Source organism: Paractinoplanes brasiliensis, from assembly GCF_004362215.1.
Classification (GTDB): domain Bacteria; phylum Actinomycetota; class Actinomycetes; order Mycobacteriales; family Micromonosporaceae; genus Actinoplanes; species Actinoplanes brasiliensis.
Genome location: NZ_SNWR01000002.1, coordinates 1,311,890 through 1,425,469, shown reverse-complemented (window position 1 = coordinate 1,425,469; position 113,580 = coordinate 1,311,890). Strand labels below are relative to the sequence as shown.

Sequence of the window (113,580 nt, the reverse complement as noted above, 5' to 3'; positions counted from 1 at the left end):
CCGCTCGCGCCGATTCGGCCCCGTCCGCGCCCGGCGTGCTCGCCGATCCGGCCCCGTCTGTCCCTGACATGGTCGGCGATTCGGCCCTTTCCGCGCGCGACATGCTTGGCGATTCGGCCCCGTCCGCGCCCGACATGCTTGGCGGTTCGGTCCCGTCCGCGCGTGATGTGCTTGCCGATCCGGCCCGGCTGGCCGCTGCGGCCCTCCGGCACGGCCTCGGCACCGCGTTGGCGCCGGCGTGGATCGTCGTCGCCGACCGAGGCGCCCCGCCGCAGACATCCGCCCCGGGGGCCGTGATCAATGCGACTCCGCTGGACGTGACCGCGTTGCCACCCGGCCGCACGCTCGCCGGCCACCTGCTGGCCGCAGCCCAGCGCCGCGACCTGCCCACCATGCGCGAACTGCTGACGGTCTGGCAGTCGGACCTGTGCGCAGGGGTCCCCGCCGACCAAGTCATCGTCGGCCCTCGCACCGTGCCCGCCGCCGGAACGCCGGCCGGCATCTCGGTTTCTCTCACCGCGCCGGCGCCTGCGGGGGAGCCGCTGGAAGCGTTGCGGGCCTTCGCCGCCGAGGTCATCGCCGGTGGTTACGCCCATCTGTGGCCGGGCCCTGCCGACGAGGCGGAGCTGACCGCTGTCCTCGCCGGCATGACCGGCCGTGACCTGGACCCGGCCGACGTTCCACCCATCCCGGCTGCCACGACCCACGTGGTGGGCGACCTGCTGGCCGGGCGGGAACGCCTGACCCGCGAGCTGGCCGAGGCCCGGGCCAAGCACGACTGGTACGAGAAGATGCTGCTGCACCGCGAGGCCGAGCTGAAACGCGTACGCCGGATGAACGCGCTCCTGTCGGCCACGGCCCCCGGCAAGGCCGCCGCTGGTCTGGTCGGGCGCCTGCGAGCCGGCAAGCGAGCCGTGCGCAGATTCCGGAACAGGTGACGCGCCTCCGTCAGCCGCGGATCGAGCCCGGCACCTCGGCGTCGAGCTGGTACGCGAAGCGGACCACGCCGTGGCCGCTCGTGCTGGTGACGTCGGAAGCCGGTCTATTCGCGTTGCCCCGTTACCTCGTCGTACACGTCCTCGAGCCGGCGGCTCTGCGCCACGACGTCGAACTCGGCTCCGGCTCGCGCTCGTCCCGCCGTACCGAAGGAGGTTCGGAGGTCGGGGTCGTCGAGCAGTTTGCGCAGGTTGGCGGCGAGCGCTTCCCGGTCGCGCTCGTCGCTCAGCAGGCCCGTCCGTCCGTCGGCCACCGCTTCGGGGATGCCGCTGTGGCGGGTCGCGACCACGGGCAGGCCCAGCGCCATCGCCTCGACGACGGTGGTCGGCAGGCCTTCGCTGTCACCGTCGGCCGCCGTACGTGAGGGGGCCGCCAGCAGGCGCGACGACGCGAGCACCCGATACACCTCGTCGGCGGGCCGGGCGCCCAGGAATGTGGCGTCGACGCGCAACTCGCGGGCGACGTCGCGCATCTCCGCCAGCAGCGGGCCGTCGCCGACGAACACGGCCTTGGCGTCGAGGGTCGCGAGCGCGGCCAGCAGGTCGTCGGCGCCCTTCTTCTCGACGAAACGGCCGACGAACGCCACGTCCCAGCGTTTCGGCCCGTCAGGAATCCCGGCCGGGATCGGGACGCCGGTGTGGTGCACGCGAACCTTGGCCGGATCGGCGCCCCACCCGATCGCCCGCTGCCTGATCACTTCGGACACAGCGACGAGGATCGAGGCGCGCCCGAACACCGTACGGAGGTTGTGGCGGTGACGGATCCCCTTGGCGCCGGGGCTCGCCGGCTGGCGGGTGACGTCGTGGCCGTGCAACGTGACGACCAGCGGAATCCCCGTGCGGGCGCTCTCGCCGCTGATCAGCCAGCCGTCGCCGCCGAAGTGCGCGTGCACCAGATCGGGTTGCTGAGCGGCCAGTGCGCGGCGCAGCGCGGGGGAGCTGCCGAACAGGCGCAGGCGCAGGAAGTCCGGGTCGCGTTGCGAGCGGAACAGCGTGATGTCGGTGTCGCGGGCCAGAGTGGAGCGCGTCTTGGTGGCGCCCAGGTAAACCGGCGTCCAGCGGCTCAGCGCGTCGGCCTGGTTGCGGATGAACGTCTCCGAAGCCGGGATCATCGCGCTCCGCCAGACGACGACCTTACGCATTCGCCTTCCTCAGCACCAGATCCCGTACGCGGTGACGAAGGCTCGGCGGCAGGGCCCAGATCTGCAGGAACGTGACGTAGTCAAGGACCCCCGGCCGTCCGTGGGCGCGTGCCTCGCTCAGCAGCTCACGAAAGACCTTCGGGCTGCGCGTCGGGGCGGCCATCGAGCTGATCACGCTCATGGTGACGGCGGCGTAGGCGCGCGGCGTGAACAGGTGCCGGCTCTCGCGCACCCAGGCCAGCTGCTCCTGCCACGGGTTGTGCAGGCTGATCCGGTCACGGTTCTCGTCCTGGTGCCAGAGCACGAGCGGCTCCGCGGCGTACAGCAATTCGACGTCGTCGTGCTGCAACGCGCGCAGCGTCCAGTCGAGTTCCTGCTGGCGGCGCAGTCCCACGGTGAACGGCACCCGCCGCAGCAACTCGGCCGGCGCCATGATCGTCGAGGTCTGGATGAACCCGTCGCCGTAGAACAGGCCGCGGCGTACGGTCAGGTATTCGCTCAACGGCTCACCGGGTTCGGGCAGCCGGCGCGGCATCACGGTGTCGGCCCGCGGGGTACGGCTGATCATGCGGGACGCCACGATCGGCGCGGACCTGGTGGCGGTGGCGGCCAGCGCGAGCTGTGCTTCGATCTTGCCGGGCAGCCACTCGTCGTCGTCGTCGAGCAGCGCCACCCACCGGCCCGCGGCGGCGTTGACGCCCTGGTTGCGGGCGTTGGGGGCCTTACCGCGTACGGGCAGAGCAAGTACGCGAAGGCGGGGGTCGCCGATCTGCTCGAGCGCGTGGGCCGTGGCGTCGTCGGGTCCGTCGATCACCACGATGACCTCGAGGTCGCGGTGCGTCTGCCCGAGCGCACTGCGGACCGCGCGGGTGGCCAGCTCGGGGCGGTTGCACGTCGGGATGACGACGCTGACGTCCATTCTTCGCTACCTGCCTGCCGTTCCACCGGCCCGGTCACCGGTGACTGGGCCGGACAGTAGGCAGGCCCGGCGGCGGGACGGTGAATGCCGGACGACGCCGAGGCGAAGCTGGGTTGCCAAGCGGGGAGTCACCCGTACGAGGTAACGCGGTGGAAGCGATTCGAAGCGTACGGTGAACGACGCTCTGCGCGTAGGTGTACCGCTCTACCTGGGGAGGGCCGTGGCACTGCTCGACCGCATCGAACTCGGGGACCACGTCTGCTGGACCGTCGAGGACGATGACGTCCGGCGCGACGAGATCGCCGGGGTCCTGCACGCCGGGCTGCTGTCGGGGCACAAGGTCATCTATTCCGGCAACGACCCGGACACCGTGCTCGCCGCGGTCGAGCGCCGCGGTGTCGTGCTGCGGGCGGTCCTCGCGTCGGGGCAGTTGCAGGCGGTCACCGCCGAGGCCGGCTACCTGGCCGGCGGATCGTTCGACCCCGAGGGCCTGATCGGGCAGTTGCGCGCCGAGAAGGAACGGTCGCGGGCCGAGGGTTACCGGGGCCTGCGCGTGATCGGCGACATGAGCTGGGCGCGGCGGCGGGTGCCGGACGCGGAACGGCTGGAATGGTACGAAACGCGCTGCAACGCCGTGTTCGCCGACGGCTATGTGATGGGGATCTGCGCGTACGACAAAGGGCTCTTCGACCCGGTCCTGCTGAGGCGGCTGGCGCTCGCACATCCGGGCGCCGCCGGGCCGCTGCTGCCGTTCGACCCCGAGAGCTCGCTGCGGATCCGGCGGACCGAACAGCCGTACGGGCTGTGGATCTCGGGCGAGGCGGACCTGTCGAACCGGCACGCGCTGCAGGCCATGGTGGAGGATGCCCTGCTCCGGCGTGGTGGCGAACCGGTGGTCACGATCGACCTGACCGCGCTCCGGTTCGCGGACACCGCCGCCGCCCGGGTGCTGCTGCAGGCGGCGGCGGGCGCGGGTCGCATGCACGTCGTGGGTTGCTCACCCGCGCTCGTCCGCCTGCTGTTCTTCCACGGCGCCGGGTTGATTCCCGGTCTCGTCGTCACGCCGGGCTACCTCAACGACGGCTGAGTTCCTCCCGTACGTCCATGAGCGCGAACCCGAGCAGGTTGGCGCCCCGCCAGCGACGCGGGTCGGCCGCTCGCGGGTCGTCACGGCCCAGGCCGATGCCCCAGATGCGGTCGAGCGGGCTCGCCTCGACCAGCACCCGGTCGCCGGTCGTCAGCAGAAAGTCGCGCAACTCGTCGTGCTGGGTGAACTTGGCCCGGTTGCCCGAGACGACGATCTCGTAGCGGTTGGCGTTCCACACGTCCTGCCGGAAGTCCGCCACCCGCCCGCCCAGGGCCTTCGCCACCTTGGGGTGCGGCGCGGCCAGGATCCGCCCGGCCATGGCCTCGTCGCCGAAGAGGACGGCCTTGCGCCACATCATGTAGTGCTCGGCCGTCGCGAACTCGTGCCCGTCGGCGGCGAACCGGGACGGCCACCACTGACTGAGGCAGCCGGCGCCGGCGCTGCCGTCACGTTCGGGCTGGTGACCCCAGAAGAACAGGTACTTCACCCGGTTGGCGGAAGCGTAGGCGGTCAGGTCGTCGACGGTGCGGGCCATGACAGACATGCCCGCGAGTGTGCCCCACGACCGGGGTCCCGCGGGATCCTATTTTTGTCGCACCCCGGCGCTAAGTTCTCCGGCATGAACACCGACACCCGACCAGTCTCCCGGCCCTCGCGTCCGCCCGTCGTGCCGGCTGTCCTGCGTGTGCGCCGGGCCCGCCGCGCGCGACTGCGTGCGGCGGCGGCCGCTGCGATCCGCCGGGCTGCGGTGCCCTGAATTCCTTGACTCTCGAGTTGGTCGAGGGCACACAGTCACGGGCGTCGTGCCGATGCCTACCACCTGGAGTGAGCCGTGCCCGAGACCCCGGACCCCGCCTCGCAGGGCGCTGCCCGCGTCTCGCCGGGCGCTGCCCGCGTCTCGCCGGATGTTGACGGCGAGTCGCCGGATGTCGACCCGAGCTCGGATGCGGATGGTGTGGATGACGGCGATTGCGGCTGCCGTCGCGCGGGGACAGTCCGGTGACCGGGCCGGTGCGCGGCAGGCGCTGGCCCAGTTGTGGGACGGCAGCGGCGATCCGTTGCATCGGTGCAGCATCGCGCACTATGCGGCCGACCTGCAGGAGTCCGTGGCCGACGAGCTGATGTGGGACGAGCGCGCCCTCGCCGAGGCGAGCAGGCTCACCGACGCGCGCGCGAAGAGCTACGACGCGGCGTGGCAGGTCCGGGCGCTGCTGCCGTCGCTGCGGCTCAACCTGGCCGACGCGCACCGCCGCGCCGGGGATCCGGAGGCGGCACGGATCCACCTGTCCGCCGCGCTGGAACATCTCGACGCGTTGCCCGACGACGACTACGGCAAGCTGATCCGGGCCGGCGTCGGCAGAGTCCGCGCCGTGCTCGCGGCGGGGTCGGTCGAACGGTTCGGGCCTTGAGCCGTTGTGGCTGCGGCCGCTGCGGGCTGGGGCTGGCAGAGTCCGCGCCGTGCTCGCGGCGGGGTCGGTCGAACGGTTCGGGCCTTGAGCCGTTGTGGCTGCGGCCGCTGCGGGCTGGGGCTGGCAGAGTCCGCGCCGTGCTCGCGGCGGGGTCGGTCGAACGGTTCGGGCCTTGAGCCGTTGTGGCTGCGGCCGCTGCGGGCTGGGGCTGGCAGAGTCCGCGCCGTGCTCGCGGCGGGGTCGGTCGAACGGTTCGGGCCTTGAGCCGTTGTGGCTGCGGCCGCTGCGGGCTGGGGCTGGCAGAGTCCGCGCCGCGCTCGCGGCCGGGTCGGTCGAACGGCTCGCGCCCTGAGCCGCTGTGGCTCCAGCCGCCAGGCATGGACGCGGGCGGGGGCCAATGCTGAGTCGCGCTTGGTCGCAGTGCAAGGGTGCGTTCGGCTTTGCCAGGGGTGGCGTAGAGCAGGACTGGGGCCGTCCCGTGCCGGCGGTCGGGGGTACGCGTTGCTGAGCCGTCCCGCGTCCGGGAGGGCTTGCGGGGGCGGCGCGGGCTTGGCGTCCGGGAGGGCTTGCGGGGGCGGCGCGGGCTTGGCGTCCGGGGCGGCGGTGTGGCGCCGCGAGGAGGCTTGCCGGGGGCGGGTCTACGCGAGGTAGGCCCCGGAACACGCGCCTTCAGGGGTCGCCTTCGGGCCCCCGGCGACCGTATGCGTGGGGGATGGCGACCTACTGGTGCTCTGCCGCGCCTGGTGTCTGCGGTCGGTCCACGGGGCGCCGGCCGCCGCGTACGCCCTGTGCAGCGGCGGCGGGGGACTGGTGGCCGTGGAGCCAGGTCAGGATCTCGGGCGGGGCCAGCGTCGCGGCGCTGGTGTAATAGGCCGACAGCTCGGTGGGGGTGAGCAGTTCGGCGGCGGCGCCGGGGCTGCCCCGGGGGAAGAAGGCCCGCGCGTCGTGGAAGAAGCCGGGGACCAGGTGGGTGGCGCGTTCACGCATGCGGGGCAGGGTGGCTGACGCCGTGAGGACGGGCCACAACGGCTCGGGCACGGGGATGCCCAGGCGGGCCGCCAGGTAACGCATCTGGCCGGGCAGGTCGGCGGTCAACTGGTCGTAGTGCACGAGCACCACGTTGGGCAGCCAGGCCCGTTGCCAGGCGTCGGTGGCGTGGTGCAGGACGGCCGGCAGCGACTCGGCGCTCTCGTCCGTGGCGATCCAGCGCAGCAGGGCCAGCCGGAGGTCGGGAGCAGGCGTGCCGTGCAGGTTGGACAGGTGGCGGCAGAGCGAAACGTGCGTGTCCAGCGGATGCCGCCCGCTCACCAGGTACGTCACGCGGGGGTCGTACGGCAGGGCCGCCAACGGCGTGTGGGTCTTGATGAACCGGCGGTGGGGCTGGGCGTCGAGGCGGGCGTGCACCCACGCCGGCGGTTCGATCCGGTGGTCGAGCCAGGGGGAGAGGTGCCACAGCGGGGCGGGCAGCTCGGGCGTCTGAAAGATCAGCAAGCCGCAGATCGTCTGCAGCCACGTCGTGCCGGTGCGGCGGCGGGTGCTGATCACGATGTCGCCGGGACGGAAACGGAAACCGAGCCAGCGGGCACTGTCCTCCTCGGAGGTGAGGTAGCGCTGCACGCCGGGAGATTAGCAGGCGCCCAATAGTCCGGAAAACACCACGAATACGCGCCCAAATACCCGTATGAAACGTGGGTCAGCGGGCCGGCGCCGGACCCGATAACGTCGTCCGTGAGCCAATCAAGCGGGGGCGCTCAAATGATCAATATTGGTTCTCCTCCGGCGGCGATCACCTCGGTCGGCAGCGCTTTTCCGGACGCTTCCTACACGCAGGCCGAGGTCGGCGCGCTGCTCGGCCTCGACAACCGGGTCGCGCGCCGCTTGCTCGCCGCCCCGCACATCCGTACGCGCCGGTTGTTCCTGCCCCCGGCCGACCCGGTGACCGGCCGGGCGCCCGAGGAGTCGCCCGCCGAGCTGCACGCCAAGTTCCGCCGCGGCGCCCTCGAGATCGGCGGCCGGGCCATCGCGAACGCCCTCAAAACCGCTGCCCTCACCCCATCCGACGTGGGCTTTCTGCTCTGCGTGACGTCAACCGGCTTCCTCGTCCCGGGGCTCAGTTCGCTGTTCTCGCGCGAGCTCGGCTTCCGGCCCGATCTCGTCCGCGCCGACCTGGTCGGCATGGGCTGCAACGCCGGGCTCAACGGGCTCAACCCGCTGGCGCAGTGGGTGCGGCACCATCCGGAAAAGGTCGCTGTTCTCGTCTGCTGCGAAATCAACTCGGCCATGTACGTCCGCGACGGAACCGCGCGAACCGGAATAGTGAACAGCCTCTTCGGCGACGGCGCGGCGGCCGCCGTGATCACCGCGGAAAGCGCCGGCGGGCCGTACGTGCTCGATTTTGAAAGCCATTGCCTGCCCGACCGGTGGGACGCCATGCGGTTCGACTGGGACGAGAATGCCGGGAAGTGGAGTTTCTTCCTCGACCGCGATATCCCGTACGTGATCGGAAGCAATCTCGTCGTGCCGGTGACACGCCTGCTCGAGCGTCACGGGCTCCGACCGGAATCGATCAGTCATTGGGTGCTGCACACCGGCGGCGGCGCGGTGATCGACAGCGCCCGGCAGAGTCTGGGGCTGAGCGAGCACGACGTGCGGCACACACGCTCGGTGCTGCGCGACTTCGGCAACATCTCCAGCGGCAGCTTCCTGGTCAGCCTGGAACGCCTGCTCGACGAGGGGTCGGCCCGGCCCGGCGAGCACGGCGTGATGATCACGATGGGGCCGGGCGCGCAGATCGAGACGGCGCTGATCGAGTTCGGCGCCCCGCGGAAGGGATCCCGGTGACCGACGACGTGCGCAGCTCACCCCGCACCGGCACGGTCCTGCCGCGGGGACGACCGTTCTGGATCGTCGACGGGCGCGCCTACGACTTCACCGAGTGGGCCCGCGTCCATCCCGGCGGCGCGACCTGGTTCGGTCCCAGTCAGGGTCGTGACATCAGCGCGCTCCTTCACACCTATCATCGTGACCCCGTACGGCTGCGGAAGTTCCTTTCCCGGTACGAGATCGACGGGTTCACCGAGCGGGACGTGCTGCCCAAGCTGGGAGTTCCGCCGTTCCTGCTCGAGCCCGGCTTCGACGCGGCCCGCGACCTGCCCCGGCTCGACTACGCCGACGAGGGCAGCCTGCTCGCCGACATCCGCACCGCGATCAACGAACGGTTCTCCAAGCGTGACCTCAAACGCCTCGACCGCCGGTTCGACCTGGTCACCTGGGTGATCGGGCTGGCCCACGTGGCAATGCTGGCGTCGCTCGCCGGCGGGCTCACCCCGGCGTGGGCGTTCGTGATCGTCATGGTGCTGACCCGCACCGCGCTGGCCGGCGCCGGCCACTATCACCTGCACCGGCGCTGGAACGACAAACGGCGGCTGCAGACACCGCTCGGCAAGGCCCTGTTCGACATCAACTACGTGGGCACGAGCCTGATCGGCACCGACGGGCACGTGCTGCTGCACCACCCGTACATGGGCTCCGGCGCCGACGTCAAAAAGACGTTCTTCGACGGCATGCTGCGGCTGCACCCGGTGCTGCGCGTCCCCGGATACACGCTGCACAAGCTGGGCATCTGCCTGCTCGGCCTGTCCCTGCGGGCCCGCGAGATCGCCCGTTTCGAACAGCGCGGCGGCAACGCGCCGATCCGGCTCGACTTCTGGCTGGTCCGCGCCTGGCTGCTCGTCGAGCTGGTCGCGTGCGTGGTCACCGGTCACTGGCTGGCGTGGCTCGTGCAGTTCTTCCTGACGCTCTGGTACAACACTTTCCTGGTGGTGTCGAGCCACGACTTCGAAGACGACACCCCCGACGACCTCACCGCGATCCCGGTTACCCTGCGTGATGACTGGGCGGCCCACCAGATCTGCCTCAGCTACGACCTGACAATCGTCGGCAATCGATGGCTTGATCTGTGGCTGAGCGCCGGCCTGAGCCCGCACCGGGTGCATCACGTGCTGCCCTATCAGGCATCCGGCTTCGCCAACCTCCGGTCCGAGGCCACCGTACGGGCAGTGTGCGAGCGGGCGGGCATCACCTGGGAACGGCCCCGCAACCTGCTGTTCGACCGCTTTCCCGCCGTGATCCGTCACTACCTGTTCCGCCCAGCCAAGGCGCTGCCACTCCCACCGCCTCCGCCGGGGTCCGTGCCGCCTCTGCCGGGGTCCGTGCCGCCTCTGCCGGGGTCCGTGCCGCCTCTGCCGGGGTCCGTGCCGCCTCTGCCGGGGTCCGTGCCGCTCCCGCCGGGGTCCGCGCCGTCTCCGCCGGGGTCCCCGCTGCCTCCGCCGCGGTCTCAGCCGTCCCCGTCCACGCCGCCGCCCTCTCAGCCGTCAGCGCCGGGCGATGCGCCGATCGGGTCGGCCGGCGGGTTCCCCACGCCGCCCGCGCCGGTGATTCGTCCGGTTCGGGCGGGGCAGCTCGGGTTGCTCGTGCGCTACACGGTCGACGGCTTCCGCGGCGTCGGAGTATGACGGCAGCCCGCTGACCAAGACGACCGGTGTCGACCGGCCGCCGCAGCGGGTGCGACCGGACTAACTCCGCGCTGCCGAGCGGCCGCGGCCTGGCTCACCACGGACCGTGAAACGGCACGCCGCGACGGCCGCGTCAGCACACCGGTGGGGCATCGGGTGGCCGCTACGGACGGCCGGGGACTCGTTCTGCGTCCACCACTTGGCGGCTGCTCCGATGCCTCGTGAACCCGCGGTCCGGGAGGCGGCGGTGTCGAGCAGGAAGGCGTGAACCGGCGGCCCGGGAGGCGGCGGCGTCGAGCTGGAAGGCGCGAACCCGCGGCCCCGGAGGCGGCGGTGTCGAGCTGGAAGGCGCGAACCCGCGGCCCCGGAGGCGGCGGTGTCGAGCTGGAAGGCGCGAACCCGCGGCCCCGGAGGCGGCCGTGTCGAGCTGGAAGGCGTGAACTCGCGGCCCGGGAGGCGGTGTCGAGCAGGAAGGCGTGGTCCTGCCGTCCCAGCAGGCCTGGACGTACCCGGCCAGGTGTGCCCCGAGGACGCGCCGACCCAGGTGAGCGCGTGCCGGGTCAACCGCGAAGCCCGGGGCGTCACCACCGACGGGTCGCTGTCGAACGCGAGGGCGTGCAGGGCGCTCAGCTCGGCGTCGTCGACCGGGAAGCGGGTGGCCGGCGTGATCGTCGTGCGCTCAGGAGATCATGCCTTAGCCGGTTCGAGACCCTTCTGTTATCGATAACAAAGTGTCGGGCAAATGTCGGCAACGTTGCTAAGAATGGTTGACACCCGTTCGTGTGACCGTTCACACTCGACCGCACTCCCGCTCCGACGGACCCGAAGAGGAGTCCCGCATGAGACTGTCCAGGATGGGTGCGGTGGCCTCCGCCGCCGTGCTCGCCGCCTCCCTGGCCGCATGTGGTTCCAGCGAGAAAACTGTCGACCAGAAAGCCGGCGCCACGGACAACACGGGCGCCCTGATCGGTGTCACCATGCCCACCCGCTCCAGCGAGCGGTGGATCAGCGATGGCGACAACCTCAAGAAGCAGCTCGAGGCGCTCGGTTACAAGGTCGACCTCCAATACGCCGAGGACAAGATCCCGACCCAGACGCAGCAGCTCGACAACCAGATCACCAAGGGCGCGAAGCTGCTGATCATCGCGTCGATCGACGGCACCGCGATCACCACGCAGCTGGAGAACGCGAAGGCCAACAACATCCCGGTCATCGCGTACGACCGGTTGATCCGTAACAGCCCGAACGTGGACTACTACGCGACGTTCGACAACTTCAAGGTCGGTGTGCAGCAGGCGACCTCGCTGCTCACGGGGCTCAAGGTGCTCAAGCCCGACGGCTCGGCCGGCGACGCGAAGGGCCCGTTCAACATCGAGCTGTTCGCGGGCTCGCCGGACGACAACAACGCCACGTTCTTCTTCAACGGCGCGATGAGCGTGCTGAAGCCGAAGATCGACGACGGCACGCTGGTCGTCAAGAGCACCCAGACCGACTTCAAGGAAGTGGCCATCCTGCGCTGGCAGGCCAAGACCGCCCAGGACAGGATGGAGAACCTGCTCACCTCCACCTATCGGGGCGGCGCCAAGGTCGACGGGGTCCTTTCCCCGTACGACGGTCTCTCGATCGGCATCCTGTCGGCGCTCAAGAGCAACGGCTACGGAACGGCGGCGCAGCCCTACCCGATCGTGACCGGGCAGGACGCCGAGCAGGCCTCGGTCAAGTCGATCCTGCGCGGCGAGCAGTACTCGACGATCTACAAGGACACCCGCGAGCTGGCCAAGACCACGGTCTCCATGGCCGACGCCGTGCTCAAGGGGCAGACGCCGCAGACCAACAACACGAGCGACTACGACAACGGCGTGAAGGTCGTCCCGTCGATGCTGCTCGAGTCGGTCATCGTCGACAAGAGCAACTACAAGAAGGAACTTGTCGACAGCGGCTACTACAACGAGTCCCAGCTCAAGTAATGACGGACTCCATCCTGCGCATGCGGGGCATCTCCAAGACGTTTCCGGGCGTACGGGCCCTGGACGACGTGAACCTGGAGGTGCTCCGCGGCGAGATCCACGCGATCTGCGGGGAGAACGGCGCCGGCAAGAGCACCCTGATGAAGGTGCTCTCCGGCGTCTACCCGCACGGCGACTACAGCGGCGAGATCACGTTCGACGGGCAGGAGTGCCGGTTCTCCGGCATCCGCGACAGCGAGCACCGCGGCATCGTGATCATCCACCAGGAGCTCGCGCTCGCGTCGAACCTGTCGATCGCCGAGAACATCTTCCTCGGCAACGAGCAGTCCAAGCGCGGCCTGATCGACTGGAACCGCACCAACGCGGCGGCGGCCGAGCTGATGGCCCGCGTCGGGCTGCACGAGAACCCGGTCACCCAGGTGCTCGACCTCGGCGTCGGCAAGCAGCAGCTCGTCGAGATCGCCAAGGCGCTGTCGAAACGGGTCAAGCTGCTGATCCTCGACGAGCCGACCGCGGCGCTCAACGACGACGACTCGGCGCACCTGCTCGGGCTGCTGCGGGGGCTGCGCGACGAGGGCATCACCTGCGTGATCATCTCGCACAAGCTCAACGAGGTGCTCGAGATCGCCGACCGGGTGACGATCCTGCGCGACGGCAAGACGATCACCACGCTCGACGCCGACGGCCTGACCGAGGACCGCATCATCAGCGGCATGGTCGGCCGCGACCTCGACCACCGGTTCCCGCCGCACGAGCCGAGCATCGGCGAGGAGATCCTGCGCGTCGAGAACTGGACCGTGCACAGCCCCACCCAGCACGGCCGGCTGCTCGTGTCCGACGCGAGCTTCACGCTGCGCCGGGGCGAGATCGTCGGGCTGGCCGGGCTGATGGGGGCCGGGCGCACCGAGCTGGCCATGAGCATCTTCGGCCGCGCGTACGGCACCGGCATCAGCGGGCGGATCTTCAAGGACGGCCGGGAGATCCGGTTGCGGTCGGTTCGCGAGGCCATCGCGCACGGCATCGCGTACGCCACCGAGGATCGCAAACGCTACGGGCTGAACCTGATCGAGGACATCAAACGCAACGTGTCCGCGGCCGGGTTGCGCAAGCTCGCCCGGCGGGGCTGGGTCGACGACAACGAGGAGTACAAGGTCGCCGAGACGTACCGGAAAAGCCTGAACATCAAGGCCCCGAGCGTCTCCAGCATCACCGGGAAGCTCTCCGGCGGCAATCAGCAGAAGGTCGTGCTGTCCAAGTGGATCTTCACCGACCCCGATGTGCTGATCCTCGACGAGCCCACCCGCGGCATCGACGTCGGCGCCAAGTACGAGATCTACACGATCATCAATCAGCTGGCCGACGCCGGTAAGGCCGTGCTGCTGATCTCCAGCGAGCTGCCCGAGCTGCTCGGGCTCTGCGACCGTATCTACACCCTCTCGGCCGGGCGGATCACCGGTGAGGTTCCGCGCGCCGAGGCCACCCAGGAAGGGCTCATGACCCTCATGACCGCCGGACAGGAGGTACGCCCGTGAGCGTCGCCCCGGCCGCACTCCGCAAGCTGCCGTCCGATCCCGCCGAGCGCGGGCCCCGCCGGTTCCGGATCAACCTGAGGCAGAGCGGCATCTACATCGCGTTCGCCGCGATCGTGCTGCTGTTCACGATCCTCACCGGCGGCGACATGCTCGCCCCGCAGAACATCAGCAACATCATCGTCCAGAACTCGTACATCCTGATCCTGGCCATCGGCATGATCCTGGTGATCATCTCGGGGCACATCGACCTGTCGGTGGGCTCGATCGTGGCGGCCACCGGCGCGGTCGCGGCCGTGCTGATGGTCAACCACGACGTGCCATGGCCCCTGGCGCTGCTGATCACGCTGCTCGTGGGGGCGGCGATCGGCGCGTGGCAGGGCTACTGGGTGGCGTACTTCGGGATCCCGGCGTTCATCGTCACGCTCGCCGGCATGCTGCTGTTCCGCGCGGTCACCTACAACATCCTGGGCAACCGCGGCATCGGCCCGTTCCCCGACGAGGTACGCACGCTGTCGAACGGCTTCACCGAGGGTTATCTGGGCAACATCGGGCTCGGCGCGCTCGGTGGCGCCGACCTGTTCTCGCTGCTCATCGGGGTGGCGGCCGTCGCCGGCATCGTCGTGACGCAGTGGCGCTCGCGGGCCGGGCGGGTCAAGTTCGGGCAGGTCGTCGAGCCGTTCGCGCTGTTCGTCCTGAAGATCGCCGTGGCCGCCGTTGTGGTCATGTTCGTGATCGTGCAGCTGGCCCGGTTCCGCAACCTGCCCTGGGTGCTCGTGCTGCTGGCCGCGCTGGTGCTCGGCTACTCGCTGCTGACCAACCGGGCGGTTTTCGGCCGTCAGATCTACGCCGTCGGCGGCAACCTGCAGGCGGCGACGCTCTCCGGCGTCAAGGTCAAGTCCGTGGTGTTCTGGATCTTCGTCAACATGGGCGTGCTGTCGGCCCTGGCCGGCATCATCTTCGCGGGCCGCCTCAACCAGGCCAACCCGACCGGCGGCGACCAGTTCGAACTCGACGCCATCGCGGCGGCCTTCATCGGCGGCGCGGCGGTGCAGGGCGGCGTGGGCAAGGTGGTCGGCGCCATCACCGGCGGTCTGATCATGGGCGTGATCAACAACGGCATGAGCCTGATCGGTGCGCCGAGTGAGCAGGTCATGCTGGTCAAGGGCGCCGTGCTGCTGGCGGCGGTCGCCTTCGACGTGTGGACCAAGCGGCGGGCCGGCGCGAGCCGCTGACCCGCCGTCAGCCGGGGATGAACCCGAGCAGCGCCTGAGCCACCGCTGCCGGGTTCTCCTCGGCCATGTGGTGACCGGATTCGATCGGCACACCGCGGACATCGGCGGCCCATTCGCGCCAGATCGCGAGTGGGTCGCCGTACAGGTCCTCCATGTCGTCCCGCGTCGACCAGAGGAACAGCGTCGGGCAGGTGATCATGCGGCCCTGCCCGCGGTCGGCGAGTTCGTGCTCGTGATCGACGCCGAGCCCGGCCCGATAGTCCTCCAGCATCGCCCGTACGGTGCCGGGGTCGCGGGTGGCAGCCCGGAACTCCTCGTGATTCTCCGCGCCCATCCGCTCGGGCGTGCCCTGATAGAAGGCGTCCGGGTCGGCGTTGATGGCGCGTTCCGGCTTGTCCGGCTGGGCGAAGTAGAACCAGTGATACCAGGCGGTCGCGAACTTCGCGTCGCACCGGGCCAGGGCCTCGCTGATCGGCACCCCGTCCATGACAACCAGACGCCGTACGGCCTGAGGATGGTCAAGGGCCAGCCGCAGGGCGACGTAACACCCGCGATCATGCCCCGCGACGGCGAACCGCTCGAACCCCAGCGTCCGCATGAGCCGCACCATGTCGCCGGCCACTGCCCGCTTCGACTGCTGTCCGTGGTCGTCCTTGATCGCGGCCTTGCTCGACTGGCCGTAGCCGCGCATGTCCGGGCAGACAACGGTGAACCCGGCCTCTTTCAGGCGCGGGGCCACGGCGTGCCAGGTCGATCCCGTACGGGGGTGGCCGTGGATCAGAAGCACCGGTGGCCCTTCCCCGCCGTGGCGCACCCGCAGTGTCACTTCGCCGACGTCGATCCGCTCATCCTTGAATCCCTCGAACATGGACCGCGGGTACCCGGATGCCCGGCCGCTCATTCAGCGCCTGCTGTGGGGTATTGGCCATGCGCCATCCCGTGCGGGCGCTACGGCCTGGAGCCCCGCTCAGGCCGGCCGAAGACCCCGGTTCGGGGCCGGTGCGGTTGTCCGAGGTGACGAGGCGTACGGGATCTTCGGTCTCAGTCCAGGCAGAACTCGTTTCCCTCAGGGTCGGTCATGACGATGAAACCGGCGCTCATGGGCGGGGCGGGTTCGGAACGGCTGACCCGCTCGGCGCCCAGGGAGACCAGGCGGTCGCATTCCTTTTCGAGGGCGGACATGCGGTCGTCGCCGTCGAGGCCGGGGGCGGCTCGGACGTCGAGGTGGACGCGGTTCTTGGCGACCTTGTCCTCGGGCACCTGCTGGAAGAACAGGCGCGGGCCGGTGCCGTCGGGGTCCTCCAGGGCGGAGGCGGCGTTGCGGCGTTCGAGGGGGACGTTGTTGCGTTCGAGGAACTCGTCCCAGGCTTCGAGCGGGTCGGTTCCGGGGGCGACGGTGACTCCGGGCGGGCCGGGGTGCACGTAGCCGAGGGCGTCGCGCCAGAAGATGGACAGCGTTCTGGGGTCGTGGGCGTCGAACGTGACCTGGATCGTGCGGCTCATCGGGTGACCTTCCTCAGGTATAGGTCGCGCAGCAGGGCGACCTCGGACAGGTGGTGGATCAGTTCGCGGTGGATGTGCAGCACGAGGGCGGCCATCGGCAGGTCGGGGTAGGGCTCGGCGGGACCGCACGGGCGGCGCAACCCGTCCTCGCCCAGACCTCGGACGCCGGCCAGCCACGCCTTCAGCTGCTCGTCGAGCTGCTTGCGGGCGTCGGAGGCATTTCCCGCGTACGCCCAATCCTCGTACGACGCGGCGGGCGCGCCGAAATGGGCGGCGTTGCGGACGGCGAGCACCCCGACGATGACGTGCCCGAGCCGCCACGCGATCGTAGTCATCGGGGGCGGGTCGGGCTGGGGGAAAGCGAAGTCGATCGTGTGGTCGCCCCGCCCGCCCTGCATCTGCGCGGTCGACGTGCCGCGGGGGCGCACGCTCCACGCGCCGGGTGCGGGCTCCCAGAAGTACTCGTCGTCGGTCAGGCCGTCGAGGCGGGCCCGCACCTGGTTGTCCCAGTGCCATTCCCACTGCTCGCGCAGCGTCCGGTTCCAGTTGAATCCGTCCATGCGCCTCACCCTGCCACGGAACGAGGACAGGATCGGTCCGCTATCTCTGAAAGACTGAGAACGTGGACGACATGGGGACGACCGAGCGGGTGCTCGCGCTGCTCGGCCTCCTGCAGCAGCGCCGGCTGTGGACCGGACCCGAGCTGGCGTCGCGGCTGGGGGTGACGACGCGTACGGTGCGGCGCGATGTCGAGCGGCTGCGGGTTCTGGGTTATCCGGTGCATGCGGGGCAGGGGGTGGGGGGAGGTTATCAGCTCGGGCCGGGGCAGGACCTGCCGCCGCTGCTCCTCGACGACGAGGAGGCCATCGCCACGGCGGTCGCGTTGCTGGCGGGGGCGGAGAGTGGGGATGCCGCCCTGCGCGCCCTGACCAAGCTGGACAGGGTGTTGCCGACCCGGCTCCGGCATGAGGTGCGGGCGCTGGCCGGGTCGGTGTCCTCTTTCGGAGGCGGGCGGCCGGCGGTCGACTCCGAGGCGCTGACGACGTTGGCGCGGGCCTGCCGGGACGAGGTTCTTGTCCAATTTGTGTACGCGCGCCCCTCGGGCACCGGGCGCGTCACCGATGGCCCGTCCGGGGCGGTCGCGGATGGCTCATCCGGGGCCGTCGCCGGTGGCTCGCTCAGGGAGGTCGAACCCTATCGCCTGGTTGCCTCGGACCGGCGGTGGTATCTGCTGGCCTTCGACGTCGGGCGGAACGACTGGCGCACCTTCCGCGTCGACCGCATGTCCGAGATCTCGGAAAAGTCGTGGCATTTCAAGCGTCGGGAGGCGGTTCCGGAAGCGGCGGCGTTCGTGCAGGAGAGCGTATCCAGCCGCGTCTACAAGTATCAGGCCCGTTTCCTCGTACGGGCCCCCATGGCGACAATCCGCGCACTGATCCCGGCCTCGGCGGCGGTCGTGCGTGAGAGGACAGCCACGACCTGCGAAGTGATCAGCGGCGCGGGCAACCTCGACTTCATCCTCATGCACATGACGTTGCTCGGCCACGACTTCGAGGTGCTCGACCCACCCGACCTGCGCGAGCGCTGCGCCGTCCTGGCCGACCGCCTGCGCCGCGCCGCCGAGCATCAATAGGTCAGTTCCAGCACGAACCACTCGCCCGGACCGGTCAGGGTCAGCGGGCCGCCGGGGTGGTGGGCGACCGCGCCGTTCCTGGCCAGCTCGGCGATGACGTGCGGGCGGGCGCTCAGGTCGAGCTTGCGGGCCTCGTCCCCGCCGACCTCGACCGTCCACACGCTCACGTGCGGGTGCAGGATGACCGGGAGCCGCCCGTCGCCGGTGGCCGGGCCGGGCCGCTGCCCCTCGACGCTGCGGTCGCCGGGCCCGATGTCCAGCGGCTCGGGCCTGTTCTCGCCCAGGTCCTTGAGCTCGACGAGCCGGTTCTGATAGAAGCGTGACCCGATGTTGGTCAGCCGGTGCACGGGCGAGAGCGGCCGATAGACCGACCCGCCGCGGTACTCGTTGAGCAAGCGCGGCTCGCTGCCGTCCAGCCAGTCCATCCGCGCCTCGGAACCCGAGATCGAGAGGACCACGTACGGGTTGTGGTGCAGATGCCACGGGTGGGTCTGCCCGGGTGGCAGCGCGACGTCCCACACCCGTACGAGCTCGTTGTCCAGCAGCACCGTCTGCCCGACGTCGTCGAGGACGATCCGCTCGCCGGCGGGGGAGTGCACAACCTGACCCTTCATGATCACCACCCCATCATCCGATGTGGTCCAAGTCAAAACCTGTGGCCGCTGTACGTCGTTGCTTGCCCACCGAGCGCAGCCGCCGTTGTCACCCGATGATCGCGCCACTGTCGTGCGGTGAGCTCAGCCGGTTATGCGGGCCAGCGTGCGGCGGCCGAGCTCGGCCATCGCCGGGTTCGTGGTGGCGTAGTACCAGGGCAGGCCCATCGCCTGCGCGAAAGCCCATGCCTTGCCCCGTTCCCACTCCAGGTCGCCGGGGTTCAGCGCCTCGCGCAGCGTGCGGCGGGGGCCGTCCTCCAGCAGGTGCCACGCGCTGACCAGCTCGAGGGCGGGATCGGTGGGGGACAGACCGCCCACGTCGAGGACACCGGTGAGGCGGCCGCCGGTGACCAGGACGTTGCCGGGGATCAGGTCGCCGTGGGTCATCGTGTCGGGGGTGTCGCCGCGGGGCAGCTCGCGCAGTTCGGCCCAGACGCGGCGCAGCGAGGGGTCGCTGTGCTGGAAACAGGTCTCCATCCAGTCGTCCTGGGACTTGAGCTCCCCGCCGCGGCCGGTTCCGGAGAACGTGCGCCCGTGGGTGGGCATCGCGCGTACGGCGGAAATGAACTCGGCCAGATCGAGCGCGAAATCATCACCCAGCGTCTGGTCGCCGGCGACCACACCGGGTAGCCACGTCTGGACCGACCAGGGCAGGGGGTAGCCGGGGCCGGGATCACCGAGCGCGACCGGTTCGGGGGTGGCGAATCGCGTACGGCCCAGCAGCTCGCGGGCGGCCGCGGCCTCGCGTTCGAGCCACTCGCGGGCGTCGGGTCGCGGGCGCAGCGGGAACCGTACGGTGAACGTGTCGCCCAGGCGGAAGATCGCGTTGACCGTGCCCTGGGTGGCGAGCCCGCGCAACGGCAAGCCGCGCCACCGCGGGAACTGGCTGTCGATCAGCGCGCGGGCCGTGGCCGGGGAGATGTCGAGCTGGTCGGCGTGCACCCCGGCCTCAGAGTTCGTCGCAGGTGTTGCGGACGTCGACCACGAGCTGCGCCACCCGGCCCAGGTCGAAGGTCACCACGGCCTGCTGCACCTGCTGGGCCTGCGCGGCGAGCACCCGGTAGTCGTCGTCGGCCCGCCCGGCGGCCTGGGCCAGCGAGATGGCGCCGCCGAGCTGGAACGTGGTCTGCTCGGTCAGCGTTTGAGCCTGCCACTCGTCCGGCAGCCGCTCGAACACGCCACAGGCCGCGTCGGCGTCGGCTCCGGCGTCGTCGTCGCCACCACCGCCGACGAACGAGCTGGCCGCCCACAGGATCCCGACCACCAGCGCCCCGGCCAGCAGCCCGACGCCGCCTCCGATGAGGAACGGCCGCGGCCCGCGCGGTGCGTTGCTCGCTTCGGGGAACGGCACGCCCTGGTCGGGCCATGCGGGGGCGGGACCGGTCCACGCCGTGTTCTCCGGCCGGCCGCCGAAGGCCGCGGGCGCGGCGCCCTCGTCGGGGCCCGGCCCGGCCTGCGCGTAGCCGGCGGCCGTCTCCGCCGCAGGCGCCTGTGCGGCATTCCAGGCCGTCCCGGCGCCCGGCGCTTGCGGGTCACTCGCAGGCGTCCCAGCGCCGGGCGTTTGTGGAGTGTTCGCAGCCGTTTCAGCGCCGGGCGTTTGTGGGTTGTTCGGGGTCGGTCCAGCGCCCGGCGTTTGTGGAGTGTTCGGGGTCGTTTCAGCGCCGGCCGCTTGCAGGTGGTTCGCGGCCGTTCCAGCGGCGGGCTCCTGCCGGTCCGGCGCGGGGCCGGCGTCGTCCGCCGGGCGCTTCCAGGGGTTGTCGGCCGCGGGCGCGCCCGGCGCCGGCGAGGGAACCGATGCGGGCTGAGACTGCTCAGGCGGCTGAGGCGTCGTCATAGCCGGAAAGAATTCCATATCCGATCGAACCCGGTCACCGCACCGCCCAAATCCCACCCCCGCCCCGCCTTCCCCGGCCCGGCGATACGGTCTCCGTCACCCAGGGCGGCCGGCCGCCCTGACGGCGTACGGGGGGTGAGGGCAGTGGATCGGCGCTGGCCGATGAGGGGTGGGACGGTGCTGGTGGCGGCTCTGCTCGGGCTGTCCGCCTTCCTGGCCGACTTCGTGGACGGTCCGGCCGGCCGCCTGATGGTCGTGCTGACCAGCAGCGGCTTCGCGTGGGGGCTGGCGGGCTTCCTGGTTGCACGGTCGACTCCGTACGGTGCCGGCGCCGCGGTCCGGCGGTCCACGGCACTGCTGATCACGGCGACCGTTGTCTACTACTCACTCATCCTGGTCGGGACCCGTCGCTGGATGGCGGGCGGCGTTGTCGCGGAGGGGCTTCTCGACGTCGGGCTGATGACGGCCGTGTGGGTGGCGGGGTCGGTCGTCGCCGGCGTTGTTCTCGGGATTCTGGGCTGCTTGGTGCGAAGAGACGGGCTGACCGAACACGAACATCTCGGCCTGAGGTCGCGTGAGGACGGCAGGGCCGGCCGGGAACAGTCCGGCTCGGCGGCGGGTGAGGGTGGGCAGGCCGATCGCGGGCGGTCCGGCTCGACGGTGAGTGAGGGTGGCGAGGTCGACCGGGGACAGGTCGGCTTGACGATGCGCAACAACCCGGCGATCGCTGCCGGTGCGTTGGGGCTGGCCTGCGGGCTGCTCGCGGGGCAGGGTCTGGCTCGGGCGGCGGTGGCCCGGCCGTGGTGGCTGTCGGGAGGGCGCAGCGAGTTCTTCGCCGCGTTCGGGCTGGGGGAGCTGCTGATGATCGGGCTGCCGCTCGGTGTGCTCGTCTGGCTCGCCACGGCCCATCGCCTGTGGCGGGCATGGCCTGTCCTGCTCGGAGCCGGCGCCGGGGCGGCCGGTGGCAGCGCGGTCTGCTGGGTTCTGGTCGAGCAGGTGGCGCAGTATGCGATCCACGGCCAGCCGATCGGGCTCTGACACGGGTCAGCGCTGGGCGAAGCGGTATTCGACCTCGGGGCGGCCCGGACCGCCGTACCGGGGGCTGCGGTTGACCTGGCCGGTCTCGGCGAGGTGTTCCAGGTAGCGGCGGGCGGTCACGCGGGAAGCACCCATCCGGGCGGCGACCTCGGCCGCCGACAGGCCGGGCGTGCCGCTGCCGTCGAGGGCTCGCAGCACGCCCAGGACGAGGTCGAGGGTGCCCTGGTCGAGGCCCTTGGGCAGCGAGTCGGGGGAAGCGCCGCGCAACGCCGCGAACGCGCGGTCGATCTCGTGTTGCGCCGCCACCTGCTCGACGGCGAGCAGCTGTTCGCGGTAGCGGGCGTAGCCGCGCAGCTTCTCGCGGAAGGTTGCGAACGTGAACGGCTTGAGCAGGTAGTGCGTGACGCCCAGCGAAACCGCCGAGCGCACCATCGCCAGGTCGCGGGCCGACGTCACGACCAGCACGTCGGTGCCGAAACCGGCCGTGCGCAGGGCCCTGGTCAGTTCGAGGCCGTTCATGTCGGGCAGGTTCAGGTCGAGCAGCACCAGGTCGACCGGCGTCGAGCGCAGCGTGGCCATCGCCCGCTGCGCGGTGTGCGCGACGGCGGCCACCTCAAAACCCTCAACCCTTCCCGTGTACGCCGCGTGGGCTTCCGCCAGCAGCGGCTCGTCCTCGACGACGAGCACGCGGATGCCGCTCACGTTGTCCCCGGCCGCGGGCCGCTTGCGGTTGCCGGGACGGGAAGCCGTACGGTGATCAAGGCTCCTCCGCCCGGACCGGCGGACACCTCGATGCTCCCGCCGTGCCGGTCGGCGACCTGTCTGACCAGCGCCAGCCCGAGCCCCCGCCCCTGCGCCTTGGTCGACCAGCCGCGCGCGAACGCCTCGGCGGGCAGGCCGGGCCCGGTGTCGCCGACCCGCACCAGCACCTCGCCGTCCGACTCGACCACCAGCACCGTCACCACGTGCGGCGGCTCGACGCCGGCCACCGCCTCCAGCGCGTTGTCGACCAGGTTCCCCACCACGGTGATCAGGTCACGGCTGGGCAGCGGCGTCGTGTCGGCGAGCCGCGAGTCCTCGTCGATCACCAGTTGCGCGCCGCGCTCGGCGGCCTGGGCCGACTTCCCCAGCAGCAGCGCGGCCAGGGCGGGTTCGCTGACCGCCCCCACCACCTGGTCGGTCAGTTGCTGAGCCACGGCCAGCTCGGCTGTCGCCAGGCGCAGCGCCTCCTCGGTGCGGCCGAGCTCGACCATGGTCACGACGGTGTGCAGCCGGTTCGCGGCCTCGTGGGCCTGCGACCGCAGCGCCTCGGTGAGACCGCGTACGGAGTCGAGCTCGCCTGTCAGCGTGCGCAGCTCGGTGTGGTCGCGAAGGGTGAGGACGGTGCCGACGACCTGCCCCTCGGAACGGATCACCCGCTGGTTGGCCACCAGCACCCGGTCACCGGCCAGCACCGGCTCGTCGGCGACCGGGGCGCGCGACGCGAGCAGATCGCTGATCTCGGGTGGCAGGTCGACCCCGGCCGGCATGTCGGGTGCGTCGCCGGTCAGTCCCAGCAGCCGGCGGCCCTCGTCGTTCACCAGCGTCACCCGTCCCGCCCGGTCGACCACGAGCAGGCCCTCACGCACCGAATGCAGAACCGCGTCGTGGTACTCGTACATCCTGGTCATCTCGGCCGGCCCGAGCCCGTGGGTCTGGCGGCGCAGGCGGCGGCTGAGCAACCACGATCCCGCAGCCGCGATCAGCAGCGCCAATGCTGTCGGGAACGCGACTGCCGGCGTACGGGAAAGCAGTTTTCGGTTGAGGGCCTCGGTGGTGATCCCGACCGACACGAGCGCGATGACGGCGGTGTTGTCGGTGACCGGAACCACCGTGCGCACCGATTCGCCCAGCGTGCCGACGCTCTTCTCGATCACGGTGCCGCCCCGCAGCGCGGCGTCGATCGAGCCGATGAACGGCTGCCCGATCAGCGTGGGGTTGGTGTGGGTGAAGCGGGTGCGGTCCGGGGCCATCACGACGATGAAGTTGGTGCCCGTGGCCAGGCGGACGCTTTCGGTGTACGGCTGGAGCACCTCCGACGGGTTCTGGTCGCGCACCGCCGCGATGACCGTGGGGGAGCGGGCCACCGCCTGCGCGATGCCGATGACCTGGTCGATGGCTGCCTGCTCGGTGTCCTCCTGGGCCAGCCGCACCGCGCCCGCCGTGCCGATCGCGACCAGGGTGGTCACCACCAGCACCTGCCAGACGAACAACTGGCGCGCGATGCTCCAGGCCCGTTTCTTCCTGAGGCCCCATGTGATCGGCATGTTCCGGTCCGGTTCTCCGCGGTAAACAGAATGAACACAAGGTCGCGTTCGGGGTGAGACGCAGGACACAGTCTGCGGCATGGAGACCCAGAGCCCCACCCCGCGGGTCCGGCGGGACAGAACCCACTACCTCTACCTGGCGGTGATCGCCGCGGTGCTGGCCGGCATCGTCGTCGGACTGGTCGCACCGGACGTCGCCAAGGAGCTCAAGCCCATCGGCACCGGGTTCGTCAACCTGATCAAGATGATGATCGCCCCGGTCATCTTCTGCACCATCGTGCTCGGCGTCGGCTCGATCCGGCAGGCGGCCAAGGTCGGCCGGGTCGGCGGTCTGGCCCTCGGCTACTTCCTCGTCATGTCGACCGCGGCGCTGGCCATCGGCCTGATCGTCGGCAACATCGTGCACCCCGGCTCCGGCCTGCACCTGGACCCCGCGGCGGCCGCGGCCGGGCAGAAAGCGGTGGGGAGCGGCGGCGAGGAAGGGCTGGCCGACTTCCTGCTCGGCATCATCCCCAACAGCCTGCTCTCGTCGCTGACCGACGGCGAGGTGCTCGAGACGCTGCTGGTCGCGCTGCTCGTCGGCTTCGCCGTGCAGGGCATGGGCAGCCGCGGCGAACCCGTCCTGCGGGCGATCACCGTCATCCAGCGGCTCGTCTTCAAGATCCTCGCCATGATCATGTGGCTGGCTCCGATCGGCGCGTTCGGCGCCATCGCGGCGGTCGTCGGTGAGACGGGCGTGGACGCGCTGAAGAGCCTCGCCCAGATCATGCTCGGCTTCTACGTCACCTGCGCGATCTTCGTCTTCCTCATCCTGGGCGCGATCCTCTGGGTGTTCACCCGGATCAACCTCTTCTCGCTGCTGAAGTATCTGGCCCGCGAGTTCCTGCTGATCCTGTCGACGTCCTCGTCGGAGTCGGCGCTGCCCCGGCTGATCGCCAAGATGGAACACCTGGGTGTCAGCAAACCCGTGGTCGGCATCACCGTCCCGACCGGCTACAGCTTCAACCTGGACGGCACGGCGATCTATCTGACGATGGCGTCATTGTTCATCGCCGAGGCGCTCGACCAGCCGCTCTCGGTCGGCGAGCAGATCTCGCTGCTCGTCTTCATGGTCATCGCCTCGAAGGGCGCGGCCGGCATCACCGGAGCGGGTCTGGCCACCCTGGCCGGCGGCCTGCAGAGCCACCGCCCCGAACTGGTCGACGGGGTCGGCCTGATCGTCGGCATCGACCGCTTCATGTCCGAGGCGCGAGCCCTGACCAACTTCGCCGGCAACGCGGTCGCCACCGTGCTGATCGGCACGTGGACCGGCGAGATCGACCGCGAGAAGACCCGTGCCGTCCTGGCCGGCGACGACCCCTTCGACGAGTCGACGATGCTCGACGACGACGACGCGTCCGCGGAGGAGCCCGCCCCCGCCGCCCCCGAACCGGCGCCGGCTCGGACGGCCTGACCCAGCAGGCCTCGCCCGTCCGGTGCCACCCCCGCGGCCCGGCCTTCAAGCCCCAGCGTGAAGGCCGGGCCGCGCTGGGCGGGGCCGTTTCGGGGCTTGAGTAACATGATCGGGTGCTTGCCCCCGGAGCCATGCTCAGCGACCGTTACCGCCTCACCCAGCGCCTCGCCGCAGGCGGCATGGGTGAGGTCTGGCGTGGCGAGGACGTCATGCTGCACCGCCCGGTCGCGATCAAGGTGATGCTCCCCGCGTTGCGCACCGACCGCGAGTTCGTGACCCGCTTCCGCACCGAGGCACGCATGATGGCCGCGCTGCGTCACCCCGGCATCGTGCAGGTGTACGACTACGGTGAGACCCCCGACGGTGACTATCTGGTGATGGAGTTCGTCGAGGGCATCCCGCTGTCCCGGCGCATCGAGCAGGCGGGCCGCCTCTCCCCGGCCGAGACGATGACGGTCGTGGCCCAGGTCGCCGACGCGCTGCAGGTCGCCCACGAGGCGGGCATCGTGCACCGCGACGTCAAACCCGCCAACCTTCTCGTACGCCCCGGCGGCGCGATCGTGCTGGTCGACTTCGGTGTCGCCCGCTCCGAGACGGCGAACGGCCTGACCGGCACGAACGTGGTGCTCGGCTCGGCCAACTACATGGCGCCCGAGCAGGCCGAGGGCAAACCGATCGGCCCGCCCACCGACGTGTACGCGCTGGGCGCGGTCGCCTACTGCTGCCTCACCGGGCGCCCGCCGTACGTCGGCGAGAACCCGCTGCAGGTGCTGACCCAACTGGTGTACGGGGAACTGCCCGCCCTGCCGCCCGATGTGCCCCCGCCGGTGGCCGCGCTGGTGTTGCGCGCCTTGGCCAAGGAGCCGGCGCAGCGGTTCGCGAGCGCCGCCGAGCTCGCCTCGGCCGCCCGCTCGCCGGGGCGCGGGTCGTCCGGGGCGCCGCCGCAGCAGACGCGCCCGTACCGGCCGAACGGCGGGCCCGGTCAGACGGCCGCCGGTTTCCCCAGCTCGGGCCGGGCACAGGCGGGCCCGCGGCCAGGCCAGACCTCGGGCCGGATGCCGATCCCGGGCGCCGCCGCGGCCGGTGGCTACCCCGGCAGCGCCCCTGGTGGCGGCTACCCTGGCGGCGCCCCTGGTGGCGGCTACCCTGGCGGCGCCCCGGCCGGCGGCTACCCGCCCACGCAGGTGGGCGGCTACCCGTCCGGCGCGCAGGGCCGTTTCCAGCCGGGAGCGCAGGGCGGCCGTCCGTCCGGCGCACAGGCCACACCCGGGGCGCAGGGCGGTGCGCCGGGGGCGCACGGCGGCTATCCGTCAGGTGCGCAGGCCGGTGGTTTCCAGCCGGGTCGCGCCCAGGCCGGCCGAGCCCCGCAGACCGGATTCAACTCGTCGGCCTCGGCATCCGTCTCCGGCGCCGCCGCGGTCCCGCGCCCGGGCGCGGCGAGCGGGTCGGGCGGCGGCACAGGCGGAGGGGGCTTCGGCGCCGGCACACCCGACCCCGGACCCGCCAAGCGCAGCCGGACGATGGTCGTCGCGGCTGTCGCGGCTGTGCTGGTCGGCGTGGGCGGCGTCGGCACGGCCGTGGCCTGGCCGTCGCTGACCGGCGGTGGCTCGGACGGCGCCGGCGCCAGCCCGTACGACGCCCTGAACGGCGGTGACACCACCACCGAACCCACCGCCAAGCCGGGCGGGACCGACAAGACGAAAACCCCCAAGCCCGGCCGGACCACGAAGACGGAGCCGGCCCCCGAGCCGACGACGGCCAAGCCGGAGGCCGAACCCCAGGACCCGGTCGCGGCCTGCGGCGACGGCTTCGACGTCGTCGACCAGAAGAACCTGCGCGGCGGCGGCACCAGCGGCCGGGTGTACCTGCTCCACAACGACGACAGCGACGAGGACTGCGTGGTCACGGTCAAGCTGACCGGGATCGGCGAGAACTCGCCCATGTCGGCCTACCTGGAGGTCGAGGGTCAGGGCCCGACACAGGACAACACCTCGTCGATCGACTACGTCGGCCCGGTCCGCGCCCAGGCCGCCGAGGCGTGCATCAAGTGGGGCGGCTCGATCAACGACAAGTCGTTCTTCAGCGACTTCGACCACTGCGACTGACATGGGCGCAGTCGGCTTGGCGCAGCGACGTGAAGGAAGACTCGTCCACATCAGAGCTAAAGTCGGCACATGGACGCCGAGTCAGGCCTGGGACCTCCACTTAGCAGAATCGGCGCGCCCAAGGTGGTGTACACCCACCGCCTCGGTGTTCTGACGAACGACAGAATTGCGGGCCCCGGCGGTGACGTCGGCACTTACCTCCGATGGGAGTGGGCCAGCTCCGGCGTACTAATCGTGCCGTTCGACGGTGAGCGCTTTCATTTCTGGCGGATGTACCGGTACCCGATCGCGGAACACTCATGGGAGTTCCCACGAGGAGCCGCCGAGCCAGGTGAGTCGGTTGAGAGGACCGCAGCACGCGAACTCGCTGAAGAAACCGGGTACACCGTTCAAAGATGCGTGCGGCTCGGACAGGTCTTCGCCGACAGTGGCCTCGTCTCGAATCCGACCGAAGTGGTGCTTGGCCGCTTCGTTGACGGGCCCAGGGCGCGAGCTGGCACGCCGGGAGCGTTCGAAGTGGTCGGCAACGCTGTTGCTTTGAAAGCTGAGCAGGTCGAAGCCGAGATTTCAGCAGGGCGGTTCAAATGCGCCCTCACTATCGCTTCGTTCGTCCTCGCTCGGAAGCATCTGGAGGGAAGGTAATGGATGACGACCGGAGCCTCAACCATCTTAGTTTTCCTACTTTCCTGCAGACCCACGTAAATCGGGGTCCGAGCGATCGAATCGAGAAGGGAAGGAGGTTCGAGCGTTATATCAAGGAAAACGCGCTGCGGTCCCGGGGACTCGTGATCCCCGACTCCGATCTGAACAACAACGGTTTCTTCTATCCTACGTCGGCAGAGCCGATGGAAATATTCTGGACCGCGCTCAGCACGGGATTCATTCGACGAGGGGCCCGGCGTACCACAGACCAGAGAATCCTGTCGCAGATAGAGGTGGCCGAGGGGCTGAAGAAAAGCAGTCCCGAGCGCTACGGGCGAATATCACAAGATTACTTGAACAGGCTCGATGCCACGATCGAACGATATGAGAGCGCCGGTTCCCGCGGGCCATTAGTGTGGGACCATGCGAAGGTTATGAGGATTTCTGGACAGCGGTTGCTTTCCCTGCTTCGTCATCCGAACAATATTCGCGGAAAGTCGGTGGCTGAACGCAGACTCATGGATCGCTATGAGGACTGGACGATCGGTAAACTTCGGAGCGGAGCGCCGTTCGGCGCCGCCGACCTCGAGTCCGAGTTGAAGTCGAGCGTGGACCCGACCGTATGGAATGCCGTGTGGCCGATCGCGCTGGAGGCGCACGCCGGCAACATCCCCATGGCGTTCGGTGGGGGGCTCGCGACGCTCGGGCTGCCGGCGGCCAAGGATCGACTCATCCCGGCGGGTCCGGAATCCGACGTGACCGAAAGCCGCGCGGAAGCGTTGTTCTACGGCCGGCCGGACGTGTCCGGCGCGAACGGCGACGTCGAGCTCGAGATCCGTCATCCTCGGACAAGCCGGTCAGAGAATTTCAGCATAAACTACGCAGTGCTCGATGATTTGACCCTTCCCCAGATAGAAGAGATTCGCGAAACAGCCGAGCCAGACGAATTCCTTGATTGCCGCTTTCAAGCCGCTGCTTCAGGAGAAAGGAACGCAGATCTCAACGAGCGTCTGGAAGCACTCGCATTGGAGTATCACGCTCGGCTGGTGAAGAGCGGTGTCATGCTTACCGAACGCGCTGAGCGAAACGCGATCGTGGAGGAGCTGGACGCTCGACGGATCATCGGCCCGCCGTCATCGGGTAAATCTCTTGAAGTTCGGGTCAAGGTTCAGCTGGAGCGCCAAGTCGAAGTCAATTACATCATGCAGGCCATCAGCCCTTTCCCGCTGCTTGGGACGCAGCACGTTCTTTGCGACATCCAACGTCTGCGCGAAGTGATGGAACCCGGCGTGTACGACCGTCTTCACGCGACACATCACCATCATTGGATACTTAAACGTCCCGACTATCGTGTAGTCGAGGCGCTGGCCGGTGTGGATGAATGATCAGTCGTTCTGGACGGGTCCGTCGACGTCCGCTTCCAGTAGGGGCTCGCCCGACAACAGTTCGGTTGTTACTGCGGTGATGGTGCTACGGACGATCACCTCTTCCAAACGTGCACGGTCACGACCGATCGCGTCGCCGGCCTCTTCCAGATCATGGCCTTGGTGGACGGGCACGTTCGTCGTCTCCGCATGCGTCGAGTTCACTGAGGAACGAAGCTCTCGGAGCTCCCCAGTCATTGGACCGAGCAGCGCCCGACGGCGCTCGTCGAGGTCCAACTGCCGCTCTGCGAGTTCAAACTCCCTACTTCTGGCTTCGAAGTCCTGAGTCCGGATCCGGCCGCGAAAGTCCAAGGCCCAGTCGGCGGCATCCTTGGTTATCTTCGCCAGCGTGGCGAGGGCGGGAAGTCCGGCGATCGTGGCCCGCACCATGGGGTCGAGTGACTCGATCACCTGCGTGACGCCTGTTGCGAGATCAATGACGAAGCTGCCGCTGTGCAGTGATCGCAGGCGTAACCGTGCCGCCCGCGCTCCCGGTAGGGCGCGATAGGCGGGATATGCGGAATAGAGCAGCTGGTCGTAGATGCCGTCGAGGCAGACCAGGATCTCGCCCAGGTCGAGCGCATTGAAGTAGCCCTCGTAGTCGATACGCACACGCATGACTTGCTCAGCCGGGTTCGTCATGCTGTCTCTTCCTGGTCGAGAGCGGCGTCCGAGATGATGTCCGCCAGACTCCGGCGCGGAGTCCATCCAAGGAGGCGACGAGCGGCCTCGATGTTGGCAATGCTCACGTCGCTTTGGTCGCCGGCGGCGGGCGGTGGCGGCACTGTCGGCACGGGTCGGGCTACGAGCTTTTCCAAGCAAGCGATGACTTCGCCTGTGGTGTGACCCCGTCCGGACCCGACATTGACCACCCGGTGTTCGGCCGGATGAAGATCAGCCTCGAGTGCAAGCCGGTAGGCGCGTACGACATCGGCGACGTGAACGTAGTCACGCACGGAGTGCAGTGAGTTGATCTCCGGTGGTGGCACCTCGCCCTTGGTAGCGGCAAGAAGGCGCGGGATGAGACGCCTGAGGTCGCCGTCAACTACGCCGGGTATCCCGCCGGAGACGTTGAAGCAGCGCAGTGACCAAGCCGAAAGCCCGGCCGTCGCGCTCTGCAATGCGATGACTCGTTCGCACAACAGCTTCGAGACCCCGTACGGGCTCGAAGGTGCCGTGGGTGAGTCCTCGCTGATCGCTCCCCGCAGGCTTTCGGCGTAAACAGCGCGGCTGGACGCGAAGACCAGCCCCGCGGAGTGGCCTTGCATCGCGGTCAGCAGACTTACCGTGCCTCCGACGTTGACGCTGAAGTATTCGTCGACCCGTTCGGAAGAGTCTCGGATTCCGGTCAGTGCGGCCAGATGACACACGCGTTCGCACCCTGCTCCAGCCAGGATCTTTCGGAGCAGCGCGGTGTCGCGCAGATCGGCGGTGACCACCTCGTGGTGGTAGAACGACCGAGGGACCTGTCTTGTGTGTGCCAGCAACGTCAGTTCGTGTCCTGCGCCAGCCAGTTCACGGACCAGTGCGCGGCCGAGGAACCCGCTGGCTCCAGTGATCAGGATCCGCAACTGGGATCGTCCATTCGCATGCGAGGAGCATAGTCGGCTCTGTGTCCGGAGTGCTTGGACGCCGAATCACGGCTGGAGGGCTATTCGCGGAGCAACGTCCCGTCCCGCACTTGGCAGGGACCGACTATGCGGACGTTGCCATGCACGACGACGCCTGCCCCAAACGTGACCTTGCCATCGACTCTCAGCCTGGTGGCGTGACGTAACGACGGTGGACCGGCAGGAAACCGCTGTTCGAAGTCGGCAATCATGCCGAAGTGGCGCGGATCCAGCGTCACGACCGGACCTGGACCGTCGAATGTGGGACGAACTTGTCCGTCCCCGGTCACCTCGTAGGCATCCGACCGGACTACGAGCAGGTCATCGGTGGTCTTGACGGGGGCGAACCTTGTCCTGGGCACGAGAACTGGCAGAGCCCCGGGGATCGAGGCGATGGCAGCACCCGCTGCGGTCTCGAGCTGGATGATCGGAGGGCTGGAAGGGTCCCGGGGGTCGACGGTCTTGCGGTTGACGATCAGAGGAAGGGCGGGGCCCGTTGGGTCCGCCTCTTGCAGGCGGCGTAGCGCCTCCAGATCTATCCAGAGATTGTTTGTGTTGTAGAAGCGCCAGCGCTCGATGTCGGTGAACGAGTGGTCGCCAGCGGGAACCTGTGCAGTCTCTCGCAGGACGGTGCCGTCTCGATACAACGCTAGGTGGCCGCCCTTGCGGTCCGCCGGAGTTCCTCGAACTACCTCCATCAGAAAAGGTATCTGTGCGTCCGCAACCCAGGCCGCCAGGCGCGCGTCTACTGTGGCGCCCAGGTTGTCCGAGTTCGATACGAAGCACCAACGCAGGCCTGCGTCGATCAGCCGGTCGAGTGTTCCCGACCTTGCCAACGTGGTGTAAAGATCGCCATGGCCCGGCGAGAACCATTCTAAATCGGGATTTCCGGGCCATTCCACCGGATAAAGATTGTCGGCCCGTAACTTTGGGTCACGGCCCTGGAGGAATTCTAGAGGAAGATACTGTTGCCCAAGACCCGGGTAGCGATCGAGCACTGCCAGCGCCTCTCGGCTGGCCGATGCTGAATTCTTCAGGAGGAGTGGCAGCCGGATGCCGTAACGACTCCGGGCCGCGAGAATCTGCGTGGCGATGGTGTCGAGAAAGGTCAATCTGCCCTTGACCTCGAGCAACGATTTCGGTCCGGTCAGCCCCATGCTCGTACCGAGTCCGCCGTTCAGCTTCACGACCACCAGTCGGTCGAGAATTTCGCGTGCCCGCCCCGCTCCGGGATTCTGCAGATCAGTCAGCGCGACAACGTCCCGGAGCGGCTCAAGAAGCTCGCCGGGCAGTAGGCCGGCCCCTGACACCCTGAACTGCTGGAGCCGTCGACGCAGCGCCGCGAGATCAGCGGAATGCGCGCCGTCTCGCTGTGCTTTTGCGAGCGCTGCCACTACGAATGCAGGTGTTTCCATACCGGATCCTCCGTGATCCGCCAGCGTCGCAACCTTACGACGGAGGAAAGATCCACAGCGATACCGGATGTGTTATTTGAGAGGATGCCGCGTTGTGGCGCAGCCGCGAAGGTCAGGCCACCGGAGTCCGCAGGATGATGTCCACCGCCTCGCACACCGCGCTCAGGTGGGGGTCCAGCGCGGCCAGGGCGTCCACGGCGGCGTCCAGGTCCTCGTTCCGGGCTCGCTCCTCGAGCAGCCCGCACGCGTCCGCCGCCTCGTCCGCGCCGATGTTGGCCAGGATTCCCTTGAGCTGGTGGGCCTCGGTCCGCAGCGTCTCGGCGTCGTCCAGGGCCAGGGCCTGTCTGATGTTCTCGACGTGGCCGGGGATGCGGCCGGCCATCGCCCGCAGCAGGCCCTCGATGACCGGTGCGCTCTCGGCCGGGTCGGGGCCGCGCAGCTGGTCGAGGCGTTCCTGGATCCGGGTCACGACAGTGGGCGTCGCCCACCGGGCCAGCGCGGCGGCGACGTCGGCCGGCACCAGGGGCTTGGCGATGTGCTCGTCCATGCCGGCGGCCAGGCAGCGGGCGCGGTCCTCGGCCAGGGCGCTCGCCGTCAGCGCGATGATCGGCACGTGTCGTCCCGTGCCCTCCTGCCGGCGGATCTCGGCCGTGGCCGCGTAACCGTCCATCTCGGGCATCAGGCAGTCCATGAAGATCAGCTGATAGCGGTGCTCGGCGGCCATCCGCACCGCCTCGCGGCCGTTGGTGGCGACGTCGGCCGAGTAGCCCAGGTTGGCCAGCAGCCCCAGTGCCACCGTACGGTTGATGTCGTTGTCCTCGACCAGCAGGACATGCCCGGAACCGGTGGGCGCGGGGGTCGGCGGGGATGCGGGCATGTCGTCGACGGCCAGCACACCGACCAGCGCGTCGTACAGCTGCGACTGCCGCAGCGGCTTGGTGAACGCCGCCGACAGGGCCGCCGCGTCGGGTTCCGAGGGCAGCGACTGCGAGTCGTTGGTGAGCAGGATCGTCTTCGGCACGGGCGTGCCGGCCGGCGCCGTCCCGAATGCGCCGTCGTGGATCACCAGGTCGATCGGGCGCCCGGTGGCGGCGGCGTCGCGCAGGATCTCGTACGCCTCCTCACCGCGCTCGACCCCCGTGGCCTGCATCGACCAGGCCGCCAGCTGGTCGGAGAGCACGGCGCGGTCGTTCTCGTCCTGGTCGACGATCAGGACGCGCAGCCCGTCCAGGGCGTGGCTGTCGGACACGTCGAGCCCGGCCCGCGCGGCGCGCAACGTGACGGTGAACCAGAACGTGCTGCCCTGCCCGGGTGCGCTGTGCACGCCGATGCTCCCGCCCATCAGCTCGACCAGGTCGCGGGAGATGGCAAGGCCCAGACCGGTGCCGCCGAACCGCCGGGTGGTGCCCGCGTCGGCCTGCGTGAACGGCTCGAACAGATTCTCCTGCTGGCGCTCGTCGATCCCGATGCCGGTGTCGCGCACCTCGAACCGTACGGGAACCGCATCGGGCCCGGCGGCTTGAGCGGTGTCCGGGGTGACGGTGACGGTGACTTTCCCGTACGCGGTGAACTTGATCGCGTTTCCGGCCAGGTTGAGCAGGACCTGGCGCAGCTTGGCGGCGTCGCCACTGACAGTCACGGGCAGCCGGGGGTCGCACTCGCCGCTGATCGCGACCGAACTGCTCGTCCCCGTCGGCGCGGCCAGCGCCACCACGTCGTCGACGAGCCGGCGCAGCTGGAAGTTGCTGTCATCGAGCAGCACCTTGCCCGCCTCGAGCTTTCGAGAAGTCGAGCACGTCGTTGATCACCGACAGCAGCGCGGACCCGGCGGTGCTGATCCCCTCGGCGTACCGGCGTTGCTGGTCGTCGAGGGGGGTGCCGAGCAGCAGGCTGGTCAGGCCGATGACCCCGTTCATGGGCGTACGGATCTCGTGGCTCATCGAGGCCAGGAACTGCGACTTGAGCCGGGCCGTCTCGATCGCCTGGTCGCGGGCCTGGGCCAGGGCCTGCTCGGTCTCGCGGCGGGCGCTGATGTCGCGCGCGAACGCGTGCACGTGCAGGGCGCGGTCGTGCTTGATCCGCCACATCGTCAGCTCGATGGGCAGTTCCCGGCCGTCGTGGTGCAGCGCCAGCATCTCGGTGGACCGGTCGAGCAGCCATTCCCACCGGCCGTCGAGGAAACGGCGCAGCGCCGCCCGGTACTTGCGCGGCAGCACGGTGGTGGTCACGTCCCGGCCCACGATCTCGTTGCGGGGCCAGCCGAAGACCTGCTCGGCCTGCCGGTTCCACTCCAGCACCACCCCGTGCGAGTCCATCGTGATGAACGGATCGGCGGCCGCTTCCATGATCATTTCGAGTTGTTCCCGCTCGACCCGCAGGCGCTTCTCGGCCTGGACGCGGGCGGTGATGTCGTGGGCGACCGTCGAGGCGCCGATGATGCGGCCGTCGTCGTCGCGTACGGGGGCCATGCTCAGCGACACCTCGATGATCCGGCCGTCCTTGCGCATCCGCCGGGTCTCGTGCTGCGGCACCGTCTCGCCCCGGTTGACCCGGCTCAGCAGGTGCTTCTCCTCGAACAGGCGGTCCGGTGGCAGCAGCCGGGTGACGTCGTGCCCGATCATCTCGGCCGCCGTGTAGCCGTACAGCCGTTCGGCGCCCGAGTTCCAGGTCTGGATCGTGCCGTCGAGCGCCTTGCTGACGATCGCGTCGTTGGACGACTCGACGATCGCGGCCAGCCGGGCGTTGGTGTGCGCCTGCATCCGGCGTGCGGTCACGTCCTGGATCGCGGCCAGCACCATCGTCTTGCCCTCGGCCTGCACAGGGGACAGGCTCACGTCGACCGGGAACTCCGAGCCGTCCTTGCGTTGCGCCGTCAGCAGCATTCCCTCGCCCATCGGACGCGCCGTCGGCGAGGCGAAATACCGATTGCGATGCTGTACGTGGACCTTGCGGCTCGCCCCGGGCACGAGCGTCTCGATCGCCGAGCCGATCATCTCGTCCCGCGGGTAGCGGAACAGCTCGACGGCCCGCCCGTTGGCGTGCACGATGTGCCCGTCGCTGTTCACGCACACCATGGCCTCGGGCGACGCGTCGAGCAGGCTGCGGAACTTGCCCTCGGCCAGCCGCAGCTGGGTGACGTCGACGCTGGCCCCGAAGATCGCGTACGGACGGCCGCGCCCGTCGCGCAACGCGTGCAGGGTGGTGACGTGCCAGCGGTCGCGGATCTCTTCCTCGTACGCGACCGGGCCGGTGCCCTCCAGCACCTCGCGGTCGTGGCGGGAGATCTCGGCCATCCGCTCCGGCGGGTGCATCTCGTGGTCGTAGCGCCCGGCCGCGTCGTGGAGCCCGTACAGCTTCTCGTAGGCCGGGCTCACGACCTGGTAGCGCCCGTCGATCGTCTTGACGAACGCGGGCGCCGCGGTCTGCTCGAGGATCGCGGCGAGGTGGATGTAGCGCCCGTTGCGGCGGCTGTGACGCCGGGCGAGCGCTCGCAGCCCCCAGATCACGCCGCCCGCTGCAGCCGCGGCGACGGCGACATGTCCGTTCCTCACGGTCAATAACCGTACAAGGAATTTATAGTGCTTTAGTCTTGTAACGGACATGAGTAGATGAGGAGCCGCCGGTGGCCACCGTGATGGTCGTCGACGATGTGGCGGCGAACCGCGACATCGTCCGCTTGCTGCTCGGCTACCGCGGCCACCACGTCATCGAGGCCGAGGGTGGCGCCGACGCGCTGCGCCTCGCCCACGAACACCACCCCGACGTCGTCATCTCCGACGTGCTCATGCCCGGCATCGACGGCCTCGAGCTCGTCCACCGGCTGCGCACCGACCCCGACGAGGTGGCCGCCCAGGCGCCGGTGATCTTCTACACGGCCAACTACCTCGAACCGGAGACCCGGCCCATCGCCGAGGCGTGCGGGGTCAGCCAGGTCGTGCTGCGCTCGCAGAGCCCCCAGGAACTGCTCGACGCCGTCGACACCGCCCTCGCGGAGGGGCCGATCTCGATCGACGTGGTGCCCTCCGACGACTTCGCCCAGGCCCACGTGCAGGCGGTCAACGCGAAGCTCATCGAGAAGGTGCGCGCCCTGCACCACACCGAGCGGCGTTTCGAGGCGATGGCCGTGGCCTCACCGGTCGGCATCGCCCTGCTCGACGCGGACGGCGAGGCCGACTACATCAACCCGCGTCTGCCCGAGATCATGCGTACGCCCAGATCGGCGCTGCTCGGCCGGGGTTGGCTCGCCTGCCTCGACGCCGCGTCACACCGGGACGCCCTCGACGTGCTGCGCGGCGCGGCGGCCGAACGCCGGTTCACCCACCGCCTGGAACTGCCCGACGGCGACCGCCGCTACCTGCGGCTGCAACTGCGGCACATCCCCGACGAGGAAGCCGACCTGGCCGGCGGCGTGCTGATGGTCGACGACGTCTCCGACCTGGTGGCGGCCGAGGAACGGCTACGGGCGGAGAGCCGGCGACGGCAGGACGACGCCCGCCGGCGCGACGCGGAACGCCTGGACAGCCTGCGGCGCATGGCCGGCGGGGCCGCGCACGACTTCAACAACATCCTCGGGGCGATCCTCGGCTACACGACCCTGGCCCTCGAGTCGCTGGAGGACGCCGCGATCCCGCCCGGCCTGGCCGCCTCGCTGACCGCCGACCTCGACCAGGTGATCAAGGGCGGCGAGCGGGCCAGGGCGCTGACCCAGCAGCTACTGGCCTTCGGCCGGCGCGAGATCACCCAACCGGCCACGTTCGACCTCAACCCGCTGCTGCGCGACCTGCTCGGCGCCCTGCGCGAAGCGGCCGGGGCGGCCACGGTGATCCTGGAACTCACGCCCGATCCGGTCAACGTGCGGGCCGACCCCCGGCAGATCAGCCAGGTGCTGGTCAACCTCGTCAGCAACAGCGCCGACGCGATGCCCGACGGCGGCGCCATCACAGTCACGACCGCCGTCGCCCCCGACGGGAACACCCAGGTGACAGTGCGCGACACCGGGCAGGGCATGGCGTCCGACGTGCTGGACCGCGCCTTCGAGCCGTTCTTCACGACGAAGCGGTCCACCGGCACGGCCGGGCTGGGGTTGTCGACCGCCCACGGCATCGTCAGCCAGGCCGGGGGGCAGTTGAGGCTGACCTCGGCCGAGGGGGCGGGCACGACAGCGACGATCATTCTTCCGGCCGTACGGTGCACCGGCGTGCCCGAGTCCCCGGGTGATCCGGCGGGGCTGGGTGTTTCCGCTGCTTCCGGTGCGCCGCCGGGGGCTCCCGGTGCGGCTGTCACGATGCCCGCGGAAGCTGCCGACGGCCCGGTGGTAGGTGGCGGTGGCGACGGGGGACAGGCCGGGCACCCTGTTGCTCGGTCGGCCGACGATCGTACGGGTTCCGGGGTGTCCGGTGATCCGGCGGTTGCTGGGGCGGTCGGCGATCGCACCGGAACGGGAGTGCCTGAACCGGCCGTTGCCGGGTCGGTGGGTGCTCGGACGGGGCCGGCAGTGGCTGGTGGTTCGGCGGTCGCCGGTCGTACGGGCTCGCGGGCGGGCGATGGTTCGGCAGCTGCGGGGTCGGTTGACGGTCGGACGGGTCCGGGAGGGTCCGATGTTCCCGCCGTTCCGGGAACGGCCGGCAACGGCGGCGGGGAGACGCTGCTGCTCGTCGACGACGAGGCCGACCTGCGTGAGGTGACAGCCCGTTTCCTGGGCGGGGCGGGTTACCGGGTGCTCTCGGCCGCCGACGCCGTCGAGGCGCTGAGCCTGCTCGACCGCCACCACGACCCGATCGCTGCCATGATCACCGATGTGGTGATGCCCGGGATGAACGGCCGTCAACTTGCCCGGGTCGCCAAGCAGCGCCGCCCCGGGCTGCGGGTCGTCTTCGTGTCGGGTTTCGCGGAGGCCCTGATCGACGAGGCCGGCAACAACCTCGAACCCGACTCGATGATCGTCGCCAAGCCGTACACCCGGGACCAGCTGCTGGCCGGAGTGCGGTCGGTGCTGCGCCGCGCATAGTCCATACTCTGCCGATCATGCCGATCATGCCGAACCCGCGAACCGCCCACCCGCCAAGGATCGCGATTCAATCCAAGATCGTGGATCAATCCCAGATCAAGGGCCCGCCCTCCACCGGGGGCCCCCTCCTCGGACAAGTTTATCGAGTTGGGCTGATCTTCGCGGGTGGCTTGTGGACAACCCGGGACTGTGGATAACTTCGCCGGCCGCTTGACAGGGGCGGCGCTGGTCACCGGTGTGCTGTTGCTTGCTGTCGTCGCGCCGCCTCCGCGCTTGCCCTCGGGGGTCGGCCTGGTCGACGTGTGCCGCGACGCGCTCGGCGGCTACACAACGGGCGGATTCAACGACACCCCCGGCGGCGACGAGAGCAGTGACGTCGACGGCGGGGATGTGAGCGGTGATGTCGACGGCGGGGATGTGAGTGGTGACGTTGGCGGCGGGTTGAGCGGCGGGTTGAGCGGTGACGTCGGCGGCGGGGATGTGAGTGGTGATGTTAGCGGCGGTGTTGTGGGTGGTGACGTCGACGGTGGGTTGAGTGGTGACGTCGGGGGCGGGTTGAGCGGTGATGTCGACGGCGGTGGTGTGAGCGGTGATGTCGACGGCGGGTTGAGTGGTGACGTCGGCGGCGAGGTTGACGGCGATGTGAGTGACGGCGCAGGTATCGGGCCCGGTGACGTGGCCGGCGTGCCCATGGGCAACGCGGCTGGTGAGCCGGGCGATGGCACGGTTGGCACGCCTTCAGGCGGCGTGAGTGGCGAGCACAGCAGCGATGCGGAGGGCGACATCGGCGACCACCCGGGCGGGGACTTCGGTCGAATGCTCGACGACATCGCACGGTCGGGGCGGGCCCGCGGTCAACTGAGCTTCTGTTCGGTCACGATGGTGGATCCGGGTTGGGCACCGCGTCCGGTGCCCGTTGAGGCCGGGCGACCGTACTTTCCGTCGCCGGGAGCGCCCGTGCCGGTTCGTCTGATGCCCGGCTGTGGAGCGGTTGTCGGCACGACCGAGGGGTTGGAGCTGTCGGCCGGGTTCGCGACGCTGGACGGGTCCCGGCCGGCGGATGCGCTCTTCGAGTACCGGCTCGACGGTGACACCGGCAGCGTCTTCTCGCGGGTGCCGGTGGAGGGTCCGCGGGCTGTTCTGAGCTTCGGGACGGGCGAGCTGGGCCCGGGCGAGAGCTATCGGTGGCGCGTACGGGGAACCGCCGATGATGCTCTGGCCCCGACCTGGTCGGACTGGTGCACGTTCGAGGTGGCGGCCGACGCCCCGGACCTGCGGGCCCTCGATTCGGGGGAGCGGGAAGCCCTGCTAGAGCTGGGTGTGCGGCCGGAGCGGCGGTATACGGTCACGTTGACGGCGGCCCAGTGGCGGCTTGTCCGGGAACCGTTCGAGTTCGATGCGAGCGACGGCGTCGCCATGGGGGAGCCGAGCCATGACGACCTCGTACGCGGGCAACGACTGGCCCGGCTGGCCGCCGTGATTCCTCGTGGCGGCGGGCGGCTCACCCTGACCGGCGCCGAGTGGAGCACCGTGGCCTTCGAGGTGGCCGGCTGGGTCGAGATCGTGCGGTTCGGCAACGACGAGGTCGAGCCCGAGTTCTGGACGGACACCGATCAGTACTGGAGGGTGGTGGACCGCATCTCCCGGCAGCTGGGCGGCCCGGCCCACCCGGCGTTCGGCATACGATGACCAGGTGAGCGACCCCGTGACCGATGCGCGTGAGCTCGTACGGGAGCGGTTCCCCCGCGCGACGTGGGTCGTGCTCACCGGCAGCGTGCTCGGCCCGGACCGTACGGCGGGCTCCGATCTGGACATTGTGGTGCTTCGGGACGAGGAGCCGGGCTTCCGCGAGAGCCTGCGCTTCCGTGGCTGGCCGGTCGAGTTGTTCGTGCACACGCCCGCGCAGCTCGAACGTTTCCTGGCGAGTGATCTGGCCGCCCGCAAACCCAGCACCCACCGGATGATCGCGACGGGTGTGCCGCTGGCCGGGGACCCCAGCGTGCTGCAGCGGCGGTGCGCGCAGGTGCTGGCCTCCGGCCCACCGCCGCTGACCGGGGCCGAACGTGACCGGCTGCGGTACGGGCTCACCGACCTGCTCGACGACTTCCGGCACGCGAGCGACCCGGGGGAGCGGGCGGTGCTCGCGGTCACGCTCTGGACGGAAACGGCGAAGGCGGCGCTGCTGCTCGGCGGGGGCTGGGTGAGTCACGGCAAGTGGCTGCTGCGCGAGCTTCGGGGGCTGGATCCTCAGTTTGCCGAGCGGTGGCTGGCCGTACGGGAGAACGCCGTTGATCTGGCCGGGGAAGTGCTCGACGGCGCGGGCGGGCCGCTGTTCGAGGGTTACGTCAGCCGACCATGAACGGGGTGGTGGTGACCTTGGGCGAGGCGGCGGCCGTGGCGTCGGCGGCGGCGTTGACCACGTAGCGGTAGGTCATGGTGCGGTTGCCGCTGACCAGGCCCACCCACGCGCCGCCGGTCTTGTTCGTCGCGAAGGTCGCGTTCTGGTCGGTGACCCAGCTCGAGCCGCTGAGGTGCTGCAGCGACACGGTCACCTGACCCGCGTGCCGGGGCAGGATCTGCAGGTCGGCGTGGACGGCGTCCAGCGATCGGTAGTGCGCCACGCCCTTGACGACGCGGGTGTGGCCGGTGAGCGTGGCCGTGGCCGCGCCCGCGGTGACGAACGTGGCCGAGCCCGCGCCCGCTCGCAGGGTCCGTGTGCCCGGGGCGTTGACGGTGACGCGCCCGCTGCCCCGCGCGGCGAGGGACCACGAGGCCACTCCGGCGGCGTTGGTGGTGACCACCTTGGACGACGCCGTGCCGCCCGCCACCACCCTGATCGTCATCTTGGTGCGGGGGCGGTTCGCGGCCTTCACCGTGACAGTCATGCTTTTCCCGTACGCCGTCGCGCGCTTGACGCTGACGGCGACGCCACCGGGAGCGGACAGGGCGGGTGTGACCGGGGCGACGAGAGCGCCGGCGACAACCGCGGCCGAGACGATGGCAGTCCTCAGTTTCAGCACGGCCCCCGCATCGGACGGGGCAGGCGCCGGCCTGAGCACTCCGGCGACGCGGAACGGGACGGCAACCGAACCGCTACGCGTACACGACGAAACCGGCCGGCGGCACCGTGAGCTCGACGGCCTTGCCGTTGCGGGCCTCGACCCGGGCGCGGCGGCCCTCGTCCGCCGGGTCGGTGCTGAACTGGCAGGTCAGGCTGTCGCCCGGGGAGTGCAGGTCGTCGTCGACGGTGACCCACGCCGTACGGGGGTGGTCGGGGTCGGTGTTGATGGCGGCGACGACCTCGGCGCCGGCGAACAGGCGGGACCACGGGACGACGGAGAGCATGCGGTCGCCGAGCACGCGGGGCAGGCCGAACGACACGCCGTCGCCGGAGATCTCGCGCAGGTACTGCCGGCCGCGGCGCAGGGCGGGCAGCCGGCGGCGCAGGGCCAGGACGCGGGCGAACTGCCGGTACACCGGGTGGTTCTCGTCGAAGCTGTGGCCGCCGCGGCTGCGGAACGGGCCGAACTCGCCACCGAACATGGCTTCGCGCAGGTAGCGGTCGTTGTCGCCGCCGCCGTCGAAGACCTGCTCGCTGCCGTAGTAGACGCAGGGGATGCCGAGCGTCGTCGCGTTCAGGGCCAGCGCGGCCAGGGCCAGGCGGGCGCCGTCGCCGTCGGCCGCGAACCGGGCCTTGCGCGCTCCCTTGCGGACCTGGTCGTGGTCGTCGTAGCTGGTCACCACGCGGTCGCGGAACCACGTGTGCGAGTCCTTGCCGATCTCGAACGAGTTGCGGAACAGGTCGAAGTACTCGGCCGGGTCGCGGCGGCCCTTGACCAGGCCCTCCAACCTGTCCTGCACGTCGGCGATCCCGAGCGCCGCGTCCATGCCGACGGCCTCCAGGGTCCGGTACGCGAACCCGCGATCGCCGGTGATCTCGGCGATCAGGCAGAAGTTGTCCTTGCCGATGCTCTGCGCGAACTCGTGGATCGCCGACGCGAAGTAGCGGGCCGCGCCGGGATCCATGTGCTTGACCGTGTCGACCCGGAAACCGTCCAGGTCGGCGTACGCGATCCAGAACTGATACGCCCGGGTGAGCGCGCGCAACGCCGGTGACGGCCGGTACGCGTCGACCGGGCCCGCGCCGAGCCGGATGTCCTTGAGCCCGAGGAAGTCGCCCTCGAGGAACTCGGCCGGCCAGTCCCAGTTGTCGATGCGGCCCTTGCCGGTGAACGTGCCCGGCTGCTGCAGCTCGGCCGGCCACACCGCGCCGTCGGGCCAGGCCTCGTCGACCGGCCCGAACGGCAGCAGGGGTTTGCCGCTCGCGTCGCGAAAACCCTCGATCCGGTACGGGTCCCCGTCCCACCGCGGGTCGAACGAGCCGTCCGGGTTCAGGTAGCGGTCGGGGTCGTAGCCGAAGACGTCGCCGGCGTGGTTGACGACCACGTCGAGCACCACCCGGATGCCCTGCTCGTGAGCGTCGGCGACCAGGTCGCGCAGTTGCTCGGCGGTCCCGAAGCGCGGATCCACGTCGAGGAAGTTCTGCGTCGCGTACCCGTGGTACGTCTCGGCGCCGGGTGCCTGGCGCAGCACGGGGCTGATCCAGACCGCGGTGACGCCCAGCCGGCGCAGATAGCCGAGCTTGCTGCGCAGCCCCGCGAACGTGCCGCCGGTGAACCGGGTGCCGGCCTCCCGCCAGCGCCGGGCGTCGGCGTCGGTGGTGACCGCGTTGCCGTGGTCGGCGGCGCGCAGGGGCGGGGTGCTGCCGGTGCTGACGGGCTGCCCGTCCCGGTCGAGGAAGTCCCGCTCCCGGCCGTCGGAGAACCGGTCCAGCATGAGGAAGTAGAGAACCTGGTCCTCCCAGGCGGTCGGGGACGGTTGGAAGTGACGGTCGGTGAGCTGAGCGAAATCGAGATCGGCCACTCGGCGTACGGGCATGATCGCCTCCTCGAAGCGGACCCCCTTGAAGTTATCGCTGCCCGGCGGATGTGACCCATGTCAGATCACCGACCGCCCCGCCTATGACTGCCGCGATGGTTAGGTTAGCCTCACCTGCATGACAGGGGATCTGGCGCTCGCCGGGAGTGAGCTGACGCTGGCCTACGACGGGCGCACCGTCGTGCACGGCGCGGGCATCGAGCTGTGCCGCGGGCAGGTCGTGGCGCTGGTCGGGCCGAACGGCTCCGGCAAGTCGACGCTGCTGCGCTCGCTCGCACGGCTGCACGCCCCGCAGTCGGGCCGGGTGACGCTGGACGGCGGGGACGACGCGTTCGCCCTCAAGCCCAAGGACTTCGCCCGTCAGGTCACGCTGCTCACCCAGTCGCGTCCCACCCCCGGGGGCGTACGGGTGAAGGACGTGGTCGCGTACGGCCGGCACCCCTATCGGGCCCGGTTCGGCGCGGGCGACGCCGACGGGCACATCCACGTGGCCAAGGCGATGCGCATGACCGGGGTCGAAGCGATGGCCGAGCGGGCCGTCGACGAGCTCTCCGGCGGCGAGCTGCAGCGCGTCTGGCTGGCCACCTGCCTGGCCCAGGACACCGGCGTCGTGCTGCTCGACGAGCCGACCACCTTCCTCGACCTGCGCTACCAGGTCGAGATCCTCGACATCGTGCGCGAGCTCGCCGACGACCACCAGGTCGCGGTGGGTGTCGTGCTGCACGACCTCGACCAGGCCGCCGCCGTGGCCGACCGGGTCGTGCTCATGCACTCCGGCGTCGTACGGGCGGCCGGAACGCCCGCCGACGTGCTGACGGCCGGCCTGCTGAGCGAGGTCTACGGCCTGCGGATCGAGGTGAACGTCGGCGACGACGGTCACCTGCACACACGTCCGATCGGGCGGCACACCGCCCGCGTCACCATCTGAATCACCGAAAGGGAACCCCCCGATATGGCCATCACCCGCCGTGCGTTCGCCGCTACGACGGCCGCCGCTCTGTCCGCCGTGCTGCTCGCGGCCTGCGGCACCACCGAAGAGCCCGCCGAGCAGGCCGGCGCCGCGTCCGCCCCGCCGTCGAGCGGCCCCGTCGAGCTCAAGGACGAGCGCGGCACGGTCAAGCTCGACGCCCCGGCCAAGAACGTTGTCTCCCTCGAGTGGGGGCTCACCGAGAACCTCGTGGCGCTGGGCGTCAAGCCGGTCGGCCAGGCCGACGTCAAGGGCTACAACGCCTGGGACAAGAGCGCGCCGATCGACGCGTCCACCCCCGACGTCGGCACCCGGGGCGAGCCCAGCCTCGACGCCATCGCCTCGCTCAAGCCCGACCTGGTCGTGGCCGTCAAGGACCTGCCCGAGAACGTCATCGCGCAGATCGCCAAGACCGCCCCCGTGCTCACCCTGCGCGGCTCCGACGGCGCCGACCCGATCGGCTACATGCGCCGGACGGTCACCACGCTCGCCCAGGCCACCGGCACCACCGCCCAGGCCGAGAAGCTGCTGGCCGACTTCGACGCCAAGGTCGCCTCGGGCAAGGACGCCCTGGCCAAGGCGGGCAAGACCGGCGCGCCGTTCGTGATGAGCGACGGCTGGGTCGAGTCCGGCAACGTCTCGCTGCGGATGTACACGCCGACCTCGTTCTTCGGCGGCATCGCCAAGGAGCTCGGCCTGAACAACCAGTGGCCGGACGGCGGCGACAAGGACTACGGCCTGGCCCAGAACGACGTCGAGGGCCTCACGAAGATCAAGGACGCGAAGACGACCTACATCTACGTGGCCAACGACAGCGACGGCGGCGACTTCACCGACAGCCTCAAGAACAACGCCGTCTGGAAGCAGCTCCCGTTCGTCAAGAACAACAACGTCAAGCGGATCCCCGACGGCATCTGGATGTTCGGCGGCCCGGCCTCGGCCAACGCCTACATCGACGCCCTCACCGCAGCCCTGACCGCATGACCGCCGGCACGACCGCCCCGGCCGAGACAGCTCCGCCGGCGATCCGGAAAAGCGGTTCCCGCACGTACGGGGTCATCGCCGTCTTCGCCGTGGCGGTCGTGCTGCTGGCAGCCCTCTCGGCGGTGCACCTGACGCAGGGCACCGCCGACGTGGGCCTGACCGAACTGCTGCGGGTGCTGTGGCCCGGCGGCGAGGCCGGTGACGCCCGTACGGAGGCCGTCGCCGTCCTCGTCGCGAGCCGCCTGCCCCGCCTCTTCGCCGCCCTGCTGGTCGGCCTCGGCGTGGGCATGGCCGGCGCGGTGCTGCAGTCGGTGGCCCGCAACCCGCTCGCCTCGCCCGACACCCTGGCCGTCAACGCCGGGGCCTACGTCTCGGTCGTCGCCGTGGCCGCGTTCGGCATCTCGCTGCCGTTCCTCGCCGGTGGGGCCGTCGCGTTCGTCGGCGGCCTGCTCGCCTCCGGCCTGGTGCTGCTCGTCTCGCGTGGCGGCGCGGCCGGACCGACCCGGCTCGTGCTGGCCGGCTCGGCGGTGGCGCTCGCCCTCAACAGCCTCACGACAGTGCTGCTGATGCTCTTCGAACAGAACACGATCGGCCTGTTCGCCTGGGGCAGCGGCACCACCGTCCAGAGCGGAAGCCAGAACGTCACCATGGCCGCGCCCGTGCTGGCCGTCGGCGTCCTCGTCACGATGCTGCTCGCCCACCGCCTCGACGTGCTCGGCCTCGGCGACGACTCGGCCCGGGTGCTCGGCGTCGACGTCCGCCGCACGCGGGTCCTCTCGGTCGGCGCCGCGGTGCTGCTCTCCGCGACCGCGGTGACCGTGGCCGGCCCGATCGGCTTCGTCGGCCTCTGCGCCCCCGTCATCGCCCGGCTGGTCGCGCGCCGGGTGCCCGGCCTCGGCACACACGTGCTGATGCTGCCGTTCGCCGGTCTCGCCGGCGCCCTCACCGTCGTCGTCGCCGATGTGCTGCTGCGCCTGGTCATCCCGGCCGGCACGGCGATCTCGGTGCCCACCGGCGTCGTCACCACCCTGGCCGGCGCGACCCTGCTCGTCTGGCTGGCCCGCCGTCTGCGTGACGGCGGCCCCGCGGCCACTCCCGCGCGTGGGGCGCAGGGCTCAGTTCGATCCCGTACGTGGGTCGGGGTGATCGCTGCTTCGCTGGCGGTGGCGCTGGTCGCCGCGTTCGTCGCCGCCCTGCTGCTGGGCGACCGCCTGATCCTGCTGGGCGACGTCACGAACTGGCTCAGCGGCAACGCCGGCCGGCAGGTCTCGTTCGTGCTCGACCAGCGCTGGCCCCGCGTGCTGGCCGCCCTGTTCGGCGGGGCCGCGCTCGCGCTGGCCGGCATCATCGTGCAGGCCGTGTGCCGCAACCCCCTCGCCGAACCCAGCCTGCTCGGCGTGACCCCCGGCGCCTCCGTCGGCGCGGTCGCCGTCGTGCTGCTGTTCCCCGGCGTGGGCGGCTGGACGGTCATGGGCGTGGCCACGGTGTTCGCCCTCGTCACATTCCTGCTGGTGTACCGCCTGGCCGCCGGGCGGGGCCTGTCCTCCGACCGGATCGTGCTGGTCGGCGTGGGCGTGAGCGCTGCCGCCACCGCCCTGACAACGTTGATCGTGGTTGTCGTCTCGCCGTGGAACGTCGGCACAGCTCTCACGTGGCTGGCGGGCTCCACGTACGGGCGCGGCATCGACCAAGTTGTGCCGGTGCTCGTGACGCTGCTGGTCGCGGTGCCGCTGACCATGCTGAGCACCCGTACGCTCGACCTGGTGTCGCTGGACGAGGATGTGCCCCGGCTGCTGGGGGTGCCGCTCAACCGCGCTCGGCTGGGTCTGCTCGCTCTGGCCGCGGTGCTGACCGCGGCCGCTGCTACGGCGGTGGGCGCGCTCGGCTTCGTCGGCCTGGTCGCTCCGCATGCCGCCCGCGCGCTGGTCGGCGCCCGGCATGCTCGCGCTGTGCCGGTTGCCGTGGGGCTGGGCGCCTTGCTGGTGTGCGTGGCCGACACCTTGGGGCGCACGGTGATCGCCCCCAACCAGCTGGCGGCGGGGTTGGTGACCGCGCTGATCGGGGCGCCCTATTTCGTCTGGCTGTTGTGGCGCAGCCGGGCGTAGGTCGTTTGACTGGCTGTTGCGGCGGGCCGGGCGCAGGTCGTTTGTGGCGGCTGGCTCTGGCGCTCCTGGCGTTGGCGCCGGGGTGGCAGGTCGGGCTTCGGATGTTTGCGCGGGGCAGCCGGTCGCGGGCCGTGGCCGTAGGCCCTGGGCGTGAGGCGGTGGCCGCCGCCCCTGCCGGTTGTCGCCCGCGGAAGGGCTGCGCCGTAGGGGCGCAAGGGTCGCGCCGTAGAAGCGCAAGGGCTGCGCCGTGGAGGCGGAAGGGCTGCGCCGTAGGGGCGGAAGGGTCGCGCCGTAGAAGCGCGAGGGCTGCGCCGTAGAGGCGGAAGGGCTGCGCCGTAGAAGCGGAAGGGCTGCGCCGTAGAAGCGGAAGGGCTGCGCCGTAGAGGCGGAAGGGCTGCGCCGTAGAAGCGGAAGGGCTGCGCCGTAGAGGCGGAAGGGCTGCGCCGTGGAGGCGCAATGGTCGCGCCGTAGGGGCGGAAAGGTCGCGCCGTAGGAGCGCAAGGGCCGTGCCGTGAAGCGCAAGGGCCGCGCGGCAAAGCGGAGGGGCCGCGCCGTGAACGCGGCCGTTCTGCCCCGTCGTAGGCGGGCTACGCGGGCCGGCGGCGTCGCAGCAGCAGGTGGACGACCGCGACCCCCAGCGCGAGCGGGACCAACCCGAGCGCGACCTCCTGCAGCAACGCCAGGTCGTTCACGGTGAAGCGGTTCCAGGACGAGCCGGCGATCTGCTCGGCGGTCTGGAACGCCACATGGAACCCGACCGGCGCCCACACCGAGCCGGTGGCCTGCCTGATGAACCCCTGCACGATCGCGAACCCGAAGAACAACACGACCCGGCCGAGGCTCCCCGCCGCGCCGATCAGCATGCCGAAAAGGGTGAACAGGGCGGCCTGGGCGAACACGGCCACCCACGCCGGCATCAGCGCGAGCAGGTTGCGGTACAGGTAACCACGGAAGACCAGTTCCTCGGGCAGGGCCTCGTACAGGAGGACCAGACCGGCGAGCGCGAGGACCGACAGGATCGTGACGCCGGCCGGCCCGTTCGTGTCGATCGTCAGCCATCCGAGCAGCAGGCAGGCCGTGACACCGATCACGGCGGGGATCAGGTACCCGGCCGCGCCGAGGGCGAACAACCGGGGTGAGGGTTTCTCGAGCGGCACCTGGTCGAGGCGGCGGCAGGCGAGCAGCACCATCGGCGCCACCAGCAGCGTGATCGCGAAGGCCGACGCCACGTGCCGGGCGCGATCGTAGCCGTCGCCCCAGATCGCGTCGCCCAGCGCGATGACGGCGAGCCAGATCAGCGTGGCGGCGGTGAAGACGACGGCGATGCGGGCGACGGGATGCAGCGGGCGGGCGCGATCCATCCGCCGAGTCTGCTTGGCGCCCCAGTGCCCTCGCTGCGGCAGAAAGTCGATTCCCGTACGCCGAAGGTCGGTGGACACGCCCCTCGTGGGACGCCTCTTGCTGTACTCCTATCGAAATGATAGGCATGATGGGCGCGGTCAAGAATCCCCCACCGCCTGGACTCTGGAGCGACCATGAGGAAACTGATCCTCCTAGCCCTCGTCGGCCTCGGCGCGCAGCTTGTCGACGGCAGCCTCGGCATGGCGTACGGCGTCACGTCGACGACGCTGCTGCTCGCCATCGGCACCAACCCGGCCGCGGCGTCCGCCACCGTGCACCTGGCCGAGATCGGCACCACGCTCGTCTCGGGCGTCGCGCATTGGAAGTTCGGCAACGTCGACTGGAAGGTCGTCCTCAAGATCGGTGTGCCGGGCGCGGTCGGCGCGTTCGCGGGGGCCACGTTCCTGTCCGGGCTCTCGACCGAGACCGCGGCCCCGCTGATGGCGATCATCCTGCTCGCGCTGGGTCTGTACGTCTTCATCCGGTTCACCACGATGGGCCTGCCCAAGGGCCGGCTCGGGCTGCCGCTGCGCAAGCGGTTCCTGGCCCCGCTCGGCGTGGTCGCCGGCTTCGTCGACTCGACCGGTGGCGGCGGCTGGGGCCCGGTCGGCACGCCCGCCATCCTGGCCAGCGGCCGCCTCGAGCCGCGCAAGACGATCGGCTCGATCGACACCAGCGAGTTCCTCGTCGCCGTCGCGGCCAGCCTCGGCTTCCTGTTCGGCCTGGGGTCGGAGAGCATCGACTACGGCTGGGTGGCGGCACTGCTCATCGGTGGTGTGATCGCCGCGCCGATCGCCGCCTGGCTGGTCCGGCACATCCCGCCGCGGGTGCTCGGCTCCGCCGTCGGCGGCGTGATCATCCTGACCAACAGCCGGACCCTGCTGCGCTCGGACTGGATCGACGCCGGCGACACGACCCGCTACACGATCTACGCGATCATCTATGCGGTGTGGGCGGCTGCGCTGGCGTATTCGATCCGCGAGCACCGCCGCCACGCCGAGCAGGAGCGCCGGATCATCGCCGAGGCCGAGGCTGCCTCGCCGCGCGACGAGCGGCAGCTCGACCCGGCCTGAGACTTTCCTCCGCCCTGGTGGCCGCGCCGACCCCTTCGGCGCGGCCACTACTAGATTGGGCGTTCATGATGACCGAATTGGCCCAGCGCATCGCCGACGCCCTCAACGAGGCCCTCGACCAGCGCGTGGCCACCGACTACTTCGCCGGGCACGTGGAGCGCGGCCTGGCCGACGGCGGCCCCGACGAGCCGATCATCGCGATGACCGTCGACGAGGTGGCCCGCATCGCGGCCCGCACGGCCCGCGACTACTCCGAGGGCCGCTGACTCACCCGCTCTGACGGAACCGCCGGGCCAGCTCACGATACTGCTCGGCGGCGCGGCCCGACTGCGCCAGGAACTCGGGGCTCATCCCGGGCGTGGCGGCCACCCGGCGCACATAATCCGCCAGCTCCAGGTAACGCCGGTGCGCGAACTCCCGGCACGGCAGGCAGGTCACCTTGGCCGGGTCGGTCGACGTGGTCGCGTACGGGACCCGCAGTTCACACCCCGTCGTGGCGTGGCTCGGCAGGTCGGCCGCCAGCCCGAACGTGCTCGCCAGCATCGAGCGCCGGCCGACCTCGGCGTGCAGGTCGGCATCGATGTGCGTGTGCGGATCCACCGTACGAGCGTGTCACACCTTCTCGGCGCAGCGAACACACCGAGCGGGGCACGGAGTCACCGCCGCCGCCCCGGCCAGCCCGCTGTCGTGCAGCACCGCGGTCACGACCTCCTCGAACGTCATGCTCTCGGGCAGCACCACCTCATCCCGTACGCGGAGCAGGTCTTGAGGCGCATACCAGGCGCGCATCTGCTCGGCCGTCACCGGAACGGGCTCAGCCCGCCTGCCGTGCCGCCGGACGGTCTCCTCGAACGAGACATCCAGGTAGAAAACCGTTCCCCCGTACGCGTCCACAAGCCCCCGTAGCGGTTCGCCGTACCGCGCCGAGTGCAGAATTCCCTCCAGCACGACGTGATAGCCGCCCTCAAGCGCAGCGCGAGCCGTCGCCACGATGAACCCGGGCGCCACGGCCCCCATCCCGCCGCTGTCGTGCTCCCGCAGCACGATCCGCCGCAGATAGTCCTGCTCCAGCAGCGCGCAGCCCCGCCCGTAGCGTCGCCGTACCTCCCGGGCCACGGTCGTCTTCCCGCTGCCACTGTTCCCCCGAATGATCACGAGGTTCGTCGGGTGCGGGGAATTGTGCCGAATGCAAGAAGTATCGGCTTCCTGACCTTCTGTCATGGCGGAGCCTAGCAGTTGGGCATGTCCGCCCAGCGAGGCCTTGATCTGTGATTCCGCTTCGTGTCATGCGTCTGATGCGGGATTCGTGCACTGGCAAGGAAGAGCGCGCGGCAAATCAGGCCGCAACACCGCCCGACGGACCTCGCCGGCCAGCTGCCCTCGGCCGTCCTCAGCCAGCTGCCCGGCCGGCATGGGTCAGCCAGCGGTGGAGCGGCGCGTACGGGGTCAGCCGGTCGGCGCACCACTCGACCAGTGCGGGCGTGGTGACCGCCCTGGGGTGCGGGTAGACGCGGGTGAGGTGGAAGCCGTCGCGGACCGCGAAGCGGGTTGCCGGGCCGGTCGGGTCGAACCCGGCCGGCGGCCGCGCTCGGGTGGGCTCGCTGAGCTGGGCCCCGTCGGCCTCCAGGGCGGTCACGTGCCGGTCGATTTCGGCCGCGCGCTGCGGATCGCGCAGCGCATCCCGGTAGGCCCGCAGCGCTGGGCCGGTGCGGGGCATGACGCCGGCGCCGAGCAGGATGGTGGTGGGGCTGAGGCGCAGGATCAGCGACGGGTCGCGGCGTGGCCCGGTAGGGCCCTGCCAGAACGCGATGTCCAGGTGCGGCTTGTACGGGGGCCGGCTGGGGGTGAAGCGTAGGTCGTTGGCGATCCGGAACAGGCTGCCGCCCACGCGCGGCTCGGCGCGCAGGTCCGCGGTCACCCGCTCCCGCAGGATCGCGCCGAGGGCCACGATGAACGCCTTGGCCGGCTCGAGCAGTTCTCGTTGGTACGTCGAGCGATGGTCGTCGAAGAACCGTTTGGTGTTGTCGTGTTCGAGGCCTGCCAGGAAATCCAGCCCGGCTTGGGCGAACCCGGCGAAGCGGCCATGATCACCGGTGTTCGCCGCGCCGGCCACGGGGCCGGCGGCGTGGTCGCGGGCCTCGGCGAGCAGGCCGCGCCAGCGGTCCCGGTCCGGCTGCGGCATGGCCACCCATTCCCGGAACACCCGTCCGGCCGGGGCGAATGCCTCACCGTCCCCGGCGGTGATGAGCTGGGCGACCCGGTCGGCCGGCAATTTCACCAGCAGCGCCGCGGTACGCCGGTCGAGGGAGGCGAAGAACCGGCCGTTCAGGCGTACGCAGGGCAGCCCCATCATGGTCGAGCGCTGGACCGCCGGGTCGGCGTACAGCGGCTCGACGAGTTCCCAGAACAACTGCTCGCCGTCGATCGGCATGGTCGCCTCCCTCGGTCGCACGCGACGTGATCAGTTCGCGGGGACGAACAACGCAACCAGGCCGTCTCCGGGATCGGCCACGACCACCGACGTGCCGGCCGGGCCGCTCGTCTTGTCCCGCACCACCCGGCCCCCCAGCGCGACCGCCTGCTTCGTCGCGCTGTCCAGATCACCGACCACCACGTACGGCACCCACCGGCCCGCCGGCACCGCGTCGCCGGCGACGACACCGGCCCACGGCTGCCCGCCGTCGGTGAACCAGGTGGCATGCCCGCCGGCGCTCGGCGCCGTCTGCCAGCCGAAAAGGCCCTGGTAGAACTCGCTGACCTCCCCGCCGGTGCCGGTCAGGTCAAACCACACGAACGGTGCACCCATCAGCGTCGCCTTTCTCGCGTCGAAGCGGCGGCAGATGCGACCGCCATCCTGTTCAATCCCGGCGAGGCGCAGAACTCATCGGTCCTGTCACACCCGAGCGCTACCGTGTCCCCGTGACTTTGCAGACGAGCACCGAGACGCTGCTGCAGGCGGCCCGCGGCGGAGACGAGACCGCGTTCCAGGAACTGGTCGCGCCGCATCTGCGGGCGCTGCATCTGCACGGGTACCGGATGCTCGGCTCCTACCATGACGCCGAAGAGGCACTGCAGGAGACGCTGTTGCGCGCCTGGCAAGGCCTACCGAGGTACGAGAGCCGCGCTCCGCTGCGGCACTGGCTGTACCGGATCACCACGACCACCTGCCTCAAGATGATCAATCGGCGCGCCCGCAGCGTGGTGGATGCCGGCTGGCTCCAGCCCTACCCGGATCGGCTGCTCGACCAGCTCGGTGACGCCGACGCCGACCCGGCCGTCATCGTCGACCAGCGGGAGAGCGTCGCGCTGGCGTTCATCGCCGCCGTGCAGTTGCTGCCCGGCACCCAGCGCGCCGTGCTGATCCTGCGCGAGGTGCTCGGCTGGCCCGCCCAGCAGGTCGCCGACCTGCTCGGCACCAGCGTGGCCGGGGTCAACAGCGCGCTGCAACGCGCCCGCGCCACCCTCGCACACGCGCATGGCAGCGCGGCCCCGCCGACACGGCCCGGCAGCGACCAGGAGCGCCGGGTCGTCGCCGAGTTCGTGCGTGCCTGGCACGAGCGCGACATCCCGGCCCTGGCCGCCCTGTTGCGCGACGACGCGATCCTGACCATGCCGCCGCAGGCTGTCAAGATCACCGGCCGCGACGCGGTCATCGAGTTCTTCGCCACCGTTCCGGCCGACGGCCGGCTCGACCTGATCCGTCTGGTCGAGATCCGCGCGAACGGGCAGCCCGCCGTGGCCGCCTACCTGCCCGACGAGCACAGCGGGGACTGCCGCGGCTACGGCATCATGGTCCTCACCCTCGACGCCGACCAGGTCGCGGCCATCACCGGCTTCCCCGAGCCGGCACTGTTCCCGGCATTCGCGCTGTCGACCGTCCGCTGACCACGAAGTCCATCCGCGACCCGGCCGCCACCGGCCCGGGAGCGCGCCACTCGGCCGGTGCGAGATCACTCCGGCGAACTGCGAGCCGGGCTGACGCAACTGAATGGACGCGGCCGCGGACCGTCTTCTTCCACACCCGCGTCGAACTTCCCACACGACGATGTCCGGATACCGGTCGTCGTCTCCGACCGAGAGCCGACACGTTCGCGGCACGGATGACCGGAGAGGGCACCGATGAAGTACATGATCATGATGTTCGGAGGTCTGGGAGCGTCACTCGCGGAACGCAGCCAGGAGTGGATCACCGAGATGCAGGCCACGATGATGCGCATGGATCGGGAGCTGCGCGAGTCCGGTGAGCTGGTGGAGAGCCGGCATCTGACCGATCCGGCCCAGGCGACCACCGTACGGTTCACCGGCGGCGTGCCGGCCCCGACCGACGGGCCGTTCGCCGAGATCAAGGAGTCCCTTGCCGGATACTGGGTCATCGAGGGCGGCTACGAGCGCGCGGTCGAGATCGTGTCGCAGGTCGTCGCGGTCACGCAGTATCCGATGGAGGTGCGGCGGGTCATGGACGAGACACCGCCCGGGGAATGAGGCGAGCGACCGGTGGCCGAGCCGTTCGAGGATCTGCTGCGCGAACTGGCGCCGCGGGTCCTCGGCACCCTCGTACGCCGGCACGGCCAGTTCGACGCCTGCGAGGACGCCGTCCAGGAAGCCCTGCTCGCCGCGGCTGTGCAGTGGCCCGCCGACGGTGTTCCGGACCGGCCCCAGGCCTGGCTGACCGCCGTCGCTGCCCGCGCGCTGATCGACCATTGGCGTAGCGACAACGCACGGCGCCGCAGGGAAGCGTCCGTCATGCTCGATCCGACCCGGCACCCGGCGGCGGACGACGGGGACGACACGCTCGTCCTGCTGTTCCTGTGCTGTCACCCCGACCTGTCGCCGCCGTCCCAGCTCGCTCTTACTCTGCGCGCGGTGGGCGGGCTGACCACCGCCCAGATCGCCGCGGCGCTCCTCGTGCCGGCGGACACCTTGGAACGGCGGATCAGCCGCGCCAAACAGCGCATCCGCCAGTCCAGTGCCGGGTTCGCCATGCCCACCCCCGCCGAGCAGGCCGACCGGCTCGGCGTGGTCCTGCACGTGCTGTATCTGATGTTCAACGAGGGCTACACCGATCTGACCAGGGTCGACCTGACCAGCGAGGCGATCCGGCTCACCCGCGTGCTGCGACGGCTCCTCCCGCGAGAGGGCGAAGTCGCCGGGCTGCTCGCCCTGATGCTGCTCACCGACGCCCGTCGCGCCGCGCGCACCGACCACGACGGCTTCCTCGTCCCGCTCGCCGACCAGAACCGCGAGCTGTGGGACCGAGCCGCCATCGCCGAGGGGCAGAAGCTCCTGACCCGCACCCTGGGCGCCGGACCGGTCGGCCCGTACCAGGTCCAGGCGGCCATCGCCGCCCTGCACGACGAGGCGCCGTCCGACGCCGGCACCGACTGGCCGCAGATTCTCGCCCTCTACGACGTGCTCACCCGGATCGCGCCGGGCCCAGCCGTCGCGCTCAGCCGCACCGTCGCCCTGGCCACGGTTCACGGCCCGATCGCCGGCCTCGCCGCGCTGGGCGCCCTCGAGGGCGGCGACCGGCTCCTCCGCAGCCACCGCCTCGAAGCCGTCCGTGCCCACCTGCTCGAGCGGGCCGGCGACCACGACGCCGCCTACGAGTCGTACCTACGCGCCTCCCGCATGACCGCCAACCTGCACGAACAGCGCTACCTCACCCGCCGCGCCACCGACCTGCACTCCGCCGCCCGTCCCGATGGCACGGTCCAGGCCCACTGACAGAGGAGTGACGGTGCCTCCGCCCTCGAAGGGGCCTACCCCAGCGGAGGTATTGCGCACCTTCTGATATCCGGCTCTCCCACCAAGTCGGAACGGCAAGTGTCGACCGGGGACCCGCCCGGCTACGCTGTGCTGCGCGTCAGAGGTACGGAGAGCGGGGACTGCGTGAGCGACGAGCTGTTCAGCCCGACGATTCGGGATCAGGCGCCGGTGACGCGGCGTCCGTGGCGGCCCGAGTCGATCGTCTATCCGGCGTTCTTCGGTGGGCCGCTCGCGGCCGCGACGCTCGGGGTGCTCAACGGGCGCCGGCTGGGGCTGGCCGCGCAGCAGCTGGCCCTCATCGCGGCGGCGGGGGTCGTGGGCTTCGGGGTGCGTGTCGGGGTCAGCGCGTTCGTCGAGGACAGTTCGGGGGTACGCCTGGCCGGCACGGTCTGCGGCATCCTGGTGTGGCTCGTCGTCCTGGCGTTCCAGCGCCGCCCCTTCCGGGTGGCCACGCTCCGCGGTGTCGAGCCGAAAAGCCTGGTAGCGCCCGGTTTCCTGGCCGCCATCGGCTTCGCGCTGCTCGAGGCCTTCCTCATCCTGGTGCTGGTCCGATGACGTCGCCGTCGCCGGTCCTGCACCGGGCGCAGGCCCTGCTGGCCACCGGGCGGGCCGAGCAGGCGCTCACCGAGCTGTCGACGCTGCCCGCCAACGAGGTCACCGGGTCGCCGGCGATGCAGTTGCGCTGCGCCGCGCTCGGCCGGCTCGATCGCTGGGCCGAGGTGGGCGAGGCGGCGCGGGCCGGGCTCGCCGCCAACGGGCCCGATCCCGACCTGCTGCTGTGGCTGGGCCGGGCCGAGCACGAGGCGGGCCGTGACGAGGCGGCCGAGCGGGCCCTGCTCGACGGGCTCGCGCTCGCGTCGAACGACGTCGACCTGCTCTGCGCGTACGCGGATCTCTGCGCCGCCAACGGCCAGCTCGACAAGGCCGGCAAACTGGTCGGCCTGGCCGCGGCGCAGGCGCCGCAGGCGCCAGTGGTCTACGCGACGCGCATCCAGGTGGCGCACGCCCGCGGCGACGACCGGGAGGCGCAGCGGATCAGCCGCGAGTTCGTCGGCGTGCACCCCGGCAACCCGGTCGCCCACGCCCTGCTCGGCGGCACGAGCGCGGCCCGCGGGCACGTCGACACCGCGTACGAGGGTTTCCGTCAGGCCGCCGCGGCCCGCCCGAGCGAGGCGGTGTTCGCCGAGTCGGCGCTGGAGCTGCGGGTCGCCCGTCACCCGCTGATGTTGCCGCTGCGCCCGGTGCTGCGGTTCGGCGCCCTCAAGACGTGGCTGGCGGCGGTGGCCGGCATCCTGCTGCTGCGCGCGGCCGGGCTGTCTGTGCTGGCCGGGCTGCTCGGCCTCACCTGGCTGGTGTTCTGCGTCTATTCGTGGGTGGTGCCGCCGTTGGTCCGCAAGTGGGTGCGTCGCGGCTGGAGCTGATCACGCGTCCCGGGGGAGCAGGCCGAACAGGGTCGCGGTCACGGCCCGCTTCAGGTATGCCGCCGGCTCCAGCTTCAGGCGGGCCAGCTCGGGTTCGGCCTCGTAGGCTGCCAGCAGGCTGGGCGGTGGCACCCGGTAAGCCGAGAGCGCGGCGGCTGTGAGCAGGGCCTGAGCGCCGCACAGTTCCGCGTCGTCCCCCAGCTCCGGCAGGTGGTTCCCGATCAGGCCGGTCAAGGTGTCCAGCCTGTCGAGCGAGCCGCGCTTGTAGCGGGTGATGACCTCGATCGAGACGTTGTGTTCCAGCACGCCGCCCTGCGCGCTGAAGAGTTCGCACAGGGCCGGCCGGTCGGACAGCGACCGGCTGAGGATCCCGGCCACCGCCGTCGCGCGCTCGCCCAGGGGCAGGCCCCCGTCGACACCCGTCGCCAGGTCGCCCGCCAGGCCGGTCAGCCATTCGAGCAGGTAGTGGTCGAGCAGTTCGAGCAGCACCGCCTCGCGTGACTCGAAGTAGCGCAGCACGTTCGGTTTGGCCAGGCCGACGCGGCGGCTGAGCTCGTTGAGGGTCAGCGCGGCCACCGGCATCTCGTCCAGCATCGCCGACGCCGTGTCGAGGATCGCCCGGCGGCGGATCTCGCGCTGCTCCTCTGTCCGGGCCCGCTGAAACGTCATGCCCTCACCCTAACTTACGTACCGCCGGTACGTTGACAAAGTACCGCGGGTACCTTAACGTCATCCCCACAAGATACCCCCGGTACTTTGGAGGAGCGACCATGTGCGAGACGACTGCACCGCAGGCCCACCGGTGAACGCGGGAGTCGTTCAGCCGCGTCCGGTGTGCTTCTTCCGGGAGTTCGTCCAGGCGCCGGCCAGCGTCGGGGCCGTCGCCCCGAGCGGATCGAAGCTGGCCGAGGTGGCGACCGCGGTCGTCCCGCGGACCGGCTCCCCGGTCGTCGTCGAGCTCGGTCCGGGCACCGGCGCCTTCACCCGCGTCATCCAGCAGCGCCTCCCCGCGTCCGGCCGGCACGTCGCCGTCGAGCTGAACGCACGGTTCGCCGACCGGCTCGCTTCGCAACATCCACAGGTCGACGTGGCGGTCGCCGATGCCACCGACCTGCGCGAGGTGCTCGCCGACCGCGGACTCGACCGGGCCGACGTCGTCGTCAGCGGGCTTCCCTGGGCGGCGTTCGGCGAGAAGCTCCAGCGCGACATCCTGTCCGAGGTGGTCGCGGCCCTTCCCCCGGACGGGGTGTTCACCACGTTCGCGTACGCCCACGCCCGCTGGTCGCCCCCGGCCCGGCGCCTGCTGCGGTCCCTGCGCGAGAGCTTCGACGAGGTGGTCATCAGCCGTACGGTCTGGGCCAACCTGCCGCCGGCGCTGGTCTACGTGTGCCGGCGCCCCGTGACGCCTTAACGGCTCAGTGGCGAGCCGACCCGGTGCAGCGTGCCGTCCGGGTCGACGTAGGCGAACTCCCGCAGCCCCCACGGCGTGTCCCGCGGCTCGTCGAGGCGGCCCTCGACGGCTCCGCGCCACGAGGCGTGCACCGCGTCGGCGTCGGCAACGTACAGATAGACCGACGCGGCAGTGCTCAGCGGGTCGTGACCGGCCCACTCGGTAAGGTGCAGCGAAACGGAGTCACGGTCGGCGAACCCGTAGCGCTCGGGTCCGTCGTACGCCCGGGTGGCGAAGCCCAGCCGCCGATAGCGGGCCAGGGCCGCGTCGAGGTCGCGTACGGCAATGATCGGCGCCACGGACTCGAACATGGCGTCAGTCTATTCAGGCGGAACGTCTCGGCCGTCCAGATGGTGCGGTCCGTTTGCCGGTGGCGCAAGGTTGGCTCGGGGAAGGAGCCTGACTGTGCGGGACGCGTACGCGGTGGACCTGGTGTTTTGCCTGGATGTCACCGGGAGCATGTATCCGATCGTGGATCGGCTCAAGGAGGGTGTGCCAACTTTGCCCAAGCGGCTGGCGGAAGCGGCCGCGGCCGGCGACAAGGCCATCGGTGAGCTCCGGGTGCGGTTCGTGGCCTACCGGGACTTCCGTGACAACCCGGCCGACGCGCTGCAGGAGTGCCGCTTCTTCAGCCTGCCCGCCCAGACGGCCGAGTTCGAGACCGCCGTACGGGATCTGGAGGCGGCCGGCGGCGGCGACGAACCGGAGTCCGGGCTGGAGGCGCTGGCCGTGGCGCTGGGCTCGGACTGGTCACACGGCGCGAACCGGCGGCACCTGGTGGTCGTGCTGACCGACGCGTCGGCCCATCCGCTCGGGGTGGGCCGCACGGCGCCCGAATATCCACCGGCGGCGCCCTCCACCCTCGACGACCTCGCCGCCAACTGGGTGAGCCGCAACCCCGGCAGCTCGCGCCTGTTGCTGTTCGCGCCCGCGACAACCCCGTGGCAGGGCATGACCGGCTGGCGCGACACCGTGCACGTGCCGTCCCGCCCGGGCAACGGCCTCAACGAGTACGCCCTGACCGAGATCGTCGAGGCGATCGCGGCCCGCATCTGAGCCCGAGGCCGGCCTCCGCGGCCGCGTACGCCGTGGCGCGTGTGCCGGGGTGAGCCGGAACGGGTCGTTGGTTCGGAGGAATCCGGTCGCGGGGCGCCGTCGCTACAGTCCCAGCCATGGATCCGTGGGACGACGAGACCGTGCAGGACGCCGTCGCAGTCCTGCGGGACGTGGCGGAGTGGCACCACACACCGCAGAAGTGGGCGCAGGTCGAGCTGGCCATGGGTGCGCTCGACGACGCCGTCGGGACCGGGGACGCCGAGGCCGTGCGGGCCGCCGTGGGCGAGATCAACCGGCTGGGGCCGAAGCGGATTCTGCGGATCGGCAGCACGACGGCCACCGGGATCCCGGCGCCGGTGCTCGACCGGCGCGACACGCTCGTGCACCGGCTGACCCACTCCCGTGACGAGGGGGACGGCCGTGGACGCCGCCGGTCTCGTTGAGCCGGAGTTCGTCGCGCACGTTTTCGCGCCGCTGGACGGGCCGGACAGTGACGCCGCCCAGGCCCGGGTGCGCGCGCTCTGGGTGAACTGCCGGGACCAGCTCGGCATGGACCGGCCGATCGTCGAGGTCGGCCTGCCCGCCGTGCTGCCGCCGGGGTTCGGCGACGGCGCCGATCGGGCGGTCGCGGCCACCGAGGACGCGGCCGCCCAGTTCCAGATGATCGCGCGGGTCGAGCACGACCTGCTCAACGTCTCGTTCGCCGCCGCGTCGGGGTCACGGCCGTCGCTGTCGACGCCGGCCCCGGTCGGCTGGCACGAGTTCAGCCGCTGGTGGGCCACCCTGGGCGGGGAGGCGCCGATGCTGGGCTCGGTGATCGTCCTGCTCGCCAAGGCCAGGGACCTCACCGGGCCACAGGTGCGGACCGAGGTTCCCGTACGGGATGACGACGGTGACCGGTGGTGGGAGTCCGGGTTCCGGCTCGACGACTTCGCGGCCTGGGAGACCGGAGCCCCGGGTCCTGCCGCCGCGCGACGCCTGGTGCTGCTGGGCGCACCCGACCAGGACGCCGAGCTGAGCCGTTTCGTGTGGAGCGACGGCGGGACGGGCCTGCCGCCGCTGGGCCGCTACCTGATGCACGCGGCCAAGCTGCGGTACCTGGTCCGGGTGCACGACCAGGGCCGCGACCTGGCCCGCCTGCAGACCGAGGTGGCGAACCGGATCGAGGAGGTCACCGGCCTGCTGCGGGCCAACGGCAGGGTCGCCGGGCCCGCCGCCGCGCTGGCCGCCGCCGAGGCCGAGCTGGCCGGCGCCCTGGCCGCCCTGCGCACGATGCGCCGCAGCGCCCAGATCGCCTTCGCCAACATGACCGGCGCGCTCGGCCACCCGCTGCCGGCCGACGCCCGCCTCGGACCCTGGCTCAGCGACCAGCTCGCCGACGACACCGAATACCTGCAGGCCACGTACGAGCAGGTCCGCGCGGTGCGGGCGGCGTTGCCCGGCCCGGCCGGCCGTGAACCCGCGCCGAAACCTCCGGCGCTGCCGCACGACCCGGCGGAGCCGGCGGCCCGGTCGGCCACCGGAGGTGACAAGCCGCCCCGTCCGGTGCATCGGGTCGCGTTCGGTGTCGACGTGGTCAGCTACAGCTCGCGGACCACCCCGCAGCAGCGCGAGCTGCAGCAGCGGGTCGCGGGCATGGCCGAACGGGTCCTCGCCGGGCTCGGTCTGGAGCTGCGGGACACCGACCGGCAGCCGGCCGGGGACGGCATGATGGTCGTGCTGCCGCCCGGCGTCCAGGAACATGCGGCGCTGGCGCAGTTGTTGCACGGCTGGCGTGGCGAGGTCATGGCCGACAACGCCCGGCACCCGGGGCATCGGATCCGGTTGCGGCTGTCGGTCGGCTCGGGATGGTTCACCGAGGCGGCGCTCGGGTTCAGCGGCAACACGATCATCGCGGTGGGGCGGCTGCTCGACAGCAACGCCGTCCGCGCCGCCGTCCTCGATCATCCCGACGCCGACCTGGTCGCGATCGTCTCCGACCGGATCTTCCAGGACGTGGTGGGGGAGGGTTACGACGGGCTCACCGCAGACGAGTTCCGGCGGACCGAGGCGGGCGCCAAGACGTACCAGGCCACGGCCTGGCTGTGGACCGGTTCCGGGCCCCGTCCGGTGCCCCGGGCCACGCGGGACGTCTTCGTGATCCACGGGCGGGACAAGCGGACCCGGGACGCCGTGTTCGGCCTGTTGCGCGCGCTCGACCTGGCCCCGCTCGACTGGGAGGAGATGGTCGGCCGCACCGGCAAGGGCACGCCGCAGCGCGACGAGGTGGTGCGGCAGGGGTTCGAGGCCGGGCCGGGTGCGCTGGTGGTGCTCACCCCGGACGACGTGACGGGTGGCGCCGGTGACGTGCTCATCCGGGCCGGGCGGGCACTGGCCCTGCAGGCTGACCGCACGATCCTGGTCGAGATCGGGAACCTGCCGCGGATCCGGGATCTGGACGGGCGGGAGACCGTACGCCTCGACGAGGACAACCCGGAGGCGCGGGTGGTGTTCCAGCACCGGCTCGCCCACCGGCTGCGTCTGGTCGGCTACCCCGTCGACACCACCGGCGCCGGCTGGCTCGACGCCGACCGCTTCGCCGGGCTGACCTGACCAACGCCGGCCCCGTCCGGCACAGCCCGGCCGGCGCGGCGGGCCGGCTCGGAGTCAGGGTGGCGTGACGGCGGCGCCGTTGCTCCCGTACGGAACACGGTCAGCCCGCCCCGGCCAGCACAGCCCGGCCAGCACAGCCCGGCCAGCACAGCCCGGCCAGCGTGGCACGGCCGGCTCGGAGGCGGGCGGCGTGAGGGTCGGCGCGGCCGGCGAGGCCTACAGGGAGTTGAGGAAGGCCTGCAGCTCGGCCCGGTTGAGCCGGCCGAACTCGGCGGGCCGCACCACGATCCGCAGGCGGGTCGTCAGCAGGCGCTCGCGGGAGGCGGCCACGAACGAGAGCAGGATCAGGCGCAGCAGGGCCTCACGGTCGAGGGCGTCGACCCGGGCGAGCGTAGCGCCCACGATCGGCATGGCCAGGGGCCGGCGCTGGCCGCGATCGTGCACCTCCGACCAGAGGCGGCTCAGGCTCAGCCAGAGCATGTCGGCCGACGACCGGGCGACCAGGTTGGGGCCCATCTCGCTGTACCCGGCGCAGAAGAACAGCCGGCCGGGCTCGCCCAGCGTGGCGATGGTCCCAACCGGGTAGCGGCGGGTCTTGCCGAGCGCCTTGCCGGTTGTCGTGAACGGCTCGCCGGTCAGCGCCTTGTCGAGGTCGGCGTCGAGCGCGGCCACGTCGCCGAGGTAGACGCGGCGCAGGAACTGGCCCTGCACGCTGGACTCCTCGACGATGCGGCCGTCGGCGACGTCGGTGTCGAACACGTCGGTGAACCCGATGACCAGGTGCGCGTCGGCCTGCTCGAACAGGTCGCCCGGCACGACCTCGATGCGGCAGCGGCCCCGGTCGAGGTCCCGCGTGACGGAGCCGGCCGGCCGGGCATGCCACACCCCGTACGCGAGGGAGCCGGCCGCCACCACCACGGCGACGACGACGGCGTGGCCGGCGAACAGCGCCCTGTCCCAGATCGCCTGGTAGGACTGGAGCAACAGCGCGGCCACACCGAACGCCGCGAAGCTGTGCACGGCCAACCGGCGCAGTCCGCGGCTGGTCAGTGGGCCACCAGGTGCGCCTGGACGAGGGCGGTCAGCCGGGTGGCGGCCTGGGTGCCCGAGAGCAGCCCGCGGTGGATGAGCGTGAGGTCCTCGACCGCGCAGGCCGGGGGAGCGTGGCCGACGGCCGCGGCGAGCTCCGGCTTGTGCTGCGCCCACTTCACCACGGCGGCGGTGAGCTCGGCCGCCATCACCTCGGCCGACATGCCGGTGGTGATCGTGCGGAGCAGCCGCTGCCGGTACGGCCAGAACGACCAGACCTTGGTCTCGTCGATCAGCTGCTCGACCGGGTCGTTGCGCAGGTAGCGCAGGGCGATCTGGATCGCGTCGGAGCCGCCGTCATTGATCAGCTCGTCGACCATGCGGTGCCGCGCGTGCGCCCCGGCGACCTCGTAGAAGGTGCTGCGGCAGCCCTTGTCGGCCGCGGCCACGATGTTCTTCCAGGTCAGCGCGGGCCGCGGAACCGCCTCGAGAACCTGCTGGGCGGCCTCGAAGTAGATTTCCTTGGTCTTCCAGTGGTTGCGTCGCGGCGAGGTGTTGCCGGACAGACGCTCCACCCATCGGGACACGGCTGTCTCGTCGAAGCCCTCGAACGCCGGCGGGGCGGTAGGTGCCGTAGTCATCTCGGAGTGTCCTTTTCGATTGATCCCACCGCAGACGGGGAGTTCTGCGCGTGCCGAGCCTGTCGAAAAGGGAGCCCCGCCACATCACGTGGTCACGTGATCCCGCTCGCGATGTCCCGTGACGACGTCGAGAACGGCGTCCCAATCGGACGGCGGCCCGGCCGCCCGCCAGGCGATGTGCTGGTCGGGGCGCACCAGCACCAGGTGGCTGCGCCAGGCCGAGCGCAGGCCGGGGTCGTCGACCGGCAGGTGGGCCATCGGGATGCCGCGCGCCACCGCCGCCGCGAGGAGCGACCGCCCGTCCGGGCCGCGGGTCAGGTCGATCAGGGTGAACTGCGGGCCGAGCAGGTCGAACAGATGCCGCCCGTCGCGCAGCCGGACGGCCGGCAGCCGGGTGCCGGCCGGTTCGGGACCGTCGTGCCAGACCACCGGCGACGTGGCGTGGTGGCTGGTGGTGGCGCCGGCCGGGTCGACGTCGGGCGGCTGCCGGCGCAGCAGGGTGGCCAGGCTGTCGGGGGAGGCGCCGGCCGCGGCAAGCCGCCCGAACCTCAGGCGCACCTCCAGCCGGCGCGACAGGGTCTCGCGTTCCAGCATCGCCTGGCGCCGGCGCTCGCCCTCGTAGCTGCCGAGCAGGTGCGGCCCACCCCAGCGCTGCACCGCCGCCGCCAGCTTCCACCCCAGGTCGACAGCGTCGGCGAGGCAGGTGTCCACGGTGGCGCTGGGCGGGTGGAACCGGTGCGCGGACTCACCGACCAGGTAGGCCGTGCCACGCCGGTACGTGCCGGCGACGCCCAGCGCCTCCTGCCACGGCGTGACCCCGACGATCTCGTACGGCCGGGGACCGAGCCGCTTGCTGAGCAGGGCCGCCGGGTTGGTCAGGTCGGCGTCGTCCTGGTCGAGCGGCACGTGCCCGATCCACAGGTCGTGTGCGTCGCGCCGGATCAGGGCCGTGCCGTCGGTGGTGATCGTGGACAGGGCCGGGTACGCCGGCCGGAGCGTTTCGCTGCGGAAGGAGACCGTGCAGTGCCGGGCCGGGGTGATCGCGTCCCGCAGCGGGACGCCCAGGCAGCGGCGAACCGTGCTCTGCGCCCCGTCGCACCCGGCCAGGTGATCCGCTTCGATCTCGTGGCGGACGCGGGCGGCCCCGTCGAACACCGTCGCGACCGTACGGCCGGCGTCGAGGCGCAGGTCGGTGAAGGTCCAGCCCTCGCGCAGCTCGATCAGCCGGTTCGCCCGCACGGCCGTTCGCAGCCGCGTGGTCAGCCCAGCCCCCGTGAGCAGCACGTACGGCTCGATCGGGGCGCTGCCACCGGCGTTCGCGTACTGCCGGCGCAACTCGTTGGCCGACGGCGTCGAGCTGACCAGCACCGGTTCCTCGCCGATGGCGCGGCTCCAGACGACGGTGGCCGGGGCGTCCGGGTCGGCCCCCTCGGAGCGGATCGCCTCGGCCAGCCCGAGCCGGCGCAGCAGTTCCATGCCGCGCCCGGTGACCAGGCTGGGCTCGGAATGCCGGGGTGGCCGGGCCGAACGCTCGACGACGATGCTGGGCACGCCGTGGTGGGCGAGTTCGAGCGCGAGCACGCAACCGGCCAGGCCGGCCCCGACGACGAGCACCGGCGTTTGCGTTACGGACATGATGGCGGCTCCTGGTCCCCGTGGGTGTGGTGGCGGCAACACCTACCGCCATGCTCGGGTGACGCGGCGGGAGCCGGAATCACGTGTTTACGTGGCGCCCTCCCGGGTGACCACCGCGGCCAGCTCGACGCGGCTGTGGATGTCCAGCTTCTGGAAGACCTTCCGCAGGTGACTGTCCACGGTGTGCGGTGACAGATGCAGTTGCCGGGCCGCCGCGATGTTGGTCATGCCGGTGGCGACGAGCAGCGCGACCTGCCGTTCCGCGGGCGAGAGCGGGTCGAGCAGCGAGGGTCTGCCCGGGGCCGGCTCGGCGGCGGCCGGGGTGCCGGTGCCGCGCCAGCCGCCCAGCTCGGCGAGCAGGCGCTCCTGGGAGCCGGTGGCCCCGGCCCGGACGAGCAGCGCGTTCGCCTCGTCGTAGAAGTCCTGGGCGGCGGCCCGGTCGGCGACCCGGCTCTGCGCCGCCGCGTCCTGCAGGGCTGTGGCCAGGGCGAGGGGCCGGTCGGTGAGCCGGAACTGGGCGATCGCGAGGTGCAGCTGCTCGGGCTCGCGGCGCAGCAGCCCGGCGGCGTGGGCGGCCGCCCCGGCCAGGGTGTGTGAGGCCGGGTTGCGGGCGGCGAGCCGGGCGGCGGAGTCGACCACCCTGGTCGCGCGTTCCCGGTCGCCGATGGTCACGGCCAGGCGGACCAGGGCCGGGGTGGCGGCCGGGTTCTGCGTGATCAGCGTGGGCCGGTCGTCGATCCGGTCGTAGAGGTCGCGCACGAGCCGGACGGCCCCGGCGGGGTCGCCCTGCGCGGCGATCAGCGTGGCGAGGGGCCACGCCACGTCTTCCACGGCGGCGCTGATGCCGGTGGCCATGAGTTCGGTCATCCGGTCGCGGAAGGCGGCCGCCTGGCCGAGGTCGCCCCGCAGCACGGCCAGCCGGATGAGGGTGCCGAGCAGCGGGACGGTCAGCTGGTAGGCGGTGAGCTGTTCGGCCAGGGCCACCCCGGCGTCGGCCTCGGCGGCGGCGTCGTCGAGGTGGCCGCGGGCGATGAGCAGCTGGGCGGAGTAGTAGTGCAGCAGCGGCTGGGCCCAGGCGGTGCCGAGGCCCTGGGCTTCCTGGCGGCCGCGGCGCAGGGCCCGTTCGGCCTCGTCGAAGCGGTCGAGAGAGGTCAGGGCGTTGGCCAGCCAGATGCGCGGGTGCCGGTGCAGGGCCGTGGCGCCGGTGCGGTCGGCCAGCTCGGTGGCGGTGGCGGCGTGTTTGTACGCGTCGTCGAGGCGTCCCTCGGCCTGCGCGACCAGGCTGCGCGCGGTGAGCCCGAAGACAGCGGCGCCGGGCTCCTGCTCGCGGCCTGTTCGGTCGGCCGCCGTCCCGGATTGGTCGGCCGTGCGGTAGTCGTCGAGGTAGAACGTGGCGTGGGCGTGGATGGCGTGCAGGCGGGCCCGTACGGGCGGGGCGATGTCCGGCTGGCTCAGCCCGTCCTCGGCGTACTCGGCGGCCCGCCGGTTCTGCCCGGCGTGCTTGGACGCCTCCGAGAGCCCGAGCAGCAGCGTCGCCTTCGTCCGGGGTTCGAGGCCGGCCCGCAGTGCCTGTTCGCCGAGTTGCTGGGCCTGGTCGATGCGGGCGGCCGAGGCCAGCAGTCCGACGGTGTCGGCGATCATCTCGGTGCGGCCGGGCTCGTTCTCGTCGACCGCGTGCAGTGCCTGCAGCATCAGGTCGGCGGCGGCGCCGGGCGCGCTGGTGGCAACCGAGGCCGCGTTGTCGCGCAGCATGCTGACCGCGGCGGCCGCGCCCCGGCGTCCGCTGTGCAGCAGGTGCGCGGCGATCTCGGCGGTCGGCCGGCCGTGCTCGCGGGCCAGGGCAGCGGCCTCGGCGTGCAGGTGCTGGGCCCGGGCTGCGCCCAGCGTGTTGCGGATGGCCTGGTGCACCAGGTCGTGGCCGAAGGCCATGCCGTCCTTGTCCTCGACCAGGATGCCCGACGCGATGGCCTCGTCGATCAGCTCGAACAGGCCGGCCGGCTCGCTGCCCATGAGGCGGGCCGCGGTCTCGATGTCGAACGGCCGGTCGAGCACCGAGGTGGCCTTGATCAGCCATTGGGCCTGTTCGGACAGGGTGCCCATGATGTCGCGGACGGTGGTCACGAAGCTCGACGGCAGGTCGTCGCCGACCACGGTGGCGGTGCCGTCGGCGATCACGATCTGCTCGGTGGTGCGCAGCGCGGTCAGCAGTTGCTCGATGCGCAGCGGGTTGCCGCCGCAGCCGGAGACCATGGCCAGCACCGTCGCGTCCACCTTGGCGCCCAGCATCTCCTCGCAGAGCAGCTCGGTGGACGGGTCGTCGAGCACGTCGAGCCGGATCGGGGTGCCGCGTTCGGCCAGCCAGTTCAGGGTCTGCCAGCCGGCGGCGTCGGTCTGCTTGGAGCGGCCGGCCAGCAGCCAGCGGACCGGGGCCGAGGCGAGCGCGGGCACGAGTTCGCGGATGGCCAGCGCGCTCAGCTCGTCCATCCAGTGCGCGTCGTCGATCACGATGAGCAGCGGGCGCTGAGCCGCGTAGCGTTCCAGCGACTCGCGCAGCCGGTAGATGCGGGCGTAGTTGCCGGTGTCGCCGGAGTCGCCCTCGGACATCCAGGCGAAGTCGGCGGCCGGCGGGCTGCACGCCTGCAACGCCCCGGCCAGGGTGACCAGGGGTGCGGCCATGTCGTGGCGGAACGCCTCGCGGGCGGCGACCGCGATGTCGTGCTCGAAGGCGTAGTCGCCGGCGGCGCGCAGCAGCTTGCTCTTGCCGATGCCGGGCGGCCCGAGCATGACGTGCCAGCCGCCCGTGCCGCGGCCGGTGTCGTCGAGGGCTCGATGCAGCAGCTCGAGCTCGCGGTCACGGCCGACTATGCGGTCGGTCATGCGTGGCCTCCGCCACCGTCGCGGGCGGAACGCTCGTCCAGCAAACCCGTCTCCCTCGCCAAAGGCTGCTCGTCTCGAGGGGTGCCGCCGGTTGTCGTCCGCGGCAGCGATGAAGTTAGAACCCTTTGCGGGGTTGTCCCACCGTCTGTCCGGTCGAGCTTTCCGACCGGCCGACCACTCAAGACCGGACGTGTCAGGGGCACCTTGCCGTACCCGGCCGCCCGAATCCAATCGATCATTGGATGGCACGGCGACCACCCGGATCCTCGTTCGCCCGATGGTATGACCCCGAAACTGTATTGATCGGACCATGACCACCGTCAATGTCTAAGGGAATTCGCTGGTCGCGTCGCGTGTCACCGCCGCCGGCCCGGCCGCGTCCGTCCAGGTCACCCGGCCGGGGCCGCTCAGCGCCCCGGACGGGCCGGCGGGCCGCCCGCCGGGACTGTCCGTCAAGGACGATTCATCGGCGAATTCCCTTCAAAGATCACCCGATCGGGTGACGTCCGGGCCGGGTTGCGCGGCGGACCTCACCACGATGCCGGACCGGCCGGGGGCCGGCGCACCTACTCGTGTGCGGAGGAAGGCAGTGACCTGCGCCTTCGCCTTTACCTACTCATTCGTGCAGTGGGTTCGCATTCGTGTCGTGGCTAGCGTCCCCATTCGAATACGGAACTCGTGACGATCGGGGTGACACCGTGTACGCCAATGGATCCTTCGCCCGGCGCCTGCGACTGCGCCGGCTCCAACGGCACCGGACCGGCCTGCTGGTGGTGCCGCTCGACCATGCCATCGGCGCCGGGCCCCTCGCCCATCGGGGCACCCTCGACGGTCTGCTGGCCCGGCTCGCCGACGGCGGCGCCGACGCCGTGGTGCTGCACAAGGGGGCCGTACGCCGGGTCCGCCCCGAGCGGTTCCGCGAGATGTCGCTGATCCTGCACCTCAACGCCGGCACCGGCCTGGCCGCCGACCCGGACGCCAAATACCCCGTCGCCACCGTGGCGGAGGCGCTGCGGCTCGGCGCCGAGGCCGTCAGCGTGCACGTCAACGTGGGCTCACGCACCGAGGACCGGCAGATCGCCCACCTGGCGGCGACGGCCGAGCAGTGCGACCGCTGGGGCATGCCGCTGCTGGCCATGATGTACGTCCGCGGCCCCGGCATCACCGACGGCCGTGACCCCGCCCGCGTCGCCCACGCGCTGATCATCGCCGCCGAGCTCGGCGCCGACCTGGTCAAGACGGCCCTGCCCGACGACCCGGCGGCGATCGCCCGGATCACCGCGGCCTGCCCGGTCCCGGTGCTCGCGGCCGGCGGCGACGCGGCCGACGGCGACGCCACGATCACCCGGCTCGAGTCGGCGCTGCGGGCCGGGGCTTCCGGGATCGCCGCCGGTCGCGCGGTCTTCACGGCCGACGACCCGGGTGCGGTCACCGCCCGCCTGTCGGGGCTCGTGCACGGGCACCGCGTACCGGTCGGCGTCCGATGAGCGCGAAGCTGTGCTGGCTCGACCTGCGGGCGGCCGGCGACACCAAGCGGGCCGTCACCGAGGAGGCCGTGCATCAGCGGTTCGACGCGGTGCTGGCCGGCGACCCGGCCGACCTTGCCGGGCTGCCGCCGACCGTCACCCGCGTGCTGGTGGTGACCGGCGACCGGCTGCCGGCCGACCTCGGCGCGGCCGACCTCGTGCTCGTCACCCCGGGCACGCCCGTCGACGCCGGACAGCACCCGGGTGTGCGGTTCGGGGAGCACCACGACGTCACCGACCGGGCGAGCCTGGACCGGGCCTGCGACGCCGTGCGCCGCGACGGGGTGACGCTGCTCAGCTTCGCCGACCCCACCAACATCCCGATGGAGATCGTGCTGGCCGCGGCCGCCCGGACCTCCGGCACCATCATCACGGCGGCGGGCGGGGTCGACGACGCGCTGGTGCACCTCAGCGTCCTCGAGCACGGCCCCGACGGGGTGCTGCTGACCGCTCCCCGGCCCGGCGACGCGACCCGGCTGGCCGGCCTGGTGCGCGCCCCCTCGCCCAAACTCGACCTGGTCACGCTGACCGTCACGGGCGTCCGGCACGTCGGCGCCGGCGAACGGGCCTGCGTCGACACGTGCACCTACCTGCGGCCCGACGAGGGGATCCTGGTCGGCTCATGGGCGCGGGCGCTGATGCTGTGCGTCAGCGAGACCCACCCGCTGCCCTACATGCCGACCCGGCCGTTCCGGGTCAACGCCGGCGCGATCATGTCGTACACGCTCGCGGACGCCGAGCACACGCGCTACCTCAGCGAGCTGTCGGCGGGGGACACCGTGCTGGCGGTGGGCGCGGACGGGCGTACGCGGAAAGTGACCGTGGGCCGGGTGAAGATCGAGACCCGGCCGCTGTTGGCGATCGACGCCACCGACCCCGACGGCGGGCCGGTCAACCTGATCGTCCAGGACGACTGGCACGTACGGGTGCTCGGGCCGGGCGCGGCGGTGCTCAACACGACCGAGCTCCAGCCGGGCGACGAGATCTTGGGGCACCTGCCGGGCCGGGAACGGCACGTCGGGTACCCCATCGACGAACTGTGCCACGAGCTGTGAACGTCCTCGACTTCCACGCGCGGCTCGTCCCCGGCGACGGCGAGCCGGGTCGGATGCTGGCGGCCATGGACGCGGCCGGGATCGGGCAGGCGGCCGTCTGCGCGGGCGGGATGCTGCCCCTGGAAAGGCTGGCCCGGCAGCTCAACGACGGCGGGCGCACCGAGACGGCGGCCGACAACGAGGGCGTACGGCGGGCGTGTGAGGCGTCCGGTGGACGGTTGCTGCCGTTCTACTTCGCCGACCCCGTACGCGACGTGGAGGCGTACGGGAAATGTGCCTTCGACTTTCGTGGCCTGGAGATCTCGCCCGCCGTGCACGGGGGACGGCTGGACGACCCCGGCGTCGGCGAGCTGGTCGACATCGCCGGGATCGCCGGGCACCCGGTCTATCTGGTGACCGTGGCCCAGCCCGGCGCGCGACCGGCCGACCTGGTGCGGCTGGCCGCGAGGTTCCCGCACGTGACCTTCGTGTGGGGGCACTGCGGGCACACCGGGCTCGACATCACCGGGCTGAACACCGTCGCCGGCAGCCCCAACGTGCTGGCCGAGCTCTCCGGCTGCCTCACCGTCACCGCGCGGCTGGCCGTGGCCCGGCTCGGCGCCCGCCGCGTGCTGTTCGGCACCGAGTACCCGCTGCAGCAACCGGAGGTGGAGCTGTGCAAGATCGCCGCGCTCGATCTCGACCGGCCGGACCGCGAAGCCGTCCTCGGCGCCAACGCGCGCCGGGTGCTCTGCGAGGAGACGCCATGGAAACAACCCTGACCGAGCGCCTGGACCTGACCCTGCGGGCCGCCGCGCGCTCACCGTTCTACGCCCGGCGTGGTGTGCCGGCCTCCCGTGACGAGCTGGCCGGCTATCCGCTCACCACCAAACAGGACCTGCGCGACGCGTACCCGTTCGGGCTGCTCGCCGTCGACCGGGCCGAGCTGGCCACCTATCACGAGTCGAGCGGCAGCAGCGGGATGCCGACCGCCTCGTACTACACCCCGGGCGACTGGGACGACCTGGTCGAGCGGTACGCGCGTAAGCACGTCGGGATCCGCGCCGACGACATCTTCCTGGTCCGGACCCCGTACGCGCTGATGATCACCGGTCATCTGGCGCACGCGGCCGCCCGGTCCCGCGGCGCGACAGTGGTGCCCGCCGACAACCGCTCGCTGGCCATGCCGTACGCGAAAGTGGTTCGGGTTCTGCACGACCTCGGCGTGACCCTGACCTGGTCGCTGGCCACCGACACGCTGATCTGGGCGGCCGCCGCGCGGCTCAAGGGGCTGAAACCGGACAAGGACTTCCCGGCCCTGCGCGCGCTGTTCGTGGGCGGGGACCCGATCGGCCCGGCCAAGAAGGCGCGGATAGCCGAGACCTGGAACGCGCCCGTGGTCGAGGAGTACGGCGCGACAGAGACGGGAAGCCTGGCCGGCGAATGCCCGTACGGGAAACTGCACCTCTGGGCCGATCGCGCGCTGTTCGAAGTGCACGACCCGGTCACCGGCAGGACCACGCCGACCGGGCGCGGGCAGCTGGTGGTGACCCCGCTCTACCGCGAAGCCATGCCGCTGCTGCGCTACAACCTCGAGGACGCCGTCGAGGTGTCCGCATCGGACTGCTCGTGCGGGTGGGGGTTGCCGGTGGTCCGGGTGCTGGGGCGTTCGGCCTGGACCGTGCACACCGGCGCGGCCGACCTCAGCCAGGGTGACATCGAGGACCTGGTGTTCGGCCTGCCCGCGGAGTACGAGGTGATGTTCTGGCGTGCCCGCGCCTCGTCGTCCTCTTTGCGGGTGCAGATCGAAGTGCCTTCCCCGTACGCCGGACCGGCCGCGCGCCACCTGCGGGAGGCGCTCGGGGAGGCGTACGGGATCGCAGCGGTCGTCGAGGCGCTGCCGCCGGGCACGCTCGTGCCCGAGCGCCTGCTGACCGCCGAACCCGAGGTGATGAAGCCGCGCGGGTTGTTCCGCGAGGGGGAGGACTGGAACAAGGCACTGGAGTACTACTGATGGACGGGCCGGTCGTGATCGTCGGCGCGGGCATCGGCGGGCTCGCCACCGCCGCGGTGCTCGCCCGCCGCGGGGTGCCGAGCATCGTGCTCGAACGCGCCGCCGAAGCCCAGGACAGCGGCGGCGGCATCCAGATCGCCCCGAACGGGTCCGCCGTGCTGCACCGGCTCGGTCTCGCCCAGGCCCTCGCCGGGGCCGCCCGGCCGGTCGAGCGGCAGATCCGGCGTTGGCGTGACGACGCCCCGATCGGCACGGTCGAGCTCGGCGAGGCGGCCGTTCGCCGCTACGGCAGCCCCTACTACACGCTGCGGCGCTCGCGGCTGCACCGGATGCTGCTCGACCTCGCCGACGTGCGCTTCGGGATCACCTGCACCGGCGTCAACGACCGCGGCGACCACGTCGTGGTGTCGCTCGCCGACGGAACCCGGCTGACGGCCCCGTTCGTGATCGGCGCCGACGGGCTGCGCTCGGTCGTGCGCCGGGCCGTCGTCGCGGACCGGCTGCGGTCCAGCGGGTGGGTCGCCCACCGGGCCGTGGTGCCGGCCTCGCGGGTGCCCGGCCACGGCGAACGGGTGATCGTGCGGCTCGGGCCGGGCCGGCACCTGGTGAGCTATCCGCTCGGCGACGGCGCCGTCAACGTCGTGGCCGTGGCGCCCTCGGCGCTCGCCTCCGGCGGCCGGCGTGTTCTCGACCCGCCGTTTGTCTCCGGCGGCCGGGAAAGCTTGTCGCTTGTCTTCGGTGACTGGCACCCCGCCGCGCGAGCCCTCGTCTCGGCCGGGAACTTCACGCGGCACGAGCTGTTCGACCGCCCGCGGGCCGCGTGGCGGCGGGGCCGGGTCGTGCTGCTCGGTGACGCGGCGCATCCGCTGCTGCCGTTCGTGGCGCAGGGTGCGTGCCAGGCCCTGGAGGACGCCGAGGCGATCGCCGCGGGGGTGGAGAACTACCAGGCGGCCCGGGCCCCGCGGGTCGCCCGGGTCGCGGCCGCCGGGCTGGCCGGGGCGCGCGAGTACCACTTCGACGACGGCCCCTCCCAGCGGGCCCGCGACGACCGGCTGGCCACCGCGGGACTGCCCGGGCAGGACTGGCTGTTCGGTCACCGGTCATGAAGCCTCTTCCCGCGGCAACCGGGCCGCCAGCTCCACCCGGGAACCGATCCGCAGCTTGTGGAACACCTGCCGGAGGTGGAAGTTGACGGTGTGCGGGCTGATCCCCGTCCGGTGGGCGATCTGCTGGTTGGTCAGCGCCTGCCCGGCCAGCTCGGCGATCTCCCGTTCCCGGGGGCTCAGCACCGACCAGTCGGCGGGCTCCGTGCTCTTGCGCGGGATCACGCGGCGTGGCGGGGGCACGGGCCGCAGGGCAGCCGCCACCGGCCGGGGCAACGTCGACTCGACCGCGGCACGCACCAGATCGTGCCCGAACGCGAGCAACTCGCCGTCCCCGCCGAGCAGCCCCGACTCCAAGGCCTCCTCGAGGGCGGGCAGCATCGTCACCGGCCCCACCCCCATGAGCCGGGCCAGCCGCAACAGGGGGAACGACACCCCCACGGTCGCCGCCGCCTGCAACAAATGCCGGGCGGGCGCGGACACCGACGCGACCTGCCCACGCAGATGCGCCTCGATGCGCCGGGGCAGGCGGCTGACCCGCAACACGGCCCAGCCACCCTCCACCCGCAACAAGCCCTCCTCGTCCAGGCCCGCGACCAGCTCCCGCAGCGCCCCCGGCCGGCCGGCGGCCACCCGGCACAGATCCATCAGCAACGGGTCGGGCCGCCCACCGGCCAGGCGCGCGACGAACTCGGCCTGCGCGGCCGGCGACAACGGCGGCACCTTCACCCGATGCACGTCGGCCGGGGGCAACCGGGCCCCCTCGGCCGGACCGGTCAGCGCCACCAACGTCGGCGCGGTCTCGGCCAGCAGGTCGAGCACGCCCCAGGCACGTGGATCGACCCGGCGCGGGTGATCACCGAGAAACAGCAGGGGGCCCGGGTGGTCGCCGGCCGTCCGCAGCACCTGCCGCGAACCGACCGCGCCGGCCCACTCCGGCTCGGCCAGCACCGTGAAGTCGCGGCGCCTCGCCATCCGGGCCGTCTCGTCGATCAGCCGGGTGCGGCCGCTGCCCGCCGGCCCCTCCAGGGCCAGCACGGTGAGCCGGCCCGGGCGCAGGTTGTCGAGCACGTCGGCGATCTGCCGCAGCTCCTCGTCCCGGCCGATCAACCTGTGCCCGGCGATGCGTGGGAACACCATCACCCCTCCTCGATCGTTGCGGTACGCACGATCGTGGGGCCGATCCCGCCGGGAGATGACCTACTGGTAGGGGTTTGCGCTTTTCCGACTGCCCCTCAGCGTGCCGCCGTGCCACGCATCCGCCGGCGCCACGCCGGTTCTCCGGCGCCAGGAACAACCCGGCCCGGCCGTCTCGCATCACGGCAGGGTTACCGAACCGTTACACACCGAACTCTTGCTGGACATCAGGCGGGCAGCCCTAATTTGTACAGACGATAGACAAATATCAATGCGTGGGTGTGGCGTGAGACCGCTGTCCACCCAGGACAAGGAGCAACGCGTGCCCCGTCCACGTCGTGTTCGCCCCCGAAGAAGCCCGCTCACGGCCGCCCTGCTCGCGTGCGCCCTGCTGGTGACCGTCCTCAGTGGCACCCCGGCTCGGGCCGCCCCCGCGGGCCCGCAGTCCGTGGCGGTCCGGGCCGCGGCCGGCGCGGAACCGTACTCCGTCCTGGTCTTCTCCAAGACAGCCGCCTTCCGGCACGACGCCATCCCGGCCGGCATCGCCGCCATCAAGCAGCTCGGCGCCGACAACGGCTTCAGCGTCGACGCCACCGAGGACAGTGCCGCCTTCACCGACGCCAACCTGGCCAAGTACCGCGCGGTGATCTGGCTCTCCACCACCGGCGACGTCCTGGACCCCGGCCAGCAGGCGGCCTTCGAGCGCTACATCCAAGCCGGCGGCGGGTACGCCGGCATCCACGCCGCCTCCGACACCGAGTACAGCTGGCCCTGGTACGGCGAACTGGTCGGCGCCTACTTCGCCAGTCACCCCGCCAACCAGCAGGCGACCGTGAAGGTGGAGGACCACGCCCATCCGTCCACGGCCGAGTTGCCGGAGCGCTGGTCGCGTTTCGACGAGTGGTACAACTTCCGGTCCAACCCCCGCGGTGACGTGCACGTGCTGGCCAGCCTCGACGAGACCAGCTACACCCCGGGCGCCGGTGCGATGGGCGCCGACCACCCGACCGCGTGGTGCCAGGACTACGACGGCGGACGCGCCTGGTACACCGGCGGCGGCCACACGATCGAGTCGTACACCGAACCGGCGTTCCTCGCCCACTTGCTGGGCGGCATCCAGACCGCGGCCGGGCACCTGGACGCCGACTGCGGCGCCTCGCTGACCGAGAGCTTCGAGAAGATCACCCTGGACAGCAACACCAGCAACCCGATGGAACTGGACATCGCCGACGACGGCCGGGTGTTCTACGTCGAGCGCGACGGCCGGGTCCGGATCGTCAAACCCGGCACCGGCACCACGGTGACCGCGGTCGACCTCGATGTCTTCACCGGCAACGAGGACGGCCTGATCGGTGTCCGGCTCGACCCGGACTTCGCCGGCAACGGCTGGGTCTACCTCTACTACGCCCGCAACGACGGCGTGGCCCGCAACCTGCTGTCCCGGTTCACCGTCACCGGCGACACCATCGACCCGGCCACCGAGAAGGTCGTCCTGCAGGTCGACACCCAGCGCAACACCTGCTGCCACGCGGGCGGGAGCATGACCTTCGACAGCGCCGGCAACCTCTACCTGGCCACCGGCGACAACACCAACCCGTTCGAGTCGGACGCGTTCACCCCGATCGACGAGCGTTCCGGCAGGCAGGACTACGACGCCCAGCGCACCGCCGGCAACACCAACGACCTGCGTGGCAAGGTGCTGCGGATCCACCCGGAGGACGACGGGTCGTACACGATCCCGGCGGGGAACCTCTTCCCGGCGGGCACCGCGCAGACCCGCCCGGAGATCTACGCGATGGGCTTCCGCAACCCGTTCCGCCTCGGCATCGACCCGGCCACGAACACCCTCTACGTCGCCGACTACGGGCCGGACGCCGGTGCGGCCAATCCCGACCGCGGCCCGGAGGGGACCGTGGAGTGGAACATCGTCACCGGCCCGGGCAACTTCGGCTGGCCGTACTGCATCGGGGCGAACTACGCGTACAACGACTACCAGTTCCCGTCCGGCCCCAGCGGGGCGAAGTTCAACTGCGCGGCGCCGGTGAACAACTCGCCCAACAACACCGGCCTCACCACGCTCCCGCCGGCCGTCAGCGCCACCGTCGACTACGACTACAGCGGTAACCCCCGTTTCCCGGAGATCGGCGGTGGTGGCGCGCCGATGGGCGGCCCGGTCTACCGCTACGACGCCGACCTGAACTCCACGCGCAAGTGGCCCGCCTACTACGACGGCAAGGCGCTGCTGGGCGAGTGGAACCAGTCCAAGATGTACGCCATGCAGGTGACCGCCGACGGCCGGTCCCTGGTCGACATCAACCAGTTGCTGTCCGGGATGCGCTTCATCCGCCCGATGGACTTCGAGTTCGGCCCGGACGGCGCGTTGTACATGATCGAGTGGGGCACCGGCTTCGGGGGCAACAACGACGACTCCGGCATCTACCGGATCGACTACATCGCCGGTGAACGGGCGCCGATCGCCGCGGCCGCCGCCACCCCGACCTCCGGGCCGGCGCCGTTGACCGTACGGTTCTCCAGCGCGGGATCCCGCGACCCCGACGGTGGCGCGCTGACCTATGCCTGGACGTTCGGTGACGGCGCGACCTCGACCGAGGCCAACCCCACTCACACCTACGCCACGGCGGGCGACTACACCGCGCAGCTGACCGTCACCAACCCCAAGGGCCGCAGCGCGGTGGCCAACGTCCCGGTCACGGCCGGGAACACCGCGCCGACGGTTCGCATCGAGTTCCCGCCGGACGGCGGCTTCTTCGAGTGGGGTGACCAGGTCCGGTACACGATCAAGGTCACCGATCCGGAGGACGGCGAGATCGACTGCGACCGGGTGCGGTTGCAGGTGCTGCTCGGCCATGACGAGCACGCCCACCCGCTGGAGCAGCACACCGGCTGCACCGGCACCGTGCAGACCACGCTCGCCTCGGGGCACGGCGCGGAGGCCAACGTCTTCGCCGTCTTCGAGGCCACCTACACCGATGACGGTGGCTCGGGCGGCGCCGGGCCGCTCACCGGGCGGGCTCTCGAGCGTTTGCAGCCCAAACGCAAGCAGGCCGAGTACTACACCGGCACCGGCCGGGTGCCCGGCGGCGTGGGCGGTGGCGACCCGGGCGTGACCCGGGAGACCGGCAGCGACCCGGCCGGCGGCGGCCAGAACATCGGCTTCATCGAGGACGGCGACTGGTGGTCGCTGGACCCGGCCAGCCTGACCGGCATCGAGTCGATCCGCTTCCGGGTAGCGTCGGGTGCCTCCGGCGGCCGGATCGAGGTCCGCGCCGATGCCGTCGACGGCCCGCTGGTCGCCACGGCCGACGTGCCGGGCACCGGCGGCTGGCAGACCTGGACCGACGTCACCGTGCCGGTCACCGGCGCCAACGCCGGCGCCCTGTTCTTCGTCGCCCGGGACCCGGCCGGCGGGACGGCGTCGCTGCTCAATGTGAACTGGCTGGACTTCCTGGGCCGGGGCGTCACCGAGAACGCGCCGCCGAAGGTCAGCGCGGTCGCGACACCGGCCACCGGCACCGCGCCGGTCACCGTCGCGTTCGACGGCACGGCCACCGACGCCGAGGGCGACACCCCGCTGACGTACGCCTGGGACTTCGGCGACGGCGGCACGGCGACCACCCTGGACGCCAGTCACACATACCGGGTGCCCGGCACGTTCACCGCCACGCTGACCGTGACCGACAGTCGCGGCGCCCGGTCGTACGCCAATGTCCCGGTCAAGGTCGAGGCGCCGAACACCTCCTGTTTCGGGGCACGCTCGGACGACTTCCTCGGCAGCACGCTGGACCGTGACCGCTGGACGGTGGTCCGGGAGAACCAGCTCTACTCGGTTGCCGACGGGATGCTGCGGCTGCCCACCGGCGTGGGCGATCTCTACGGCACCCGTAACGACGCCACCAACCTCGTCCTGCAGCCCGCGCCCGCCGGGGCCTGGCAGGCCACCACCAAGCTCACCGTTCCGATCACCGCGACCTACCAGCAGGCCGGCCTGCTCGTGTACGGCGACGACGACAACTACGCCAAGCTCGACCTGCTCTACAACGGGGCGCGCACGGTGGAGTTCATCCGGGAGACCGCCGCGAGTCCCCGCAACGAGAGCGGTGACAGCACCCCGGCGCCCGCCGGCGACGTGATCTATCTGCGGCTGACCAGTGACGGGACGAATCTGACCGCGGAGGCCTCGGCCGACGGCCGGGCCTTCACCCCCGTCGGCCGGTCCGCCACCCTGGCCGGCATCGAGAACCCACGCGTCGGGGTCTTCGCCCTCAACGGAGGCACCACCGCGCCGGTGGTGGACGCGACGTTCGACTGGTTCCAGGTCACGCCGGACGCCCCGGCGGAACCGATCAGCCCGTCGGACGAGTTCACCGGCGCCGCGCTGGACAAGTGCCGGTGGAACGCGATCGTCCGGGAGGACCCGGCGACCTATCGGGTCACCGACGGGGCCCTGCGCATCGACGTGCCCGACGGCGACATCTACACCGCCAACAACACCGGGCCGACGAACTTCGTCCTGCAGGCGGCGCCTGCCGGCGACTGGACCCTGCAGACGAAGGTCGACGGCAGCCTGCTGGACGAGCAGTACCAGCAGGCCGGGCTGCTCGTGTACGGCGACGATGACAACTACGTCAAGCTGGACTTCGTCGCCGACAACGCCGCCGGCCAGCCGGTCAGCCGGCGGATCGAGTTCCGCAGCGAGATCGGCGCCGTGGTGCAGGACCCACAACCGCAGGCCGGCAGTCTGACATCGGCGGTGTGGCATCTGCGGCTGGCCCGGGCCGGCAACACCTACACCGCCGCGTACTCGGCCGACGGCACGGAGTGGACGACGTTCGAGCCGCTGACCAACGCCACCCTCGGGGCCGCCCCGAAGGTGGGGCTGTACAGCCTCGGCGCCGCCCAGACCGCCTCGAAGACCGTCGCGTTCGACTACTTCCGGGTCAGCGCGGAGAACGCCGACACGACGGCGCCGGTCACCGGAGCCAAGATTTCCGGCACCCCGATCGAGGGCTGGTACACCGGAAACGTCACGGTCACGCTGACGGCGGAGGATGAGACCGGTGGCAGCGGGGTGGCAGGCACCGAGTACCAGCTCGACGACGCCACCGTCTGGACCGCGTACACCGCCGGTGTGCCGGTCAGCGGCGACGGCGCCCACGAGGTGCGGTTCCGCTCGACCGACTCGGCCGGCAACGTGGAACAGGCGAAGTCGGTCACGATCAGAATCGACACCACGGCTCCGGTCACCTCGGCCCAGTTCGCCCCGGCCAACGACAACGGCTGGCACGACGGCGCCGTCCCGGTGGTCCTCAAGTCGGTGGACGCCGGTTCCGGGGTGGGGCTGCTGGAGTGGTCGCTGGACGGTGGCGCCTGGACGCCGTACACCGCACCGGTGGACGTAACCGGTGACGGCGAGCACGAGCTGCTCTACCGGGCCAAGGACAGGGCAGGCAACGCCGAGACGCTCAAGTCTGCGGTCGTGCGGATCGACGGCACCAAGCCGACCCTGCTGGTCTCCGGGTTGGCCAACGGCCAGCTGTACGGCGACAGCCAGGACGTCCGGACCTCGTGGCAGGCGGTCGACCCGACCTCCGGCATCGAGACCACCACCGGCACACTCAACGGACGGCCGTACACCAACGGTTCCCTCCAGGCGCTGTACGAGCTGCCACTCGGCCTGCACGAGCTGACCGTGACCGCGATCGACAAGGCGGGCAACAGCACCTCGACGACGGTCCGGTTCTTCGTCACCACCTCGTTCCGGGACATGCAGAACCTGCTGGACCGGTTCAAGGCGACCGGCCGGCTGTCCACCAAGGCACATCGGCAGCTGTCCACCAGACTGGACACGGTCCGGGCCTCGGAGGCGGCCGGCGAGGACCAGCGGGCAGTGCGGCAGCTGGTCACCTTCAGGACGCTCGTCAACGACGCTGCTCTCGTCGCTGACACCGATGTCCGCGACACCCTGCTCCGCGATGCCGACGCGATGATCGAGCGGCTCGGCGGCACCGCGAGCCGGGCCGGAACGCGGGCGAACGACGACAAGCCGCTGACCCGCACCGGCCGACTCGCCGAGGACCCCACCCGGATCTCCCCGGACCGCGGGCTCTGACGACAGCGGCCCCGTCCCGTCACCAGGCGGGACGGGGCCTCCCGGTGCAGGAAGGAACAGCTTGATGCTTCGTACCCGTGGGGCGGCCGCCGCCCTGGCCGGCCTGTTGCTGGCTCTTCTGCCGGCGGCCGGCCCGGCGTGGGCGCACAACGGAAAACTCAAACTGGAGGTCGCGGGCGACGGCGCCGCCGGTGTCACCGTGCAAGCCCGCCATGCCGACGGGCACCAGCTGGAAACGCTGGTCCGGCTGACACTCACCGCCACCGCCGCGGACGGACGGGCGGTCGGACCGGCGCAACTCGAACCGGCCCGCGAGGGCCACGGCTTCTACGCCACCGGCCCGATCCTGACCCCCGGAAAGTGGCGGGTGACGGTTCGCGCGCCGGCGCCGCACACCAGCCAGGCGACCGCCGAGGTGCAGGCCCGAGCGGCCCAGTCCGCTCCGGCGCAGGTGCCGGCGGTCTCGGCGGCGAAACGGGGCGGGGCGCCCCAGACCACACTCTCGTCGTGGTGGAGGCCGGTCGTGCTCGGCGGCCTCGCCGTCCTGGCGATCATCGCGGTGGTGTGGCTGACGGTGCGCAGGCGCAAAGCCCGGGAGGACACCGGTAAACCGTGACCCGACGGATGACCATCTCTGCGGCACAGTGGTGCTCACGCCGGGAGCAGCACAGATCAATCTCACGTTGAGGGTGTGTCTGCGCGTCGGGGCGTCATGTCGGGTTCTTCTGGTTCGGTCTGTGCGCGACGAAGCGTCGAGGGCGGCAGCCCGGTGGGGGTCTCCAGGTTGATCTCCGGGTTGCCCAGCTCCGCCCGAGCAACCCGGTTGAATTCCCGTTCTGCGTCTCGGCACGCCTGGATGAATGGTTCGGGAACCTGACCGGCCTCGTGCTCGGCTCTGGCTTCGGACAAGCGTCCCACCGCCAGCATGAGGGCGGCGGCGGCCTGGACCGTCGCCGTGGTGTGCGCGATCAAGCCGATTTCGGCCCGGTGGCGGACGACCTGGACGCGCGGCTGGCCACCGTCCGCGTGTGCGTTGCGGGAGACCGAGGACGCCGGGATGATCTGCACGTCCGGGCCCAGCACCGTCGCCCGCCACTCCCGGCAGGCGGCGACGAACGCGGCGTACGTCGCGCGCCGGTCGCGTAGCGACGTGGTGTTCTCCTGGTGTGCCCAGGAAGCGCGCTGTACCCGCGCGTTGAGCAGTGACCCCATCATCACGCCGGTCAGCGCGCCGATCACCGAGAGGAACGCAAGAACCACCTGAGTCATGGATTCAGGGTCGCCCAGGGCGTCAACCGTCCACAATGTCCGGCACAACTCGCTCACGGCGATCGCGAGAACCGCGGGATCCGAGGCGCTCGTCCGCGGTCAGGGGTCTGCGAGTTTTCTCAGCGCCGACGGGTCGGTGATGACGATGCGGCGGTAGCCGGTGGTGATCAGGCCTTGGTCGCGGAGTTCGTGTGCGGCCTTCTCCACGGTGGCCTGCGCGATCGCGACCATGGCGGCCAAGTCCGTCTGGCTGAGCGGCACCAGCAGTTCGACGCTGCCGTCGCTGCGTCTGCGGCCGCAGACCTCGGCCATTTCGGACAGCACCCGGGCCAGGCGGATGGGCGCCGGGAAGGCCGCGAAATCCGTGCGGCGGCGGTTGGCCCAGCGCAGCTGGCGGGCCACCGCGGCCGCGATCAGCGCGGAGGCGTCGGGGCGTTGCCGCAGGAAAGCCTCGAAGTCACCGCGCTGCAGCCGGCCCGCGACCAGCGGGCCGGAGGCGCTGACGGTGGCGTTGCGGGGTTCGCCGGTCAGCGCTCCGATCTCGCCGACCACCTCGCCGGGCAGCCGGATGCCGAGCAGCGTCTCGACCCCCTCGACTGCGGTGGTCACCTTGACGAAGCCGCTGAGCAGCAGGAAGACGTGGGAGTCGAGGGCGCCCTCGCGCAGGATGACCCGGCCGGCCGGGAAGCTGAGGCGGACACTGCGCTCGACCAGCGATGCGGCGACGTCCCGGGGCAGGCTGCCGAGGAACGTGCCGGCGGCCCACCCGTAGTCGCGCACGACCCCACTCAACCACGCACCCTGTTTGGACAGCAATGCGCAGCTGCGAGCGATTCGCGGACTTCGACCGGCCGCCTGGCCCCGCGCGGCTGGGGCTCCTGCCGGGACACGGCCGAGCAGGCGGCGTTGCCCGGCCAGGGGGAGCCGGCCGGGCAACGACTGGTCAACGGGTCAGACGGAAGCTTTGGGCCGCGGTTCCGTTACACGTGTACTGCACCAGTTGGACGCCGTCGGCTGTGGAGGCCGCGGGGACGTCGAGGCATTTGCCGCTGTTGCGGTTCACGAAACGGTAGTAGCCGCCGCCCTCGTCCACCGGCAGCCACTGCTGGTTGGCGCCACCCCCGTACGCCCAGGTCTGGATCGGCGCGTTGTCGGCCGTGGACACATTGGTGACGTCGAGCGCCTGCGCCGCATTGCCCCGGCCGTTGATGCGCACATAGCCGCCGCTCGTCGGGGCGAACTGGAACTGCTGCGCGTTCGAGCCGTTGCACGTGTACTGCTGGACGGCCGTGCCGTTGACTGTTCCGGCCGCGCGTGCGTCAACGCATTTGGCGCTGTTCCTGCTGACCACCGGATACCAGGCCGCGGGGTCGATCGGTGCCGGGGGCTGCGGGGTGCTGTCACCGCCGCCCAGCCACAGAATGCTGTTGATCAGCCACTGGTTCTGCTGGGCGCTGGCGAACGTGGACGACGTCCGGGTGTTGGTCTCGTAGTTCATGCCGTTGTGGCCGAAGTTCGTGTAGACCATCTTGTAGTTCCGGTTCGACCAGATCAGCGGGTAGAAACCGCTGCGCCACTGCTGGTCCGGGTCGGTGCCGACCGGGAAACTGGACGCGTCGACCGAGGCCAGGATGTCGATGTCCGGGTTCTGCCGCAGATCCCGGCTCCACGAATACCACTCGCTGACCGCCGACGGAATTGTCGCCGGCAGGCCCGCCGTGGTCGGATGGTTGCGGTTCTCGATACGCAACGTCTCGGCCGTCGGGCCCCACGTGTTCGTGGCGAAGTTGCCCGAGCCCAGGAACGTGTTGTGATACCAGCTCCAGCCGTTGGCGTCGGTCGTGAAGGCGCTCACGTGAAAGCCCAGCCAGGCGCCGCCGTTCTGCATGTACTGCTGGAAAGCCGCCCGCCGATCCGCCGGAGGGGCGTCGTCGAGAAACATGATGACCTTGTAACCGGCCAGGCCGGATGCGCTGAGCCGGCTCCAGTCGGTGGTGGCCTCCCAGGTGAAACCGTTCTGCGCGCCCGCCTGCGGGAACCATTCCCGGGCTTCCTTGTCGAAGTCGATGTGCGCGGCATCGTAGGTGCCGTTGTAGAAGGCGAGCACCTTGAACGGTTCAGCGGCGCGCATCGGCGTCATGGCGTGGGGGGTTTGTGCTGGAGCGGCGGCGTGTGCGGGAGCGGCGAGGGTGCCGACCGTGAGCAGCGCCGCGACCAGGGCGCGTTTGAGCAGACGCATGGCGAGACCTCAGGGGATGAGTGCGGGGATGGGGGGCGGCGCCGCGAACCCATCCTGAGGCATCGACAGCCCTTGATACAAGTAATAGTTAATCTGATTTCCAGAAAACACCTCCTGCCTTCGTACGCCTCATCCTGGATCCGGCCCGCCAACTCGAAAGCCAGGTGCGCCGACGCCCTTTCCCGCAGCAGAGCCAACCCCTCCCGTACGGCCTGGGTCTCCGGCGCCCGCAGGTCGCCCCAGTACGACCCGACCCGGCTGCGCAGGTTGGTGGCACGTCCGACGTAGAGCACCCGGCCGCCGGGGTCCCGGAACCGGTAGACCCCCGGTGCGGCGGGCAGCCGGGCGCTGAGTTCCCTGGACATGGCCGGAATCTACTCGACCGCCGGCGGGGGAGCGGTGCTGGCGCGCTCGACCAGCGTGGTCGGGACCAGGACCGTGCCCGGTTCGAGGGTGTGCCGGCGGATCTGGTCGAGCAGGCCCTGTACGCACTGCCGGCCGACCTCGGCGAAGTCCTGGTGCACGGTGGTCAGCGGGGGAAGGTAGGAGGCGGCGTCGGGGATGTCGTCGAAGCCGACCACGCTGACCTCGGCGGGAACCCGGCGGCCGCGCTCGTGCAGGGCCCGCAGCACGCCCAGGGCCATCTGGTCGTTCGCGCAGAACACCGCCGTGCAGGACGGGTCGGCGGGCAGGCGCAGGCCGGCCTCGTAACCCGACAGGGCCGACCAGTCGCCGCGCTGCACGGGCGGGACGGGGCGGCCGGCCTCTTCGAGCACGGTCCGCCAGGCCAGGGCGCGGCGCTCGCTTGCGAACGACTCGGCGGGGCCGGTGACGTGCCAGACCGTGTCGTGGCCGAGTTCGAGCAGGTGGCGTACGGCTTGGCGGGCGCCGTCGGCCTGGTCGGTGTCGACGACGGGGTAGCGGTCGCCGGCGTCGGAGTCGACGACCACGACCTGAACGCCCGGCGGGAGGGTGAGGTTGGCGGCGTCCAGCAGGTGCACTTCCATGATCACGATGACGCCGTCGACGGCCAGCTCGCCGAGGCGGGTGAAGGCGCCGAGCACGCCGTCCTGGGTCGGCATCGCGACCGGGATCAGCGTGATGGCGTACCCCTCCTGGGCGGCCTGGGCGGCGATCGCCTCGACCGTGCGGCTGTTGCCGGTCGTCGCCAAGGTGAACAAAATGACGCCGATAGTACGAAATTCGCCCCGTTTGAGGGCGCGTGCGGCACTGTTGGGCCGATAACCCAGTTGTTGCATCGCGTCCAGAACCTGACGCCGGGTCGACTCGACCACGCTGGGGTGGCCGTTGGAGACGCGGCTGACCGTCTGGGCCGAGACACCAGCCAGGCGGGCCACGTCGGCCATCGAAACACCCCGGGGGCGGTTGCTTGACGATCGCTGCACGCGGTGAAACTATCACCCTCATGTTTGCGTAAACATCACACCGGTGAACTCGTCGAAACATTGTCGAACACCTTTGATCGATGCCATGTTTGCGCAAACACCCGCAACCACCGCCCGTGCCCGGCAGGACAGGATGACGGCAGATGGCAGTTCCCCAGGTCGCGGCGCCGCCGCCGGCGACGAGACGAGTGCGCCGCTCCTACCGGGGCTGGCAGTTCGTCGGCCCGTTCATGATCGTGTTCGCGCTGGTCTTCCTGGCCCCGATCGCCTACTCGATCTACCTGAGCCTGTACCGCAACCGGCTCATCGGCGGTAACGCGTTCGTCGGCCTCGACAACTACACCCAGGCCCTGCAGGACCCCAACTTCTGGTCCGGCGTCGGGCGGGTCGGTCTCTTCCTGGTCGTCCAGGTGCCGATCATGTTGTTCCTGGCCCTGCTCGTCGCCCTCGCCCTGGACAGCGGCCGCCTCTACGGCAAGAGCTTCTTCCGCGTCTCGATCTTCCTGCCGTACGCCGTGCCCGCCGTGGTCGCCGCGCTGATGTGGGGCTTCATCTACGGCTCGCAGTTCGGTCTGGTCGGCGGCATCAACGACGCCCTCGGGATCTCGCTGCCCGACCCGCTCCAGCCCAGCCTCATCTTGGCCTCGATCGGCAACATCACCACCTGGACGTTCGTCGGCTATAACATGCTGATCTTCTATTCGGCCCTGCAGGTGGTGCCGAAGTCGCTCTACGAGTCGGCCGCCATCGACGGCGCCGGCCAGGTCCGGATCATCCGGTCGATCAAGCTCCCGGCCATCCGGGGCGCGCTGGTCATCGCCACGATCTTCTCGATCATCGGCAGCTTCCAGCTCTTCAACGAGCCGGCCATCCTGCGCAACCTGGCGCCCAACGCGATCACCACGTACTTCACTCCGAACTTCTACGCCTACTCGCTGACCTTCTCCGGCCAGCAGATCAACTACTCCGCGGCGGTCGCGGTCGTGATGGCCGTGATCACCATGATCGTCGCCTACGTGGTGCAGCTGCGCGGGACGAAGGACCTCTGATGACAACCACGACTCCTGCGGTGCAGTCCTCACCCCGTACGGGAAAGCCTGTGACCTTGTCGTCGAGAAGGCGGCGCAAGGGCAGCGTGCTGCTGACCGTGCTCACCGGGCTGATCGCCGTGTACTCGCTGTTCCCCTCGCATGGCTGCTGATCAACTCGACCAAGACGCAGGACGGCTTGTTCTCGTCGTTCGGGCTGTGGTTCGACGACGGCAAGTTCGCGCTGTTCAGCAACATCGCCGACACCTTCACGTACGACAACGGGATCTTCCTGCGCTGGCTCGGCAACACCCTGCTCTACGTGGTGGCCGGCGCCGGCGGGGCGACGTTCCTCGCGCTGCTGGCCGGTTACGGGCTCGCCAAGTTCGACTTCGTCGGCAAGAAGGCCGTGTTCGCGATCGTCATCGGCGCCGTGGCCGTGCCGCCGACCGCGCTGGCCGTCCCGACGTTCCTGATGTTCAGCAAGATGGGGCTCACCAACACCCCGTGGGCCGTGATCATCCCGTCGCTGATCTCGCCGTTCGGCCTGTACCTGATGTGGACGTTCTCCGCCCAGGCGGTGCCGACCGAGATGCTCGAGGCGGCCCGGGTCGACGGGGCCGGCGAGTTCCGCACGCTGTTCCGCCTCAGCGTGCCGCTGCTCATGCCCGGCATCGTCACGACGCTGCTCTTCACCATGGTCGCGACGATGAACAACTACTTCCTGCCGCTGATCATGCTCAAGAACCCGGACTGGTACCCGCTCACCGTCGGCCTGAACTCGTGGAACGCGCAGGCCGCCACGGCCGGCGGCGAGGCCGTCTTCAACCTGGTCATCACCGGTTCGCTGATCACCGTCGTCCTGCTCCTCGCGGCCTTCTTGTCGCTGCAGCGTTACTGGCAGTCCGGCCTGGCCGCCGGCTCCGTCAAGGAATAACCCTTTTGTGAAAGGACCCTCCTCCATGACCCGTTTCCTCAAGGTGGCGGCCGCTGCGTCGGCTGCTGTCCTGGCCCTGGCTGCCTGCGGTGGCGGCGGGGACGACTCGTCCACAGGTTCCGGCTCCGGCGGCTCCACCGTCTCCGACGCCGACGTCACCGCCGCGCTCGAGAAGGGCGGCACCCTGACGGTGTGGGCGTGGGAGCCCACGCTCAAAGACGTCGTCACGAAGTTCCAGGAGAAGTACCCCAACGTCAAGGTCGAGCTGGTCAACGCGGGCACCGGCGACAAGCAGTACACCGCCCTGCAGAACGCGATCGCGGCGGGCAAGGGCGTGCCGGACGTCGGGCAGATCGAGTACTACGCGCTGCCGCAGTTCGCCATCGGCAAGGCGCTGACCGACCTCAAGCCGTACGGGGCGGAAGCTCTGAAGGCCGACTTCAACCCCGGCCCGTGGAACTCCGTCAACTCCGGCGGCGGCGTCTACGGCCTGCCGATGGACTCGGGCCCGATGGCGCTGTTCTACAACAAGGAGGTCTTCGACAAGCACAAGATCGAGGTGCCGAAGACCTGGACCGAGTACCTCGACGCCGCGCGCAAGCTGCACAAGGCCGACCCCAAGGCGTACATCACCAACGACACCGGTGACGCGGGCCTGACCACCAGCCTCATCTGGCAGGCCGGCGGCAAGCCGTACCAGGTCGACGGCACCAACGTCACGATCAACTTCACCGACGCCGGTTCGCAGGAGTTCGTGAAGGTGTGGCAGGCGCTGATCAGCGAGAAGCTGCTCGCCCCGGTCAGCTCCTGGAGCGACGGCTGGTTCCAGGGCATCGGCAACGGCTCGATCGCCACGATCGCGACCGGCGCGTGGATGCCGGCCAACTTCGTCACCAGCGCCCCGGCCGGCTCCGGCAAGTGGCGCGCGGCCGAGCTCCCGCAGTGGACCGCCGGCGCCAACGCCAGCGCCGAGAACGGCGGCAGCTCTCTTGCGATCATGGAGAAGGGCGCCAACAAGGAGCTCGCGTACGGGTTCCTGAAATTCGCCAACGACGGCGACGGCGTGCAGATCCGCGTCGACGGCGGCGCCTTCCCGGCCACCAGCAAGACCCTGGCCGACCCGAAATGGCTGGCCGACGAGTTCGAGTACTTCGGCGGTCAGAAGGCCAACGAGGTCTTCGCCAAGTCGGCCCAGAACGTCGTCACCGGGTGGTCGTACCTGCCGTTCCAGGTCTACTCGAACAGCATCTTCAACGACACCGTGGGCAAGGCGTACGTCTCGGGCACCACGCTCACCGACGGGCTGAAGGCCTGGCAGGAGCAGTCCGCCAAGTACGGCAACGAGCAGGGCTTCACCGTCAAGTAAGTCCGTTCCACCTGGGAGATCTTGTGCAAAACCCCCGTTGGCTGCGCCGGGCCGGAGACCCTCGTCTCGAGTACGGCGCGGACTACAACCCCGAGCAGTGGCCCCGCGAGGTCTGGGACGACGACGTACGCGCGATGCGCGAGGCCGGCGTCACCATCGTCTCGCTCGGCATCTTCTCGTGGGCCAAACTGGAGACCGCCCCGGGCCGGTACGACTTCGGCTGGCTCGACGAAGCGATCGAGAAGTTGCACGCCAACGGGATCGCGGTCGACCTGGCCACGGCGACGGCCTCCCCGCCGCCGTGGCTGACCACCGCGTATCCGCAGGTCCTGCCGGTGGACGCCAAGGGCAACACGATCTGGCCGGGCGGCCGTCAGCAGTGGCGGCCGACGTCGCCGATCTTCCGTGAGCACGCGCTGCGGCTCGTACGGGCGATGGCCACCCGGTACGGCAACCACCCGGCCGTGGTGGCCTGGCACGTCAGCAACGAGCTGGGCTGCCACAACGTCTACGACTACTCCGACGACGCGGCGGCCGCGTTCCGCACCTGGCTGCGTGCCCGATACACGACGATCGACGCGCTGAACGAGTCGTGGGGCACGGCGTTCTGGTCGCAGTGGTACACCGGCTTCGAGCAGATCCTGCCCCCGCGCCAGGCCGCGACCCACCCCAACCCGACCCAGCAGCTCGACTTCAAGCGGTTCTCGTCCGACGCGCTCAAGGACTACCTCGTCGCCGAGAAGGCCGTCCTGCGCGAGATCACGCCCGACATCCCCGTGACCACGAACTTCATGGTCATGGGCGAGACCAAGGGCATGGACTACGCGGACTGGGCGGCCGAGGTCGACTTCGTCTCCAACGATCACTACCGCCTGCCCGGCGGACAAACCCTGGACGAGCTGTCGTTCTCGGCCAACCTGACCGGCAACCTGGCCGGCGGGCGGCCGTGGTTCCTGATGGAACACTCCACCAGCGCGGTCAACTGGCAGCCGATCAACCTGGCCAAGAAGCCGGGCGAACTGGCCCGCGACTCGCTCACCCACGTCGCCCACGGCGCCGACGCGGTCTGCTTCTTCCAGTGGCGGCAGTCCCGGGCCGGCGCCGAGAAATACCACTCGGCGATGGTCCCGCACGCCGGCACCGACTCCTCGCTGTTCCGCGAGGTGGCCTCGCTCGGCTCGACGCTTCGTTCGCTCTCCCATGTGGCGGGCGTTCCCCGTACGCCGGCCAAGGCTGCGATCCTGTTCGACTGGACCTCGTGGTGGGCGGTCGAGCAGGACTCCCACCCGACCGCTGCGCTGCGCTACCGGCAGGAGGCGCTCGACTGGTACACGGCGTTCCTCGACCTGGGCGTACGGGCCGACGTGCTGCCCGTGGCGGCCGACTTCTCGGCGTACGACGTGGTGGTGGCGCCCGTGCTGCACGTGGTGCCGTCCGGCCTGGCTGACCGGCTGACCTCGTACGCCTCGTCCGGTGGGCACCTGATCACCACGTACTTCTCGGGGATCGTCGACGAGAACGACCACGCCTGGCTCGGCGGCTACCCCGGGGCGCTGCGCGACCTGCTCGGCATCCGCATCGAGGAGTTCGGCCCCCTGCTCGACGGCGACACGGCCGAACTCGACAACGGCCTCACCGGCACCCTGTGGACCGACCGCATCGACGTGGTCTCGCCCGACACGGCGGTGCTGGCCACCTACAAGACCGGCGACCAGGCCGGCCGGGCCGCGATCACCCGCCGTACGGTCGGCGCCGGCTCGGCGGCGTACGTGTCGACCCGCCTCGGCCCCGACGGTCTCGGCCAGGTGCTCGGTGACCTGCTGTCCCGCGCCGGCGTCACCAGCGAACTCCCCTCGCCGCTGCGCGGTGTGGTCGAGCTGGCGGTGCGCGGCGACACCCGCTTCGTCATCAACCGCACCTCGGAACCGGTCGACATCGCGGCCCTGGGTGGCCCCGACCGCACTCTCACCGCCAGGGGAGTGGCGGTGTTCCGCGCCTGAGTCCCAGCTCAGGCGCGTCGGACGCCCCGGGAGCGCGCGCCGCTCCCGGGGCGTCCTTGTCTCCGCCGGGGCCGCCCGGCCGAGTCGAGTTCCCGCACCCACTCAAGGTGGATTGCTTGTAGTCGTGTCGATGCTCTCGGCTTGAACGCTCTCGGCCTCAACGCTCTCGGCCTCAGAGGGCGGTCCGGGAGGTTGTGTCCGTTCCGGGTTGAGGGTGAACAGGCCGGGTTGGCTCTCGGCCAGGATCTGCCGGTTGACCAGGCGTTTCAGCTCGGCTCGGATCAGTCCCAGAGCGTCGACGGCCAGCCCCCGCTTACGGCCCGGCACCTTCTTCCCGTCCTTGCCGGTGGTCGCGGCCGGAACATGGTTCGCGGCCCGGATCGACTGGGTGTCCAAGATGACCGCCGACGGATCCTCCCCCGCGCCTGACAGCGCAGCAGATCGTGAATGGCCTGGTCGGTGCCGTCGTCCCGCCACAACGCGAAGTAGTAATACGTCGCGGACTTCGGCGGCAGGTCATACGGCAGATACGCCCACTGACAGAGATGATGTTTGTGAGCACCTCCCGCCGAGGTTTGACCCACCCTCTGACTGACTTCGGGTCCTTAACGGGATTTGTCGGCCTCGATCGGGAGGTGCTCGTGCACTCATCAGGCGTGGCGTTGTGACTTCATAGGAGCCTGGCCAGAGGCCCCATCTCTGTCTTGTCCGCGTTGCCCGGCTGGTGCGTGCCGCCCTGCCCCAGTCACGAACGACAGGACGACGATGCCCTCCATTACACCTGATGAAGCCGCGATCGACGTCTTCGGTGGGGTCGACACCCACCAGGACACCCACACCGCCGCCGTGATCGACCAGATCGGCCGGGTCCTCGGCACGCAGCAGTTTCCTGCAGACGCGGCCGGCTACACCGCCCTGCTGGCCTGGATGCGCGAGCACGGCCGACTCAACCGGGTCGGGATCGAAGGCACCGGCGCCTACGGCGCGGGACTGGCCCGTCTGCTGCGCGCCGAGCAGGTGGCCATGATCGAGGTCGACCGCCCGGACCGCAAGACCCGCCGGTTCCAGGGCAAGTCCGACCCGATCGACTCGATCCAAGCCGCCCGGGCCGCCCTGGCCGGAGAACGCACCGGCACCCCAAACAGCGCGACGGCCGCGTCGAAGCGCTGCGTAACCTGCGCGTAGTCCGGCGCAGCGCGGTCGACCAGCGCGCCGACACCCAACGCCAAATCAAGGCCCTGATCGTCACCGCCACCGACGAGCTACGCGCCCGGCTACGCGGTCTGACCATCACGAAACTGATCGCCACCTGCGGAAACCTGCAACCCGACCCAGCCAACTCGGCCGCCCCGTCCACCGCCACCGAGCTTGCATTGCGCAGTCTGGCCCGCCGCCACCAGCAGCTGTCGGTCGAGATCACCGACCTCGACGAGCTGCTCGAACCTCTCGTCGCGGCGATCAACCCCGGCCTGCTGGCCGCCCACGGCGTCGGCGCCGAGGTCGCCGGGCAACTGCTGGTCAGTGCCGGCCAGAATCACGACCGGCTCGCCTCCGAAGCGGCGTTCGCCATGCTCTGCGGCGTCGCCCCGATCCCCGCCAGCTCCGGCAAGACCACCCGGCACCGACTCAACCGCGGCGGCGACCGGCAAGCCAACGCAGCCCTCTACCGCGTCGTCCTCGTCCGCCTGCGATGGGACCCCCGCACCCGCGACTACATGCAACGACGCACTAAAGAAGGCATGTCCAAAAAAGAAATCATCCGATGCCTGAAGCGGTACGTCGCCCGCGAGCTCTACCAGCTCATCACCAAAAACGATCTTGAACTTGCCGCTTGACATCTATAGGAGCATCACCCGGTCCGGTTCTGATGGAAGATCGAGTTCAGGATCTCCCGCAACGAGTAACGGCCCGTGTGCCCCGACGCCGACGGATGCTTCGCTTTCCACGCGTCCAGGAACGGACCCACCACCGCCCACTGCTCATCGGTGAGGTCACTGGGATACGCCTTCCGCTCGCCCATGACCAGCTCAACCAGCATGCCCACCGATCAGACATCGGCGCCGCTCGAAGGTCACGACATCGAGCGATGACGAACCAAGGAAAGCTCACAAACCGCTCCCCAGCGCCCCGCAGCGCTCGGTGGAGATCAGCTCACTCTGGTGATGTCGCTGCCGCGGTGAGCGCCGGGGTTGCTTCTCCGGAACCGCCTGTCTAGTATCTCAACGCTTGTCTAGTTTTTGGTTGCCGGTGTGGCTTCCGCCCTTGCCGGGACCTGCCTGCGACGAACCCACCAGGTTGAGGAATTCGTATGAAGCTGATCGTTTTCGGGGCCAGCGGCGGCACCGGACGCCTCGTGGTCTCCGGCGCGCTCGACCGCGGGTACCAGGTGACCGCGGTGGCCCGCCACCTTGACGGGCTGCCGTCACATCCCGATCTCGCGTTGCAACCCGCCGACGTGCTGGCCGGTGGCCGCCCGTTGCGGGAGATCGCTGTCGGGCACGACGCGGCGATCTCCGCGATCGGCAGCACGGCCCGGAATCCGAACGGCATCTACTCCAAGGGTGGCCAGGCGGTAGTCACTGCGCTGCAGGACGCTCAGGTGCAGCGGTTGATCGTCGTCTCGTCCGGCGGGGTGGAGTCCAAGGACCCCGGGTTGCCCTGGTGGTTCCGGCTGATGATTCCGTTGTTCCTGCGTGAGTTGTACGAGGACATGCGCGTGATGGAGGACATCGTGCGGTCTAGCCGGCTCGACTGGACTCTGGTCCGGCCCGGTTACCTCACCGACAAGCCGGCCACCGGGACGTTCCGGGTCGAGGACGGGAAGAACCCGCCCGGCGGGTCGCGGCTCAGCCGCGCCGATCTGGCGAACTTCCTGCTCGACGAACTCGACACCAGCCGGTGGAGCAAGGCTGCCCCGACGCTGACCTATTGATCTCGTCGTGGGTTCAATTTCTCCGTACGGCGAGAAGGCACGGCGAGGATTTGATGCGTACGACGGCGGAGCATTCCGAGCAGGCGAGCCCTGCGCCGTGTCTCGCTGATCCTCGTTGCTCGGCGACTCGGCATTCACCTTGCCGATGTCGCGGAGATCGTTTGCGACGCTGCCGATCGGCCCGCGCCGACCCAGCGGGACTGAGGGCATCGGATTCGGTCGGGGCGACCCGGCTGTCAGGTACCGGCCGTGCCCCGCGGACGCCTCACGCGAGAGCCTTCCGGGGCATCAACATGCAGTTCGCAGGGCGCGGAGCCGCGCAGGAGGAGCATCGCCGGGCGGGCCCGGCGTTCCGGGCAGGCTCAGCGTCCCGGCCAGGCCGACGCCGTCGCCGGCGGGGACGGTCAGGTCATGGTGGACCGGCAGCGGGGCGGCGACCGGAACGGTCATGCGGCCCGGCCCTGCGGGCGCGGACGCAGCCGGCCGGTCCGGGCCGCTCGGCGGAGCAGGAAGAACGCCGCGACGAGGCAGAGCAGCAGCGCGGGCAGGCCGGCCTCCGGTCCGAAGGCGCCCCCGGACAGCAGGTCCGGGCCGGTCAGGGTGGTGTGCAGCAGGCCGGTCTCGGCGGCTCCGACGCTGCTGGAGGTCGGCAGCCCGAAGATGCCGATGTGGGTGAAGTTCCAGGCGAAGTGCAGGCCGATCGGCAGCCACAGCGATCGGGTGAGGAGGTAGCAGGCGGCGGTCAGGGTGCCGCCCTCGATGCCCAGGGCGAGGGTGCCCCACAGGGTGGCGTGGTCGTTGACCAGGTGGGTGAGTCCGAAGAGCAGCGACGACACCACCAGCGCGATGACGCTGCCGACCCGCTCGTCCAGGATGCGGAACAGCACGCCGCGGAACAGCAACTCTTCGTTGACCGCGATGCTGGCCACCGCGCCGAAGCTCGCCAGGAAGCCGCCGGCTGATCCCCAGCCGGTCCGGCCCCAGCCGCCGAGCAGCCCGATCGCCAGGATCATGACGGTGAAAAGGGCGAACCCGAGCAGAGCGCCCCGGGCGAGACCGGACCAGCGGCCGGTCGCGGCCAGTTCGGGGACGGTCTCGCGGGCCTCGACCGTGCGTGACAGCCACCGGTAGCAGAGCAGCGCGCCCGTCGCGGTCCCCAGGCCGACGATCAGCGCGACCACGGGGTGGCCGGCCGCCTGCACGTTGAGCCCGCGGGTCGCGGCCAGCACCACGAGGAGCGCGACCACCAGCACCGGGACCCGGAGGCTGCGCAGCCGGCGCCGGGCCGGTCGGAGGTCGATCGCGGTCGGTGGCATGGGCGGGCCTTTCGACGTGGTGGCGGCGAGGGATTCGCTGCCGGGCACGACGATAGGGATGACCGAGGTGCGGGTCATCCCTCCGGAGTGGACACTTCGGGTGGCTCCCGCGAGGGACCCGCGGGCTCAGCCCGCGTCCGGTGTCAGACCGATCCGGTACGCCAGGATGGCCGCCTGGACACGGTCGCGCAGGCCCAGCTTGAGCAGGATCCGGGACACGTACGTCTTGACCGTCTCCAGGGAGAGGACCAGCTCGGCGGCGATCTCGGAGTTCGAGCGGCCGGCCGCAATCTGCTTGAACACGTCCAGTTCCCGTGCGGTGAGCGCCGCGCTGACGCTGTCCCGTTCCGGCGACGAGGTGTCGGGCCGGACCCGTTCGGCGAAGTGCCCGATCAGCTGGCGGGTGACGGCGGCCGCCAGCAGCGAGTCGCCACCGGCCACGGTGCGGATGCCGTCCACCAGCCGGGCGTACGGCGTGTCCTTGAGCAGGAAGCCGCTCGCACCGGCCCGCAGCGCCTCGTACACGTATGCGTCGACGTTGAAGGTGGTGACGACCAGCACCCGCACCGGATCGGCGACCTCCGGGCCGGCCAGCCGCCGGGTCGCCTCGATGCCGTCCAGCACCGGCATCCGCACGTCCATCACGGCCACGTCCGGGCGCAGCACACGCGCCAGGCGGACCGCCTCCTCCCCGTCCGACGCCTCGCCGACCACCTCCAGGTCGGGCTGAGCGGCGAAGATCGTGGCGTAACCGGCCCGGACCAGATCCTGGTCGTCGCAGATCAGCACGCGGATCGGGCCGGTCACTCGGCGCCACCCGCCGGGAGCACGGCACGGACCCGGAAGCTGCCGTCCGGCCCGAACCCGGAGACCAGCTCCCCGTCTACCTGCCGCACCCGCTCCCGCATCCCGGTCAGCCCCCGCCCACCGGCCGGAGGCGCCGTCGCGGCGGGTGCCGGTCCGCTCGTGGTGACCTCGATCTCGACCTCGCGGCCCCGGTGATCGACCAGGACCGTGGTCGGGCGGCCGGCGGCGTGCCGGATCGCGTTGGTGAGCGCCTCCTGGACCACACGGTAGGCCGCCAGCTCGACGTCTGCCGGCAGCGGCGGCCCCTCCCTCGCGGGGATCCACTCGACCGGCTGCCCGGTCAGTCGGGCCTGCTCGACCAGATCGCCGATCCGCCCGGCGGCCAGGGCCCGGTCGGGCGGATCCGGCTCACCGGTCGCCTCGAGGGTGGCCAACAGGGTCCGCAGCTCGGTCAGCGCCCGGCGCCCGGCCGCCCCGATCGCGGTCAGCCCGTCGGCCGCACGGTCCGGCGTACCCCGGAGAAGCAGGCCGGTCGCATCGGCCTGGACCACCATGGCGGTAACGTGGTGGGTAACCACGTCGTGCAGCTCGCGGGCGATCCGGGCCCGTTCGGCGGCCGAGGCCACCTCGGCGGCCAGGCGCTGGTGCTCGGCCTGATCGGCCCGCCACCGCCGGACCCCGCTGCCGGTCCACCAGATCGCCGCCAGGATCAGGTAGAAGGCGGTGAAGTCGAGGAACCCCTGCGGGGACCCGAGGAGGTGCAGCACGACGGCCAGCACCAGGTAGGCCGCGGTCACCGTCCCGGCGACGACCCGACGCCGCCGGGCCAGGTGCGCGCCCGCCGCGTACACCGCGAACAGCAGTGCGGACTTGGCGAACGTGTCCGGACGGCCGAGTACCTGACCGATCGCCCAAGCGCTTCCGACGACGGTCAGGCAGATCAAGGTGCGACGGGTACGCAGGGCGAGCGGCAGGCTCAGCCCGAGGATCAGCACCACCTCGGCCGCACCGGGCTCCCGGCCACCCGGCAGATCACCGATCTCCGGCCCCAGGTGGGCGACCGTCGGCACGAACGCCAGCACGGTCACCAGGACGGTCAGCCAGACGTCCTTCGTGGATGCGGGAAGGGACCGCCACCGGAACACGCCGGGAGTCTAGTGAGCGCGGCGGCGCAGTGGTACCAGGTGGCCGCGGCGGGCGGCGGCGAGGAGCATCGGGACGGCGATCAGCAGGCTCACGACCACCGGGACGATCGACGCCTCCAGCCCGAACGCGCCGCCGGTCAGCAGCGCGGGCCCGGTCGGGCGGGTCACCAGCAGACCCTCGGCGGCATGCCCGGAGACCGGGATGCCGAGCAGCCCGACCGCGGTGTTCCAGGCGAAGTGCAGGCCGACCGCGAACCAGATGCTCCGGCGCCACAGGAACGCCGCCCCGAGCAGCACGCCGGCCTCCACAGCGATGGCGAGCGAGCTCCACGGTGTCGCGGCCGGGTTGGCCAGATGCAGCAGCCCGAACAGCAGCGCGGTGACCGCGAGCGCCACCCCGCTGCCCGCCATCCGTTCCAGTGCCTGCAACGCGAGACCCCGGAACAGCAGTTCCTCGGTGACCGCCGCGCCCAGCGAGGTCGCCGCCATTCCCGCCACGATCGTCACCGGATCGCCGGTCGACCGGCTGAACGAGAACTCGGTCAACAGCGCCAGGATCGACACCCCGATGAACAGGATCCCGAACACCGCGCCGAACAGCAGCTCGGGCACGGCGGTCCGCCCGGTGATCTCGGGGGTGTCCCGCCCGGCTACGTGACGCATCACCAGCCGGTAGACGACGACCGCGACCGCAGCGCCGACCAGGCCGAGGACCGGCCCGCCGAGCGACAGAATCGAGGCCGCGCCGACACCGGCCAGTCCCACCAGCATCCAGACGACCGGCCGGCGCAGGAGACGACCGGCCGGCCCCGGCCGGACCTCCGTGTCCGATTCCGACTCAGTACTCATCGACCAGCTCCCGTCCCGCGGCGGGTCGCCCCGTCCGGCAGCCCGCCGGTGAACGCTAGAGAGTCATCCGGGCCGGCGAATCCCCCGAGAGAGGACAGCGGCGGTAGCTCTCCCGAGGGATACGGCGCTGCGGTCGGCTACGGCTCGTGTCAGTTCTCGTCGCCGCAGTGGAACGGCGTCACGCCGGCTGCCATCCGAAGGCCGCCGTATAGGTGGGCCAGCAGCAGCGGATCGTTGTAGTAGTCGCTCTTGCTCATCGGGAGTCCCCCTTGCGGGGTGCTACGCCACAGAGCGGGCAGCGCCGGAGGCACCGCCTTGTGCCCCATCGCAGTGTAGAAGACCCGGCCCCCGTCGAACGGCTGGCATCAGGAGACCGGGTGGTGGGGACCCATGCCGGGCGAGCCGCCGGGGGCGCAGCCTGGACAAGTGGACGAACGACCAGTCACGCCGACGGATCGGCCCGGCAGCGATAGACCAGTTCGAGTCGCTGCCGGGCTGGCCCGGCAGGTAGCCGCGAGTGGCAGGCGATGACTCCCTATGCGTCGCAGAGCGCAGTGCGGGCAACCAGCGTCTCACCGCAGGCACATGCTGCGCCGCGTCTCGCTGTTCCTCGTTGCTCGGCGACTCGGCATTCACCTTGCCGATGAGGCCAGCCGCTGACCCCAGGCACGCTACGTTGCGTGCCGGGGGGAGTACTTCATGATGCGGTGTGCCGTCGCGCACCTGCCGACAGGGCGAGCGTGAGCAGTTCGAGCAGACGGCTTTCAGTATCGTTGCAGCCGAGCATGTGCCGGCGATCTTCGGCGCCGACGCGTAGGCGTCAGGCCGTCGGGGCGATGACGTTGCGAATGGCCGGGCCGGCCAGGCGCAGGACGTCGTCGAGGTCGGCGTCGGCGATGTAGGGCATGCGCAGCAGGTAGCGCTGCGCGGCGATGCCCATCATCATGGCGCCGGCCAGGGAAGCGCGTAGGTTGGCCTCCGGATCGTCGACGGTCGCGGCGATCGCGTCGACGACCTCGGTGGTGATGTGACGCCGCAGCAGTTCGGCGGCTTCTTCGCTGGTCATGCTGGCGCGCACGAGCACCGCCATCGGACTGTTCGGGTCGGCGGCCCAGCTGCTCAGCATGCCGTGCAGGAAGTTGTGCACGCTCTGCGCCGGATCGTCGGCGGTCAGCTCCGCGATCGGGACGTGCCAGTGCACCGCGGCCCGGAACAGCTGCTGCTTGCTGCCGAAATACTGCAGGATCGACGACTTGTCGACCTCGGCGGCCGCGGCGATCCCGCGGATCGTGGTGCGCTCGTAGCCGAGCTCGGCGAACAGGGCGCGAGCGGCCTCCAGGATGCGCCGCCGGGTGCGCTCGCCCTTGCGTTCACCCTGCGGCGCCGCTGCGGCGGCCTCGGTCATCGTGCAGCCCTTCCGTACGTCGGCGTCTGATCGTACAAGCCGGCACACCCCTACTCGAAGAACTAGACAACCGTTGAGATATTGTCGCGGCCCCACCAAAACTCAACACCCGTCTAGTTCTGGAGTCTCTGATGTCCGTCCCCGCACCATCGGCTCCGCCGCGCACCTCCACCCATCCGGCCCTCGCGCTGATCGTCATCGCGGCCGCGCAGCTGATGGTCGTGCTGGACAGCACGATCACGAACATCGCGCTGCCGAGCATCCAGAAGGACCTCGAGGTGTCCGCCTCCGGCCTGTCCTGGATCGTCAACTCCTACGTCCTGGCCTTCGGCGGGCTGCTGCTGCTCGGCGGGCGCACCGGCGACCTCTACGGCAAACGGCGGGTGTTCCGGATCGGCCTGACCGTGTTCGCCGGCGCATCGCTGCTGGGCGGCCTGGCCCCGAACGTGGAGTTGCTGATCGCCGCCCGGGTCCTGCAGGGCCTCGGCGCGGCCGTCATCGCGCCGACCGCGTTGTCGCTGATCGCGACCACGTTCGCCGAGGGTGCCGCCCGTAACCGGGCGATGGGCGTCTACGCCGCGATGTCCGGGCTCGGCGCCACCGTCGGCCTGCTGCTCGGCGGCGTGCTCACCGACTACCTGAGCTGGCGCTGGGTGATGTTCGTCAACGTCCCGATCGGCGTGCTCGTACTGCTCGGCGCCCGCGTGCTGGCCAGCGGCGAGAAGCTGCACGGCGAACTGGACGTGCGCGGCGCGGCCACCGCCACCGGCGGCCTGACTGCCCTGGTCTACGCCATCACTCAGGGCGGCGACCGCGGCTGGACCGACCCCGTCACCCTCGGCATGTTCACCGTCGCGGCAATCCTGCTGATCACCTTCCTGCGCTCGCAGCGCAGGAACCGGCACCCGCTGCTGCCCTTGCGGCTACTGCGTAACCGCAACCGGGCCGGGTCCTACGTCACCATGCTGTTCATCGGCGCGGCCATGTTCGCCACCTTCTATCTCCTGTCGCTTTTCATGCAGCAGGTCAAGGGCTACAGCCCGGTTCGTGCCGGGTTCGCCTATCTGCCGTTCAGCCTCGGCATGGGGATGGCCGCCGGGATCGGCTCACGCCTGGCCGGCCGGTTCTCGCCACGCACGCTCGCCGGCCCCGGCCTGGTCGTCGCGGCCGGCGGGATGCTCTGGCTCAGCCTGCTCGAACCGTCCTCGTCGTACTTCACCCACCTGATGCCGGCCATGTTCATCACCGCCGTCGGCCTGGGCGCCAGCTTCCTGCCGATGACGCTCGGCGCGATCTCCGGCGTCGACCGCAACGACACCGGCATCGCCTCGGCCGTCCTCAACACCGCCCAGCAGATCGGCGGCGCCGTCGGCCTGGCCGTCCTGGCCACCGTCTCCACCAGCGCCGCCGATGACAAACTGCCGCACGCCGACGTCGCGTTCTTCCGCGCCCTGACCAGCGGCGACCTGACCCTGGTCCAGCGGGCGGCCGACGCGCTGTCCCACGGCTACACCGTCGCGTTCGCCTCCGCCGCCGGCTTCCTGCTGGCCGCGCTGGTCATCACCGTCACCACGCTCAACGCAAGCCCCCAGCAGCGCACCGAGGACGCGGCGCCCGTACACATCGGCTGACACCCCGCTGCGGCGGCGCTCCTTCGGCGACACGTATGCGGACAGCGGGCTGGTGGCGGTGTCGAAGTGAGCTACTGGAGTCCGGTACACAACGGTTCCTGCCCGGCAGAAACGGTGGCCGCCACAGGTATCACGACGCCCGAGCTTGCCGATGGAGTCGCTGGGGCTACATCGGCACCTGGCGGAGAGGGCGGACGACGGCTGATGAGGCGGTGTGGAGCGGCTCCGGGAACTGGGTGTTCTCGGTGGCGAACAAGTTCACGATGCGGGCGAGCATGTCGTTGTCGTGCTCCAGACAGTGGATGTGCTCCATGGCTTCGGCAAGCCGACGCTGGGGGGATCTTCTACCAGAACCGGACCGGGTGTCAGTGGGCGTATCTGCCGCACAACACCGAACCCAAAGACACCAAAAGTGTCCCAGCCAAGCTGAAACGCCTGCTCAACCACCAATCCTGACCGAGAGCCAACCCGGCCTGTTCACCCTCAACCCGGAACGGACATAACCTCCCGGATCGCCCTCTTAACGTGTGTGCGGCGTCGTCAACATTGACGGGGTTCGGTCATGTTGATGACCCAGAATCAATGCGGTCAACATGTATTGCTCCGTCAACGTTGACTGGGTTCACGCGTGTTGACGAGCGGCGGGATCAACCTCAAGGGCGGCGTCTGCACCGCCGGCCGGTCGATTTCATCGGCCCGTTGACGATGTTGGCCGGCTGACTCTGCGGGCCCCGGTGGGATTCAATACTGTGGCGAGTTGCCGCTGACCCGGGGAAACTGCGGCGATGTCTGCTTCTGCGGTGCTTCGGCCCCGGGCGTTGAGGGCCGGGGATCTCGTTGTCGTTGCGGCGTTGTCCGGGCCGCTCGAGGCCGCCTACGAGTCCGATCTGGGGCTGGCGGTGGGTGTGCTGGAGGGGATGGGGTTCCGGGTGCGTCTGGCGCCGCTGCTCGAAGGTGGGCGGCGGCACTGGTGGAGCGCGGGGCGGCCGGTCGAGATAGCTGAGGAGTTCAACTCACTGCTGCGCGATCCAGAGGTGCGGGCCGTCGTCGCGCACGACGGGGGGCAGACGGCGCTCGGCTACCTTGACCTGATCGACTTCGACGCGGTCGTGGCCGATCCCAAGCCGATCCTCGGGTACAGCGACATCTCGCTGCTGCATCTGGTGCTCCACGGCCGTACAGGGCTGGCCGGGTTCCACGCCGATCTGGCCACGCCGGGCCTCGGTGGTTACTGGCAGCGGGCGTCCGTAACCCGCCGGGCGGAACTGGAACACCTCTACTTGACGTTGCTGACCAGCACGGAACCGGTCGGTGCGCTGCCGGGCGGCTCGTCGTGGGAGTGCTGGCGTCCGGGGCGGGCCGAGGGGCGCCTGATCGGCGGGGTGATCAACCGCATCGTGCTGAACCAGGCGATGCCGTACGCGATCCCGCCAGGACGCTTCGACGGCGCGGTGCTGTTCTGGGAGGAGATGGGCGGGCAGGCCGCGTACGTGTGGAGTTACCTGCAGGTGCTGAGGCATAGCGGCATCCTTGACCGCATCGCCGGCATGGTCGTCGGCGTCCCGCATCAGATCGCCGGCCTCGGGCCCAGCGCGTCCCCGGCCTCGCGTGAGATCGGCGGCGGCGAGACGGGCGCGTCCGCCGCCGCGTCTGGGATCGGCGGATGTGGGTCTGGCGTGTCCGCGGCCTCGCGTGCGATCAGCGGCGGCGAGAGGGGTGCGTCCGTGGGCTCGTGTGGGATCGGCGGCGGGGACGGTGGACATCCGAGCCTGCGCGAGATTGTTCTGGATGTGGTCGGCGACCGTGACATTCCGATCCTTGGCAACGTCGACATCGGGCACGCCGGGCCGAACCTGCCGCTGCCCGTCGGCGTCCGGGCTGCTCTCAATGCTGGGGAGCGGACGTTGTCCCTGCTGGAGCCGGCGGTGCGGGCTGGCTGAGGACCACGAGGTCGAGTTGCTCGACGACGGGGACGGCGATGCGGCCCTCGGCGGCGTCCGCTCGCAGGGCGGCGAGCCCCTCCTCGAAGAGCTGGTCCGGGAGGTCGGCGAGAGGGCTCAACGATCGGGTCGCCGCCTTCTCGATCAGTTCTTCGGGGCTGTTGGCGTACGTCTGCTCGACCCGGACGTGGGCGGTCACCGCGAAACCCGCCTCGGACAGGACGCCGGTGATTTGATCCAGCGTGACGAGGGCCGCTTTGCTCTCTGTCCAGGCGCGGGGGAAGTATCTGTAGAAGGGGAGTTCGGTCGGCGGGCCGAAACCGCCCCGGATGAGCAGGTGACCGTTGGGCTGCAGCACCCGGCGCAGCTCGGCCGCGAACGCCGGTAGGTCCCTGACGTGGTGAATCATCTGGGATGCCCACACGGCGTCGAAGGTGCGGGCGCGGAACGGCAGTGCCTCTGCGGCGCCCCCGACCAGCACGGCATGGGGAGAGCCGGCGCGGAAGACGTCGCGCATGGCTGCCGAGGGTTCGCAGGCGACCACGGTCGCTGTGCTGAACCAGGCCAGGGCGTTGGTGAAGCGGCCGGTGCCGGCGCCCATGTCCAGGATCCGGCCCCCGGCCGAAGGCAGGTACGGGCCGGCCGCAGTCATCCACCGCTCGATGTCCCGGGGGTGAAGGCCGCGCCCGCGGTTGTAGGCGGCAGCCATGGCTGGTCCGTAGGTCATCGGCTTACCCGTTTCGGCCGGCTGAAGGGGCTGGGTCCGAGTGGTTGTGGGTGGTTGGCTTGGTCCGGACTGAGGGCTGAGTCCGGGGTGGCCCGGGTCGTCGGCTTGGTCCAGGAGAGGGGCTGAGCCCGCTGGAGCCGCCAGGGACGCTGGAACCGCCGGGGAGCGGTGAGAGCCGCGCGCCGGTGGTCATCGGCTTCGGGCGGCGGAGACGTTCAGGCCGGGGCGGCCGTAGGCGGCGAAGAACTTGTTGCGGAACTCGTCCATCCGCCACACCGGGGCGCCGGCCGGTTTGAGGCCGTCGGTCCAGTTCCAGGCGGCTATGCGGTCGAGGACGGCCGGGTCCTGGGCGATGACGGAGACCGGCACGTCGTAGCCGGCCCGGGGACCGCTGACCCTGGCCATGGGCTGGTGGTCGCCGAACATGATCAGGACGGTGTTCTTGCCGGCGTGGTCGGCGGCCCACGTGGTGAGCGCCTCGACCGAATAGGCGACTGTCCGGGCGTACGCCGCACGGGTTTTGACCTTGTCGGCCCACAGCTCGGAGCGGGACGGGGCCGAGGCCGCCTGGGGGCCGTAGACCTTGCCGTCGCCGATCGTGTTCCAGGGGATCATCGACGGGACGTGGGTCCACGGTGCGTGACTGGACGTTAGGCTGATCTCGGCCATCAGCGGCTTGGTGCGGGTGGCGTAGACCTGCTCCTGGAACGTGTTCAGCACGTACTGGTCGGGTATCCGGGACCAGCCGAACTTCGGGCCCTTGTAACCCATCGTGCGCGAGTCGAGCACACGGTCGTAGCCGTAGAAGTCCGCCTCGGGCCAGTCCTTGGTGTTGCCGGGTTCGATGCCCGCCGTCTGCCAGCCCGCATCCTTGAAGGCCCGGGTCAGCGTGAGCCGGTCGCCGGTGACCATGCCGTCGTAGCGCCGCTGCGAGGTGATCCACAGGCCGGACTGGAAAGAGCCGTGGGCCAGCCAGCTGCCCCCGCCGAACGTGGAGGACGTCAGCCATCCCGTACGGGCGTGGAAGCCGGCGGCCTGCAGGCGGGCCTGAGCCGCGTCGAGGGCGGGGTTGACGATCGCCGACATGCCGGGGTCGGTCAGCGAGCTGCGGCCGAAGCTCTCGACCACGCCGATGATCACGTCTTTGCCGCGCAGGCCGGAGACCAGGTCTGCGCGCGGCACCGAGGCGTACGGGTCGTGCCTGACGGCCGCCGCGAACTCCCGCTCGTCGCGGATGGTGGCCGGCACCTTCCGGACCGTCGACTTGAGCAGCGTGAGCGCCGAGTCGGAAGCGACCGGGGCGTTGGGGAACAGGGCCACCCCGGACAGGGCGAGCGCGACCCACACGGCGCTGAGCCCGACGAGGATCCGACGGGTGGGCAGGGCGCGGCCCTCGAAGACCCGGGACAGGCGTACGGACGCCGCCACCAGCACGGCGAACACCACGATCGTGCCGATGACCGCGCCCGCCACGTACAGGTTGGCCGTGGTTCTGCCGTCGGTCTCGGTCACCGCGTTGTAACCGTCGCCCAGCAGCGGGATGTCGACGACCGGGTCGAACTTGCGGCCCAGCACGCTGCGGTACCCGATGTGGGCCGCCTTGATGATCACCAGCAGGCCCACGCCGAGCCCGAACAGCACCGCGAACCGGCGCCGCCACCGTACGGGGAGGGCGAAGACCACCGCTCCGAAGAGGATGACCTCGATCGGGAACCGCAGGAACGCGCCCGGAACAAATGCACCGTGCTCGCGTCGGGCAATCGCCTCCGGCACGACCAGCGCGGCCACGATCAGCGCGGCGGCCAGGACGGTGAGCAGGAGGGCGGAGACGCGGCGAAAAGAGGCGGGCACGACCCGGGATACGGGTGCGGGCCGTGCAAGGTTCAGCGTGGCGAGTACACCCACAGTCGAAACACACTGTTGATCGGCGGGAAACGATCCGCCTATTGTCGAGCCACCACGAAGGGAGCCCCACGATGGCGCTGCTCGAACCGTCCCGCTGGCATGACCTGTTCTTCACCGACGGCGCCTGGCGGGCCGGCAGTGGGGAGACCGTCGACGTGGTGGAACCGGCCACCGGCGGCACCCTGGGCCGGGTCGTGCTGGCCACGCCCGGCGACGTGAGCGCCGCCGCGCGTTCGGCCGCCGCCGCGCAGCGGGAATGGGCCGCCCAGCCGCATTTCGCGCGGGCCGCCGTGCTGCGCAAGGCCGCCGCGCTGTGGGCCGAGCACGCCGAGGAGATCTCGTGGTGGAACATCCGCGAGGTCGGCGCGATCCCCGGCATGGCCGGGTTCGCCGTGCACGTCGCCGAGCAGGAGTGCTGGGAGGCGGCGGCACTGCCGGGCCGCCCGTACGGGGAGCTCATCCCCTCGGCCGAGCCGCGCCTCTCGATGACCCGGCGCACGCCGGTGGGCGTGGTCGGCGTGATCGCTCCGTTCAACGTGCCGATCATCCTGGCCATCCGCTCGGTGGCGCCGGCCCTGGCCCTCGGCAACGCCGTCCTGCTCAAACCCGATCCCCGTACGGCGGTCACGGGCGGCCTGGTCCTGGCCCGCATCTTCCAGGAGGCGGGCCTGCCCGACGGCCTGCTGCAAGTGCTGCCGGGCGGCCGTGACGTCGGGGAGGCCCTGGTCACCGACCCGCGCGTGCCGGTCGTCTCGTTCACCGGCTCGACCGAGGCCGGCCGCCGCGTGGGTGAGCTGGCCGGCAAGCACCTCAAGCGGGCCCACCTCGAGCTGGGCGGCAACTCGGCGCTGGTGGTGCTCTCCGACGCCGACGTCGACACCGCTGTCAACCTGGCCGCCTGGGGCAGCTGGTTCCACCAGGGCCAGATCTGCATGACGACCGGCCGGCACCTGGTGCACGAGAGCCTGTACGACGACTTCGTCGAGCGGCTGGCCGACAAGGCGGCCAAGCTGCCCGTCGGCGACCCGGCCCGCGACCAGGTCGCCCTGGGCCCGGTCATCGACGCCGGCCAGCGCGACAAGATCCACGACCTGGTCACCTCGAGCGTCGGCGGGGACGTGCGCCTGGCGGCGGGCGGCGAGTACGACAACCTGTTCTACCGCCCGACCGTGCTGGCCGGTGTGACCGCGTCGACCCCCGCGTTCGCACGGGAGATCTTCGGCCCGGTCGCGCCGGTGGCCCGGTTCGGCAGCCTCGACGAGGCCGTGGCCCTGGCCGGCGAGTCCGAGTACGGCCTGTCGCTGGGCATCGTGACCAGCGACGCCATGCGCGGCGTGGAGCTGGCCGAGCGGATACCGACCGGCATCGCCCACATCAACGACCAGACGGTCAACGACGAGGCCAACGCCCCGTTCGGCGGGGTCGCCGCCTCCGGCACGGGCTCGCGCTTCGGCGGCGCGGCGGCCAACATCGAGGCCTTCACCGACACCCGCTGGATCACCGTACGGTCGCAGGCCGCCACCTTCCCCTTCTGATCACCACAGCTGCAGGCCCGGCACGGGCTTGATCTTCTTCAGCCCTCGCTTGACCTTGCGGCTCGCCCGCCGGCGCAGGCTCTCGCGGGGCTTGGGGACCAGCGTGGTGAGCTGCTCGGCGTGGTCGATCATGCCGATGATGGTCTCGATGGCGGCGTCGAGCACCGTCTCACGGTCGAGCTGGTCGGGCGGCGGCACCGGGTCGATGTCGACCGGGCGCAGCTCGGCCAGGTCGCCGACCACGTCGCAGGGGTACTCGTCGAGCTCCTTGATCTGCTGCTCGGCCAGGTCGAGGACCCACTCGGCGCGTTGCGGGCCGACACCGAAGCGGACGTCGTTCGTGCGCTGCTTGAGCACCGCGTCGACCAGGTGCCGCTGAACCACGCGCTGGTAGGGGGCCCGATGCGGGTAGCGGTCGCCGAGAGCCCGGTTGACCCGGCGCAGCACCTCGACCTCGGCCGCGCCCAGCGAGGTGTTGGCGCCCGCCGCGACGGTCAGGTCGCAGATGCCGTCGGGAATGCCGATGACACCCGCGAAACGGCGCCACAGCGTGTCCTGGGGCATGCCCGGCCCCGGAACGGTGATCAGGTGCCGCTGCCCGGCCGGCACCAGGTCACCCCAGCGGCGCAGCATGCGGTTCGCGGTGTGATGCTCCCAGAAACCGTCGAACCGGCCATGTTCCACGGCCCCGATGAAATCCTCGAAGCTCCACACCCCGCGGGCCCGGATGCTCTGCTGCCACATCGACGGGAAGGTGCGCCACAGATCACGCGCCGCCACCAGCACGTGCACCTCGGCCGGTTGCAGGCTGCGGACCGCGCGGGCCGCCTGCGCATCGGTCGCCGCGCCCAGGCCCTCGTTGGTGATGACCACGTCACCGGGCCACCCGGCCGCCTTGGCGACCAGCCTCTCCCACGACCACGACGGGTTCGCGTGCCAGCTCAGCCCGCGCAGGTCGGCCATCGCCTCGTCGTGCGCGGCGAAGTAACCGGGCAGCAGAATTCCGGCGTGGCGCAGCTTCTCCACATTGTTCCAAAGCACGTTCTGCACGTACGTGCTGCCCGTCTTCGGCGCGCCGATATGAACAAAGACGCGTCCTGCCATGCCGCCTCCCGGTGCACCCGCGCGCCTACGGGCCTGGCGCGGTCGGTTTCGAGGGCTCAACGTGCCAAAACACCATAGGTATCGCCTGTGAATGCATTGTGTACCACGTGTGATCACCGGCGTGGCGAATCCGTCCATATTGTCGTCGTCCCTGCTCAGGGCGTTTTGGATGCGAAATGCGGACGGCGCTCGGAATTGCACTTCTTTCACTCGAAAGGGGCGGCCCTCACCGCCGTTCGCGAAGCATTCTCCGGGATACGATGTCGGCCTGCCGGGTCGGTTCCGGAATGCGACAGCGGCCGCTCAGCCGGACCGTCAGTGAAATGCAGTCATCGAGACCGATCCGATGCCCGGCCGAGACGAAGACGGGTTTCACCCCGTGCTGGGTGCGCACGACAGCGCCGACCACCTCACCGTCGTCGATCAGCTCCGAGGTCGCGCCCCGCTCCGCGCCCGGGGGCGTGAACTCGCCGACGTAGGGGGTCTTGGCCACCCCGTACGAGGGCAGGTCGAGCAGCGCTCCGAGATGGCCGGCCAAGCCGGCGCAACGCGTCATGCACGGATGTGGATCCCTCCGACCTTTTGTGGGGGCCTTGTGTCCGCTGTGGAGGCTCCGACAGGCTTGCTTCCTCAGCCGTCCACGGGGGATGTGACATGGCTCGACGATGGTATGCCCTGATCCTGGTCCTCTCGATGATCGGGATCGCCGCTCCGGCCCGAGCCGCGGCCCCCGCGCCCCAATCCCGTCGTGCTCTGGAACAGCCACGCCCAGCAGGCCATCTACGAGGTGGCCCGCCAGGCGCCGTACGTGGCGCCGCGCAGCTTCGCGATGGTGCACGGCGCGATCTACGACGCGGTCAACGCCATCTCCGGTACGCCGTACGAGCCGTACCTGGCTGCCCCGCGAGCCCACCGGGGCGACTCGCTCGACGCCGCCGTGGCCGCCGCCGCATACAGGGTGCTGCTCTCGCTGTTTCCCGCGCAGAGCGCCGCGCTCGACCAGATGTACGCCGACGCGCTCGCCCCGATCCGTGACGGCCGCTCGAAAACCGGAGGCATCCGGGTCGGCTCCGACGCGGCCGCGGCCATGGTCGCCGCGCGGGCCGGGGACGGGGCTTTCGCCGACAAGTCGTGGAACCCGTCGACCGTTCCCTGGCAGTGGCGGCCCACCCCGCCCACGTTGGGCTCCGACGGCGCCTGGGTCGGCGACATGCGCCCGTTCGTGATCCCGCGCGCCGACCTGTTCCGTACGGCGGGGCCGCCCGCCCTGACCAGCGCCGCCTGGGCCCGCGACCTGCGAGAGATCAAAGACCTCGGCGGCGTGACCAGCACGCTCCGCACAGCCGACCAGACCTCGGCCGCCATCTGGTGGCACGACCGCCGGCTCACCGAGTGGGAGATCAAGCGGCAGGTCGCCGAGCGGCAGCACCTGTCGACGCCGGCCGCGGCCCGGTTCTTCGCCATCGCCGAGATCGCCAACGCCGACGCGCTGATCGCCTGCTTCAACGAGAAGAAGCACTGGAACTTCTGGCGCCCGGTGACCGCCGTGCAGGAGACGTCCGACCCGGCGTGGACGCCGCTGCTGGTGACGCCGCCGTTCCCGGAGCACACGTCCGGTCACACCTGCTCCACGTCCGCGATCATGTACACGATGCACTCGTTCTTCGGCCGCGACACCATCCCGTTCAGCGCGTACAGCGCGGACTCGGGCACGACCCGGCACTTCCCGAGCTTCTCGGCCGCCCTCGACGAGGTGGTGGAGGCCCGCATCTGGGGCGGCGTGCACTTCCGGAGTTCCGACGAGCAGGGCGTGCGCATCGGCACGGGCGTCGCCGGATACGTTCTGGCCCACGAGTTCCGCCGCCGCTGACGGGGGTGTGGCTGTCGACGACGAGCTCTACGACAGGGAGCTGGACTGCGCCGACGGTCCTGCCGCGTTCGAGGCCGTGCACGGCTTGGCGGCGGAACTCCGCGCCCCGCAGAGACCGGAGCCGGGGGTTTGAGCCCAGCCACCGGGAACGTCCCGGTGGCGCGCTACGGCCTTACGCCGCGCTCAGGCCGCGAGGAGCCTCGGGTGCTGGGCTGGTGCTTCTGAGGGAGGCGAGGTGGCGTACGGAAATCTGAGGTTTTCTGCAGCGCCACCTCGAGGACACGGCCCAGATCGGCGCGCTCCAACGACGGGTCCTGGGTGTGGGCCCAGCTGACCGCCTCCTGCTTGGAGCAGTGCGTGCCGGTGGCGGCGTAGTGCCAGATGCGGCACGCGGTCTGACGCATGAAGGTGACGTGATCGAGGTCGTCGGTCAGGTCTTGCCAGGTGCGCAGCCAGTGCCGGCCCCGGGCGACGACCCAGCTGCGCTACGGAGTGAGCACTCACTCCCGCAAACGACATGACGGCAGCCCCACGTTTGGGGGCTGCCGTCATGTGCTCACTTCAGTTTGAGCTGCACGTTGAACGTCGGGCTGGCGGCCAGCGTGCGGAAAGCCGCCAGGCTCGACGGGGCGCTGTCGATGCTGATGTCCCGGTCGCCGAACGCGTCCTTCTTCGTGTCGAAGTACACGATCGCCTTGACCTTGGGGCGCTTGGCCAGCTCCGGCAGCACGCTGTTGAACTGCTTGCTCTTGTCGACGACCTTGCCGATGCGGTGGTAGGCGCCCCACTCGGCGACCATCAGCGGCTTCGACGGGTGGTTCCTGGTGGCCCAGTCGTAGAAGCCCACGCCGCCCTTGGCCTTGCGGTCGAGCAGGTCGGCGAACACCCCGGCGTGGTAGTAGTTCTTCTCCGAGCTCACGTACGAGTCCAAGCCGATCCAGTCGACCAGGTCGTCACCCGGGTACAGGTCCTTCCACCACGACTGCGCCATCCACTTCTCGTTGCCCATGTACGCCACCACGTTGATCATGTTGGTCAGGCCCTTGGACTTCAGCCGCTTGATCACGTGCCGGTACGAGGCCGCGAAGTCCTTGGCCGTCATGCCCGAACCGGCGGCCGGGCGCACGTCGTCCTCGGGCTCGTGGTTGAGCACCAGGAAGAACTTCTCCGGCATGGTCGCCTTGACCCGCGCGGCGAACGCGTCGATCCGCTTGTCCAGCTTGCCCGAGGCGACGTTCGCCCAGGTCGAGCCGTACTCGACCCGCCAGTTCAGCAGCAGCACCCGCGGCTTGGCCGGGTCCCGCACCATGGCGATCTCGGCGGCGGTCGGGAACTTCTCGTCACCCTTGTGATACGTGTGGAAGATGGTGGCGGTGCGGCCGCTGAGCCTCTCCCAGTTCCTGTGCTCCAGGTCGCGCGGCTTGCCGGTGAAGCCACCCGCCGCCGCGCCCCACAGCACGCCGCAGCTCGGAACCAGCTTCGCGTCCGTCACACACTGCTGAGCGGCCGGCTTGGTGGCGCTCGTCGCGTTGGTGGCGGCCTGCGCCGTGGCCGGGCCGGCACCGAACGCGGCGCCGACCCCGGCGACGAGCGCGGCCAGCGAGTACACGGACTTACGAAGCATCTGATCTCCCCCGGTTGTCCGGCCGTTGTCAGCCGGGCATGGGAAAGAGATTCCAGGCCGTCAGGTGCGCGTCGAGTGCCCGATCCGGTGCGCGACGGTTGCGTGCAAAAAGACCCCCTGACGTCGGCCCTGCGATCGGTCGCGCAAGAGGGTGGTTGAGCTTTCCGAAGATTCCGTACGCCCTGTCACCGCGGGACAAACCCCCGAGGGCCCCCGGCCCACCGGTCCCGGGGTTCCGGTTCGGAACTTCGCCGGTATCGCGTTCCCCGGCGCGCGGTTCCCGGACCCCGCGTTCCTCCGGTTTCGGCGCCGCTGCCGCGCGCGCCAGGGTGGTGATGGCGTGGGTGTTCCCGGGGGCGGCGCAACAGGGACGCGCGCTTCGATCCTCGAACTCTCCGACCTCCGGGGTCGCAGATTCCGGGCGCTCGGATTCGCGGCTTCCCCGACCGTCAGGGTTCCCCGGTCATGTTCCGCGACGTCGCCACCGCCGCATACTCCAGCGACCGCACAGCTCGGTCCTCAAACTCCCCGGCCTCATGCCACGGGTGCTCCGGTCCCGGGGTTTCCCCGTCCGCCAACACCCATGACCATCCCGGAAACCGGCCTCACCGTCGTCGCCGAGGTCGGCCGAGGCGACGACGTGGACAGGTCAGAGCCCGAAGACGTGCCCCAGCCCTGTGACCTCAATAGCCTTACGCACCGGCGGCGACGGCTGCGCCAAAGTCAACGTGACCCCCGAGGCCGCCGCGCTGTTGCGGGCGCTGACCAGGGCGCCCAACCCGTACGAGTCGATGAAGTCGAGCCCCGCCACATCAACCCGCAGATAACGGCAAGCCGGATCGGTCGAGATCGCAGCCAGCCGATCACGGACAGCATCGGCCCGGTCGAGATCGAGCTCCCCGCTGATCGAGGCGACGACAAGGCCGTCCGCATCGGCCGGTTCGTGCTGAATCGTGGCGTCCGGTTGCATTGCTCGAATGCTACCCGCGCCCAGCCACCCCGGCAGCGGACAAGAACGCACCCCCAATGCCCCGGCACACCGTCCGAAACGCGTGCCCATTGCCCGGCACACCGTCGGCGGCCTCCCGGCTGACACGTGCCGGGGACGAGCCCTGCGGCCGACTCGCTGTCGCTGGGTCGCGCCGGACGCCCGTCCCGTCCCAGGTGCTGCGGCCGGGTCCGCTCCGGGGAGGTGCTGCGGGCGGGTCTGCTCAGGGGAGGTGCTGCGGGCGGTCCCGCAGCCCGG

99 protein-coding genes and 4 pseudogenes (1 of these 103 running past the window's edge) are annotated in these 113,580 nt (G+C 70.8%); 51 read left to right on the top strand and 52 right to left on the bottom strand.

The genetic code is table 11. From position 1 onward, the window contains the following. A protein-coding gene (locus tag C8E87_RS38550; protein ID WP_133878290.1) for a class I SAM-dependent methyltransferase crosses the window boundary here: on the top strand, positions 1 to 938 show its 3' portion. 649 nt of this gene lie to the left of the window's left edge; 938 of the gene's 1,587 nt are visible here — the last part of the coding sequence; its start codon lies off the left edge, out of view; it ends in the stop codon at positions 936 to 938. A 104-nt stretch (positions 939 to 1,042) separates the two neighbouring features. Here C8E87_RS38550 and C8E87_RS38545 read toward each other — a convergent pair whose 3' ends face one another. Beyond that, positions 1,043 to 2,137, bottom strand: coding sequence for a glycosyltransferase (locus tag C8E87_RS38545; protein ID WP_133878289.1), 1,095 nt, complete (start codon positions 2,135 to 2,137; stop codon positions 1,043 to 1,045). Beyond that, positions 2,130 to 3,056: a glycosyltransferase family 2 protein gene (locus tag C8E87_RS38540; protein WP_133878288.1), complete on the bottom strand. Its 927-nt coding sequence runs from the start codon at positions 3,054 to 3,056 to the stop codon at positions 2,130 to 2,132. Before C8E87_RS38540 ends, C8E87_RS38545 begins: the two co-directional genes overlap by 8 nt. Before the next feature lie 220 nt (positions 3,057 to 3,276). Between C8E87_RS38540 and C8E87_RS38535 the strand changes: the two genes are divergently transcribed. Then, entirely contained in the window at positions 3,277 to 4,143 is an 867-nt protein-coding gene (locus C8E87_RS38535) for an MEDS domain-containing protein (RefSeq protein WP_166661419.1), read from the top strand. Here C8E87_RS38535 and ybiA read toward each other — a convergent pair. Beyond that, positions 4,130 to 4,687, bottom strand: a complete 558-nt coding sequence (ybiA, locus tag C8E87_RS38530; RefSeq protein WP_203720557.1) for a riboflavin biosynthesis intermediates N-glycosidase — start codon at positions 4,685 to 4,687, stop codon at positions 4,130 to 4,132. The genes C8E87_RS38535 and ybiA overlap by 14 nt on opposite strands. Before the next feature lie 415 nt (positions 4,688 to 5,102). On the opposite strand from ybiA, the gene C8E87_RS38525 reads away from it, so the two are divergent. Then, positions 5,103 to 5,552 (top strand): hypothetical protein, encoded by a 450-nt coding sequence (locus tag C8E87_RS38525; RefSeq protein ID WP_239080078.1) that lies wholly within the window; start codon positions 5,103 to 5,105, stop codon positions 5,550 to 5,552. Between the two features lie 720 nt (positions 5,553 to 6,272). Here the strand turns inward: C8E87_RS38525 and C8E87_RS38520 are convergent. Further along, entirely contained in the window at positions 6,273 to 7,169 is an 897-nt protein-coding gene (locus tag C8E87_RS38520; RefSeq protein WP_133878285.1) for a sulfotransferase domain-containing protein, read from the bottom strand. A gap of 138 nt (positions 7,170 to 7,307) precedes the next feature. Here C8E87_RS38520 and C8E87_RS38515 point away from each other — a divergent pair, with 138 nt between their 5' ends. The 5 genes from C8E87_RS38515 to mmsB all read left to right on the top strand — a co-directional run bounded on the left by C8E87_RS38515 (position 7,308) and on the right by mmsB (position 14,797). Then, on the top strand, positions 7,308 to 8,393 hold the full coding sequence (locus tag C8E87_RS38515) for a type III polyketide synthase (protein ID WP_133878284.1): 1,086 nt from the start codon (positions 7,308 to 7,310) through the stop codon (positions 8,391 to 8,393). Continuing rightward, a complete protein-coding gene (locus C8E87_RS38510) occupies positions 8,390 to 10,066 on the top strand; it encodes a fatty acid desaturase (protein ID WP_166661418.1) in 1,677 nt (558 codons plus the stop codon). The genes C8E87_RS38515 and C8E87_RS38510 overlap by 4 nt, the downstream gene beginning before the upstream one ends. A gap of 839 nt (positions 10,067 to 10,905) precedes the next feature. After that, on the top strand, positions 10,906 to 12,033 hold the full coding sequence (gene chvE / locus C8E87_RS38505; RefSeq protein ID WP_133878282.1) for a multiple monosaccharide ABC transporter substrate-binding protein: 1,128 nt from the start codon (positions 10,906 to 10,908) through the stop codon (positions 12,031 to 12,033). Then, positions 12,033 to 13,565 carry a multiple monosaccharide ABC transporter ATP-binding protein gene (gene mmsA, locus C8E87_RS38500; protein WP_133878281.1) on the top strand — a complete coding sequence of 511 codons (1,533 nt, stop codon included), beginning with the start codon at positions 12,033 to 12,035 and terminating at the stop codon, positions 13,563 to 13,565. The genes chvE and mmsA overlap by 1 nt, the downstream gene beginning before the upstream one ends. A 26-nt stretch (positions 13,566 to 13,591) precedes the next feature. Beyond that, on the top strand, positions 13,592 to 14,797 hold the full coding sequence (gene mmsB / locus C8E87_RS38495; protein ID WP_133879221.1) for a multiple monosaccharide ABC transporter permease: 1,206 nt from the start codon (positions 13,592 to 13,594) through the stop codon (positions 14,795 to 14,797). 7 nt (positions 14,798 to 14,804) lie between these two features. Here mmsB and C8E87_RS38490 read toward each other — a convergent pair whose 3' ends face one another. From C8E87_RS38490 to C8E87_RS38480, 3 genes are all read right to left on the bottom strand, one after another. Next, entirely contained in the window at positions 14,805 to 15,665 is an 861-nt protein-coding gene (locus tag C8E87_RS38490; RefSeq protein WP_133878280.1) for an alpha/beta fold hydrolase, read from the bottom strand. A 173-nt stretch (positions 15,666 to 15,838) separates the two neighbouring features. Further along, the gene (locus tag C8E87_RS38485) at positions 15,839 to 16,300 is read right to left on the bottom strand and encodes a VOC family protein (RefSeq protein ID WP_133878279.1); all 462 of its coding nucleotides are present in this window, start codon (positions 16,298 to 16,300) and stop codon (positions 15,839 to 15,841) included. Beyond that, positions 16,297 to 16,860 carry a DinB family protein gene (locus tag C8E87_RS38480; protein ID WP_133878278.1) on the bottom strand — a complete coding sequence of 188 codons (564 nt, stop codon included), beginning with the start codon at positions 16,858 to 16,860 and terminating at the stop codon, positions 16,297 to 16,299. Before C8E87_RS38480 ends, C8E87_RS38485 begins: the two co-directional genes overlap by 4 nt. Before the next feature lie 71 nt (positions 16,861 to 16,931). Here C8E87_RS38480 and C8E87_RS38475 point away from each other — a divergent pair, with 71 nt between their 5' ends. Further along, the gene (locus C8E87_RS38475) at positions 16,932 to 17,933 is read left to right on the top strand and encodes a helix-turn-helix transcriptional regulator (RefSeq protein ID WP_133878277.1); all 1,002 of its coding nucleotides are present in this window, start codon (positions 16,932 to 16,934) and stop codon (positions 17,931 to 17,933) included. Here C8E87_RS38475 and C8E87_RS44775 read toward each other — a convergent pair. From C8E87_RS44775 to C8E87_RS38460, 3 genes are all read right to left on the bottom strand, one after another. After that, positions 17,927 to 18,547 (bottom strand): cupin domain-containing protein, encoded by a 621-nt coding sequence (locus C8E87_RS44775; protein WP_203720560.1) that lies wholly within the window; start codon positions 18,545 to 18,547, stop codon positions 17,927 to 17,929. The genes C8E87_RS38475 and C8E87_RS44775 overlap by 7 nt on opposite strands. 123 nt (positions 18,548 to 18,670) lie before the next feature. Beyond that, the gene (locus C8E87_RS38465; RefSeq protein WP_133878276.1) at positions 18,671 to 19,528 is read right to left on the bottom strand and encodes an aminoglycoside phosphotransferase family protein; all 858 of its coding nucleotides are present in this window, start codon (positions 19,526 to 19,528) and stop codon (positions 18,671 to 18,673) included. Between the two features lie 7 nt (positions 19,529 to 19,535). Then, positions 19,536 to 19,937 (bottom strand): hypothetical protein, encoded by a 402-nt coding sequence (locus tag C8E87_RS38460; RefSeq protein WP_133878275.1) that lies wholly within the window; start codon positions 19,935 to 19,937, stop codon positions 19,536 to 19,538. A gap of 627 nt (positions 19,938 to 20,564) precedes the next feature. Between C8E87_RS38460 and C8E87_RS38455 the strand changes: the two genes are divergently transcribed. Continuing rightward, positions 20,565 to 21,458: a hypothetical protein gene (locus C8E87_RS38455; protein WP_133878274.1), complete on the top strand. Its 894-nt coding sequence runs from the start codon at positions 20,565 to 20,567 to the stop codon at positions 21,456 to 21,458. 6 nt (positions 21,459 to 21,464) lie between these two features. Here the strand turns inward: C8E87_RS38455 and C8E87_RS38450 are convergent, their stop codons facing one another. Together C8E87_RS38450 and C8E87_RS38445 are read right to left on the bottom strand one after the other, a co-directional pair. Further along, on the bottom strand, positions 21,465 to 22,160 hold the full coding sequence (locus C8E87_RS38450; RefSeq protein ID WP_133878273.1) for a response regulator: 696 nt from the start codon (positions 22,158 to 22,160) through the stop codon (positions 21,465 to 21,467). Beyond that, the gene (locus C8E87_RS38445; RefSeq protein WP_133878272.1) at positions 22,157 to 23,764 is read right to left on the bottom strand and encodes a sensor histidine kinase; all 1,608 of its coding nucleotides are present in this window, start codon (positions 23,762 to 23,764) and stop codon (positions 22,157 to 22,159) included. Before C8E87_RS38445 ends, C8E87_RS38450 begins: the two co-directional genes overlap by 4 nt. Positions 23,765 to 23,843: 79 nt before the next feature. Here C8E87_RS38445 and C8E87_RS38440 point away from each other — a divergent pair, with 79 nt between their 5' ends. The 4 genes from C8E87_RS38440 to C8E87_RS38425 all read left to right on the top strand — a co-directional run bounded on the left by C8E87_RS38440 (position 23,844) and on the right by C8E87_RS38425 (position 29,349). Beyond that, entirely contained in the window at positions 23,844 to 25,217 is a 1,374-nt protein-coding gene (locus C8E87_RS38440; RefSeq protein WP_133878271.1) for a cation:dicarboxylate symporter family transporter, read from the top strand. Between the two features lie 113 nt (positions 25,218 to 25,330). Further along, a complete protein-coding gene (locus C8E87_RS44770; protein ID WP_203720561.1) occupies positions 25,331 to 27,322 on the top strand; it encodes a serine/threonine-protein kinase in 1,992 nt (663 codons plus the stop codon). Between the two features lie 69 nt (positions 27,323 to 27,391). Then, complete coding sequence (locus C8E87_RS38430; protein WP_133878270.1) at positions 27,392 to 27,964, top strand: NUDIX hydrolase; 573 nt, start codon at positions 27,392 to 27,394, stop codon at positions 27,962 to 27,964. Then, the gene (locus C8E87_RS38425; protein WP_133878269.1) at positions 27,964 to 29,349 is read left to right on the top strand and encodes a hypothetical protein; all 1,386 of its coding nucleotides are present in this window, start codon (positions 27,964 to 27,966) and stop codon (positions 29,347 to 29,349) included. Before C8E87_RS38430 ends, C8E87_RS38425 begins: the two co-directional genes overlap by 1 nt. On the opposite strand, the gene C8E87_RS38420 is transcribed toward C8E87_RS38425, so the two are convergent. The 5 genes from C8E87_RS38420 to C8E87_RS38400 all read right to left on the bottom strand — a co-directional run bounded on the left by C8E87_RS38420 (position 29,350) and on the right by C8E87_RS38400 (position 35,964). Then, positions 29,350 to 30,030 (bottom strand): hypothetical protein, encoded by a 681-nt coding sequence (locus tag C8E87_RS38420; RefSeq protein WP_133878268.1) that lies wholly within the window; start codon positions 30,028 to 30,030, stop codon positions 29,350 to 29,352. It abuts the gene before it with no gap. Beyond that, positions 30,027 to 30,959, bottom strand: coding sequence for an NAD-dependent epimerase/dehydratase family protein (locus tag C8E87_RS38415; protein ID WP_133878267.1), 933 nt, complete (start codon positions 30,957 to 30,959; stop codon positions 30,027 to 30,029). The genes C8E87_RS38420 and C8E87_RS38415 overlap by 4 nt, the downstream gene beginning before the upstream one ends. An 80-nt stretch (positions 30,960 to 31,039) precedes the next feature. Continuing rightward, positions 31,040 to 32,413: a UTP--glucose-1-phosphate uridylyltransferase gene (locus tag C8E87_RS38410; RefSeq protein WP_133878266.1), complete on the bottom strand. Its 1,374-nt coding sequence runs from the start codon at positions 32,411 to 32,413 to the stop codon at positions 31,040 to 31,042. Positions 32,414 to 32,525: 112 nt separating this feature from the next. After that, positions 32,526 to 34,175 carry an ATP-binding protein gene (locus C8E87_RS38405; RefSeq protein WP_133878265.1) on the bottom strand — a complete coding sequence of 550 codons (1,650 nt, stop codon included), beginning with the start codon at positions 34,173 to 34,175 and terminating at the stop codon, positions 32,526 to 32,528. Next, complete coding sequence (locus C8E87_RS38400; protein ID WP_166661417.1) at positions 34,162 to 35,964, bottom strand: PAS domain-containing protein; 1,803 nt, start codon at positions 35,962 to 35,964, stop codon at positions 34,162 to 34,164. The genes C8E87_RS38405 and C8E87_RS38400 overlap by 14 nt, the downstream gene beginning before the upstream one ends. Before the next feature lie 71 nt (positions 35,965 to 36,035). Here C8E87_RS38400 and C8E87_RS46085 point away from each other — a divergent pair, with 71 nt between their 5' ends. The 3 genes from C8E87_RS46085 to C8E87_RS38380 all read left to right on the top strand — a co-directional run bounded on the left by C8E87_RS46085 (position 36,036) and on the right by C8E87_RS38380 (position 40,779). Next, positions 36,036 to 38,420: an ATP-binding response regulator gene (locus C8E87_RS46085; protein WP_239080079.1), complete on the top strand. Its 2,385-nt coding sequence runs from the start codon at positions 36,036 to 36,038 to the stop codon at positions 38,418 to 38,420. Positions 38,421 to 38,630: 210 nt separating this feature from the next. Beyond that, positions 38,631 to 40,109 (top strand): hypothetical protein, encoded by a 1,479-nt coding sequence (locus C8E87_RS38385; protein WP_133878263.1) that lies wholly within the window; start codon positions 38,631 to 38,633, stop codon positions 40,107 to 40,109. A 4-nt stretch (positions 40,110 to 40,113) separates the two neighbouring features. Further along, a complete protein-coding gene (locus C8E87_RS38380; RefSeq protein WP_133878262.1) occupies positions 40,114 to 40,779 on the top strand; it encodes a nucleotidyltransferase domain-containing protein in 666 nt (221 codons plus the stop codon). Here the strand turns inward: C8E87_RS38380 and C8E87_RS38375 are convergent. Together C8E87_RS38375 and C8E87_RS38370 are read right to left on the bottom strand one after the other, a co-directional pair. Further along, positions 40,766 to 41,440, bottom strand: a complete 675-nt coding sequence (locus C8E87_RS38375) for a hypothetical protein (protein ID WP_133878261.1) — start codon at positions 41,438 to 41,440, stop codon at positions 40,766 to 40,768. The two genes, C8E87_RS38380 and C8E87_RS38375, sit on opposite strands and share 14 nt — an antisense overlap. Before the next feature lie 73 nt (positions 41,441 to 41,513). Further along, positions 41,514 to 43,358: an alpha-amylase family glycosyl hydrolase gene (locus C8E87_RS38370; RefSeq protein WP_133878260.1), complete on the bottom strand. Its 1,845-nt coding sequence runs from the start codon at positions 43,356 to 43,358 to the stop codon at positions 41,514 to 41,516. A gap of 118 nt (positions 43,359 to 43,476) precedes the next feature. On the opposite strand from C8E87_RS38370, the gene C8E87_RS38365 reads away from it, so the two are divergent. The 3 genes from C8E87_RS38365 to C8E87_RS38355 are packed head-to-tail and all read left to right on the top strand — an operon-like array spanning position 43,477 to position 47,414. After that, positions 43,477 to 44,286, top strand: coding sequence for an ABC transporter ATP-binding protein (locus C8E87_RS38365; protein WP_133878259.1), 810 nt, complete (start codon positions 43,477 to 43,479; stop codon positions 44,284 to 44,286). A 24-nt stretch (positions 44,287 to 44,310) separates the two neighbouring features. Further along, on the top strand, positions 44,311 to 45,309 hold the full coding sequence (locus tag C8E87_RS38360; protein ID WP_133878258.1) for an ABC transporter substrate-binding protein: 999 nt from the start codon (positions 44,311 to 44,313) through the stop codon (positions 45,307 to 45,309). Then, positions 45,306 to 47,414 carry an iron ABC transporter permease gene (locus C8E87_RS38355; RefSeq protein ID WP_133878257.1) on the top strand — a complete coding sequence of 703 codons (2,109 nt, stop codon included), beginning with the start codon at positions 45,306 to 45,308 and terminating at the stop codon, positions 47,412 to 47,414. The genes C8E87_RS38360 and C8E87_RS38355 overlap by 4 nt, the downstream gene beginning before the upstream one ends. 587 nt (positions 47,415 to 48,001) lie before the next feature. On the opposite strand, the gene C8E87_RS38350 is transcribed toward C8E87_RS38355, so the two are convergent. After that, positions 48,002 to 48,775 (bottom strand): CPBP family intramembrane glutamic endopeptidase, encoded by a 774-nt coding sequence (locus tag C8E87_RS38350; RefSeq protein WP_133878256.1) that lies wholly within the window; start codon positions 48,773 to 48,775, stop codon positions 48,002 to 48,004. Positions 48,776 to 48,949: 174 nt separating this feature from the next. Here C8E87_RS38350 and C8E87_RS38345 point away from each other — a divergent pair, with 174 nt between their 5' ends. Together C8E87_RS38345 and C8E87_RS38340 are read left to right on the top strand one after the other, a co-directional pair. After that, positions 48,950 to 49,888, top strand: coding sequence for a sulfite exporter TauE/SafE family protein (locus C8E87_RS38345; protein WP_133878255.1), 939 nt, complete (start codon positions 48,950 to 48,952; stop codon positions 49,886 to 49,888). 65 nt (positions 49,889 to 49,953) lie between these two features. Then, positions 49,954 to 50,154 (top strand): hypothetical protein, encoded by a 201-nt coding sequence (locus C8E87_RS38340; protein ID WP_133878254.1) that lies wholly within the window; start codon positions 49,954 to 49,956, stop codon positions 50,152 to 50,154. Between the two features lies 1 nt (position 50,155). On the opposite strand, the gene C8E87_RS38335 is transcribed toward C8E87_RS38340, so the two are convergent. From C8E87_RS38335 to C8E87_RS38320, 4 genes are all read right to left on the bottom strand, one after another. After that, the gene (locus tag C8E87_RS38335; protein ID WP_133878253.1) at positions 50,156 to 50,488 is read right to left on the bottom strand and encodes a hypothetical protein; all 333 of its coding nucleotides are present in this window, start codon (positions 50,486 to 50,488) and stop codon (positions 50,156 to 50,158) included. 12 nt (positions 50,489 to 50,500) lie between these two features. Beyond that, a complete protein-coding gene (locus C8E87_RS38330) occupies positions 50,501 to 51,109 on the bottom strand; it encodes an AAA family ATPase (protein WP_133878252.1) in 609 nt (202 codons plus the stop codon). Positions 51,110 to 51,278: 169 nt separating this feature from the next. Next, complete coding sequence (locus C8E87_RS38325) at positions 51,279 to 52,319, bottom strand: DUF2461 family protein (RefSeq protein WP_133878251.1); 1,041 nt, start codon at positions 52,317 to 52,319, stop codon at positions 51,279 to 51,281. A gap of 30 nt (positions 52,320 to 52,349) precedes the next feature. Beyond that, the gene (locus C8E87_RS38320) at positions 52,350 to 52,694 is read right to left on the bottom strand and encodes a VOC family protein (protein WP_133878250.1); all 345 of its coding nucleotides are present in this window, start codon (positions 52,692 to 52,694) and stop codon (positions 52,350 to 52,352) included. A 113-nt stretch (positions 52,695 to 52,807) separates the two neighbouring features. Between C8E87_RS38320 and C8E87_RS38315 the strand changes: the two genes are divergently transcribed. The 5 genes from C8E87_RS38315 to C8E87_RS38295 all read left to right on the top strand — a co-directional run bounded on the left by C8E87_RS38315 (position 52,808) and on the right by C8E87_RS38295 (position 57,075). Continuing rightward, the gene (locus C8E87_RS38315) at positions 52,808 to 53,773 is read left to right on the top strand and encodes an RNA polymerase subunit sigma-70 (protein ID WP_203720563.1); all 966 of its coding nucleotides are present in this window, start codon (positions 52,808 to 52,810) and stop codon (positions 53,771 to 53,773) included. Positions 53,774 to 54,007: 234 nt separating this feature from the next. Continuing rightward, positions 54,008 to 54,370, top strand: coding sequence for a YciI family protein (locus C8E87_RS38310; RefSeq protein ID WP_133878249.1), 363 nt, complete (start codon positions 54,008 to 54,010; stop codon positions 54,368 to 54,370). 12 nt (positions 54,371 to 54,382) lie between these two features. After that, a complete protein-coding gene (locus tag C8E87_RS38305) occupies positions 54,383 to 55,612 on the top strand; it encodes an RNA polymerase sigma factor (RefSeq protein WP_133878248.1) in 1,230 nt (409 codons plus the stop codon). Positions 55,613 to 55,777: 165 nt separating this feature from the next. Continuing rightward, entirely contained in the window at positions 55,778 to 56,209 is a 432-nt protein-coding gene (locus C8E87_RS38300; RefSeq protein ID WP_133878247.1) for a hypothetical protein, read from the top strand. Then, positions 56,206 to 57,075 carry a tetratricopeptide repeat protein gene (locus C8E87_RS38295; RefSeq protein WP_133878246.1) on the top strand — a complete coding sequence of 290 codons (870 nt, stop codon included), beginning with the start codon at positions 56,206 to 56,208 and terminating at the stop codon, positions 57,073 to 57,075. The genes C8E87_RS38300 and C8E87_RS38295 overlap by 4 nt, the downstream gene beginning before the upstream one ends. Here the strand turns inward: C8E87_RS38295 and C8E87_RS38290 are convergent, their stop codons facing one another. Next, the gene (locus tag C8E87_RS38290) at positions 57,076 to 57,744 is read right to left on the bottom strand and encodes a TetR/AcrR family transcriptional regulator (RefSeq protein ID WP_133878245.1); all 669 of its coding nucleotides are present in this window, start codon (positions 57,742 to 57,744) and stop codon (positions 57,076 to 57,078) included. A 103-nt stretch (positions 57,745 to 57,847) separates the two neighbouring features. Here C8E87_RS38290 and C8E87_RS38285 point away from each other — a divergent pair, with 103 nt between their 5' ends. Then, entirely contained in the window at positions 57,848 to 58,486 is a 639-nt protein-coding gene (locus C8E87_RS38285) for a class I SAM-dependent methyltransferase (RefSeq protein WP_203720564.1), read from the top strand. On the opposite strand, the gene C8E87_RS38280 is transcribed toward C8E87_RS38285, so the two are convergent. Then, on the bottom strand, positions 58,483 to 58,836 hold the full coding sequence (locus C8E87_RS38280; protein WP_133878244.1) for a bleomycin resistance protein: 354 nt from the start codon (positions 58,834 to 58,836) through the stop codon (positions 58,483 to 58,485). The two genes, C8E87_RS38285 and C8E87_RS38280, sit on opposite strands and share 4 nt — an antisense overlap. Before the next feature lie 94 nt (positions 58,837 to 58,930). Here C8E87_RS38280 and C8E87_RS38275 point away from each other — a divergent pair, with 94 nt between their 5' ends. The 3 genes from C8E87_RS38275 (at position 58,931) to C8E87_RS38265 (ending at position 62,173) form a co-directional block, all read left to right on the top strand. After that, positions 58,931 to 59,581, top strand: coding sequence for a vWA domain-containing protein (locus tag C8E87_RS38275; RefSeq protein WP_166661416.1), 651 nt, complete (start codon positions 58,931 to 58,933; stop codon positions 59,579 to 59,581). A gap of 116 nt (positions 59,582 to 59,697) precedes the next feature. Continuing rightward, positions 59,698 to 60,024: a CATRA system-associated protein gene (locus C8E87_RS38270; RefSeq protein ID WP_133878242.1), complete on the top strand. Its 327-nt coding sequence runs from the start codon at positions 59,698 to 59,700 to the stop codon at positions 60,022 to 60,024. Then, positions 60,002 to 62,173 (top strand): CATRA conflict system CASPASE/TPR repeat-associated protein, encoded by a 2,172-nt coding sequence (locus C8E87_RS38265; RefSeq protein WP_133878241.1) that lies wholly within the window; start codon positions 60,002 to 60,004, stop codon positions 62,171 to 62,173. Before C8E87_RS38270 ends, C8E87_RS38265 begins: the two co-directional genes overlap by 23 nt. A gap of 216 nt (positions 62,174 to 62,389) precedes the next feature. Here the strand turns inward: C8E87_RS38265 and C8E87_RS38260 are convergent, their stop codons facing one another. From C8E87_RS38260 to C8E87_RS38245, 4 genes are all read right to left on the bottom strand, one after another. After that, on the bottom strand, positions 62,390 to 63,193 hold the full coding sequence (locus tag C8E87_RS38260; RefSeq protein WP_203720565.1) for a macro domain-containing protein: 804 nt from the start codon (positions 63,191 to 63,193) through the stop codon (positions 62,390 to 62,392). A gap of 26 nt (positions 63,194 to 63,219) precedes the next feature. Further along, positions 63,220 to 63,843, bottom strand: coding sequence for a hypothetical protein (locus C8E87_RS38255; protein WP_133878239.1), 624 nt, complete (start codon positions 63,841 to 63,843; stop codon positions 63,220 to 63,222). A gap of 84 nt (positions 63,844 to 63,927) precedes the next feature. Further along, positions 63,928 to 65,478, bottom strand: a complete 1,551-nt coding sequence (locus C8E87_RS38250) for an FAD-dependent monooxygenase (protein WP_239080080.1) — start codon at positions 65,476 to 65,478, stop codon at positions 63,928 to 63,930. 87 nt (positions 65,479 to 65,565) lie between these two features. Then, positions 65,566 to 68,355: a helix-turn-helix transcriptional regulator gene (locus tag C8E87_RS38245; RefSeq protein WP_133878238.1), complete on the bottom strand. Its 2,790-nt coding sequence runs from the start codon at positions 68,353 to 68,355 to the stop codon at positions 65,566 to 65,568. Between the two features lie 698 nt (positions 68,356 to 69,053). On the opposite strand from C8E87_RS38245, the gene C8E87_RS38240 reads away from it, so the two are divergent. The 5 genes from C8E87_RS38240 to C8E87_RS38220 are packed head-to-tail and all read left to right on the top strand — an operon-like array spanning position 69,054 to position 74,035. Next, entirely contained in the window at positions 69,054 to 69,842 is a 789-nt protein-coding gene (locus tag C8E87_RS38240) for a 2-amino-3,7-dideoxy-D-threo-hept-6-ulosonate synthase (protein ID WP_133878237.1), read from the top strand. Further along, positions 69,839 to 70,936 carry a 3-dehydroquinate synthase II family protein gene (locus C8E87_RS38235; protein WP_133878236.1) on the top strand — a complete coding sequence of 366 codons (1,098 nt, stop codon included), beginning with the start codon at positions 69,839 to 69,841 and terminating at the stop codon, positions 70,934 to 70,936. The genes C8E87_RS38240 and C8E87_RS38235 overlap by 4 nt, the downstream gene beginning before the upstream one ends. Next, positions 70,921 to 71,697: an amidohydrolase family protein gene (locus tag C8E87_RS38230; protein ID WP_239080081.1), complete on the top strand. Its 777-nt coding sequence runs from the start codon at positions 70,921 to 70,923 to the stop codon at positions 71,695 to 71,697. The genes C8E87_RS38235 and C8E87_RS38230 overlap by 16 nt, the downstream gene beginning before the upstream one ends. Beyond that, positions 71,682 to 72,929: a phenylacetate--CoA ligase family protein gene (locus C8E87_RS38225; protein ID WP_133878235.1), complete on the top strand. Its 1,248-nt coding sequence runs from the start codon at positions 71,682 to 71,684 to the stop codon at positions 72,927 to 72,929. Before C8E87_RS38230 ends, C8E87_RS38225 begins: the two co-directional genes overlap by 16 nt. Continuing rightward, complete coding sequence (locus tag C8E87_RS38220) at positions 72,929 to 74,035, top strand: FAD-dependent monooxygenase (RefSeq protein WP_133878234.1); 1,107 nt, start codon at positions 72,929 to 72,931, stop codon at positions 74,033 to 74,035. Before C8E87_RS38225 ends, C8E87_RS38220 begins: the two co-directional genes overlap by 1 nt. Here C8E87_RS38220 and C8E87_RS38215 read toward each other — a convergent pair. Beyond that, the gene (locus C8E87_RS38215) at positions 74,030 to 75,172 is read right to left on the bottom strand and encodes a helix-turn-helix transcriptional regulator (protein WP_133878233.1); all 1,143 of its coding nucleotides are present in this window, start codon (positions 75,170 to 75,172) and stop codon (positions 74,030 to 74,032) included. The genes C8E87_RS38220 and C8E87_RS38215 overlap by 6 nt on opposite strands. A gap of 319 nt (positions 75,173 to 75,491) precedes the next feature. Between C8E87_RS38215 and C8E87_RS38210 the strand changes: the two genes are divergently transcribed. Both C8E87_RS38210 and C8E87_RS38205 read left to right on the top strand, forming a co-directional pair. Further along, positions 75,492 to 81,299 carry a ThuA domain-containing protein gene (locus tag C8E87_RS38210; protein WP_239080082.1) on the top strand — a complete coding sequence of 1,936 codons (5,808 nt, stop codon included), beginning with the start codon at positions 75,492 to 75,494 and terminating at the stop codon, positions 81,297 to 81,299. A 64-nt stretch (positions 81,300 to 81,363) separates the two neighbouring features. Then, positions 81,364 to 81,915: a hypothetical protein gene (locus tag C8E87_RS38205; RefSeq protein ID WP_133878231.1), complete on the top strand. Its 552-nt coding sequence runs from the start codon at positions 81,364 to 81,366 to the stop codon at positions 81,913 to 81,915. A gap of 62 nt (positions 81,916 to 81,977) precedes the next feature. On the opposite strand, the gene C8E87_RS38200 is transcribed toward C8E87_RS38205, so the two are convergent. From C8E87_RS38200 to C8E87_RS38180, 5 genes and pseudogenes are all read right to left on the bottom strand, one after another. Further along, on the bottom strand, positions 81,978 to 82,625 hold the full coding sequence (locus tag C8E87_RS38200) for a hypothetical protein (protein WP_133878230.1): 648 nt from the start codon (positions 82,623 to 82,625) through the stop codon (positions 81,978 to 81,980). A 42-nt stretch (positions 82,626 to 82,667) separates the two neighbouring features. Then, positions 82,668 to 83,360 (bottom strand): Crp/Fnr family transcriptional regulator, encoded by a 693-nt coding sequence (locus C8E87_RS38195; protein ID WP_239080083.1) that lies wholly within the window; start codon positions 83,358 to 83,360, stop codon positions 82,668 to 82,670. Between the two features lie 151 nt (positions 83,361 to 83,511). After that, positions 83,512 to 84,807, bottom strand: coding sequence for an RICIN domain-containing protein (locus C8E87_RS38190; RefSeq protein WP_133878229.1), 1,296 nt, complete (start codon positions 84,805 to 84,807; stop codon positions 83,512 to 83,514). Positions 84,808 to 85,040: 233 nt separating this feature from the next. Beyond that, positions 85,041 to 85,172, bottom strand: a pseudogene (locus C8E87_RS47105) (GIY-YIG nuclease family protein); the annotation flags it as partial. Positions 85,173 to 85,181: 9 nt separating this feature from the next. Then, positions 85,182 to 86,174 carry a LacI family DNA-binding transcriptional regulator gene (locus C8E87_RS38180; RefSeq protein ID WP_133878228.1) on the bottom strand — a complete coding sequence of 331 codons (993 nt, stop codon included), beginning with the start codon at positions 86,172 to 86,174 and terminating at the stop codon, positions 85,182 to 85,184. A 182-nt stretch (positions 86,175 to 86,356) separates the two neighbouring features. On the opposite strand from C8E87_RS38180, the gene C8E87_RS38175 reads away from it, so the two are divergent. The 5 genes from C8E87_RS38175 to C8E87_RS38160 are packed head-to-tail and all read left to right on the top strand — an operon-like array spanning position 86,357 to position 91,544. Further along, entirely contained in the window at positions 86,357 to 87,262 is a 906-nt protein-coding gene (locus tag C8E87_RS38175; RefSeq protein WP_133878227.1) for a carbohydrate ABC transporter permease, read from the top strand. Continuing rightward, on the top strand, positions 87,262 to 87,414 hold the full coding sequence (locus C8E87_RS46080; protein WP_243755195.1) for a hypothetical protein: 153 nt from the start codon (positions 87,262 to 87,264) through the stop codon (positions 87,412 to 87,414). Before C8E87_RS38175 ends, C8E87_RS46080 begins: the two co-directional genes overlap by 1 nt. Positions 87,415 to 87,440: 26 nt before the next feature. Beyond that, positions 87,441 to 88,178 (top strand): carbohydrate ABC transporter permease, encoded by a 738-nt coding sequence (locus C8E87_RS38170; protein ID WP_243755194.1) that lies wholly within the window; start codon positions 87,441 to 87,443, stop codon positions 88,176 to 88,178. 25 nt (positions 88,179 to 88,203) lie between these two features. Further along, complete coding sequence (locus C8E87_RS38165) at positions 88,204 to 89,544, top strand: ABC transporter substrate-binding protein (protein ID WP_133878226.1); 1,341 nt, start codon at positions 88,204 to 88,206, stop codon at positions 89,542 to 89,544. Between the two features lie 23 nt (positions 89,545 to 89,567). Next, on the top strand, positions 89,568 to 91,544 hold the full coding sequence (locus C8E87_RS38160) for a beta-galactosidase (protein ID WP_133878225.1): 1,977 nt from the start codon (positions 89,568 to 89,570) through the stop codon (positions 91,542 to 91,544). A 273-nt stretch (positions 91,545 to 91,817) separates the two neighbouring features. Here C8E87_RS38160 and C8E87_RS46725 read toward each other — a convergent pair. Further along, positions 91,818 to 92,086, bottom strand: a pseudogene (locus C8E87_RS46725) (IS5 family transposase); the annotation flags it as partial. Between the two features lie 223 nt (positions 92,087 to 92,309). On the opposite strand from C8E87_RS46725, the pseudogene C8E87_RS38150 reads away from it, so the two are divergent. Further along, positions 92,310 to 93,379 (top strand): annotated as a pseudogene (locus tag C8E87_RS38150) (IS110 family RNA-guided transposase). 17 nt (positions 93,380 to 93,396) lie between these two features. Here the strand turns inward: C8E87_RS38150 and C8E87_RS38145 are convergent. Then, positions 93,397 to 93,564 (bottom strand): annotated as a pseudogene (locus C8E87_RS38145) (transposase); the annotation flags it as partial. A 288-nt stretch (positions 93,565 to 93,852) separates the two neighbouring features. Here C8E87_RS38145 and C8E87_RS38140 point away from each other — a divergent pair. Both C8E87_RS38140 and C8E87_RS46885 read left to right on the top strand, forming a co-directional pair. After that, entirely contained in the window at positions 93,853 to 94,476 is a 624-nt protein-coding gene (locus C8E87_RS38140) for an NAD(P)-dependent oxidoreductase (protein WP_133878224.1), read from the top strand. A gap of 72 nt (positions 94,477 to 94,548) precedes the next feature. Continuing rightward, entirely contained in the window at positions 94,549 to 94,680 is a 132-nt protein-coding gene (locus C8E87_RS46885) for a MerR family DNA-binding protein (protein ID WP_133879214.1), read from the top strand. A gap of 84 nt (positions 94,681 to 94,764) precedes the next feature. Here the strand turns inward: C8E87_RS46885 and C8E87_RS44045 are convergent, their stop codons facing one another. The 6 genes from C8E87_RS44045 to C8E87_RS38105 all read right to left on the bottom strand — a co-directional run bounded on the left by C8E87_RS44045 (position 94,765) and on the right by C8E87_RS38105 (position 99,998). Next, positions 94,765 to 94,926 (bottom strand): hypothetical protein, encoded by a 162-nt coding sequence (locus C8E87_RS44045; RefSeq protein WP_166661415.1) that lies wholly within the window; start codon positions 94,924 to 94,926, stop codon positions 94,765 to 94,767. Further along, positions 94,923 to 95,870, bottom strand: a complete 948-nt coding sequence (locus tag C8E87_RS38130) for a CPBP family intramembrane glutamic endopeptidase (protein ID WP_133878223.1) — start codon at positions 95,868 to 95,870, stop codon at positions 94,923 to 94,925. Before C8E87_RS38130 ends, C8E87_RS44045 begins: the two co-directional genes overlap by 4 nt. 48 nt (positions 95,871 to 95,918) lie before the next feature. After that, a complete protein-coding gene (locus tag C8E87_RS38125; RefSeq protein ID WP_133878222.1) occupies positions 95,919 to 96,599 on the bottom strand; it encodes a response regulator in 681 nt (226 codons plus the stop codon). Continuing rightward, entirely contained in the window at positions 96,596 to 97,744 is a 1,149-nt protein-coding gene (locus C8E87_RS38120) for a sensor histidine kinase (RefSeq protein ID WP_203720592.1), read from the bottom strand. Before C8E87_RS38120 ends, C8E87_RS38125 begins: the two co-directional genes overlap by 4 nt. Before the next feature lie 9 nt (positions 97,745 to 97,753). Beyond that, the gene (locus C8E87_RS38115; RefSeq protein WP_133878221.1) at positions 97,754 to 98,593 is read right to left on the bottom strand and encodes a CPBP family intramembrane glutamic endopeptidase; all 840 of its coding nucleotides are present in this window, start codon (positions 98,591 to 98,593) and stop codon (positions 97,754 to 97,756) included. Between the two features lie 820 nt (positions 98,594 to 99,413). Beyond that, the gene (locus tag C8E87_RS38105) at positions 99,414 to 99,998 is read right to left on the bottom strand and encodes a TetR/AcrR family transcriptional regulator (RefSeq protein ID WP_133878220.1); all 585 of its coding nucleotides are present in this window, start codon (positions 99,996 to 99,998) and stop codon (positions 99,414 to 99,416) included. A gap of 131 nt (positions 99,999 to 100,129) precedes the next feature. Between C8E87_RS38105 and C8E87_RS38100 the strand changes: the two genes are divergently transcribed. Further along, positions 100,130 to 101,629, top strand: coding sequence for an MFS transporter (locus C8E87_RS38100; protein WP_133878219.1), 1,500 nt, complete (start codon positions 100,130 to 100,132; stop codon positions 101,627 to 101,629). 166 nt (positions 101,630 to 101,795) lie between these two features. Here the strand turns inward: C8E87_RS38100 and C8E87_RS44040 are convergent, their stop codons facing one another. Further along, a complete protein-coding gene (locus C8E87_RS44040; RefSeq protein ID WP_166661414.1) occupies positions 101,796 to 101,942 on the bottom strand; it encodes a hypothetical protein in 147 nt (48 codons plus the stop codon). Between the two features lie 472 nt (positions 101,943 to 102,414). Between C8E87_RS44040 and C8E87_RS38095 the strand changes: the two genes are divergently transcribed. Next, positions 102,415 to 103,569 (top strand): S66 peptidase family protein, encoded by a 1,155-nt coding sequence (locus tag C8E87_RS38095; RefSeq protein WP_133878218.1) that lies wholly within the window; start codon positions 102,415 to 102,417, stop codon positions 103,567 to 103,569. Here C8E87_RS38095 and C8E87_RS38090 read toward each other — a convergent pair. Next, positions 103,514 to 104,296: a class I SAM-dependent methyltransferase gene (locus C8E87_RS38090; protein WP_133878217.1), complete on the bottom strand. Its 783-nt coding sequence runs from the start codon at positions 104,294 to 104,296 to the stop codon at positions 103,514 to 103,516. The two genes, C8E87_RS38095 and C8E87_RS38090, sit on opposite strands and share 56 nt — an antisense overlap. 189 nt (positions 104,297 to 104,485) lie before the next feature. Next, positions 104,486 to 106,147, bottom strand: a complete 1,662-nt coding sequence (locus C8E87_RS38085; protein WP_133878216.1) for a sulfatase-like hydrolase/transferase — start codon at positions 106,145 to 106,147, stop codon at positions 104,486 to 104,488. Positions 106,148 to 106,272: 125 nt separating this feature from the next. Here C8E87_RS38085 and C8E87_RS38080 point away from each other — a divergent pair, with 125 nt between their 5' ends. Then, positions 106,273 to 107,736: a benzaldehyde dehydrogenase gene (locus C8E87_RS38080; protein ID WP_133878215.1), complete on the top strand. Its 1,464-nt coding sequence runs from the start codon at positions 106,273 to 106,275 to the stop codon at positions 107,734 to 107,736. Here C8E87_RS38080 and C8E87_RS38075 read toward each other — a convergent pair whose 3' ends face one another. Then, on the bottom strand, positions 107,737 to 108,840 hold the full coding sequence (locus tag C8E87_RS38075; RefSeq protein ID WP_133878214.1) for a hypothetical protein: 1,104 nt from the start codon (positions 108,838 to 108,840) through the stop codon (positions 107,737 to 107,739). It lies immediately after the preceding gene. Positions 108,841 to 109,066: 226 nt separating this feature from the next. Further along, the gene (locus tag C8E87_RS38070; RefSeq protein WP_133878213.1) at positions 109,067 to 109,396 is read right to left on the bottom strand and encodes an endonuclease V; all 330 of its coding nucleotides are present in this window, start codon (positions 109,394 to 109,396) and stop codon (positions 109,067 to 109,069) included. Positions 109,397 to 109,588: 192 nt separating this feature from the next. Between C8E87_RS38070 and C8E87_RS38065 the strand changes: the two genes are divergently transcribed. Continuing rightward, positions 109,589 to 110,710 carry a vanadium-dependent haloperoxidase gene (locus tag C8E87_RS38065; RefSeq protein ID WP_243755193.1) on the top strand — a complete coding sequence of 374 codons (1,122 nt, stop codon included), beginning with the start codon at positions 109,589 to 109,591 and terminating at the stop codon, positions 110,708 to 110,710. A 7-nt stretch (positions 110,711 to 110,717) separates the two neighbouring features. Next, positions 110,718 to 110,843 carry a hypothetical protein gene (locus C8E87_RS46550; protein ID WP_275409051.1) on the top strand — a complete coding sequence of 42 codons (126 nt, stop codon included), beginning with the start codon at positions 110,718 to 110,720 and terminating at the stop codon, positions 110,841 to 110,843. 31 nt (positions 110,844 to 110,874) lie between these two features. Here C8E87_RS46550 and C8E87_RS38060 read toward each other — a convergent pair whose 3' ends face one another. From C8E87_RS38060 to C8E87_RS38050, 3 genes are all read right to left on the bottom strand, one after another. Next, positions 110,875 to 111,114 carry an aminoglycoside adenylyltransferase domain-containing protein gene (locus tag C8E87_RS38060; RefSeq protein ID WP_133878212.1) on the bottom strand — a complete coding sequence of 80 codons (240 nt, stop codon included), beginning with the start codon at positions 111,112 to 111,114 and terminating at the stop codon, positions 110,875 to 110,877. A 152-nt stretch (positions 111,115 to 111,266) separates the two neighbouring features. Then, a complete protein-coding gene (locus tag C8E87_RS38055) occupies positions 111,267 to 112,334 on the bottom strand; it encodes a glycoside hydrolase family 26 protein (RefSeq protein WP_133878211.1) in 1,068 nt (355 codons plus the stop codon). A 649-nt stretch (positions 112,335 to 112,983) separates the two neighbouring features. Beyond that, the gene (locus C8E87_RS38050) at positions 112,984 to 113,304 is read right to left on the bottom strand and encodes an STAS domain-containing protein (protein WP_133878210.1); all 321 of its coding nucleotides are present in this window, start codon (positions 113,302 to 113,304) and stop codon (positions 112,984 to 112,986) included. Positions 113,305 to 113,580: the final 276 nt, after the last annotated feature.

What these genes read in the sequence shown, in the direction of transcription:
- C8E87_RS46080 (WP_243755195.1), top strand. Translation starts at nt 87,262, where the DNA reads ATGACAACCACGACTCCTGCGGTGCAGTCCTCACCCCGTACGGGAAAG.
- C8E87_RS38255 (WP_133878239.1), bottom strand. Translation starts at nt 63,843, where the DNA reads ATGACTACGGCACCTACCGCCCCGCCGGCGTTCGAGGGCTTCGACGAG.
- C8E87_RS38420 (WP_133878268.1), bottom strand. Translation starts at nt 30,030, where the DNA reads ATGACGAACCCGGCTGAGCAAGTCATGCGTGTGCGTATCGACTACGAG.
- C8E87_RS38080 (WP_133878215.1), top strand. Translation starts at nt 106,273, where the DNA reads ATGGCGCTGCTCGAACCGTCCCGCTGGCATGACCTGTTCTTCACCGAC.
- C8E87_RS38350 (WP_133878256.1), bottom strand. Translation starts at nt 48,775, where the DNA reads ATGGATCGCGCCCGCCCGCTGCATCCCGTCGCCCGCATCGCCGTCGTC.
- C8E87_RS38070 (WP_133878213.1), bottom strand. Translation starts at nt 109,396, where the DNA reads ATGACGCGTTGCGCCGGCTTGGCCGGCCATCTCGGAGCGCTGCTCGAC.
- C8E87_RS38445 (WP_133878272.1), bottom strand. Translation starts at nt 23,764, where the DNA reads ATGCCGATCACATGGGGCCTCAGGAAGAAACGGGCCTGGAGCATCGCG.
- C8E87_RS38115 (WP_133878221.1), bottom strand. Translation starts at nt 98,593, where the DNA reads ATGAGTACTGAGTCGGAATCGGACACGGAGGTCCGGCCGGGGCCGGCC.
- C8E87_RS38515 (WP_133878284.1), top strand. Translation starts at nt 7,308, where the DNA reads ATGATCAATATTGGTTCTCCTCCGGCGGCGATCACCTCGGTCGGCAGC.
- C8E87_RS38100 (WP_133878219.1), top strand. Translation starts at nt 100,130, where the DNA reads ATGTCCGTCCCCGCACCATCGGCTCCGCCGCGCACCTCCACCCATCCG.
- C8E87_RS38140 (WP_133878224.1), top strand. Translation starts at nt 93,853, where the DNA reads ATGAAGCTGATCGTTTTCGGGGCCAGCGGCGGCACCGGACGCCTCGTG.
- C8E87_RS38280 (WP_133878244.1), bottom strand. Translation starts at nt 58,836, where the DNA reads ATGTTCGAGTCCGTGGCGCCGATCATTGCCGTACGCGACCTCGACGCG.
- C8E87_RS38430 (WP_133878270.1), top strand. Translation starts at nt 27,392, where the DNA reads ATGGACGCCGAGTCAGGCCTGGGACCTCCACTTAGCAGAATCGGCGCG.
- C8E87_RS38440 (WP_133878271.1), top strand. Translation starts at nt 23,844, where the DNA reads ATGGAGACCCAGAGCCCCACCCCGCGGGTCCGGCGGGACAGAACCCAC.
- C8E87_RS38365 (WP_133878259.1), top strand. Translation starts at nt 43,477, where the DNA reads ATGACAGGGGATCTGGCGCTCGCCGGGAGTGAGCTGACGCTGGCCTAC.
- C8E87_RS38525 (WP_239080078.1), top strand. Translation starts at nt 5,103, where the DNA reads ATGACGGCGATTGCGGCTGCCGTCGCGCGGGGACAGTCCGGTGACCGG.
- C8E87_RS38180 (WP_133878228.1), bottom strand. Translation starts at nt 86,174, where the DNA reads ATGGCCGACGTGGCCCGCCTGGCTGGTGTCTCGGCCCAGACGGTCAGC.
- C8E87_RS38360 (WP_133878258.1), top strand. Translation starts at nt 44,311, where the DNA reads ATGGCCATCACCCGCCGTGCGTTCGCCGCTACGACGGCCGCCGCTCTG.
- C8E87_RS38055 (WP_133878211.1), bottom strand. Translation starts at nt 112,334, where the DNA reads ATGCTTCGTAAGTCCGTGTACTCGCTGGCCGCGCTCGTCGCCGGGGTC.
- C8E87_RS38095 (WP_133878218.1), top strand. Translation starts at nt 102,415, where the DNA reads ATGTCTGCTTCTGCGGTGCTTCGGCCCCGGGCGTTGAGGGCCGGGGAT.
- C8E87_RS38310 (WP_133878249.1), top strand. Translation starts at nt 54,008, where the DNA reads ATGAAGTACATGATCATGATGTTCGGAGGTCTGGGAGCGTCACTCGCG.
- C8E87_RS44040 (WP_166661414.1), bottom strand. Translation starts at nt 101,942, where the DNA reads ATGGAGCACATCCACTGTCTGGAGCACGACAACGACATGCTCGCCCGC.
- C8E87_RS38475 (WP_133878277.1), top strand. Translation starts at nt 16,932, where the DNA reads ATGGGGACGACCGAGCGGGTGCTCGCGCTGCTCGGCCTCCTGCAGCAG.
- C8E87_RS38540 (WP_133878288.1), bottom strand. Translation starts at nt 3,056, where the DNA reads ATGGACGTCAGCGTCGTCATCCCGACGTGCAACCGCCCCGAGCTGGCC.
- C8E87_RS38250 (WP_239080080.1), bottom strand. Translation starts at nt 65,478, where the DNA reads ATGTCCGTAACGCAAACGCCGGTGCTCGTCGTCGGGGCCGGCCTGGCC.
- C8E87_RS38485 (WP_133878279.1), bottom strand. Translation starts at nt 16,300, where the DNA reads ATGAGCCGCACGATCCAGGTCACGTTCGACGCCCACGACCCCAGAACG.
- C8E87_RS38330 (WP_133878252.1), bottom strand. Translation starts at nt 51,109, where the DNA reads ATGACAGAAGGTCAGGAAGCCGATACTTCTTGCATTCGGCACAATTCC.
- C8E87_RS38425 (WP_133878269.1), top strand. Translation starts at nt 27,964, where the DNA reads ATGGATGACGACCGGAGCCTCAACCATCTTAGTTTTCCTACTTTCCTG.
- C8E87_RS38370 (WP_133878260.1), bottom strand. Translation starts at nt 43,358, where the DNA reads ATGCCCGTACGCCGAGTGGCCGATCTCGATTTCGCTCAGCTCACCGAC.
- C8E87_RS38130 (WP_133878223.1), bottom strand. Translation starts at nt 95,870, where the DNA reads ATGACCCGCACCTCGGTCATCCCTATCGTCGTGCCCGGCAGCGAATCC.
- C8E87_RS38105 (WP_133878220.1), bottom strand. Translation starts at nt 99,998, where the DNA reads ATGACCGAGGCCGCCGCAGCGGCGCCGCAGGGTGAACGCAAGGGCGAG.
- C8E87_RS38290 (WP_133878245.1), bottom strand. Translation starts at nt 57,744, where the DNA reads ATGACGTTTCAGCGGGCCCGGACAGAGGAGCAGCGCGAGATCCGCCGC.
- chvE (WP_133878282.1), top strand. Translation starts at nt 10,906, where the DNA reads ATGAGACTGTCCAGGATGGGTGCGGTGGCCTCCGCCGCCGTGCTCGCC.
- C8E87_RS38050 (WP_133878210.1), bottom strand. Translation starts at nt 113,304, where the DNA reads ATGCAACCGGACGCCACGATTCAGCACGAACCGGCCGATGCGGACGGC.
- C8E87_RS38270 (WP_133878242.1), top strand. Translation starts at nt 59,698, where the DNA reads ATGGATCCGTGGGACGACGAGACCGTGCAGGACGCCGTCGCAGTCCTG.
- C8E87_RS38075 (WP_133878214.1), bottom strand. Translation starts at nt 108,840, where the DNA reads ATGGCAGGACGCGTCTTTGTTCATATCGGCGCGCCGAAGACGGGCAGC.
- C8E87_RS38215 (WP_133878233.1), bottom strand. Translation starts at nt 75,172, where the DNA reads ATGGTGTTCCCACGCATCGCCGGGCACAGGTTGATCGGCCGGGACGAG.
- C8E87_RS38190 (WP_133878229.1), bottom strand. Translation starts at nt 84,807, where the DNA reads ATGCGTCTGCTCAAACGCGCCCTGGTCGCGGCGCTGCTCACGGTCGGC.
- C8E87_RS44775 (WP_203720560.1), bottom strand. Translation starts at nt 18,547, where the DNA reads ATGAAGGGTCAGGTTGTGCACTCCCCCGCCGGCGAGCGGATCGTCCTC.
- C8E87_RS44045 (WP_166661415.1), bottom strand. Translation starts at nt 94,926, where the DNA reads ATGACCGTTCCGGTCGCCGCCCCGCTGCCGGTCCACCATGACCTGACC.
- C8E87_RS38410 (WP_133878266.1), bottom strand. Translation starts at nt 32,413, where the DNA reads ATGGAAACACCTGCATTCGTAGTGGCAGCGCTCGCAAAAGCACAGCGA.
- C8E87_RS38340 (WP_133878254.1), top strand. Translation starts at nt 49,954, where the DNA reads ATGATGACCGAATTGGCCCAGCGCATCGCCGACGCCCTCAACGAGGCC.
- C8E87_RS38480 (WP_133878278.1), bottom strand. Translation starts at nt 16,860, where the DNA reads ATGGACGGATTCAACTGGAACCGGACGCTGCGCGAGCAGTGGGAATGG.
- mmsA (WP_133878281.1), top strand. Translation starts at nt 12,033, where the DNA reads ATGACGGACTCCATCCTGCGCATGCGGGGCATCTCCAAGACGTTTCCG.
- C8E87_RS38355 (WP_133878257.1), top strand. Translation starts at nt 45,306, where the DNA reads ATGACCGCCGGCACGACCGCCCCGGCCGAGACAGCTCCGCCGGCGATC.
- C8E87_RS38165 (WP_133878226.1), top strand. Translation starts at nt 88,204, where the DNA reads ATGACCCGTTTCCTCAAGGTGGCGGCCGCTGCGTCGGCTGCTGTCCTG.
- C8E87_RS38205 (WP_133878231.1), top strand. Translation starts at nt 81,364, where the DNA reads ATGCTTCGTACCCGTGGGGCGGCCGCCGCCCTGGCCGGCCTGTTGCTG.
- C8E87_RS38220 (WP_133878234.1), top strand. Translation starts at nt 72,929, where the DNA reads ATGGACGGGCCGGTCGTGATCGTCGGCGCGGGCATCGGCGGGCTCGCC.
- C8E87_RS38060 (WP_133878212.1), bottom strand. Translation starts at nt 111,114, where the DNA reads ATGCGTCAGACCGCGTGCCGCATCTGGCACTACGCCGCCACCGGCACG.
- C8E87_RS38235 (WP_133878236.1), top strand. Translation starts at nt 69,839, where the DNA reads ATGAGCGCGAAGCTGTGCTGGCTCGACCTGCGGGCGGCCGGCGACACC.
- C8E87_RS38325 (WP_133878251.1), bottom strand. Translation starts at nt 52,319, where the DNA reads ATGCCGATCGACGGCGAGCAGTTGTTCTGGGAACTCGTCGAGCCGCTG.
- C8E87_RS38320 (WP_133878250.1), bottom strand. Translation starts at nt 52,694, where the DNA reads ATGGGTGCACCGTTCGTGTGGTTTGACCTGACCGGCACCGGCGGGGAG.
- C8E87_RS38225 (WP_133878235.1), top strand. Translation starts at nt 71,682, where the DNA reads ATGGAAACAACCCTGACCGAGCGCCTGGACCTGACCCTGCGGGCCGCC.
- C8E87_RS38295 (WP_133878246.1), top strand. Translation starts at nt 56,206, where the DNA reads ATGACGTCGCCGTCGCCGGTCCTGCACCGGGCGCAGGCCCTGCTGGCC.
- C8E87_RS38090 (WP_133878217.1), bottom strand. Translation starts at nt 104,296, where the DNA reads ATGACCTACGGACCAGCCATGGCTGCCGCCTACAACCGCGGGCGCGGC.
- C8E87_RS38345 (WP_133878255.1), top strand. Translation starts at nt 48,950, where the DNA reads ATGAGGAAACTGATCCTCCTAGCCCTCGTCGGCCTCGGCGCGCAGCTT.
- C8E87_RS38175 (WP_133878227.1), top strand. Translation starts at nt 86,357, where the DNA reads ATGGCAGTTCCCCAGGTCGCGGCGCCGCCGCCGGCGACGAGACGAGTG.
- C8E87_RS38545 (WP_133878289.1), bottom strand. Translation starts at nt 2,137, where the DNA reads ATGCGTAAGGTCGTCGTCTGGCGGAGCGCGATGATCCCGGCTTCGGAG.
- ybiA (WP_203720557.1), bottom strand. Translation starts at nt 4,687, where the DNA reads ATGTCTGTCATGGCCCGCACCGTCGACGACCTGACCGCCTACGCTTCC.
- C8E87_RS38245 (WP_133878238.1), bottom strand. Translation starts at nt 68,355, where the DNA reads ATGACCGACCGCATAGTCGGCCGTGACCGCGAGCTCGAGCTGCTGCAT.
- C8E87_RS38490 (WP_133878280.1), bottom strand. Translation starts at nt 15,665, where the DNA reads ATGTTCGAGGGATTCAAGGATGAGCGGATCGACGTCGGCGAAGTGACA.